This is a genomic window from Azospirillum canadense, from assembly GCF_025961225.1.
GTDB lineage: Bacteria > Pseudomonadota > Alphaproteobacteria > Azospirillales > Azospirillaceae > Azospirillum > Azospirillum canadense.
Genome location: NZ_JAOQNG010000004.1, coordinates 1 through 115343, shown reverse-complemented (window position 1 = coordinate 115343; position 115343 = coordinate 1). Strand labels below are relative to the sequence as shown.

Below are 115343 nucleotides of genomic sequence, written 5' to 3'. Positions count from 1 at the left end.
GGGCTGATGGCGGTCGACAGTGCGTCGCTCGCGCTGGAACCCGGCGGGATCGTCGGCCTGATCGGGCCGAACGGTGCGGGCAAGACCACGCTGTTCTCCATGATCTCCGGCTTCGTCCCGCCAAGCGACGGGCGCATCCGCTTCGAGGGCACCGACATCACGGCGGAGGAGCCGCACCGCCGAGCCCAGCGCGGCATCGGCCGCACCTTCCAGATCGTCCAGCCCTTCGCTGGGCTGACGGTGTGCGAAAACATCGCGGTCGGCGCCTATCTGCGCCACGCCAAGCGCGCCGACGCCACCGCCCGGGCGCGCGAGGTGGCGCGCCGGGTCGGGCTGGGCGCCGAACTGGACCGGCCGGCCGGCGGGCTGACGGTCGCCGGGCGCAAGCGGCTGGAGCTGGCGCGCGCGCTCGCCACCGAACCGAAGCTGCTGCTGCTGGACGAGGTGCTGGCCGGCCTGAACCCGTCGGAAATCCGCGACATCATCCCGGTGATCCGGGGCATCCGCGACGAAGGGGTGACGATCCTGATGATCGAGCACGTCATGCAGGCGGTGATGAACCTGTGCGAGCGCGTCTATGTGCTGGCGCAGGGGCGCATGATCGCCGAAGGGCCGCCCGCCGCCGTCTGCGCCGACCCCCGCGTGATCGAGGCCTATCTCGGCCACGGCGCCGCCGCCCGTCTGGCGGCGGAGGGGGCGGCCCATGGCTGAGGCGCTTCTGAGCATCCAGGGACTGAAGACCGGCTACGGCGCCACCGAGGTGCTGCGCGGCGTCGACATGGCGGTGCAGAACGGCGAGATCGTCACGGTCCTGGGCTCCAACGGCGTCGGTAAAACGACGCTGAACAAGGTTCTGTCGGGCGTGCTGCCGTCCTGGGCGGGGGAGATCTGGTTCGCCGGAAACCGCATCGACGGCAAGTCCGCCGCGCGCATCGTGGAGGAGGGGCTGATCCAGGTGCCGGAGGGGCGCAAGATCTTCCCCAACCTGTCGATCCGCGAGAACCTGGAGCTGGGCAGCTACCGCCGCGGCAAGCCGAACCGGGCGCGGAACCTGGAGCGCATCTTCGCCACCTTCCCCCGCCTGAAGGAACGCGAGGCGCAGCTGGCCGGCACGCTGTCGGGGGGTGAGCAGCAGATGCTCGCCATCGGCCGCGGCATGATGGCGGAGCCGCTCCTGCTGATTCTCGACGAACCCTCGCTCGGCCTCTCGCCCCTGGTGGTGGAGGAGATGTTCGGGCTGATCCGCACACTGAACGACGGCGGGCTGGCGATCCTGCTGGTGGAGCAGAACGTCGTCCAGTCGCTGGAGGTCGCCCGCCGGGCCTACATCCTTGAAAACGGCGTCTTCGCGCTGTCGGGACCGTCCGACGAGATCGCGCGCGACCCCGAATTGAAACGCACCTATCTCGGCCTCTGATGGCCGTCCGCTCGGGAGCGGTGACATGACAAGCCTGTCCTTCGACGTGAAGCCGGCGAGCGAGCTGCTCGCCGCCGCCCGGCCGTCCTGGCTCGACCGCTGGGGCGCCTTCGCCGCCGGCCTGACCTTCGCCGACCTGCCGGCCCCGGTGGTGGAGCGGGCGAAGCTGGTGCTGCTCGACTGCATCGGCGTGATCGCCGCCGGCATGCAGGAACCGGAATGCCGCGCGCTGGTGGGCCGCATGGCCGAGACCGCCGGTTCCGGTGAGTGCCCGGCCATTGGCGCCGGCCGTGGCTTCGCCGCCGGGTCCGCCGCCTTCCTCAACGGCGTCGCCGGGACCATGCTGGAGCTGGACGAGGGCAACCAGTACGCCCGCGGCCATCCGGGAATTCATGTGCTGCCGGCGATCCTCGCCGCCGGCCCGCGCCTGAAATCCTCCGGCGCCGACCTGCTGACCGCGCTGGCGCTGGGCTATGAGATCGGCTCGCGAATCGGCATCGCCGCCAAGCTGCTGGTCACCACCCACCCGCACGGCACCTGGGGCACCGCGGGGGCGGCGCTGGGCGTGGCTCACCTGAACCGGGCGGATGCGGCGGCGATGATCGAGACGCTGAACATCGCCTCCACCCTCGGCCTCGCCACCAGCCGGCGGACGATGCTGGAGGGCGGCACCGTGCGCAACGCCTACGCCGGCGTGTCGAACCAGTTGGGCCTGACCGCCTGGGATCTGGCGGCCAGCGGCTTTGTCGGCGAGACCGACGGGGTGGGCAGCGTGTTCGGCGGCGTCATCGCCACCGACTTCCGGCCGGCATTGATGATCGACGATCTGGGCGAACGCTGGGAGATCGCCCGCAACTACTTCAAGCGCCACGCCGCCTGCCGCTACACCCACGGCGCGCTCGACGCGCTGGGCGACATCGTGGCGCGGGCGGGCGGGCGGATCGCCCCGGCCGACGTCGTGGCCATCGAGGTCGACACCTATGTCTGGGCGGCCCAGCTGAACGGATCTGAGCCGAAGAACATGCTGGCGGCGAAATTCTCGCTGCCCTTCGCGCTGGCGACCTTCCTCGCCAACGGCGCCGCCACGCCGGACGCCTTCCGCGACGGTGCGCGCGAGGACGCGGCGACCCGCGAGCTTGCCCGCCGGGTGACGGTGCGCGAGAACAAGGACCTGACCGCCCGCCTTCCCGGCCTGCGTCCCGCCCGCGTCCGCCTGACGCTCGCCGACGGCCGCAGCTTCGCGGCGGAGGCGCTGACCAACAAGGGCGACACCGAGGACCCCTACAGCCCGGAGGAAGTGCGCGCGAAGTTCGCCGACCTCGCCGGTCCGGTCTGGGGCGCTTCCCACGCCGCCGCCATCGCCGACTGCGTCGAGACCATCGACCGTGCGGCCGACCTTTCAACCCTGACCCGGCTCCTGTCGGCGCCTGCCGTTGCCGGGGGGAGCGCCTGAGATGACCCATTCCGATCTCGCCTTCAAGAACCGGCTCGCCGAGAACCGCGTCGTCCTGGCCCCCGGCGTCTACGACGCCTTCACCGCCTCGCTGGCGGCGGCGGCGGGGTTCGAGGCGCTGTACCTGTCGGGCGCGGCCATCGCCTACACCCGGCTCGGCCGGCCCGACATCGGGCTGGTCTCGGTCAGCGAGGTGGCGGACACCATCGCGCTGGTGCGCGACCGCGTGCCGACGCCGCTGGTGGTGGACGCCGACACCGGCTACGGCAACGCCCTGAACGTGCAGCGCACCGTGCGCATGTTCGAACGGGCCGGCGCCACCGCCCTGCAGCTTGAAGACCAGAGCTTCCCCAAGCGCTGCGGCCACCTGACCGACAAGGCGGTGATCCCGGCCGGCGAGATGGCCGGCAAGATCAAGGCGGCGGTCGACGCCCGCACCAGCGAGGGCACCCTGATCATCGCGCGCACCGACGCGGTGGCGGTGGAAGGCGTCCCGGCGGCGCTGGACCGCGCCCGGCTCTACGTGGAGGCCGGGGCCGACGTGCTGTTCGTCGAGGCGCCGAAGAGCCGGGAGCAGCTGTCGGCCATCGCCACGGATCTGGGCGGCATCCGCCCGCTGCTGGCCAACATGGTGGAGGGCGGGCAGACGCCGATCAGCTCCGCCGCCGACCTGGGCGACCTCGGCTACCGGCTGGTGATCTTCCCCGGCGGCATCGTGCGGGCGCTGGCCCGGCAGGCGCAGGACTATTACGCCTCGCTGGCGCAGCACGGCACCACCCAGCCCTTCCGCGACCGCATGTTCGACTTCAACGCGCTGAATGACCTGATCGGCACGCCGGAGATGCTGGCGCTCGGCGACACCTACAAGGACTTCACCTCCACCAATCGGGAGGACGCAGCATGACCACCAGAACCACCACGATCGACCCCGTCACGCTCGCCGTCCTGAAGGGCCGGCTGGAGCAGATCGCCGACGAGATGGACGCGACGCTCTACCGCTCCGCCTTCAACCCGATCATCGCGGAGGCGCGCGACGCCTGCCACGGCCTCTACCATGCGGAGACCGGCGCCACGCTGGTGCAGGGCACCAACGGCCTGCCCATCTTCGTCGGCGCCATGGCCTTCGCGGTCAAGGCGGTGATCGACAAGGTGGCGAAGGAGGGCGACCTGCACGCCGACGACATCTTCCTGTTCAACGACCCCTACGACGGCGGCACCCACCTGAACGACTTCCGTCTGGTGCGGCCGATCTTCCGCCAGGGGCGGCTGTTCTGCTGGATGGCGTCGGTCGGCCACTGGCTCGACATCGGCGGCAACGTGCCGGGCAACTTCAACGCGCGGGCCACCGACAGCTTCCAGGAGGGCGTGCGCATCCCGCCGGTGAAGCTGGTCCGGGCCGGGGTGATGAACCACGACCTGCTGGCGATCCTCGCCGCCAATTCGCGCGTGCCGGTGTCGAACTACGGCGATCTGAACGGACAGCTCAACGCGCTCGACCTCGGCGTGCGCCGCCTGACCGAGCTGCTGGACGAGCATGGCGAGGACACCGTCGCCGCCGCCTTCGACGCCTTCACCGCGCGGGCCGAGGCGCTGATGCGCAGCGCGCTGTCCAAGCTGCCCGACGGCACCTACAGCTTCGAGGACTACCTCGACAACGACGGCATCACGGCGGATCGGCTGCGCATCGCACTGGACCTGACCATTTCCGGCGACCGCATGACGCTGGACTTTTCCCGCTCCTCCGCCCCCTGCGCCGGGCCGCTCAACATCGCCTACTCCACGGCGGTCGCCTGCTGCTACGTCGCGCTGAAGCATGTCTTCACCGACGTGCCGGCGAATGCCGGCTGCCTGAACCCGATCACCTTCGTCATCCCCGAAAGCACGCTGCTGGCGGTCAAGCCGCCCAAGCCGGTCGGCGGCTACACGGAAACCATCCTGCGCGTCATCGGCGTGGTGTTCGGCGCGCTGGCCCTGGCCGATCCCGCCCGCGCCACCGCCGCCCCCTTCGGCACGATCAACGCGCTGTCGCTGGCCGGCCATCGGCAGGACGGCTCGCGCTGGGTCATGTTCTCCTTCTTCGGCGGCGGCCTGGGTGGCAACCCGGAGAGCGACGGGCTGAACCACGCCAACAACCCGATCTCCACCGCCACCATCCCGCCGGTGGAGATCCTGGAAGCGGCCTATCCGGTGATGTTCACCCAATGGGCGCTGCGCCCGGATTCCGCGGGCGCCGGCCTGCACCGCGGCGGTCTGGGCGCGGTCTACGAGATCGAGGCGCTGACCGACGCCGACGTCTTCCTGCTGGGCGAGCGCGGCGTCTTCGCGCCCTTTGGCGTGGCCGGCGGCACGCCCGCGGCGCTGAACCGCTTCACCTGGCAGAGCGACGAAGGCGAGAAGTCGCCGCCGCTCGCCTCCAAGGTCACCGACGTGAAGATTCGCGACGGCCAGCGCGTGCGGCTGGAAACGCCGGGCGGTGGCGGCTGGGGCGACCCGCGGCGCCGCGATGCGGAGGCCGTGGCCCGCGACGTGCGGCTCGGCTACCTCGGCGTTGATGCGGCGCGCGGCGCCTACGGCGTGGCCCTGACCGAGGACGGCACGCTCGACCTCGCCGCCACCGCCGCCTTGCGCGAACCCTCCGCCGCCTGACGAATCCGGGACCAAGACCATGAGCACGAGCAACGGTATTCCCAAGGGTGCCATCGTCGGCGTCGATGTCGGCGGCACCTTCACCGACCTGTTCCATTACGACGAGGCGCGTGGCAGCTTCCGCACCGCCAAGGTCCCCTCCAACCGCGGCGACGAGGCGGTCGGATTCCTGGCCGGCTTGCAGAGCTTCGGCGCGGTCGCGGACCTCGGCTCCATCGTCCACGGCACCACCGTCGGCACCAACGCGCTGCTGGAGCGCAAGGGCGCCAAGGTCGGGCTGATCACCACCGCCGGTTTCCGCGACGTGCTGGAAATGCGCCGCCGCGACCGCCGCCAGACCTGGGGCCTGTGGGGCGACTTCGTCCCCGTGGTCGACCGCGACCTGCGGCTGGAGGTGGCGGAGCGCACGCTGGCCGACGGCACCATCCGCACCGCCGTCGATGCGGAGGAGGTGCGCGCCGCCGCCCGCCGGCTGGTGGCGATGGGGGCGGAGGCGCTGGCCATCGTCTTCATCAACGCCTACGCCAACCCGGCCAACGAGCTGGCGGCGCTGGAGGCGGCGCGGTCGGTCTGGCCCAACGCCAACCTGGAGTGCTCCGCCCGCATCCTGCCGGAGATCCGGGAGTTCGAGCGCACCTCCACCACCGCGCTGAACGCCTATCTCCAGCCGGTGGTCGGCAGCTACCTCGCCAAGCTCGACAACGCGCTGGCGGGGGAGGGGTTCGGCGGGCGCTTCCACATCGTGCAGTCGAACGGCGGCGTGATGTCCACCGACACCGCGCGGCGGCTGCCGGTGCGCACCGCCCTGTCCGGGCCGGCGGCCGGCGTCATCGCCGCGGCGGCGATCTCCAAGGCGGCGGGCTTCCCCAACGTCATCACCGGCGACCTCGGCGGCACCAGCTTCGACGTGTCGCTGGTGGTGGAGGGGCAGACCATGCTGGCCGCCCAGACCACCATCGATTTCGGCCTCGTCGTCCGCACCCCGATGATCGAGATCACCACCATCGGCGCCGGCGGCGGCTCCATCGCCGGGGTCGATCCCGGCGGCATGCTCCAGGTCGGGCCGGAGAGCGCCGGCTCGCGGCCGGGGCCGGTCTGCTACGGCCAGGGCAACACGCGCCCGACGCTGACCGACGCCAACGTGCTGCTCGGCCGCATCAACGCGGAACGGCCCATCGGCGGCAAGCTCGCCCGGCTGGACGTCGACGCCGCCCGCAAGGCCATCGCCACCCACGTCGCCGAACCCCTCGGCCTCGACGTCATGGCGGCGGCGGAGGCGGTGGTGCGCATCGCCAACAGCAAGATGGCCGGCGCCATTCGCCTCGTCTCCATCGAGCGCGGGCACGACCCGGCCAAGTTCGCCGCGGTGCCCTTCGGCGGCGGCGGCGCGCTGCATGTCGGCGCGCTGATCAAGGAGGTCGGCTTGAAGGCGGCGCTGGTGCCGCGCTTCCCCGGCGTGACCTCCGCGCTCGGCTGCGTCATCGCCGACATCCGCCACGATCAGGTGCAGACGGTGAACCTGCCGCTGGCGGGCATCGACGCGGGCTCGCTCGACCGCCGCATGGTGGAGGAGGCAGCATCGGCCCGCGCCGTGGTGGAATCCGCCGGCCTCAGCGTCGATCGCATCGACCTCGTCTTCGAACTGGACATGCACTACATCGGCCAGACCCACACGGTCGCCGTGCCGCTGCCGGTGTCGGTGCAGAACGGCACCACCAGGATCGACGAGGCGACCATCCGCGCCGCCTTCGAGCGCGCCTATCAGGCCTCCTTCAGCCGCCTTCTACCGGGGGTGGGAGCCAAGATCGTCAACCTGCGCACCGCCGCCATCGGCCGCCGCCCGCATTTCGACCTCGCCGCCCTGGCCCCGCAGCCCGGCACGACGGTGGAAGGCGCCCACGCCGGCTCCCGCCCGGTGTGGTTCGACGGAGCGTGGCACGAAACGGCGGTCTACAACCGCCTCGACCTGCCGGTCGGCGCAGAAATCCACGGTCCGGCCATCCTGGAGCAGCCGGACGCCACCACCGTCATCGACCCCGACCTCAGCGCCCGCGTCGACGGCTTCGGCAACGTCATCGTGGAAAGGAGCGGCCGATGAGCAGCACCGCCATCCCGATCGAGCGCACCGCCCTGCTGGTCTGCGACCTGCAGAACGACTTCATTCACCCCGACGGTGCCTACGGTCGCGCCGGCCAGACCGCGCCGGAGATCCTGGCCCTACCGGAGCGGGTGAAGCCGCTGGCCGACCTTATGCGCTCGCGCGGCGGCTGGGTCATCTCCACCAACTTCACCCTCGTGCCCGGCCGCGGCGGGGAGCCGATGATCTTCCCCCACCTGAAAGCGCTGCGCCCCTTCCTCGCCAAGGGTGATTTCCAGCCCGGAAGCTGGGGACACCGCACGGTGGACACGCTCCAGCCCGTCGATGTGGAGGTGGAGAAGATCGCCTATTCCGCCTTTTACATGTCGCGGCTGGAATGGGTGTTGCGGAAATGCGGGGTCGAGCGGCTGCTGGTCTGCGGCATCGTCACCAACGGTGGCGTGGCCTCCACCGTGCGCGACGCCCATGTCCGCGAGTTCCAGACCATCCTGCTGGAGGACGGCTGCGCCGCCTTCACGCGGGAGGTGCATGACGTCTCCGTCGCCGCGCTGCGCCTGGTCTGTCGCGTGGCGACCATCGCCACGATGCTGGAGGAGGTCGCCGCCCCATGAGCCGCATCCTGCCCGCCGACGGTATGGCGTTCGAATTCACGGTTCCCGTCGTCGTGATCGGCGGCGGGGCCGCGGGGATGATCGCAGCGCTCGCCGCCCATGAACGGGGGGCCGAGGTGCTGGTGCTGGAGCGCGACGCGCTGCCCCAGGGCTCCACCGCCCTGTCGGCCGGGCTGATTCCGGCCCCGGGCACCCGCTGGCAGCGCGACGCCGGGATCGAGGACAGTCCGGAGCGCTTCGCCGCCGACATCATCGCCAAGGCGAAGGGCGAACCGGACCCGGCCGAGGTCGCCCGCGCCGCCCGGGCTGTCGGGCCGGCGCTGGAATGGCTGGCCGACCGCTACGGGCTTCCCTTCTCGGTGGTGGACAACTTCACCTATCCCGGCCACAGCGCCCGGCGCATGCACGGCCTGCCCAGCCGGTCAGGGGCGGAGCTGATCGACCGCCTGCGCGGCGCGGTGGAGGCGGCCGGCATCGACGTGCTGTGCGAGGCCCATGTGACCGCGCTCTACGCCGACAGCCCCCGTGTCCGCGGTGTGGAGGTCACCCGGCCGGACGGCAGTGTCGAGCGGATCGGCTGCGGCGCGCTGGTCCTCGCCTGCAACGGCTATGGCGGCAACAAGGCGCTGGTGGAGCGGCATGTGCCGGAGCTGGCCGACGCGCTCTATTTCGGCCATCCCGGCAACCAGGGCGACGCGCTGCTCTGGGGGCAGGCGCTGGGTGCGGCAACCCGGCACCTGTCGGGGCACCAGGGGCACGGCTCCGTCGCGCATCCCGCCGGCATCCTCGTCACCTGGGCCACGGTCACCGAGGGCGGTGTGCAGGTGAACACGGAGGGTCGGCGCTTCTCCAACGAGGCGCAGGGCTATTCGGAGCAGGCCGCCGTCGTGCTGCGCCAGCCCCAGGGCATCGCCTGGACTGTCTTCGACGAGCGCATCGCCGCCATTGCCCGCCAGTTCGAGGATTTCCGGCAGGCCGAAGCGATGGGCGCGGTGCTGGGTGCCGACACGCCCGCCGATCTCGCCCGCCTGATGAAGATCGACGCCGACGCGCTGGCCGCCACGCTGGCCGAGGTCGACCGGCTGAAGGCGGCGGGCGGAACCGACGGCTTCGGCCGCGACTTCGCCGGCTCGGCGCCGCTGGTTGCGCCCTACCGCGCCGTTCGCGTCACCGGCGCCCTGTTCCACACCCAGGGCGGGCTGGTCGTCGATGATGACGCCCGTGTGTTGAACAATGACGGGGCGCCGCTGCCCAACCTCTACGCCGCCGGTGGCGCCGCCTGCGGCGTGTCGGGATCAAAGGCGTCCGGCTACCTGTCCGGCAACGGCCTGCTGACCGCGGTGGCGCTGGGGCGCATCGCCGGGGTTGCGGCTGCCGACTCCGTTAGGGAGGACAACCAATGACCGAACAACCCCGCAGCCTGTTCGAGAAGGTCTGGGACGCCCATGTGGTGGCGACCCGGCCGGACGGGCAGGCGCTGCTCGCCATCGACCGCCATTTCCTGCACGAGGGCTCCTTCCACGCCTTCGGCATGATCGACCACGCCAATCGCTCGGTGCGCCGGCCGGAGTTGACTTTCGCCGTCGCCGACCATTACGTGCCCTCGCACAGCCGCGCCAAGCCCATCGCCGACCCGGAAATCGCCAACATGGTGACGATGCTGGAGGCGAACGCCGGCCGCCATGGCCTGCGCCATTTCGGCCTGCACGACCCGGCGCAGGGCATCGTCCATGTGCTGGCGCCGGAGCAGGGGCTGACCCTGCCGGGCCTGACCATCGTCTGCGGCGACAGCCACACCTCCACCCACGGCGCCTTCGGGGCGCTCGCCTTCGGCATCGGCGCGACGGAGGTGTCGCACGTGCTGGCGACCCAGACCCTGTGGCAGCGGCGGCCCAAGACCACGCGGATCACCGTGGACGGCGCGTTGGGCGCGCATGTGACGGCCAAGGACCTGATCCTGGCGGTGATCGGCGCCATCGGCGCCGACGGCGCCGCAGGGCATGTGATCGAATACGCCGGCAGCGCCATCCGCGCCCTGTCGATGGAAGGCCGCCTGACCGTCTGCAACATGTCGATCGAGGCCGGGGCGCGCGCCGGCATGATCGCCCCCGACGACACCACCTTCGCCTGGATCGAGGGGCGGCACTACGCCCCGAAGGGGGAAATGTTCGACCGCGCCGTCGCGCACTGGCGAACCCTGCCCAGCGATCCGGGCGCCGTCTTCGACCGCGAGGTGACGCTCGACGCCGCCGCCATCGCGCCGTCCGTCACCTGGGGCACCAGCCCGGAAACCGCGGTTCCCGTCACCGCCGCCGTCCCTGACCCCGGGGCGGAGGCCGACCCGGTGCGCGCCGGCCAGATGCGCAAGATGCTGGACTACATGGGCCTGACCCCCGGCATGGCCCTGGAGGACGTCGCCATCGACCGCGTCTTCATCGGGTCCTGCACCAACGCCCGGCTGGAGGATCTGCGCGCCGCCGCCGCGGTTCTGCGCGGCCGGCGCGCCGTGGTGCCGGGGCTGGTGGTTCCAGGCTCCGTCCCGGTCCGCCAACAGGCGGAGGCGGAGGGGCTGGACCGCGTCTTCATCGACGCCGGCCTGGAATGGGGCCAGCCCGGCTGCTCCATGTGCGTGGGCATCAACGGCGACCTCGTTCCGGCGGGGGAGCGCTGCGCCTCCACCACCAACCGCAACTTCCCCGGCCGCCAGGGCCCCAACGCCCGCACGCACCTGATGAGCCCGGCCATGGCCGCCGCCGCCGCGGCGACCGGCAAGCTTACCGATGTCCGCAAGCTGGGAGCGTCATGAGCATGGATCCCTTCGTCACGCTGACCGCGCCGGCGGTGCCGCTCGACATCGCCAACATCGACACCGACCAGCTGCTGCCCGCGCGCTTCCTGAAGAAGCCGCGCAGCGCCGGCTACGGCAACTTCCTGTTCCATGACGAGCGCAAGCCCGGGTTCCCGCTGGACGTGCCCGCTTACACCGGTGCTGCCGTGCTGGTGACCGACCGCAACTTCGGCTGCGGGTCCTCGCGAGAGGGGGCGGTCTATGCGCTGGTGGACGCCGGCTTCCGCTGCGTCGTCGCCCCCAGCTTCGGCGACATCTTCGCCGCCAACGCCGCCAAGAACGGCCTGCTGACCGTCACCCTGCCGGAGGACGCGGTGGCCGCCCTGCGCCGCCAGCTTCAGGAGACGCCGGGCGCCACCGTCACCGTGGACCTGCCGGCCCAGACCCTGACCGCCCCGGACGGCGGCGCGCTGTCCTTCGCCATCGACCCCTTCAAGAAGGAATGCCTGATCGAGGGCCTCGACGACGTGGCGCTGACGCTCCGCCACCAAGACGCCATCGACGCCTTCGACCGCGCCGACGTTACGGCGCGGCCATGGCTGGTGCCGGACGCCCGATAAGGGCGTGCCGGTCTACAGCAGCTGGTCGAGCGTGATCGGGAAATCCCGCACCCGCCTACCCGTGGCGTTGTGGATGGCGTTGGCGACGGCGGCGCCGGTTCCGGTGATGCCGATCTCGCCGATGCCACGGGCGCCCATCGGGGCGCGCGGGTCGGGGATGTCGGTCCAGATCACGTCGATCTCCGGCACGTCCATATGCACGGGCACGTGATAGTCGGCGAGGTTGCGGTTCATGATCCGGCCCTTCCGCTCGTCGAACTGCGTTTCCTCCATCAGGGCCAGCCCAAGGCCCATGATGATGCCCCCGCGGAACTGGCTCGCCGCCGTCTTCGGGTTGAGGATGCGCCCGCAGTCGAAGGAGCCCAGGAAGCGGCTGACACGCGTCTCGCCGGTGACCGCGTTGACGCGCACTTCGCAGAACATCGCGCCGTGGGAGTGCATCGACCAGTGCATGGTCTCCAGCGGCATGGGCGCGCTGCCTTCGGCGGCCAGTTCGCCGCGCCCGGCCCGCCCCAGGATCGAGGCGTAGCTTTCGAAGTGGCCGGGCTCGTCCAGCTTGCGCAGGCCGCCGTCGGCGCTTTCCACCTCGTTGGCACTGAGGCCGGCGAGCGGTGAATCGTTCCCGGCGAGCTTCAGCAGCTCAGCCACCAACTCCTGGTGGGCCATCATCACCGAAAGCCCGACCGACGCCGTCTGCTGCGACCCGCCGGCGAGGATGACGCCGGGCAGCGAGGAATCGCCATAGCGCACCGTCACCGCCTCCAGCGGCAGGCCGAGCCGGTCGGCGGCGACCTGCGCCTGGGCGGTCGCCGTGCCCATGCCCATCTCGTGCGCCGCGACGTCGACGCGGGCGCGGCCTTGCGCGTCCAGCGTGATGCGCGCCGCACCGCCGGGCATGCGGTGGTAGGGGTAGGTCGCGGTGGCGCACCCCATGCCGACCAGCCATTCGCCCTCCCGCCGCGCGCGGGGTGTCGGGCTGCGCCGGTCCCAGCCGAACCGCTCGGCACCGGCGCGGTAGGCCGCCACGATGTTGCGGGAGGAGAAGGGACGGCCGGAGATGGGATCCTTCTCCGGCTCGTTGCGGATCCGCAGCTCGATGGGATCCATCCCGAGCTGTTCGGCCAGCTCGTCCATCGCGCATTCCAGCGCGACGGTGCCAACCGCCTCGCCGGGGGCGCGCATGAAGGTGTTGGCGACCATGTCCAGGTAACAGGTCTTCACCTCCAGCGCGATGGTCTCCGACGCGTAGGCGCTCTGGGTCGGCAGGATGAAGGGCTCCGGCATCGGGCTGTGGCGCGTCTTCGGCGTCACGCCGCGGTGGATGATCGCCGTCAGGCGCCCGTCCGCGTCGGCGCCCAGCGCCACCCGCTGCTCGGTCGGGCTGCGGCCGCCGACGATGCGGTACACCCCCTCGCGCGACAGGGCGATGCGCACGGGCCGCCCGGCCAACCGCGCCGCCGCCGCGGCGAGGACCTGATGCTGCCACAGCCCCTTGGCGCCGAAGCCGCCGCCGACGAAGGGCGAGCTGACATGCACCTGACTCTCCTCCAGGCCGAAGATCTGCGCCATCGACCAAGCGGTGTGTGCGACCGCCTGCGTGGCGTCATGGACGAACAACTCGTCGCCCCGCCAGGCGAGCGTCGCGGCGTGCGGCTCGATGGCGTTGTGGTTGTGGCCCGGCGTGCGGTAGACGACCTCGACCTTGTGGGGCGCGGCGGCCAGGGCCGCGTCGGCGTCGCCGACCACGGCGCGCAGCGGCTCACCCATGAAGGTGCCGACCTCGCATCCATCGGCGGTTGCCACGGTGGTCGCCGCCGGCTCCTCCTCATAGGTGATGCGGATCAGCGAGCGGGCGTGGTCGGCCTGCTCCTGCGTCTCAGCCAGCACCAGGGCCACCGGCTCGCCGTTCCAGCGCACCCGGTCGTCCTGCATGATCGGCGAATCGTCGCCTGCCGCTGCCTTGTCGCCGCTGAGGAAACGCGGCGGCGGGTTGAGGCGCGGCGCGTTGCGGTGGGTCATCACCAGCACCACGCCCGGCGCCGCCTCGGCCGCGGCGGTGTCGATCGCGGCGATGCGCCCCTTTGCGATCGTGCTGTAGGCGAGCGAGGCGTAGGCCATGCCGTCCAGCGCGACCTCCGCCGCGAAGGGGGCCGCGCCTCGCACCTTTCGCGGGCCGTCGACGCGGCTGACCGGCTTGCCGATGTGGCCGTGCTGGCGCCGGATCAGCGGGTCGGGCCGGCCACCCGGCATGAGGCTGTCGGGCGCCAGCTCCACGGCCTTCTTCATCACCGTCTGCGCGACGCCCTGCACCGCTTCCTTGCCCTTATCAACGATGCCCTTGCCTTCGCCGCTCATGCCCCGCCTCCCAACACCTCGACCTCCGCCAGTTCGCCGAGCACGGCGACCATTGTCCGCTGCGCCAGTTCGACCTTGAAGGCGTTGTCCCGCAGTGGCTCGGCCGCGGCGAGTTCCGCTGCCGCCGCTGCGCGGAAGGTGGCCTCGGTCGCGGGCTGGCCGCACAACGCCTGCTCCGCCTTCGACGCGCGCCAGGGCTTGTGCGCGACCCCGCCGAGCGCCAGCCGCACGTCCGTCACGGTCCCGTTCTCGACCGACAGCGCCGCGGCGACGGAGACCAGGGCGAAGGCGTAGCTCGATCGGTCGCGCACCTTCCGGTAGGTGGAGCGTGCCGCGATGGGCAGGGGCGGCAGCTCCACCGCCGTGATGAGGTCGCCGGGCTGCAGCACCGTGTCCCGGTCGGGCTCGTCACCGGGAAGCCGGTGCAGATCCGCGAAGGGCAGGCGGCGTTCGCCATCAGCGCCGCTCAGATGCACGGTCGCGTCGAGGGCGGCCAGTGCCACGCACATGTCGGACGGGTGGGTCGCGACGCACGCCGGCGAGGCCCCGAGGATCGCGTGCATGCGGTTGAAGCCGTCGATGGCGTCGCAGCCCTGGCCCGGCTCCCGCTTGTTGCAGCGCGATCCCGCCCGGTCGTAGAAATAGGCGCAGCGCGTGCGCTGAAGGATGTTGCCCGCCACCGTCGCCATGTTGCGGATTTGCGGGGAGGCGCCGGCGACGATGGCGCGCGCCAGCATCGGGTAGCGGCGGCGGACCAGCCCATGCTCCGCCAGTGCCGTGTTGCGCACGGCGGCGCCGATCAGCAGCCCACCGCCGTCGGTTTCCGTGATCTCCGCCGACAGGCCGGTGACATCCACGAGCGTCCCTGGCCGCTCGATGGTCTCGCGCATCAGGTCGACCAGGTTGGTGCCGCCGCCCAGATACTTGGCGTCGACGCCGGAATGCCGGACCGCGGCGTCCGCGTCGGCCGCCCGTACATAGCTGAAGGGTGTCATTCCGCGGCCTCCGCGTGGGTCTCGGCCCCATAGGTTTCCGCGATGGCGTCCATGATGCCGTTGTGCGCGCCGCAGCGGCACAGGTTGCCGCTCATCCGCTCGCGCAGCTCGTCCCGGCTGTGCGGGATCGCGGTCGCGGCGAGGTCGGCGGTGACGTGGCTGGGCACCCCGCGCCGCAACTCCTCGATCATGCCGACGGCCGAACAGATCTGGCCGGGTGTGCAATAGCCGCACTGGAAGCCGTCATGCTCGATGAAAGCTTGCTGCAACGGGTGCAGCGCGCCCTCGTCACCCAAGCCCTCGATCGTGGTGACGGAACGCCCTTCATACTGCACGGCGAGCGCAAGGCAGGAGAGGATGCGCTGGCCGTCCACCAGCACCGTGCAGGCCCCGCAGGCCCCCTGGTCGCAGCCCTTCTTGGTGCCCGACAGACGGAGCCGTTCCCGCAGCAGGTCGAGCAGGGACACGCGCGGATCATCCGGCAACGCCACGTCGGTTCCATTCACGATGATGCCCATCCGCTCCTCCCGGCCAGCCCGTGGCGGCCGATACCGACCGGCCGCCGTCTGGGTCGGTTCAACACCCGGTCGCCGCTTTGGTGCCCGGCGCGCGACCCGTCGTAACGGTGTTGTGATCTCCCGTTCGGCACGCGCATGCCCTGCGCCGCCCGGAACCATCCTTTCGCGCCCGCATTATGATTCATGAACACTGCAATTCGCGCGTGCTTCGGCGCCCGGTGCGTTGACGCCCAGTGGGCTGACGCCCAATGCGTCGCCAAGGGGTCCTGCCGCGCAAGGAGACAACGCCGTGGCTGCCGTCATCGATGAAAGACCGCATTACCGACCGGCAAGGGGGATCCATCCCTTGCACGCGGTGCTGCTCGCCGCCACCATCCCGCTGTTCCTGGGCGGGCTGCTGAGCGACTATGCCTACTATTCGACCTTTGACATCCAGTGGAGCAACTTCGCGGCCTGGCTGATCGCGGGCGGCATGGTCTTCACCGGGTTGGCGGTCCTGTCCTCCCTCATCGACCTGGCCCGCGCCCGCGGGCGCCGGAAGCAGGCGCTGCTCACCTTCGTCCTGCTGCTCGTCACCTTCGCGCTCGGCCTCGTCAACTCGTTCGTGCACGCGCGGGACGCCTATGGATCCATGCCGGACGGCCTGATCCTGTCGGTGATCGTCACCGTGGCCGCCATCCTGGCGACCTGGGTCGGCTTCTCCAGCCTTCGCGTGGGAGTGACGCCATGAACCGGTCCAGCCTTTTGGCCGCCGCGGCGCTCGTGGCCCTGCTGGCCGCCTGCGACGGCAACGACGATCCGGGGGCGCCGGTGTACGGCGCCAACCCGAAGCTGCCCGCGCAAGAGAGCGGCCTGCTTCCCAGCATGAAGATCGCCGATCCCGCGCAATGGGGCGGCAAGAAGCCGAACGTGCCGGACGGCTTCTCGGTCACGGCCATCGCCACCGACCTCGGCATCCCGCGCCAGACCCTCGTCCTGCCCAACGGCGACATCTTGGTGGCCGAGGGCCGGGGCGGCGGGGAGTCGGCGGTGCGGCCGAAGGACTTCATCGCTGGCGTCATCAAGGCCAAGGGGACGACCTCGGTCAAGAGCGGCAACCGCCTGACCCTGCTGCGGGACAAGGACGGCGACGGCGTCTACGAGGAACGGACCGTCTTCGCCGACCATCTGAACGCGCCCTACGGGCTGGCGCTGGTGAAGGACCAGCTCTACGTCGCGAACCAGGACGCGCTCGTGCGCTTCACCTACCACGAGGGGCAGACCCGCGCCGACGGGCCGCCGGTCAAGGTTACCGACCTGCCGTCCTACATCAACCACCACTGGACCAAGTCGCTGGCCGCCAGCCAGGACGGGCGCTTCCTTTACGTCGGCATCGGCTCCAACAGCAACATCACGGAACGCGGCATGCCCGCGGAGCTGGACCGCGCGATGATCTGGGAGATCGATGCCCAGACGGGCGCGCACCGCCCCTACGCCACCGGCATCCGCAACCCCACCGCGCTGGCCATCCAGCCGGGCACGGGCAAGCTGTGGGCCGTGGCGAACGAGCGTGACGAGCTTGGACCCAACCTCGTCCCCGACTACCTGACGTCGGTTCGCGACGGCGCCTTCTACGGCTGGCCCTACAGCTATTGGGGCCAGAACGTCGATCCGCGCGCCCAGCCGCAGGACCCGCAGAAGGTCGCCTCGGCGATCCAGCCCGACTACAGCCTGGGCGCGCACGTCGCGGCACTCGGCGTGGCCTTCTCCGCGCCGGCCATGGGCGGGCGCTTTGCCGACGGCGCGTTCGTGGGCGAGCATGGCAGCTGGAACCGGAACGTGCCCAGCGGCTACAAGGTCGTCTTCGTCCCCTTCCGCGACGGCGCCCCCGCCGGTCCGCCGGTCGACGTCGTAACCGGGTTCCAGGAAAACGGCAAAACCTTCGGCCGGCCGGTCGGCGTCACCGTCGACCCGAAGGGTGCCCTGATCGTCGCCGACGACCTGTCGAACACGATCTGGCGCGTCACTTCCAACAACCGGACCCCCACAGCCGAAGCGCCGACGAGCCCGGGTACGGCAAAACCTTAAGCGCAGCCTTCCCGGAGGTCCGTCGCGTCAGCGGATCTCCACCGTCGCGCTGTCGCTGCGCCCGTCGGCGTCGAGCACGGTGATCCGCACGGTGCCGGCCCCACCGGGCGTCCAGTCGATGTCGCGGCGGATCGGCGTCACCGCGACGCGCCGCCCGTCGACCAGCCAGGACAGCGGCCGGCGCCCGCCCGTGGCGGTCAGGGTCAGCGGGTCGGCTTGCCCGTCCGGGCTCAGCGCCTCCAGCACCATGTCGTTGGACGGGAAGACGAGGCGCGGCGGGTCGGGCTGGCGCGCGGCGGCGGCCAGGGCCGGCTCACCGGCGTTCAGGCGGCGGAGCAGCGCCGGCGGCGCGGTCCCCGCGGCGAGCGGCCCGGCCGGCCGGCCGCGGTCGCGCGGCAGCAGGTCGTAGACGCGGTAGAGCAGGGGGGCCGCCGTGTTGCGGCCGTAGCGGTCTGGGCTGGGCGTGCCGTCCGGCCGCCCCACCCAGACGCCGACGGTGTAGCGCTCCGTCACGCCGAAGGCCCAGGCGTCGCGGAAGCCGTAGCTGGTCCCCGTCTTCAGCGCGATGGGGCCGAGCGCCTGCTGCCCCTGGTCCTGCACCACGCCGGTGGGCGGGGCCGCCCCCTCCAGGATGGCGCGCACCTGCTGCGCGGCGGCGGGGGACAGCAGGCGGTTCGCGGCGCCCTCCGCTGCCGTGGGATCGGCGCGCAGCGGCGCCACCATCCCGTCGCGCGCCAGCCCGGCGTAGAGCGCCGCCATGTCCAGCAGGCTGATGGAGGCGCCGCCCAGCGCCACCGGCAGGCCCGGCTCCGCCGTTCCCGGCGGCATCACCAGCGTGGCGCCCGCCCGCCGCAGGGCCTCGGTGAAGCGCATCGGCCCGACGCGGTCCAGCACCAGCACCGCCGGCACGTTCAGGGAGCGCTGCAACGCCTCCGCGACCGTCAGGTCGCCGCTGAAGCCGCGGTCGAAGTTGCGCGGGGCGTAGTCGCCGAAGCGGGTGGACACGTCGGCCACCTGGGTCAGCGGGTGGATCAGTCCCTCGTCGAACCCCAGCCCGTAGATGAAGGGCTTCAGCGCCGACCCCGGCGAGCGCACCGCCCGCACCATGTCGATCGGCCCCTGCCGCCGCTCGTCCAGGAAATCCGGGCTGCCGACCCAGGCGAGGACGCTGCGGCTGCGGTTGTCCACCACCAGAACGGCAAGGCCGGCCCGCTCGTGCAGCGTCTCGGCCTCGCGCCGCGCCATCGCCTCGACGGTGCGTTGCAGGCCGCCGTCGAGCGTGCTCGCCACCACCGGCTGGCCCGGATGGGCGCCGCGCAGCGCGTCGGCCAGATGGGGGGCGGAGGCGGGCAGGGGCAGCTTGGCGGCGGGGACCGGCTCCTGCTTCGCCTCCTCCGCCGCGCGCGGCGACAGGGATCCTGCCAGCACCGCGCGGTCCAGCACCTTGTCGCGCGCCGCCCGCGCCCGCTCCGCCGCCCGGTCGGGGCGCAGCAGGGAGGGGGCCTGCGGCAGCGCCACCAGCAGGGCGGCCTCGGCCGGCGTCAGCTCCGTCGGCGGCTTGCCGAACAGGGTCGGGGACGCGGCGCGGATCCCCTCCACATTGCCACCGTAGGGGGCCAGCGTCAGGTACATGGCCAGTATGGCGGGCTTGTCGTAGCGCCATTCCAACTGGGCCGCGCGGGCCATTTCGATCAGCTTGGACCGCAGCGTGCGCGGCCGCGGCTCCAGCAGGCGGGCCACCTGCATGGTCAGGGTCGAGGCGCCGGAAACCACCCGGCCGGCGGTCAGGTTCTGCCCCGCCGCGCGCAAGACGGCCAGCGGATCGACGCCGGGATGGTCGCGGAAGCGGCGGTCCTCGTAGGCCAGCAGCAGATCGATGAAGGCTGGCGCGACTTGGTCCGCCGTTGCCGGCAGGCGCCACGCCCCGGCCCGGCTGGTGAAGATGCGCAGGGGCTCACCCGCCCGGTCGGTGACGGTGACGGACAGGTCCTGAAGCCGCTGCAAGGGTGGTGGGAACAGGGTGTCGAGGGTGAGGAGGGCGGCGGTGAGAGCACTGATACCGACGATGCCGACCAGAGCGACCGTTCGCCAACGGGCTCTTGCTCCCTCTCCCCCCCGGGGAGAGGGTTGGGGTGAGGGGGATGCGCTTTTGCCGAACGCACCGCCACGCGCAACCCCCTCACCCTCCCGCGCCTTGGCGCGGGCCCCTCCCTCTCCCCAGAGGGGAGAGGGTGAAGGTTGCGGCCCTTGCCCGTCCATCACATCGCCGGCTTTACCGCGATCCGCCCGGCGGCTTGGCGGGCGAAGAAGCGGGGCTTGTACATGTCCTCGACCGAGGCGCCGGGCAATTCGTAGCTTCCTGGCGTCACCGCGCGCACCAGGAAGGCCAGCTTGAAGGTCTGCGGACCCTCCTCCGCGATGTCGACCGCGGCAGTGAAGCGGTCGTCGCGCGACTCAAAGCTGTTGGGGACGGACAGGTCGGTCAGCCACTCGAAGTCGCTGGTGCCCCCGGCGCCGAAGCGGGGGTTCTCGATCTCCCAGCCGGCGGGCAGCGGGTGGGTCACAGCGAGCTGGTGGAACAGCTTGGTCGTCGACTCGCCCTCCAGCACCACCAGGAACACGTCGTTCTGGTGGATGTCGTCCAGGTTCACCGGGCTGCCGTCCTTGTGGAAGAAGTTGCGCTTGATGCGCAGCCCCTCGCGCGCCGCCAGGGCCGGGGCGGTGGGCACGCCGGACAGCGACACCGCCTGCCAGACCGCCGCCTTGCCGGCGTTGCCGACCGGCAGGCCACCGGCAAGTTGCGCGGCGGTCGGCGTCAGGTCGACCCGCGCGCCCGTACGCTTCACGCCGCCGGGCAGGGCCAGCTCCACCGGGCCGGGGCTGCCGCGCAGCAGCGCGTCGGCGGCCAGCACCGCCCAGGCCTTCTCCTGCGTGTTGGTCCGGTTCGCCGCGGTAGCCGAGGCCGGCAGCCGGTCGAGCAACGCCGGCAGGCGGTTGCCCAGCATGTTGACCTCCGCGGCGATCGCGATCAGCGCCGCCGCATCGCGGGTGGTGGAGCCGTAGTCGGCGTGCCACTCGTTGCGCGCCAGCCGGGCGACCGCGGAATCGAAGGCGCTGTTCGCCCGCTCCGCGTCGCCCATGCGGGCCAGCGCCGCGCCCAGCTGCCCCTTGGCGAGCGGGGTCGGCAGCTGCTCCAGCGCCGTGTCGTGCAGGTAGCGCGCCGGCCCCGGCAGGGAAATGCCGCCCAGCGCCAGGACGTGCAGGGCGTAGGCGCGCGCCGCCAAGTCCTCGGGCCCGCCGGCGCTGGCAACGGCGCGCTGGCGCAGCCAGGCGAGCGCATCGGCCAGGGGCTTGTCGGGGACGGGATTGCCCTTCTGACGCGCGCGGATCAGGAACTCCGTCGCGTAGGCGGTCAGCCAAGCGTCCGAATCGCCATAGGCGCTCCACAGGCCGAAGCTGCCGTCGAAGCGCTGGCGGTCCAGCGTGCGGGCCACCGCCTGCTGGATGCGCGATTCCAGACCGTCGTCGGGCTTGCGGTCGGTGCCCAAAGCCAGCTCCACGTCGCGCACCGCCAGTAGGGGCAGGGCACGGCTGATGGTCTGCTCCGAACAGCCGAAGGGGTAGCGGTCCAGCGCCCGCAGGATGCCCGCCACGTCGAAGGGCGGCGCCGTGCTGAAGCTGACCGACAGGCCGCCGGTCCCCGGCACGAAGTTCGCGAGCGACACTCCGTCGATGCGCACCTGCTCACCCGGCGCCAGCTGGCTGGTGGTGAACTGCGTCTCCACCGGGCGGGCCGGCCGCACGGTGATGCCGGTGTCGTGCGACAGCGTCCGCCCATCCGGCCCGGTCACCGTCACCGCGATGTGGCCGATGCCGGCGGTGACGCCCTTCAGCGGAAGAACCAGCGTCTTTCGCTCCCCCTTCGCCAGCGGGACGGACTGCTGGCCGCCTTCCACCGCCACGGCGTCGCGGCCCTCGACGTTGACTGCGTAGGGGCCCTCCGTCCCCTCCACGTTGTGGAGGTTCAGGGTGACGCGGCTCTCGTCGCCGGGGGCGAGGAAGCGGGGCGTGATGGCATCGGCCACCAGCGGGTCGCGGACCGTCAGGGCTTGCGCGGCGGAGCCGACCCGGCTGCGGCTGAAGGCGACGGCCATCAGGCGCAACTCCCCATTGAAGTCGGGGATGTCCAGGCGGACGCGGGCGGTGCCGTCGGCGCCGACCTTGATCGGTCCCTGGAACAGCGACACCACTGTGAAGGGCACCACCGGCAGCCCGGCCCCGCTGGAATCGCCGCCCTGGCGTAGCGCGCCGAAGGGACCATCCAGCGCGTCGATCAGCCGGCCGTAGTCGTCGCGGATGTCGAGCCCCAGCATCCGCTTGCCGAAGAAATGCTTGCCCGGCTGCGGGCTGGCGAAGTCGGTCAGGCGCAGGATGCCCTCGTCCACCGCGGCCAGCGTGACGTAGGTGTCGTCCGGCGTCCCCGCCGCGGCGGCGACCTTCACTCCGACCTCGACCGGCCCACGCGGCGTGATCACAGCGGGTGCGTCGAGCGCCACGGTCAGCGTGCGCGCGGCCGGGTCGATACCGAGCCAAGCGAGCCCGATGGCGCGCACCGGCTGCCGCTCCCGCCCCTTGACCGGCGGGCGGTAGGCGGTGGCGGTGACGTAGGCGCCAGGACCCCAAGCCGGGTCGATCTTGACCTCGACGGTCGAGCCCCCGGCCGGGACCGACAGGGTGCGGACGTCGAACAGCCGGTCGGTGGCGACGGTCAGCAGGACCTCCCCCGCGAAGGGCGGGGTGATCTTCAGCCGCGCCGTCTCGCCCGGCGCGTAGGCCGGCTTGTCGGCGGTGACCTCCAGCTTGTCCGGCGTGCCGGCGTTGTCCTCGGCGGTCTGCCAGCCCGAGGCGAAGCGGATGGAGCTGGCGACGCGCGCCGCCTTGTCCGTCACCTCCAGCCGGTAGCGGCCGAAGTCGCGCTTGCCGAGCGACAGCACCGCCGGCTTGTCCGCCGCGACGCTGACCGTGCCCGACGTGATCGGCACGTCGCGGGTGACGGCCGTGTAGCTGACGCGCCCGCCCTGCCGGTACCATTGGAAGGTGACACGCTCCTCCACCAGTTCCCAACTTAGGTTCTGCTTGGCCAGCGCCGTGCCGTCGGGGGCCACGGCGACGAGGTCGAACAGGGCCTCCTGCCCCTCCCCGATGTGGCCGTCGCGGAACTGCGGACGCAGGCCGATGGCGTAGGAGGCGCTGCGCACCGGCACGGTCACCGACGCGCGCGCCGGCCGTCCGCCGGGCTCCGCCAGGGTCACGTGGATGTCGGCGCGCAGGGGGCGGGTGGTGTCCGGCAGGCCGGGCAGCGCAACCGCGATGTGGGACTTGCCTTCCGCGTCGGTCGTCGGGAACTCCAGCGTCTCCAGCCGGCTGTTCACCGTCTCCTGGGCGAGGCCAAAGCAGTAGTCCTTGAAGGCAGGGTAGGGCATCGGGTCGGGCTGGAGCGCCACCTCGGCGGTGCCGTCGAGCCCGGCGGCCGGCGGGCCGTAGAGGAAGCGGCCACTCGCCACCACCTCGAAGGGCCGCCCGACGGTCAGGACGGGGGCCGAGGCGGCGACGTCGAGCGCCAGCTTCAGCGGCACGAAATCCTCGACCTGGAAGTTGGCGCGCCCGACCGGCTCCCCCTTCGGGTCGCTGTAGACCAGCACCTGCCAGCCGCCGAGCGGCGCGGTCTTCGACAGCGCCAGCGGCAGGAAGAAGCCGCCCGCGGGGTGGGCGGGGGCTTGGCCGGAATAGTATTCGGTCCCGCTCGGCCGCAGCACCTTGACGGTCAGCGGGAAATTTTCTACCGCGTCCGTCCGGTCGTCGCGCAGCAGGATGCCGAGGTTGACCGTCTCGCCCTGCCGGTAGACGCCGCGGTCGGTGTAGACGAAGGCATCCATCGGCCCCGGCGCCGCCCGCCCGCCGACCCCACGGTCGGACAGGTCGAAGGCGGCGCTGGTCAGGTCCAGCATGGCGAAGTCGCCGCCGGCGTAGGCCATGGCCATCTCCGGCATGTTGCCGCCGCGGCTGCGCACGATGCCGGGCGGGAAGGTCGCGCGGCCCATCGCGTCGGTGGTGACGCGCGCCAGCTCCGCGTTGTTGCGGGCGACCAGAGCCACCTCCACCCCCGGCATCGGCTTGGCGGTGCCGTAGGAGCGGGCGAAGACCGTGATCCCGTCCGCGCCGCGCAGGCTGGTCAGGCCGATGTCCGACACCACCACCCACTGGGTGGCGAGGTCGGACCAGTCCTCCGCCGGCTCCACGTCCGCCGGTTCGGCGGTGACGGCGTAGAGGCCGGGCTTCGGCGCCTCGCCCGCCGCTTGGCGGAAGGGCAGGGCCGTCGTGGTCTCCTTATTGCGCTCGCCTTTCGTTTCCAGCGTGCCTTTCCACACCAGCTCTCCGCGCTGGTCGGCCAGCACCTCGGCGGCGCTTCCGGACAGCGGGGTGAACAGGCGCCCGTCCTGCGATCCGGGGACGAGGTTGCGGTCGGCGATGCGGTAGACCGCGACGTTCAGCTTGTCGGCGTTGACGCTCACCACCGGGATGCCGTCCGCCCCGCTGCGCGGCAGGATGAAGGCGTTACCGCGGAACGCGGCCATGGCCGGCCGGTCGGGGACGCGCACGCGCTGCGTCTCGTCCGATTTCAGCAGCACGCCGTCCTCGCCGGGCAGACCCTGGCGCAGCGTGACCGTGTAGCCGTTGCCGTGGGTGAAGCCGCGCAGGCAGAGGTCGTGGTCGCGCGTTTCCACCGCCACGCGGGTCGGCGGCTCGATCCGCAGGAAATCGTCGAAGCGCAGGCCGCGCTTGGTGCTCAGCGCGTCGGAGAAGCTGAAACAGACCCGCGGGGCCTCGTCCTCCGGGTTGACGCGGACGGCGCGCAGCGACAGGCCGACCTGCTGGCGGAGCGCCAGCAGCCGCCCGTCCAGCCCCGGCGCGCGGGCGTCGAGCAGGGCCTTGTCCAGTTTCGGCGCCATCGCCTGGACGTCGCGCAGCACCTTCACCGCCTCGTCCGGCTTGCCGAAGGGTCCCTCCAGCAGGTCGGCCATCCGCCACTGGGCGGCGACGCGGTCCTCGTCCTTGCCGCCCTCGGCAGTGTAGGCGAGGCGGGCGGCCTGGAGCGCCCGCTCCTTGTTTGGCGTCGGCTGGGCCATCCAGGCGTTGCTGAGTTCCAGCCACACCGACGGGCTCATGGCGCCCAGCGTGATCGCCTGCTCGAACTTCGGCACGGCCGCGGCGCCGTTGCCCTGCTGGAGTCCGGCGCGGGCCTGCTTCAGCGCGTCGGCCCGCTGCTGCGCGTTCGGCTGAGGCGGCGCCTTGGCGCGCAGGGACTGCGCGTAGGCCGAGGCCTCGTTGCCGAGGCCCGGCGGCACATACTCCGCCCGCACCGGCGGGCTCGCGACGACGACACAGAGAACGAGGAGGAGCGCCAGCAGCCGGGCCATGGGAGTCACCCTTCTTCGCAGGGGCGTTAAGACGCCTTAACCAACCTCCGATTTATAGCCGAGCAACCCGACGCTGGCGAGCGGCGATGCCTTCCGTTTGGTGCGAGTGGTGCGAGACCTCCTTCAGTGCCTTGGGGCGCGGCGGTCAAAACTTTGCGACGTCGAGCACCGCCTGGGCGAAGGCCTGCGGTGCCTCCTGCGGCAGGTTGTGGCCGATGCCGCCGGTGATCAGCCGGTGCTCGTAGCGGCCGGTGAACTTCTTGGCGTAGACGGCGGGATCCGGGTGCGGGGCGCCGTTCGCGTCGCCTTCCATGGTGATCGTCGGCACTGCGATCGTCGGAAGGGTGGCGAGCGTCTTTTCCAGCGCGTCGTACTGCGGCTCCCCCTCCGCCAGGCCGAGGCGCCAGCGGTAGTTGTGGATCGAGATCGCGACATGGTCGGGATTGTCGAAGGCGGGGGCCGACCGTGCGAAGGTCGCGTCGTCGAAGGCCCATTTCGGCGAGGCCAGCTCCCAGATCAGGCGGACGAAGTCGCGCGTGTATTTGGCGTAGCCGTCCCGGCCGCGGTCGGTCGCGAAGTAATACTGATACCACCACTGCAACTCGGCCTTGGGCGGCAGCGGCATCCGGTTCAGCTCCTGGCTGCCGATGAGGTAGCCGCTCACCGAAACCATGGCCTTGCAGCGCTCCGGCCAGAGCGCGGCCATGATGTTGGCGGTGCGGGCGCCCCAGTCGTAGCCGGCGACGACCGCCTTGTCGATTTTCAGGGCGTCCATCAGGGCGATGGCGTCGGCGGCGATGGCCGCCTGCTGGCTGTTCCGGCGCGTGTCGTCCGACAGAAACCGCGTCGTGCCGTAGCCCCGCAGGTAGGGAATGATGACCCGGTAGCCCGCCGCCGCGAGGATGGGGGCCACCTCCACATAGCTGTGGATGTCGTAGGGCCAGCCGTGCAGCAGGAGCACCGGCGGGCCGTCGGCGGGGCCATCCTCGGCGTAGCCGACGTTCAGCGGGCCGGCGTTCACCTGTTTCAGTGGCTTGAAGGTTGTTGCCCCGCCACCCGCCGCCGGGCGGGGCGGCGCCGTTTCCGCCGACCAGGCCGGGGCGGCCGTCACGCCGAATCCGGCCGCCGCGACGCCCAGGGCTGCCGTGCCCAGGGCTGCCGTGCTCATGAACCGGCGCCGTCCCCGGTCCACGCTGTCCGTGACGGTTTTTCCCGCAACGCTGTTCTCTGCCATCGATCCCTCCATGACTGCATCAACCACACCCACAGACTCCGATGCCGATGTATCTCCACCATGTTCGGGCGGCGGAGATTTGAAAGCCTCTGTATCGGCGGGCCGCCCGGATACAGTGGGATACAATGTCTCCTCGGTGGCGCGCCGCGTCGCTTCTCCCAATGGGGGTTATGCGCTTTGCGCCGGGGACGGGGTGAGGTCCAGGCGCCGGCCGACCCCCAGGTTGGCGAGGAACGCCTCGTCGTGGCTTACCAGCAGGAGCGCGCCGTCGTAGGACGCCAGTCCCGCCTCCACGGCCTCGATCGACTCCACGTCCAGATGATTGGTCGGCTCGTCGAGGAGGAGCAGTGACGGCGGCTGCGGCCCGCCCAGGGCGCAGGCGAGCCCGGCGCGCAGCGTCTGCCCGCCGCTCAGCGTGCCGACCCGCTGAAGCGCGGCGTCCGCCCGGAACAGGAAGCGGGCGAGGGTGGCCCGGCAGGCGTTCTCGCTCGCACCGGGATTGAGGCGCAGGAAATTGTCGAGAATGGACTCCACGGGGTCGAGGATGCCCACGCGCTGGTCGAGCATGGCGAAACCCACGGCGACGGACACCGTGCCCCGGATGGGCGGGATCCGGCCGGCGATCAGGTTCAGCAGCGTCGTTTTGCCCGACCCGTTCGGCCCGACGATAGCAATGCGCTCCGGTCCGACCATGGTCAGGGACAAGTCGCGAATGACCGGGCGGGCGACGTCGTGTCCAGCGGTGACGCCGTCCAGCCGGAGCACCGTCCGGTTTGTCGGGAGCCCGGTTGGCGGCAGCGCCACCGACAGATCCTGGAGGATTTCGAGGCGGGACCGCGCGGCCTCCACCGCCGCCCCGGCCTCCGCCCTCTGCCGACCGGCCAGCTTGGCGGCATCGCCACGGCTGGCCTCGGCGCGGCTCTTCCGGCCGCCCAGCAGGATGCGGGGCAGGTCGCCGCGGTCGCCCTTGCGCGCCCCGGCGGCGTCGCGGCGGTCCTTGCGCTCCGCCGCGCGTTGCGCCCTGCGGTCGACCTCCGCCGCTGTCTTCTCCGCGTGAGCCAAGTCCTGCTGCGCCGCCGACAGTTCGGCCGCCTTGCGCTCCCGGTAATGGGTCCAGTTGCCCCCGAAGCGCGCCGCCCCCAGCGAGGTCAACTCGACGATGGCGTCCATCCGGTCGAGCAGTGCGCGGTCGTGGCTGACCACGATGGCGCCGGCGCGCCAGCCCGCGAGCAGCGCCGTCACCGCCTCCCGCCCATCCCGGTCGAGGTTGTTCGTCGGCTCGTCGAGCAGCAGGACGTCCGGCTCGGTGAAGACCGCCGCGGCGAGGCTGGCGCGTGTCCGCTGGCCGCCGGACAGCGCCGCCAGCCGCGTGTCCGGCCGGGCGTCCAGCCCGACGCGCCCCAGCGCGGCCGCGATGCGTTCCTCCAGCGTCCAGTCGGCCCCGGCCAGCTCGTCGGCATCGGCAAGGCCGGCCTCGGCGCGGCGCAGGGTGGCGAGTGCGGCGGTCGCGCCGAACAGGTCGGCCACCGTGTCCCGCTCCCCTGGTTGCACCACCTGCTTCAGGACACCGAGGGTGCCGTTCACCGAAACGCTGCCGGAGAGCGGACGAAGCTCCCCGGCAATCAGCTTCAGCAGAGTGGTCTTGCCGGTCCCGTTGCGCCCGACCAGCCCCGTACGCTCCCGCCCGAAGGCGAGGTCGAGATCGGACAGGACGCGGCGGCTGTCGGGCGCCGACCAGGAGAGCCGGGTCAGGGTGATGGACGCCATGCCTGGGGACCCCATTGAAACGTGAATATCAGCACGGTATCGTGCTGATATCAGAGGCCGGCGAAAAACGCAACGGCACCGTGCCGTTTTCGACCGTTCCGCTTTCGAAAGGAGCATGCATGGAAGCCGCCGCACGCAAGCCGGGGGGACGGCCGACCCGCGAACAGGCCGCGGCCATCGATGCGCAGGTCCTGGACGGCGCGCGCTCCGTCTTCTGCCGGAAGGGCGTCGCGAACAGTTCGGTGGAGGAGATCGCCCTGGAACTGGGCGTGTCGAAGCATACGGTCTACCGCCGCTACCCCAACAAGGCGGCCCTGCTCGACGCCGTGGTCGCGCGGGATATCGGCCGCTTCCGCCAATCTCTGTCCTCGGCCGCCGCCGAGGCGGAGGGGCCGCTGGAGGCGTTGCGGCGCGCTGCGCTGCGCTATGTCGAGATCGGGTCGTCACGCGACTACGCGGCCTTCTACCTGTCGGTCAGCGCGGAAGCGGCCCTGTCGCCCGCGCTGCGCGCACGGCTGGCGGCTTGGTCGGGGGAGGCGCTGGCGCCCCTGGTCGAGGCCACCGCGGCGGCGCAGGCGGCGGGCGCGCTCCACCTCGGCGACCCGGCCGGGGTTTGCGGGGTCCTCGTGGACCTGCTGGAAGGCGTCAACAACCGCATTCGGCTCGGCGACGGGCCCCTGGGCGAAGACCCGTCGCCCTTCCAGCGGCTGTTCGACGAACGCTGGGCGGTCTTCACCGCGGCCCTGGGGAGGGGACATTAAGGAGCCCAGAAAATCTCCAAAGGAACGCGGTCCTGGCGCAGGACGGACCGGACCGGCATGGCCTCCACCGGGCCCTCGCCTTCCGCCAGTTCCAGCGTGCGGCGCTTCGAATCGCCGGTGATCAGCAGCAGAAGGCGCTGCGTGTCGAGCAGCGTCGGCAGGGTCAGTGTCATGCGTGGCTGGGGGATGCCCGGGGCGCGGATCGCCTGGACCGTACGGCCCTCCACCGGGGACAACGCCGCGGCGAGGTTGGCCGCGCCGGGGAAGAAGGAGGCCGTGTGGCCGTCGTCCCCCATGCCGAGAAGTACCGCGTCGAAGGGCCGGGACAGGGCGCGGATGCGGGCGTCGCAGGCGTCCTCTCCGGCCTCCGGCGTGTCGGCGCCGGTGTAGAGGCCGACGAAGCGCGCCGCGGCGGCCGGGCCGACCAGCAGGGACCGGCGGACCAGCGCCTCGTTGCTGTCGGGGTCGTCGGGCGGCACCCAGCGCTCGTCGGCCAGCGTGACGGTGACGGCGGCCCAGTCCAGCGGCAGGTCGGACATCTGGCGGAACAGCGCCTCCGGCGTCCGCCCGCCGGAGACGACCAGGGTCGCGGAGCCGCGGGCGGCGATGGCCCCGCGCAGGCGGGCGGCGAGGCTGGCGGCCAGCGCCTCGACCAGCGCGTCCGCGCTGGCGAAGCTGCGGCGGCCGTCCTGCGGGGCGTCGGGGTCGAAGAAACCGTCCAGGCTCATTGCCCGCCCCCGACGTCCTCGTGCCAAGTGCGGCCGTCGCGCTCGATCATCGCGATGGCGGTGGACGGGCCCCAGGTGCCGGCGATGTAGGGCTTCGGCGGCTCCCCGCGCGTCTGCCAAGCCTCCAGGATGGATTCGGTCCAGACCCAGGCGGCCTCCACCTCGTCGCGGCGCATGAACAGGGTCGGGTCGCCGCGCACCACGTCACCGAGCAGCCGGACATAGGCGTCGGACACCGGGTGTTTGAAGGTCTCCGCGAAGCTGAGGTTCAGCGGCACCTCGCGCAGGCGCATGCCGCCGGGGCCGGGTTCCTTCGCCATCAGGTGCAGGCGCACCGCCTCGTCGGGCTGCAGGCGCAGGACCAGCCGGTTGGCGGCCAACTCGCCGGAGGTCGGGGGGAAGATCGAATAGGGGACCGGCTTGAACTGGATGACGATCTCCGACACCTTCTGCTGCAACCGCTTGCCGGTGCGCAGGTAGAAGGGCACGCCGGTCCAGCGCCAGTTCTGCACGTCCACCCGCAGCGCGACGAAGGTCTCCGTCCCGCTGTCCGGGGCGATGCCGGACTCCTCCAGGTAACCGCGGACCGCGGCGCCGTCGACCGCCCCGGCGCGGTACTGGCCGCGCACCGTGCAGGCGGGCACCTGGTCGCGGCCGATCGGCTTCAGCGCGCGCAGCACCTTCAGCTTCTCGTCGCGCACGGAATCCTTGTCGAGGTGCAGCGGCGGCTCCATGGCGACGAGGCAAAGGAGCTGGAGCAGGTGGTTCTGCACCATGTCGCGCAGCGCGCCGCTGTGGTCGTAATAGCCGCCGCGGCTTTCCACCCCGATGGTCTCGGCCACCGTGATCTGCACATGGTCAATGGAGGTGCTGTTCCACAGCGGCTGGAACAGGACGTTGGCGAAGCGCAACGCCATCAGGTTCTGCACCGTCTCCTTGCCGACGTAATGGTCGATGCGGAAGATCTGGTGCTCGGAAAAGACGGCGCCGACCCGCTCGTTGATGCAGCGGGCGGAATAGAGGTCGTGGCCGATCGGCTTTTCCAGCACGACGCGGCTCTGCTCCGTCACAAGGCCGGCGGCCTGGAGGCGCTCGCAGATCGGGCCGAACAGGTCGGGCGCGGTGGCGAGGTAGAACATGCGGACGCGGTCGGGCGCCGCGCCCAACGTTTCCGCCAGCTCCGGCCAGCCGGACTCGCCGGTGGCGTCGATGGCTGCGTGGTGAAGGCGGCCGGAGAAGCGGTCCCACACGGCCGGGTCGAACTCGTCCGGCTTCATGTGGCGGCGCATGCCTTCCTCGGCCATGGCGACGTAGCGGTCGTCGCTCATCGCCTGGCGCGAGACGCCGATGATGCGGTCCTCCGGCGGCAGCTGTTCGCCGCGGTCGCGCTGGAACAGCGAGGGCAGGAGCTTGCGCATCGCCAAATCCCCGGTTCCGCCGAACACGACGTAATCGCATGGCGTCAAGGGCCGGTTCAGTGGGGGCATCGGTGCACCTCTGCGAAATAAGACGACCATTCCTTCCGGACCGGATGCCCGGACGGTCGAACGGGCAAATGGTGCGGCGGCGGTTCGCCGGAAAGTCCCATTCGGGCAAAGCCCGGCGGGCCGGCCGCTTGCGGCGACACCGGATCCCCGCGTTTCCTCCGCTTTTTGCCCGTGGCTTGTCTTGAACGAACGTCAGGTGGGGGCGATGGATCCAGGAGGGACCGGTCAGCCGGACAGTCCGTCCTCCAGCAGCAGGCCGAGATCCTGTGCTGCCGGGGAGGCGCCCGCGCGCACCCGTATGGAGAAGTTCGCCTCCCCCATGTCCGGAAGCATCTCCGGCAGGGCGAGGTCGGGCGGGGCGACGGCGATGCCGGGGCCGCACCAGCGGGCGGTGCGCAGGGTCACCGCGACGCCGGCCGCCACGGCGGACTTCAGGCCGGACAGGCTCTGGCTGGTCGCTGCGATGCGGTAGTCACGGCCGGCTCGCTCAAGCGCGCTGAGCGCCGCATCCCGGAAGCCGCAGGGTGGGTCGAGCAGGGCGAGCGGAAGCTCCTCCTCCCGGTGCACCAGACCGTTGGATGCCGCGAGCCAGACCATGGGTTCGCGCAGGACGGCGACCTCGTCGGGGAAGGGCTTCAGGCGCATGGTGATCAGCACGTCGATCTCCCCGCCCTCGAAAGCCTGCGCCAGCTCGACCGAGCGGCCGACGCGCAGGTTCAGCCGCAGCCGCGGGTGGGTTTGCGCGAACAGGCGGAGCAGCGGGGCGAGCCCCTGGTCGGCGAAGTCCTGCGTGGTGGCGAGCGTCAACCGGCCCTCCGCACGGCCACCTTTCAGGCTGAGCAGAGCCGCCCGGTGGACCTCCAGAATGCGGCGGGCGTGGCCGGCCAGCTCCTGCCCCGTTGTGGTCAGCGCGCGCCCACGGCCGGAGGGCTGGAACAGCGGTTCCCCGATCATCTCCTCCAGCCGCTGCATCTGCGTGGTGACCGCCGACGGCGACCGTCCGACGATGGCCGCCGCCCGGCCGAGCGAGCCGCTGTCCACGAAGGCGAGGAAGGTGCGCAGGAGGTCGGGGTCGAGATGCTGCATTCTTCGATTATACCGAAGTTTTCCTTCGGAGAAATTCGATTTTTTCGGATCATTGGCGCGGGCATGGTTGGGGCAACGAAACCCAGGAGGGGAAAACTCCCATGCCTATCATCACCGTATCCGTCACCGGCAAGCCCGACCCGGCCCTGTCCGCCCGCATCGCGGCGGAGGTGACCGGCCTGACGCAGCAGCACCTGCGCAAGGACCCGACCGTCACCGCGGTTGCCGTGCAGTACGTCGATCCCGTTCACTGGTTCGCCGGCGGCCGATCGCTGGCCGAGCAGGGGATGAACAGCTTCTGGCTCGACATCAAGGTGGTGGACGGCACCAACACCAAGACGGAGATGGCCGCCTACCTGGAGGCGATCTTCGCCGCCTTCGCCCGAATTCTTGGCGATGTCCACAAGGAAAGCTACGTGCTCGTCCACGAGGTGCCGGCGTCGGCCTACGGGTACGGCGGGGTGACGCAGGAGTTCCGCTTCATCGACCAGCGGTTGACGCGGACGGCCGCTTGAGGCGGTGGGGTCGGTTTATCGGACGAAGCGCTCAAAAAGCCCCTCTCCCCACAAGGGAGAGGGGCTTTTGTTCTTTAAATCAGCGGTTTATGCCACCGCCGGATCAGGTTAGCGCTCGATTTCCTTGTTCCAGCGCTGGTTCCACTCCGGGCGCTTCTCGTTGATGACGTCCCAGTCCACCAGGACGGCGTTCTTCATGTAGCCCTGGAAGGTCTCGATCAGCTTGGCCGTCTCGGCGGTCGGCTTGACCGTGGTGTTGGACGGGATCTGGCTGCCGAACTCCAGCGCCTTGGCCTGGGCCTCGGCACCCAGCAGGAAGGCAGCCAGCTTCTGCGACAGGTCGGGCTCGCTGTTGTTGGCGACGACGCATTCGGCGACCATCAGCACGGCGGAACCTTCCTTGGGCTGGGCGTATTCCACCGGGATGCCCTTCTCCTTCAGGGCGCCGACGGCGGTCGGGGTCAGCGGGAACATGGCCGCCTCGCCGGTCTGCACCATCTCCGAGATCTTGGCGGAGCTGGGGATGTATTCCAGCACGTTCTGGCCGATGGTGCCGCGCCACGCCTTGAAGCCCGGCTCGACGTTCGCCTCGGTGCCGCCCTGGATGCGGTTGAACATCAGGAAGGCGTGCAGGCCGAAGCTGCTGCTGGCGGCCGACTGCACGACGACCTTGCCCTTGACCTTGGGGTCGGCCAAGTCCATCCAGCTGGTCGGCGCGGCCCAGCCCTTCTCCTGGTACATCTTGGTGTTATAGGCGAGGCCGGTCATGCCCATGTTGACGCCGACCGCCATGTCGCCCTTCAGGCGCGACGTCGGGTAGACCTCGTCCAGCACCGGGGAGGCGGCGGTCTTCTGGCACAGGCCCATGCCCATGGCACGGTACATCAGCCCGTCGTCCAGGAAGACGACGTGCATCTGCGGGTTGTCCTTCTGCGCCTGGAGCTTGGCCAGGATGTCGGACGACGTGCCCGGGACCACCACGACCTTGGCGCCGGTCGCCTTCTCGAAGGCGGGGAAGACGTGCTCGGTGTAGGTCTTCTCCATCGTGCCGCCGTTCATGCCGATGTAGAGCGTCTTGCTCTGCGCGGCGGCCGCACCGGCGAACCCGGCGACGAGCGCGGTGGAGAGAAGGGCGGCGCGGAGCGTGCTGGCTTTGGACATGACGTGAACCTCCTTATCGTTGTTTGAACTTCAGTGACCGGCGGGGGCCGCGACGCTGAGCGCCGGATCCGCCTTGGCGAAGCGGGTGATGGAGAAGGTGTCGAGAGGGGCGCTGCTGTGGCCGTCGCGGACCAGCTCGGCCAGCGCCTCGCCCACCGCCGGGCCGATCTGGAAGCCGGCGCCGGAGAAGCCGAAGGCGTGGAACAGGCCGGGCGTCGTGGCGCTGGGGCCGATGATCGGGTTGCGGTCGGGGGTGTAGCCCTCCACGCCCGTCCAGGTGCGGATGACGTGGGCGTGGCGAAGCTGCGGGAACAGGTCCACCGCCTCGCCCATCAGCGTCAGCACGGCGTTGCGCGCCGGGCGGGCGCGGTCGGCGTCCAGGGCGAAGCCGCGCCCACCGCCGACCACCACGTTGCCGCGCTCCACCTGCCGGCCGTAGACGCCGCCGCCCTCCACCCCGATGTTGACGTCGAGGAAGCGCGGCAGCGGCTCCGTCACCGCCATGCAGGGATGGGCGGAGGAAAGCGGCACCGGTTCGCCGAAGCTCTCGGCCAGCCGGCCCGACCAGGCGCCGGAGCAGTTCAGGAGGATGCGCGAGCGGACTTCCAGCGCGTCACCGCCCACAGAGGTGCAGCGCAGGAGGAAGCCGTTCCCCGTGCGCTCCACATGATCGACGGCCGTCTGCTCCCGCACGACGGCGCCGGCTTTGGCCGCGGCGCGGGCGAAGGCGGGGGAGACGAGGCGGGGGTTGGCGTGCCCGTCCTCCGGGCAGAGGGAGCCGCCGACGGCGCGGTCGCCCAGCGCCGGGTAGCGCGCGCGGAAGGCCTCCCCCGCGATGATCTCCAGCCCCAGCCCGAAGGTCTCGACCTTCTTGTTGTAGGCGACCAGGGAGGCGAGGTCGGCCTCGTTGCGCGCCAGCTTCAGGTGGCCGGAGCGCACATACTCCCCGTCGATGCCAACCAATTCCGGCAGGCGGCCCCAGATGGCGTGGGAGCGCTGGGAGAGCGGCAACTGTTCCGGCGGGCGGCCCTGGCGGCGCACGCCGCCGTAATTCACGCCGCTGGCCTTGGCGCCGCACCAGTCGCGCTCCAGCAGGGCGACCTTGAAGCCCATGCGGGTCAGGAACAGCGCGGCCGACCCGCCGACGATGCCGCCGCCGACGATGGCGACGTCGGCTTCAAGACGTTCCATTTCAAAACGGGCCGTCACGACGCTTTCTCCTCATCGAGGATGCCGGCGGAGAAGGGCAGCGGCTTCACCGGGGGCTGGCTGCGTAGGCGGCCCACCGCGTCCGGGCCGGTGCCCAGCGCCTGGGCCAGCAGCTCCGCCGACGCGGCGCCGCACATGCGGCCCTGGCAGCGGCCCATGCCGACGCGGGTCAGTGCCTTCAGGCGGTTGATCTCAGCCGCCTCGCCGTCGCGCGCGGCCTTGCGCAGGGTGCCGGCGCTGACCTCCTCGCAGCGGCAGACCGGCGTGTCGTCGGGAACGGACGCCGCCCAGTCCGCGGGGAAGGGAAAGGCGTCGGTCAGCGCCCGGCGGAAGCGGGCGGAGGCGGCGAGCTTCTGCTCCAGAAGCGTGGCGCGGGCGGAATCGACGGGCCGGCCGAGGTCTTCCAGCAAGGCCAGCGCCGCGCGCTCTCCCGCCATCTCCGCGGCGTCCGCACCGGCGATGCCGGCGCCGTCGCCCGCCACATAGACCCCGGCGACGGAGGTGCGGCCGGCGGCGCTGCGCTCCGGCACCCAGGCGCGATCCATGGCGTCGAAGCGGAATCGGCAGCCGGCGAGGTCGGCGAGCTGCGTTTCCGGACGCAGGCCGAGCCCGAAGGCGACGGCGTCGCAGACCGTGCGCTGCTCCGCGCCGTTGCGGCGCCAGACCAGCGCCTCGACCCGGCCGTCGCCCTCGACCCGAACCGGGCGAACGCCGCTGTGCACCGGCACGCCGTGGGCGCGCAGCCAGCCGACGTAGTAGACGCCCTTGGCAAAGGTCCCCGGGTCGCGCAGCATGCCCGGCACGGCCCGCGCATGGTCGGCGAAGCCGGAGGTGTCGAGCACGCCGGCCACGGTCGCCCCGGCCTTGGCGTACTGGTAGGCGACGAGGTAGAGCAGCGGCCCGGTGCCGAGGAACAGCACGCGGGAGCCCACCGCGCAGCCCTGGAACTTCAGCGCCACCTGCGACCCGCCCAGCGTGAAGACGCCGGGCGTCGTCCAGCCGGGGAAGGGCAGCACGCGATCGGTGGCGCCGGGCGCCAGGATCAGGTGGGAGAAGGGCACCGTCTCCGACCGGCCGCCCTTCAATCCATCGTTGGGGGTGACGTCGAGTGCACCGGATTCGATGTTCCAGACCAACGAGCGCGGGCGGTAGTCCACCGCAGGCAGGATGCCGGCCATGGCGCGGTGCAGGGCGTCCGCCTTGCCGGCTTCGAAGCCGTAGAGCGCGCGCTTGGGGCGATGGAATCCCTCCGGCGGCTGTCGGTAGATTTGGCCGCCCCAGCGGGCCGCCTCATCGATCACCAGCGGGCGCAGGCCGGCGGCGACCAGAGTCTCCGCCGTGCGCACCCCGGCCGGGCCGGCGCCGACGATGATGGGGGGATGAACCGGGGTGTCCGTCATGGTTGGGCTCCGGTGACGACGTGCATGCCGGGCTCGATGAAATTGGAGCAGGCGCGCAGGCGGCGGCCGTCCTCCAGCCGGACCCAGCAGTCCTGGCAGGCGCCCATCAGGCAGAAGCCGGCGCGGGGCTGGCCGCTGAACTCCGACCGGCGCAGCTGTTCGCCGTTGGTCAGCAGGGCGGTCAGGATGGTGTCGCCCTCCAGGGCCTCGCAGGGGCGCCCGTCGAGGACGAAGGGCACCGCGCGCCGGCTCTTCTCGGCGACACGCTGAAGAAGGGGCATGGGAGTTTCAGTCTCCGCTTCTTGAGGCCGGCTACTTTTGGCCGACCAGGATCCGGTCGAGGCCGTACACGCGATCGAGCAGCAGGGCCGCCGTCGCGGTGATGCCGATGATCAGCGCCGAGACGGCGGCCATCATCGGGTCGATGGATTCGGTGGCGTACATGTACATCCGCACCGGCAGCGTCACCGTGGACGGCGAGGTGATGAAGATGGACATGGTCAGCTCGTCGAAGCTGTTGATGAAGGCCAGCAGCCAGCCGCCGGTGACGCCGGGCAGGATCATCGGCAGGGTGACGCGGCGGAACACCGTGGCCTCGCTGGCGCCGAGCGAATAGGCCGCCTGCTCCACGCTGCGGTCGAAGCCGCTGATGGCGGCCAGCAGAAGGCGCATCACATAGGGCGTCACGATCACCACGTGGGCCGCGACCAGCCAGCCGAAGCTGCCCGTGGCACCCACCACCGCGAACAGGCGCAGCATGGCCACACCCAGCACGAGGTGCGGGATGATCAGCGGCGACAGGAACAGCGCGTTCAGGAAGCCGCGGCCGGGAAACTCCCACCGCCCGATGGCGAGTGCGGCGGGCACCGCCGCGCCGACCGAGATGCTGGCGGCCAGGACGGCCAGCCACAGGCTGTTCCAGAAGGACTGCATGAAGTCCGGGTGGGCGAAGATCGCCTGGAACCAGCGCAGCGAGAGGCCCTTCGTCGGCAGGCTCAGCGTGTTTTCCGGCGTGAAGGCGACCAGGCACACGATGACCAGCGGCGCCAGCATGAACACCACGACCAGCGAGTGGAAGAGGATGGCGAGCGGACCGTTCTTCGTCATGGCGCCGTCACCCCATCCGCTTGCGGTAATGGCCGTCCACCACATGGTGGTAGGTCAGCATCACGATCAGGTTGGCGACCAGCAGGATCACCGCGATGGCGGCCCCCAGCGGCCAGTTCAGCTCGCCCAGATACTGGTCGTAGACGACGGTCGCGACCATCTTCAGCCGCCGCCCACCGAGCAGGCCTGGAATGGCGAAGGCGCTGGCGCTGAGGCCGAAGACGATCAGGCTTCCGGACAGGATGCCGGGCAGGATCTGCGGGGCGATCACGCGGAGCATCGTCGTGGTGCGCGACGCGCCGAAGGACAGCGCCGCCTGCTCCACCGCCGGGTCGAGCTTCTGAAGGGAGGTCCAGACCGGGATCACCATGAAGGGCAGCATGACGTGGACCAGCGCCACCACCACCGTGCCCTCGCTGTAGAGCAGGCGGGTGCGGCCGATGCCCACGGCCTGAAGGATCATGTTCACCACGCCGTCCGGGCCCAGCAGCATGCTCCACCCGAAGGCGCGCACGACCACCGACACCAGCAGCGGCGTCAGCACGACCAGCAGGAACACGCTGCGCCAGGGATTGCGCATGCGGCTGAGGATCAGCGCCTCCGGCACCCCGATCACCGCGCAGATCGCGGTGGCGAGGGCCGCCACGCGGAAGGTGCGCAGGAAGATCTCCAGGTAATAGCCGTCGGTCAGCACCTCCGCGTAGTGCGACAGTGTGAAACCGTGGGTGCGCCCGGTGGCGTGCTCGTACTCGTTGAAGGACAGCAGGAAGGTCAGCAGCAGCGGCGTCAGGACCAGCACGGCGAACAGAACCGTCGCCGGGCCGGCCATCAGCGCCGGGGCGAAGCGCTGGCCAATGCCGGGGGCCGATCCTTCAGCCGGTGCTGGCGCGGCGGTGTCGGTGGACAGGCTGCTCATTCCAGCGACTCCAGTTCCGGGGCGGCGGGCATGGCGCCGCGGTGGACGCGGACCACGGCGGCCGGCCAGTCCACCCCGACCGGCGCGCCGGGGTCGAGCGGCGCCTCCCCGTCGTTGGTCGCCACGGCCATCAGGGGGCCGAGAGGGCCGTCCAGGTGGTAGAGCCATTGGCTGCCCAGGAAGAAGCGGTCGGTGACGCGGCCCTGAAGGCGGCCCTGCCCGGCGGGGGCGAGGCGCAGCTTCTCCGGCCGGATGCACAGCACAACCGTTTCGCCCATCGACAGGCCGTCGGCGGGAACGTCCGCGGGCATGCCGGCCGCCATGCCAGCCAGCGACACCGTGGCGCGGCCGTTGCCGACCGCCGACACGGTGCCCGGCAGCATGTTGGTCTTGCCGACGAAGCGGGAGATGAACTCCGTCTCCGGGTGCTCGTAGATGCGGTAGGGCTGGTCGATCTGGGTGATGCGGCCGGCCTCCATCACCACGACGCGGTCGCTGATGGAGAAGGCCTCCGCCTGGTCGTGGGTGACCATGATGGTGGTGGTGCCGACCTTGCGCTGGATGTCGCGCAGTTCGAACTGCATGGCCTCGCGCAGCTTGGCGTCGAGGTTCGACAGCGGCTCGTCCAGCAGCAGCACCGGCGGGCGAATGACGATGGCGCGGGCCAGCGCCACGCGCTGCCGCTGGCCGCCCGACAGCTCGCGCGGGTAGCGGCCGGCGTATTTGTCCAGATGGACCAGCGCCAGCGCCTCCTCCACCAGGGCGGCGCGCTCCGCCTTGGGCACGCGCTTCATCTCCAGCCCGAAGCTGACGTTGTCGGCCACCGTCATGTGCGGGAACAGCGCGTAGCTCTGGAACACGATGCCCAGGCCGCGGCTGTTCGGCTTGGTGCGGGTGATGTCGCGCCCGTCGAGTTCGATGGTGCCGCTGGTCACGTCGACGAAGCCGGCGATCATCTGGAGCGTCGTCGTCTTGCCGCAGCCGGACGGCCCGAGCAGGGAGACGAATTCCCCCTTCTCCACCGAGAGGGTCACGTTGCCGACCGCCTCGAACGAGCCGTAGCGCTTGGTGACGTTGCGCAGAGTGAGGAAGGACACGGGCCGGGTCTCCCTGGGAGCGAACGTTTAGCCGTCTGCCCATGATCGTTTCGCCGGATTGCGGGGTCGGTCAACGAGCTTTTCCATATGCGGAAAAGAATTTGCGATTCTTTCCGATATACGGAATGGTGGCGCGCGATGCGAGGATACGGATTTCAGGGAAGACAATGATGGCCGCCGATGATGCAGGCGCGAAGACGAGTTTGCAGCGCGGTCTGGCGATCCTGCGGGTGCTGGCGGAGACGGATGAGTCCGGTCCGGATTCCGGGTCCGGGATGCGGCTGACCGACATCGCCCGCGCGCTGGAGCTGACCCCACCGACGGTCCATCGGATTTTGAAGACCCTGCTCGACGAAGGCATGGTGGAAGCCGACAAAACAACCAAGCGCTACCGGCTGAGCGTCGACTTCTTCGCGCTGGCGGCGCGGGCGGGCAATCCGGGCAACCTGCGCGACGTCTGCCGGCCGATCATCCTGCGCCTGTCGGCGACTCTGCGGGACACGATCTTCCTGCTGGTGCGCAGCGGCTTCGACGCCGTGTGCCTGGACCGCAGCGAGGGGCCGGTGCCCATCCGCTCCTTCACCGGGGACATCGGCGGGCGGATCGCGCTGGGCATAGGGCAGGGCAGCATCTCCATCCTCGCCTTCCTGCCGGAGGAGGAGCGGGAGGAGGTCATCCGCTTCAACCTGCCGCGCATGCACGGCCTCGGTTTCCTGGACGAGGTGTATCTGCGGACGGAGATCGCGCGGGTACGGGAACTGGGCTACGCCAGCCGCTCCACCGGGCTGCTGCCGGGCATGGCCGGCGTGGCGGTGCCGATCCTCGACCAGCAGGGCCACGCGGTCGCGGCGATCAGCGTCGGCACCATCGCGGAACGGCTGAACGACGACCGGTTGCCGGTCGTCGTGGACATCCTGAAGCGCGAGGCGGCCGGGGTCAGCCGCCTGATCAGCCCCTTCGACCCGGTCTTGCGTCGCCCCGCCTCCGTGCTGGGGGGCAGCGGGCCGTAACGGGGATTACGGGTTCGGTTCGGGGGCTGGCTGGGCAGCCGGTTCGGCGAGCCGGCCCTCTTCGGCCTTGTGGACGTACTGCGAGCTGACGATCCAACCCTTCAGCGGGCGCAGCAGAGCCAGGCACCCGCCCAGCAGCATGGGCAGGGAGGTGACAAGGTGGACCCAGATCGGCGGCTCGTGGGCGATTTCGAGCCAGCCGGCGAAGGCGACCACCGGGAAGCTGACGATCGACATTACGAAGAAAGCCGGCCCGTCCGCGGGGTCGGCGAAGGAGAAGTCGAGCCCGCACACCTCGCACCGCGGCGCGATGGTCAGGAAGCCCTTGAAGATGTGTCCCTTGCCGCAGCGCGGGCAGAGTCCGCGCAAACCGGTCTGGGCGGGCGGAAGGACTGGGTAGTCGAGTTCGGTCATGCTGGTGGCCTTCGCTGGGACGCCCCGGCCGGCGACCTCTTCTGGTCCGGCCGGGGTGGCGGTTCCGTGCCCCACAAAATGCAGGCAATGCATCCAACCGCCCGATGATGGGGCTAATGTATGGCAGTCTGCCGCCGGGTTCAACGTGTATGTATGGATTATATCCCCCTCTTTCATGCGCTTTGGCGGAGTTCCATACAATACATAAGCGCTTGATACATACAATATGGTGGACGGGAGAGCTACCGAGGTTCCCTCTCCCGCCGCGGGAGAGGGATTTTAACACCGCTTGCGTTTTCTGTACCGTTTGGTAAACTCAAATCCATCCAGTACAGGAGAGGTCCGATGGCGTCACCCGTTCCCCCATTCACCTTGGAAACCGCCACCCAGAAGGTCCGTCTTGCCGAGGACGGCTGGAACAGCCGCAACCCGGAGCGGGTGTCGCTGGCCTACACACCGGACAGCCGCTGGCGGAACCGCGCGGAGTTCGCCAATGGCCGCGCGGAGATCGTCGCCTTCCTGACCCGCAAGTGGGCGAAGGAACTCGACTACCGCCTGATCAAGGAGCTGTGGGCTTTCACCGGCAACCGGATCGCCGTGCGCTTCGCGTACGAATGGCATGACGACAGCGGCAACTGGTTCCGCTCCTACGGGAACGAGAATTGGGAATTCGACGCGGAAGGGTTGATGCAGCGGCGCTTCGCCTGCATCAATGACCTGCCGATCGCGGAGGCGGACCGGAAGTACCACTGGCCGCTCGGCCGGCGGCCGGACGACCATCCGGGGCTGTCCGACCTGGGTCTCTGAGCAAAGGAAGAGTCGTTGGTGCGCACCGTCTATGAGAAAGCCGACGTCGTCCCGATGATCGCCGAGATTTTCCGCGACCTCGGCTACGAGGGCACGAGCCTCAGCCGGATCACGGAGCGCACGGGCCTCGGCAAGGGCAGCCTCTATCACTTCTTTCCCGGTGGGAAGGAGGAGATGGCGGCGACCGTCCTTGCCGAGGTGGACGGCTGGTTCGAGCGGTTCGTGTTTGATCCCCTGCGGCGCGACGACCCCGCGCAGGGCATCGCCACCATGTGGGCGGCGGTGGACGATTATTTCCGCTCCGGCGGGCGCGTCTGCCTGGTCGGAGCCTTTGCGCTGGACGAGACGCGCGACCGCTTCGCCACAGCCATCCGCGGCTATTTCGCCCGTTGGATCGAAGCCTTGCGCGACGCGCTGGCGCGCGCCGGGCGCGACCCGGACGAAGCGGCACTCGACGCGGAGGAGGTGGTCCTGGGCATCCAGGGGGCGCTGGTGCTGGCCCGCGCGCTGGGCGACCCGGCGGTCTTCACGCGGACGCTCGACCGGTTGAAGCGGCGCGTTTAAAGCGGATTGCGATCCGCTTTGGACTGCGACCGCGGTCCCAGCCGCATGTGCGGCCGAAGCCCGGCCTCTCGCGGGAACAAAGTTCCCGCTGGCGGCAGGCGGATGCCATAGGCATCCGCTGAGAGCCGGCAAATGTGGCCATGTGAATCTAAAGCGGATGGAAATCCGCTTTAGGCGGACGGCCGCACTGGTCCCGGCGCATGGGGCCGCGCCGCAGGGCGGCGCATGGGCTGGCGTTGTTCCAAATTGCCGCGGATCTGCTCGCGCACCCGTGCCAGGCGGGAGCGGATGGTGCCCACGGGAATGCCGAGCCGGGTGGCGACGTCCTGGTAGGCGGCGCCCTCCATCACCACCATGTCGACGAGGTCGCGGCGTTCCGGTGCCAGCTGGTCCATGGCCTCGCCGACCTCCTGCAGGGCGACGTGCCAGGGCTGTGCCGGCGGGATCGCGCGGTCGTTGTCCCCCAGCTCGCAGAAGGAGCAGATCCGGCTGCGGCGCCGCTCCGTGAAGAACAGGTTCCTCAGGATGGTCATCAGCCAGGCCTGGAGGTTGGTACCGGGTTGGAACTTGTCCATGTTGCAGAGCGCACGCTCCAGACAGTCCTGGACAAGATCCTCTGCCGCTGAGCGTTCACCGGTCAACTTGTGCGCAAAACGGTGCAGTTCGGGGATGGCCTCGATCAGCTCGGACTCGAAGGCGGTCGGCATGCTTGGGATCCTCCGCTGTAGCGCGGTGAGCATGGAGACCAAGCAACCGTAGCCCGAACGGACAAGTTCCGGGATTCCGGCACATATGTGTCCGATTTAATGATCCGTTCATGTTGGGACCGTCGCCGGCGGACAAGCCCGCCGGCGACAGGCAACCCGACAATCAGTGGCCGGTGTGCTCGGCCAGCGGGCCGACGCGGCCGGTGCCGCCGACGACCGACACGTTGGTCATCATGCCGACGTCCTCGTGGTCCAGGATGTGGCAGTGGATGGGGAAGGTGCCGGTGTAGGCGGTGTATTTGGTCAGCGCCTTGTAGCCGTTCGGGCCGGCCAGCATGGTGTCGCGCCACATCGGCGTGGACAGGGGCTGGCCGTCCACCTCCGTCACCAGGAACGGGTTCACGTGGATGTGGAACACGTGCAGGCCCGGCGAGGAGACGACATACTGGTCCACCGTTCCCAGCTTCGGTTCGAACATCACGCGGCCGGGGCAGAACAGCTCGCCATTGACCTGGAACTTGAAGGCCTTCGGCGTGGCGCCGGGGTTGTAGCTCGGCAGGCCGTTGGATGGGGTCTTCGGCGGTGCATCGAAGCTGTTCACGTCGAACACCACCGTGCGGTAGCCGTCCGGCGTGCTGTTGCTGTCGATGTCCGGCACCGACGGGCGCGGCAGCGGGTCGGTCGGCAGGCTCATCGCGACCTTTTCGCCGGTGACGTCGACGGTGAAGAGCGTGGTGGCGTCGCCGGCGAACGGCGCCTCCTGCCAGACGCCGTTGATCTCGAAGCCGGCGGTCATGCCGCTCTTCGGCGTGAAGTTCTCCTGCACCACATATTGGCCGACCTGGGCCTTCAGTTTCGTCGGCTTGTCCGGGGCCTGCACCAGGATGTCCGCCCGGCCGCCCGGCGGCAGGTAGACGCCCTGGACGGTCGCCGCCTTCGGGCTGAGGTTCACGCCGTCCATGGCGATCAGCGTCACGGGCAGCGGCGCGCCGGTCGCGTCGAACAGCGCGAACTTCGTCTCCGCCTGGAAGCCGGTGTTGACGATGCGCCAGCGCTGCACCTCGCCCGGGCGCAGGGCCAGCGTGCGGCCGATGGTGCCGTTGACGGTCCAGGCGGCGGCGTTGTCGGGGGCGTTCCACAGGGTGTCGAAGGTCGGCAGCTCCCCGTTCTGGTCCAGCACCACCTGCTGGATCAGCAGCACCTGCTCCTTGATGCCGGCGATGCCAGGGACGGCGTCGACCGTGCCGGGGCCGCCGCGCACGATCAGCGCGCCGGCCGCGCCGCTGGCCACCTGGATCGCGACCGAGCCGTGCCGGTGCGGGTGGTACCAGAAGGTGCCGGGCGTGTGGTTCTTCAGGTTGTAGACGTTCTGGAACTCGCCGACGAAGCTGGTACGGCCGTTGGCGTAGCTGGCCGCCGTGCCCTTCGGCAGGACCTCCACATAGACGTTGTCGCCGTTGCCCTCCGGCGAGACGTGCAGGCCGTGGGTGTGCAGGTTGGTGGTGTTGAACTGGCTGGGGATGTTGACGATGTGCGGCTTCGCTTGGTCGGGGTTCAGCGGCAGCTCGTTGATCAGCTGCACGCCGAAGGAGCCGGTCTGGCCGAACTCCAGCGTCGGGCCCATCACATAGTCGCGGGCGCTGACGTTGTCATAGGTGCGCAGGTTCTTGGCCTGCCGGTTGCCCACCATCGCGGTCTGCGGCCTCATGCCCAGCCGGGCGGACTTGCCGGACGTCACCTTGAAGACCGGCGGGGTCGGCAGGGTGCCGGCGGAGGCCGTCGCCTTGAACGTCGGGGCCGCCCCGGGCGCGGCGGGCGCCTCCAGCGCGTCGAGGGACGGCGTCGGGCGGATGCGGGTGCCGAGCGCGCCGGGATGCCCGCCGGTGTGGCCCCCGATATGGCCGACGCCCGTGGTGATCTGCGCCTGCGCCGGGCCGCCGGTCGCGGTGACCGCCGCAGCCACGGCCGCCGAGCCGCCCAGCAGGGCCGACCGTCGCGAGATGGTGCGCTTTTCAAGCCAGGTCCTGAGCATGCCTTCCCCCAATCATGGTCCGGGCGGCTTTCGCCTTCCCTCTTGTCGGTTGAAGGATAGGACCGATAATCAACCCAAAGGAACGGATAATTGTATGAATATTTGACAATACACGTGTCAGAAATGACAGAAAAGGCAAGCAGATGGGCTTCTGCCATTCTTAAAGAAGGGCGAGGTGCATACTTTGGTGTGTGATGGGTTCAGGTCACCTTGATTGCCTGCATCATGCCCATGTCTTCATGGGGCAGGGTATGGCAGTGGAAGACGAAGGTGCCGGTGAAGTTGGCGAAGCGGGTGCGCAGCGTCACGCGCTTGTTCGGCGGCAGTTCCACCGTGTCCAGCCACAAGCCGGGGTCGACGTTGCCGCCGGACACGACCTGGAACGGGTTGACGTGGATGTGGAAGGGGTGGGGGTCGTTGGTCTGGTTGTAGATCTCCCACTCCTCCACCGCGCCCAGCGGGATCTCCCAGGGTGTGTCGCAGGAGAAGGGGACGCCGTTGATGGTGTAGGTGACGTGCTGCGGCGCGCCGGTCATGCCGAACTCCAGCCGCCGGCCCATGGTCACCTCCGCCTCGCCGATCGGCGCCAGATGGCGGTAGGCGGGCAGGGCGCCGGAGAACAGCGGCATGTCCTTGGCCGGCGCGTCCTCCACCACCACGGTCGCCAGCGGACCGACGGTGCCGCCGTCCACCACATAGCGGCCGGGGCGGCGCGGCGCCTTGACCAGCAGGTCGGCCCGGTTGCCGGGCACCAGCGGCAGCGCGCCGGTCAGCGGCCGGACCATCGGCAGCGGGTTGCCGTCGGCGCAGAGCAGGACCAGGGTCACCGGCTCCGCCACCGTCAGGCGCAGCAGCCGGTCGTGCGTGGCGTTGACCAGCCGCCAGCGCTGCACCTCCCCCGGCGCCATGGTGATGGTCGGCATCAGCTGCGCGTTGATGTAGGTCGGCCAGGGGGTGGGGCCCGGCTGGTTCAGCAGGGCCGGATCCTCGCATGTGCCGTCGGGGCCGACGCAGGGGCTCTGCACCATCAGCACGCGCTCGGCCGCCGCCCGGATTTCCGGGATGTCGTCCACCGCCCCTTCGATGATCAGGCAGCCGGCCATGCCGCTCGACACCTGGAGCGCGACCGAGCCGTGGTAGTGGGCGTGGTAGAAGTAGGTGCCCGGCGGGTGGTCGGCGCCGATGGCGTAGGAATAGGCGTAGTCGCTGATCGAGCCCGCCTTCTGCGGCCCCTTCGGCACGAGGTTCAGCAGGATGTAGTCGGACGGCTCGTTCGGCGAGACGTGCACCCCGTGCAGGTGCATGTTGGTGGTGTTCAGCGCGTGCGGGACGTTGCCGCCGCACACCTCCCCGCCCGCTTCCCAGGGCAGGTCGTTCCACAGGTGCAGGTCCAAGCGGTCGCCCGCGCGCACACGCAGCGTGCGCGCCACCGGAAGCCCGTCGTAGCCCCGCAGAGACACCGGCCGCCCGGCGAGGTCATAGCGCCCGTAGACGGCGCGCACGTCGGTGGCGAGCAGGCCGTTGGTGGAGCGCACCTGCGGCGGCTGGCGCAGCTCCGCCCCCTTGGCGGGGCCGCTCAGCAGGGTGGTGCAGCCGGCGCCGGAGGCCGCGGCGGCGGCGAGGCACAGGCCGCCTTCGAGCAGCGTGCGGCGGTTGATGGCGACGGTCATGGTGTTCTTCCCTGCTGCCCGAAGGTGTCTCACGCGAGGCCGCGCGTGACGATGTGGTCGGCCGCGCGCAGGGCCAGGGCCGCGAGCGTCAGCGACGGCGAGCAGATCGTGATGGTCGGGTAGGCCGACGTCCCGAGGATGAAGAGGTTCGGGTGGTCGTGGCTACGCCCGAACCGGTCGACCACGGAGGTCTTCGGGTCGTCGCCCATCACCGCGGTGCCGCCGATGATGGCGTAATCGACGCTCGGCACCGGCACCGGCTCCGGATCCGGGCAGGTCTTGGAGGACGCCATTTTGGAGGATGAAGTCCCGGGGGCCGGCGGGGTGACGGAGGTCGCCCCCATCTTCACCAGGATGGCCCGGTCGCGCTCCCGCGCGGCGGTCCAGCCGCGCAGGGTGTAGTCGTCGACGCGGAAGTCCACCTTGGGCAGCGGCAGGCCCAGCGCGTCGCGGCGCGTCCAGTCCGGCGCCACCGTGTTGCGCTCGTCCGGCAGCACCTCGACGGAGCTGGACAGGTGCACCTGGCGCGACGTGTTGTCGTGGACGCGGGCGCGCAGCTCCGCCCCGATCAGCTTCTGCTTCAGGGCCGACTGCGCCTCCTCGATGGCGCCCATGCTCATGTTGAAGCCGCCATTGACGATGAAGGTCGCCGCGGCGGCCTGTTTGGCGCGGAAGGGGCCGTCGCGCAGGCCGGTGACGCCGCCGGTGGCGCTGACCGGGCCGCGGAAGGGCCAGACGGCGCTGGGCGCGTAGCCCTGCGTGTCGATGTCCACGTTGCACATCAGGTTGCGCCCGACGAGGCCGGAACCGTTGGCGACCCCCTTCGCACGCCGGCGCGTGGACATCAGCAGCAGCTTCGGCGTCTCGATGGCGTGGGCGGCGAGGATGAACAGCTTGGCCCGCGCCTCGCCCCAGCCGCCGTCGGCCAACCGGTACTGCACGGCGGTGACTTGCCCGTCCTCGCCAACGTCGATGTTGTAGACAACGCGGCCGGCCAGCAGCGTGGCCCCGGCCGCGACCGCCTTCATGACGTGGACGGAGGCGTCATACTTGGCGGCGATCGGGCAGACGAAGCGGCAGCTGGCGTTGCCGCAGCATTGCGGTCGTCCGTCGTAGCCCTCCGGCACCGACACGCGGGCGTGCGGGTAGCCGCCCACGCCCCAGCCCAGCGGCTCCGCCGCCGCGGCGACCATGCGGTCGAGATAGGAGATGGGCACCGGCGGCAGCGGGTAGGGGGCGCTGCGCGGCGGCCCGATGGTGTCCGGCCCGCCGGCGACACCCCAATAGTCCTCCGCCTTCAGGTACCAGGGCTCCAGCTCCTCATAGGAAACCGGCCAGTCGCGGGCGACGCCATAGGCGCTCCTCATCCGGAAGTCGTTGGGGTGGAAGCGCTCCGCATGGCCCGTGTAGTGCCAGGAGGTGCCGCCGACCCCGCGCAGGTACAGGCCCTGGAAGGCCGTCTGCTTCGTCACCGGCGTCGTGCCCTGCGCCTGCTGTCCGTAGAAGGTCCAGGGCGTCTGGTCGTCCGGGGTGGGGGCGTAGGGGGCGTTCTCGTAAGGGGAGTTGGCGCCCTTGGTGGATGATTCGCGGAAGCGGGCGACCGCCTTGTCGCGCTCGATGTGGGGGCCGGCCTCCAGGATGGTCACCCGGCGCTTCTGGCGGGCCAGCTCATAGGCCATCAGCCCGCCCGCGACGCCGGCGCCGATCACCAGCACGTCGGCCTGGAGCGTTTCCCGCGCCGGGCCGTTCTCCTCGATCCGGTCCATTCTGTCTCCTTAAAGCGAACTTCCGTTCGCTTTAGATTCTTATGGCCTCACTTGCCGGCTCTCAGCGGATGCCTATGGCATCCGCCTGCCGCCAGCGGGAACTTTGTTCCCGCGAGAGGCCGGGCTTCGGTCGCACGCGCGACCGGGCCCGCCGTCGCGGTCCAAAGCGGATCGCAATCCGCTTTGGCGCCGGTGTCAGGCCGGAGGTTCGTCGTGCCAGTAGCCGAAGGGGCCGCCGCAGGTGGCCGGCGGCTTGGTGAAGTCCTCGCAGACGGTCCAGGCCAGCGCCTCGTCGAAGGTGATCACGCGGTTGACCGTCTGCGGCTCCGTGCAGCCGGTGCCGGGCGTCGTTCCCGTCGGGACCATGCCGGTGTACCAGGCGGAGATCAGCGCCTCCGTCTTCGGCCAGAAGCGGGCATCGTCCACCAGCCGGCGCCGCAGGGTGGCGTCGTCCGGTGCTGCGGCGGCGATGCGGCAGATTTCGGTGAGGGTCCGGCCATCCTGCGCGGCCAGGGCCTGCCAGATGCTGCCGGCGAGTTGGAGGTAGCTCTTGTCCAGCGCGATGCCGCACAGCTTCGACGAGGCGGCCAGGAAGCTTTCCGGCATAGCCGGGGTGGCGGTCGCGGAGACTGTGGCGGCGGCGGGAACGGCGGGCAGGGCAGCGATCACGGTGGTGCCGGCCAAGCCGGCGAGAACCGCGCGCCGGGTTGTTCCGCCTGGGCTGGCGCCCTCTGGGATGGCACCCTCGTGGATGGTGGTCCCGCGATCCGTCATGAGCGCCGTCCTCGCGTGCAATGATGCGGCACACGCAATCAAAGGCGCGCAGGTAGGCGGATTACTGAGCGCATTGGTCGTCAATGTGTACCGATGATCAATTTACAGCATGCATCATCGCCGCCGCAAGCCTTCTGCGCGGGCTGGGTGCGGTGTTCTTCCCTCTCCCCGGAGGGGAGAGGGGATTTATGCGCATTCAAGCCATGGCGCGCGGCCACTGGCGCCAGAGCTTCGCCGCGCAAACCAGCAACGGGATGGACAACCCCGCCCAGCAGATCCAATGCCACACGCCGTCGCCGAGGATGGCGGCAGCGAGGCCGAGCAGGGACAGCAGGGCCAGAGCGGTGGGGATGCACCAGACGCCGGTCATGCCTTGCTCCCTTCCTTGCTGGCCGCGACCGCGCGCTCCTCCGCCCCGGCGGTGCGGGAGCGCGGGCGCTTCACCCAGGCGATGAAGCCGGTGACCGTCACCACGCCGGTGACGATGGTGAACAGCGCCCAGAGGATTTGCAGCGGCAGCCCGCCGTAGTCGCCGAAATGGAAGGGGCCGGACAGCAGCAGCACGGTCATGTACCAGGGCGTGTCCGCCGTCTCCACCACCGTACCGGTCTCCGCGTCGACCAGCGCGACGCTGAGCAGCCGCTTGGTCAGCTCGGTGTGGCCGCGCACCATCACGCTGAAGTGGCGGTCGCTGGAGTAGTTGTTGCCGGGATAGGCGATGAAGGCCAGGTCCTTGCCGGGAAAGGCCGCTTGGCCGGCTTGGGCTGCCTGATCGATGCTGATGGGCGTGCCGCTCATCGGCTCCGTGTGGCGGGCGGCCATGGCGACCAGTTCGGTGTTCTGCCAGTAGCTGACGATCAACGGCGAGAAGGACAGGATCGCGCCGGTCAGGCCGACCACGAAGGCCCAGGTCAGCGTCGCGACGCCGAACAGGTTGTGCAGGTCGATGTTGGCGATGCGCGGGCCGCGGCCGAAGCGCAGCAGGCCGAAGGCGAGCTTCTTCATGAAGGGGCCGTAGACGACCAGCCCGCTGACCGTGCTGACCACGAACAGGATGCCCATGACGCCGACGAACATCTGGCCGGGAAAGCCGGTGAACAGGTCGACGTGCAGCTTCAGCAGGAAACCGGTCAGCGTCTCCTCTGGCGGCTTCAGAACTTGGTTGGCGCCGGTTTGGGTGTTCAGGACGACCCAGCGCCCGTCTTCGAAATCGCGCAGGCCCGGCGCGCCGAGGTAGATGTAGTTGCCGCCCGCGTCGTCCGGATCCACGGAGAACAGCTTCGGCACCAGCGCGGGATCGGTCTTCCGCGCGATGTCCACCAGCGACTGGAGGGGCAGGTGCGCCTGCCCCTCCGTCCGGGTGGTGTCGAGTTCCTCGCCCATCAGGTGCTGGATCTCGTGGTGGAAGACCAGGATCAGCCCGGTGACGCAGAGGATCAGCAGGTTCACCGAGCAGATCAGGCTGGTCCAGCGATGGACGAGGCGCCAGCCGCGCAGGCTCGCAGGCGTCATGTCAGCGTCCTTTGCAGGGGGAACAGGAGGGACGGAAGCGGGGCCGTCACCAGCGGTAGCGCAGGCCGGCGGTCACCGTGCGCTGGTAGCCGTAGGCGCACCAGTCGCCGTAGTAGCAGGAGGCCACATACTCCTTGTCGAACAGGTTCTTGACGTTCAGCGAGACCTCCGCCCCGGTCAGCTTGGTGGACAGCGCACCCAGGTCGTAGGACACCGCGGCGTCGACCAGCGTGAAGGACGGCACCTTGAAGCTGTTGGCGTCGTTCTTCGTGCTGCCGGTGAAGCGGACGCCGGCGCCGACGTTCAGGCCGTTCAGCGCGGTGCCCTCCGGCATGCGGTACATCGCCCAGGCGGACGCTTGGTGGCGTGGCACGGCGGGCAGCTCCTTGCCCTGGAAGCCGTCGTTGTTCTTGGTGAATTCGACCTTCTGGTAGGTGTAGGTGCCGATCAGGTCGAGCTGCTTCGTCAGGCCGACGCGGGCCTCGAACTCCACGCCGCGCGAGCGCGCCTCGCCGGATTGGACGGAGAAGCCGGGGTTGGCCGGGTCGCCGGTCAGCAGATTGCTGCGCGTCAGGTCGAACAGCGCCAGCGTGAACAGGCTGTTCAGCCCCGGCGGCTGGTACTTCACGCCGACCTCGTACTGCGTGCCTTCCTCCGGGTCGAACAGCCGGCCGGAAACGTCGGCGCCGGTTTGCGGCGTGAAGGACTCCGCGTAGCTGACGTAGGGGGCGATGCCGTTCTCGAAGACGTAGGTCAGGCCGGCGCGCTTGGTGAAGGCTTGGTCATCCTTGCTGGACTTGCCGAACGCGGTGGTGGAGGCGGTGTCGGCCCAGTCGTAGCGCCCGGCCAGCGTCAGGATGAAGCCGTTCCAGCGCAGCTGGTCCTGGAGGTAGAGGCCGTATTGGTTGCCGACCAGATCGGTGCGGCTGGTCGGCGGCGGCGTGATGGGCAGGCCGTAGACCGGCGCGAAGATGTCGAGCGACGGGCCCACGCCGAAGCCGGGCGCGTAGTTGCCGTCCACCCGTTGGTAGTCGAAGCCGGCCAGCAGCGTGTGCTGCACCGGGCCGGTGCCGAAGCGGCCCTCCACCTGATTGTCCAGCGTGGTGCTGTCCATCTCCTCCCGCGAGGTAGCGACGCCGCGGTTCAGCGTGCGGAAGTCCGACGACAGGCCGTTGGCGTAGACGCTGTCGTAGGCGAGCTTCGTGTGCATCCAGCGGCCGTTCAGGCGCGCGGTCCAGACGTCGCTCAGCCGCTTGTCGAAGGCGTAGCCGACGGACGCGGTCTTGCGGTCGAAGGTCTCGAAATTTGGGTCGCCGTCGTAGAAGTCGGCCGGAATCTTGCCGAGCGGGTTGTACAGCACCGTGCCCTGGGGCGGGATGCCGCCGTAGGAATTGGCCTTGGGGTCGCGCTGGTAGAGGCCCAGCAGCGTCAGGCTGGTGTCGGCGTCGGGCCGCCAGGTGAAGCTGGGGGCGATGGCGACGCGCTCGTTCTCCGTCATCTTCATCTGGCCGTCCTCGCTGAGGCCGACGCCGGTGAAGCGGTAGAGGTACTTGCCCTCGGCATCGAGGGGGCCGGAGAAGTCCGCGGTGCCGCGCAGGTGGCCGTTGGTGCCGAACTCGAACCCGATCTCGTTCTGCCGGGTGGCGGTCGGGCGCTTGCTGACCTGGTTGATCAGGCCGCCGGCCGGCGCTTGGCCGTAAAGCACGGAGGAGGGGCCCTTCAGCACCTCGATCCGCTCCATCAGGTAGGGGTCGAGCTGCGGCGAGGCGTACCAGAGCGACTGGAGCTTCAACCCGTTCCAGTACGTGTCCGCGTCGAAGCCGCGGACCTTCAGCTGGTCATAGCGGGTGGCGACCGCGCCGCGCGTCTCCGGCGTCACGCCGGCGGTGTAGCGCACGACCTGGTTCAGGGTTTGCGCGTTCTGGTCGCGGATCTGGTCGCTGGGGATGACGGAGATGGACTGCGGTGTCTCGATCAGCGGCGTATCCGTCTTGGTGCCCGTGGCCTGCTGGTTGGCGACGTAGCCGGTCACCGGCGACAGCGCCGTCTCACCCTGGCCCGTGACCGTCACCGCCGGCATTTCCACCGTTCCGGCCAACGTCCCGGCCGGTGCGCGGGTACCGGTGCCCTGCGCCCCCGCCACGCCCGGCGCCATCAACCCGCTCAGCACCGCCGCGCCAACCGCCTTGCCCCAGCGGCGGCCGCTGATTCCCGCATTCTTCGCCACTTCGCCCCACCCTCTTGCTCATGAGAATCATTCTCAATTCCGTTCGTATACTGAAAACGATTCTTAATTGCAATAAGGCGGCAGCAGGGGGGCTTGGATTCTCGCGGGCAACAGAATTTACACGGATTGCACAGATTTAGGCGCGGATGACACGGATTTCCTTAATGCTTGCTCAGCATCGTCCTGTTAAAAGGCCGCGGCTTAGAAAGCATCAAAAAGAAAATCCGCGAAATCCGTGTCTAAATCCGTGCAATCCGTGAAGAATGATTTGCCCAACAACGGGCAACCCGCACAGAACTCTTCAGCGACGCCTTACGGCAGCGGTTCTGTCCGGTACAGAGACACGCGGATTCCGCCGTGCGACACCTGGGCGGTGGGGTCCGCGAAGGGCAGGCCGGTGGCCTTGGCGAGCGACGGGTCGTTGGTCACCACGCCGACCCGCCAGCCCGAGAAGCGCGCCAGCAGAGTCTGGCCGAGCGCGCCGTAGAGGGCGAACAGCGGTTTCTTGTCGCCGATCCGGCCGCCGTAGGGCGGGTTGACGATGACGAGGCCGGGCGGCCCCTCCGGCGGGACGAGGTCGCTGATGGCGTGCTGCCGGAACTCCGCCCACGCGGCGACGCCCGCGCGCTCCGCATTGGCGCGGCTCATGGTCACGGCGCCGGCGTCGCGGTCGCTGCCGTGGAAGCGGACGGACGGCGGGACCTGCGCGTCGGAGTCCCGCATGCGGTCCCACGCCGCCGCGTCGAAGCTCGCCAGTTGTTCGAAGGCGAAGTTGCGCGACCGGCCGGGCTTCAGGCCAGCGGCGATCTCCGCTGCCTCGATGACGAAGGTGCCCGACCCGCACATGGGGTCCACCACCGGCTCGTCCCCGGTGAAGCCGCATTGCCGCAGGAACAGGGCCGCCATGGTCTCCCGCATCGGGGCCTTGTTGACGGCTTCCTTGTGGCCGCGCTTGTGCAGGGATTCGCCGGAGGTGTCGACGCTGATGGTGCACAGGTCATCGTCGATGCGCGCCTTGATCACCACCTCGGCCGTGTCGGAGACCGGGGCGCCCAGCTCCTCCGTGATCGCCCGCTGGATGCGTTGCGCCGCGGCACCCGCGTGATAGATGCGGGAGCCCTTGCAGGACGCCTCGACCCGCACCGGCACGTCCGGGCGCAGCACCTCGGCCCAGGGGACCTTGCGCGCCCGCTTGTCGAGCTGGGCGAGGTGGAAGGCGCGGAAGGCAGCGATGCGCGCCAGCACGCGGGTGGCCCCGCGGAACTCCAGGTTCGCCCGCCACACCTCGGGCCAGCCGCCCTTCACGGTCACGCCGCCCTTGACGGGGGTCGGCTCCGCGAAGCCCAGGGCACGCGCCTCCTCGCAGAGGGCGGATTCCAGGCCGGGGGTGGCCACGACGAAGATCTCGAAGGCGGAGATGGGGGCGGAGTTGGCGGCGGGGTCGGTGTTCATGCCGCCTACATATCGCGAAGGGCCGGCGCCTTCGACAGAATTCGGCTAGCCGGGCCAGATAGGGTCCAGACGGAAACGGCATGCCGGCTCCGCGTCGGGGTGGCGGGACAGGAGAACCCTCGCGGCGGTTATTGCGTTGCACCCTTCGTTCGGAACGGCCGTCGCGCGCCGTTGCCGCCCCATTCCTAGGACAAACCCCGCAGAGGACGATGGCTTCAGCCGAATGTGTCGCGCGAGCGATCACACCCTTCCGCCGCGGCCGGTATTGCGCCTCCGCCGCCCGCATCCTTGCCGCTCTGCTCCTGATCGTCGGTCTCGCTGCGGTGAGTCGCGCGGTCCCCGCGTCCGCCCAGATTCCAGCAGTGGCCGCTGCCGCCCAAGCTCAGGCCCAAGCCAAGCCCCAGCCTCCGGACCCGAAGGAGATCGGGCGGCTGATGCAGACGCTGGAGGATCCCGCCCGGCGGGAGGACCTGCTGGCCCAGCTGCGCGCCCTGCAACAGGCGGAGGAGGCCGCCGACGCGGAGAAGGGGCCGGATGGGATCGGCACGCGGCTGCTGACGATCCTGTCGGAACGGTTGGACAATCTGGGCAGCGAGGTCAGCACCGCTGGCGACGCCGTCCTGAACGCGCCGCAAGGGCTGAACTGGCTGAAGCGGCAGGTGTCGGACCCGGACCTCCGCTCCACATGGGAATGGCTGTTCGCCGAGTTCGCCCTGATCATCGGGGCCGGGCACGCCGCCCGAACGGTCGCGGGGCGGATCCTGCGGCGGCCGCGGGCGCTGCTGGGGGCGCGGCCCTTCCATTCCGCCATCGCCAAGGTCCCGCTGCTGCTCGTCCGCGCCTTGCTGGACGTCGGGCCGATCGCCGCCTTCGCGGCGGCGGGATTCGGCGCGCTGGTGCTGATCGAGCCGCCGCCGGTGGTGCGGCTGCTCGGCATCACCTACCTGAACGCCAGCATCTTCGTGCAGTTCGTCTTCCTGGGGGTGAGCGCGCTGTTGGCGCCGGAGACGCCGAACCTGCGGCTGGTGCCTATGGGCGACGCGGCGGCGCGGCGGCTGATGCTGTGGAGCGCCGCCATCGCCATCACGACGCTGTACGGCATGCTGCTGGCGGAGGCCGCGCGGCGCCTCGGCCTGCCGCCGCAGCCGCACGCCATGATGGTGAAGCTGGTCGGGCTGGCCGCCGCCGGCCTGCTGGTGGGGCTGGTGCTGCGCAGCCGGGCGGACGTCGCGTCCTGGCTGCGCGGGGAGATCGCGGTGGCCCCGGCCTTGCCGGCTGTGGAGCCTGGGGCGGCGGGCAGTGGGGCGGCGGGCAATGGAATGGTAGACGGTCCAAAGACCGCCCGGCCGAGCCGGCTGCTGCGCGCCGCCGGGCGGCGCATCGCCGACGTCTGGCACGCCATCGCCATCCTCTACATCATCGTCCTGTTCGGCATCTGGGCATTGGAGATCCACGGCGGGTTTGTCTTCGTGCTGCGCGCCACGCTCGTGTCGCTGGTCACGGTCGGCTTCGCGCGGTTCGCCGGGCGCGCGGTGGTCCGGGCCTCGCAACGGCTTCTGCTGCGGTTCAGCCAGCCGCAGGGGCAATCTCAGGCGCGTACCACCTGGAGCGCGCGGCGCCTCCGGCGCTACATCGGGCCGAGCGCGCGGCTGGTCCAATGGTCGGTCGCGCTGGTGGCCGGCCTTGTGGTGCTGGACGCCTGGGGGCTGGACGTGCGCGGCTGGCTCCAGACCGCCTATGGGTGGCGGATCGTGGCCTCCAGCCTGTCCATCCTGCTGGTCGTCGCCGTCGCCCTGGCGGTGTGGGAGGTGTCGAACGCGGTGATCGAGCGGCACCTGTCCACGACCGACCGCAACGGCCGGACGATCCAGCGCAGCGCGCGGGTGCGGACGCTTTTGCCGTTGCTGCGCAACGCGCTGATGGTCGTGCTCCTCACCTTCGTGGCGCTGATCGCCCTGTCGGAGTTGGGGCTGAACATCGGGCCGCTGCTCGCCGGGGCCGGGGTGGTCGGCCTCGCCGTCGGCTTCGGCGCGCAGACGCTGGTGAAGGATGTCATCACCGGCCTGTTCATCCTGTTCGAGGACACCATTGCCATCGGCGACGTGGTGAACGTCGCCGGAAAGGGCGGGCTGGTGGAGGGCATCACCATCCGCACGATCCGCCTGCGCGACTTCGACGGAACGGTCCACACGATCCCGTTCAGCGCCGTCACCAGCGTGTCGAACATGACCAAGGACTTCAGCTACTACGTGTTCGATGTCACCATCACCCACCATGAATCCGTGGACCGCGTCGTGTCCGTGCTCCAGGAGATCGGGGAGGGGCTGCGCGCCGACCTGCGCTTCGCGCCGCTGATCCTGGACTCGCTGGAGGTGCTGGGGGTCGACGCCTTCCGGGAATCCTCGGTGCTGATCAAAGCCCGCATCAAGACCCTGCCGATCCAGCAATGGAACGTCGGGCGGGAGTTCAACGGGCGGATGAAGAAGCGCTTCAACGAACTGGGCATCCAGTTCCCCTTCCCACAGCGCATCCTCCACGTCGCCCGCTTTCCGGAGGAGGCTCTTCAACGCCGCGCCGACGCGGCGGAGTGACAAACACTGGCTGGCGATGGCCATTCCAATCCACCATCATGACACCAACTTCTTGTCGATTGCGGGGTTGGGATGGGAAGGGGTGTGGCGGCGGACCATGGATGATGCGTTGACCCGGCTTGCGCAGTTGACGCGCGTGCACCCCCGCCTGGACCTGCTGTGCCGCTTCGCCGATTCCTGGGCGCTGCCGCACGACCCGGAGCCCGATGGCGCGGCCCCCTTCCACATCGTGTCGCGCGGTTCCTGCACGCTGGAGCTGCCCGACCAGCGCCGCAGCCTGCCGCTGGTCGCCGGCGACGTGGTGGTCCTGCCGCACGGCGCCCGCCACACGATGCGCAGCGACACTGCTCCGCCACACCACGCCGGGCCGATCGTCCTGACCGAGAGCCACAACGGCGCGGTGACCGTGCGCACGAATGCCGACGGCGCAGAGCCCTCCTGCGAGGTGATCTGCGGCCATTTCCGGTTCGAGCAGACGCGGAGCAACCCGCTGCTGGCGGCGCTGCCCGACGCGCTGCACCTCGCGGCCGGGCGGGATGCCGCGCTGGCCCGGCTTGGTCTGCTGGTCGAAGCCGTGCGGGCGGAATTGCAGGAGGCGCGGCCCGGGGCGGCGTCCATCGCCGCCAATCTGGCGAGCGCGCTCTTCACCATGATCGTCCGCGCGCACATGGACCAGGCGGAGGATCTGCGCGGCATCCTCGCCCTTCTCGGCAACCCCACCACGGGACGGGCGGTGGTGCGCATGCTGGAGGAGCCGGCCCGCCCCTGGACCCTGGAGGAATTGGCAGCGGCCAGCCACACGTCGCGCGCCGGCCTCGTCCGCGCCTTCCGCAAGCAGGCGGACGTGGCGCCGCTCGGCCTGCTCGCGCAGCTGCGCTTCCAGGCCGCGGCGCAGCTTCTCACCTCCACTGAACTGCCGGTCAGCGAGGTCGGCGTCCGCGTCGGCTATCAGGCGGAGGAAGCCTTCTCCCGCGCCTTCAAGCGCCATTTCGGCGTGGCGCCGAGCGAGTTTCGGCACGTGGGGATCTGATTGCGGGGAGTGGTCGCGTTGGGCCCCCACCCAACCCTCCCCCACTTCGCGGGGGAGGGCTTTAAGGGTCGCGCGGCGGAGTTCCCTCCTCCGTCGAAGATGGGGGAGGGTTAGGGTGGGAGCCCAACGCCCGCACCCCCCCCACCCCAGCCATACCCTCACCGAATGGCAGACATGCGGCACAACGCCGCTGCGTCGATTTGACACATCAACGATCTGGGCGCAGCATATTCATTAAGAAGACAGTGTATTCTATTAGAATACATGACCGGCCCGCAGGATGACAGAAGAAACGTCGGCGCCGGAGTGCAGGGAAAGACGAATCCTTGTGAAGCCATTCACAAAGCCGAAAAAGGCAAATGGCTTCCGACGATGTGATCGTGATGAGGCGGGACGACGGTGGGCGCGCCGCAGCCTGTTGCTGCGCCGACGACGAACGGAACCGTTCCGCCGAACAGGAGGGGCTATGAGCGAAGACGTCGAAAAGGCTGCCGACGGTGGCGCATGCGCGTTGCCGCGCCGCTCGGTGCTGAAGCTGGCCGCCGGCGCCGCGGGCGTCATGGCGATGCCGGCCATTATCAGCAGCGCCCGCGCGGCCGAGGTTCTGTACGTCAACACCTGGGGCGGAAGCTGGGAAAAGGCCGCCTCGAAGCATTTGTTCGAACCGTTCACCAAGGAAACCGGCGTCGAGATCCGCACCGTGTCGCCGGTGTCCTTCGCCAAGCTGGCCGCCCAGGTCCGCAGCGGGGTCTATGAGTTCGACGTGACGACGCTGGGCGGTGGCGACATCGTCCGCGCCAACGCCGCCAAGATCATCGAGCCGGTGACCGGCAGCCCGCTGGCCTCCGGGCTGTGGAAGAACGCGGTGTTCGAGAACGGCGTGTCCTCGCATGCCTTCTCCACCCTGATCGCCTACCGCAAGGACCGCCTGACCAACGGCGGGCCGCAGAACTGGGCCGATTTCTGGAACCGGAAGGACTTTCCCGGCGCGCGCAGCCTCCAGCGCTACGGCGCCCGCGTCCTGCCGCTGGCCCTGATGGCCGACGGTGTCCCGAAGGAGAAGCTTTACCCGCTGGACACCGACCGGGCCTTCCGCGCGCTCGACCGGATCAAGCCGGACCTGCGCGTCTGGTGGACCCAGGGCCAGCAGTCGCAGCAGCTTCTGCGCGACGGCGAGGTCGACATGATCGGCATCTGGCACGGCCGCGCGCTGGAACTGATCGACCAGGGCCACCCCATCGGCATCAGCTGGAACCAGGCGCAGATCGACCGCGCCTATTGGGTGGTCTCCAAGAACACGCCGCGGCGCGAGATCGCCTGGAAGTTCATCCAGAGCGCGGTGCAGCCGGAACGGCTGGCCGGCTTCTGCCGCGAGGCGCTGTACGGCCCGCTGAACCCCAGCGCCTTCGACTTCATTCCGAAGGAGGAGGCGGACCGCATGCCGACCGGTCCGCAGAACTACCCGCTGGCCGTGGAGCAGAACGTCGAGGATTTCGGCGACAACCTGCAAAAGGTCACCCAGCGCTTCGAGCAGTGGATCGCCACCTGATCCCGGCCTTTTGATCGCGGATTTTCGATCGCCGTTTCCGCAAGGGGAGACGACTGTGCTTTCTGTCCTCAACCGGGGGGCAGCCGCGCCGGGAGCGTTGAAGCCGTGGCTTCTCCTGCTTCCGCTGGTGCTGTTCCTCTGCGCCTTCTTCCTGGTTCCGCTGGGGCAGGTCGCCCTGATGAGCGTGACCGAGCCGGAGTTCGGCCTCGGCAACTACGCGCACCTGACCAGCGACAGCCTCTACCTCCAGGTCTTCATCAACACCTTCCTGACGGCGCTGGGCGTTGCGCTTTGCTGCCTGCTGCTGGGCTACCCGCTGGCCTACCTGATGGCGCAGTCGTCGCCGCGGGTCGCAGCACTGCTGATGCTGCTGGTCACCATGAGCTTCTGGACCAGCTTCCTGGTGCGCACCTACGCCTGGATGGTGCTGCTGGGCAACAACGGGCCGATCACCGCCGCCCTGGCCTTCCTGGGGTGGAATCCGCCGCCGCACCTGCTGTTCACGCGGCTCAGCTCCACGCTGGCGATGGTGCACATCCTCATCCCCTACATGGTGATGAGCCTCTATTCGGTGATGAAGCGCATCGACCCGGCGCTGCTGCGCGCGGCGGAGAGCCTGGGCGCGCGACCCTGGTCGGTGTTCCGGCAGGTCTATCTGCCGCTGAGCGCGCCGGGCATGGTCAACGGCGCCACGCTGGTCTTCATGATCTGCCTTGGCTTCTACGTCACGCCGGTGCTGCTGGGCAGCCCGCAGGAGCAGATGGTCGCCGGCCTGATCGGCACGCAGATCGAGGAGTTCCTGGACTTCGGCCAGGCCTCCGCCATGGCGATGGTGCTGCTGGCCAGCACGATGATCGTCCTGACCGTCTACCACCGCCGCTTCGGCCTCGACCGGTTGTGGGGGTGAGATGAAGCTGCTTCCCAAGCTGCTGGGCGTGCTGGTCGCCGCCTTCATCGCGGCCCCGCTGTTCATCGTCGTGCCGATGTCCTTCAGCACGGCGCCGTCGCTGGAATTCCCGCCGCCCGGCTACTGGCTCGGCTACTACGCCGCCTATTTCACGGACGAGCGCTGGACCCAGCCGACCATCAACAGCCTGATCATCGCCTTCGGGACGATGGCGCTGACCATGCTGCTGGTGACGCCGGCGACCTTCGCGGTGGTGCGCCACCGCTTCTTCGGGCGCGGGCTGGCCAACCTGATGCTGACCATGCCGATGGCGATGCCGCACATCGTGCTGGCGATCGGCTACTACTCCTACCTCGGCGACCTGCGGCTGACGCAGACCCACCTGGGCGTGATCATCGCCCACACCGCCCTGTCGGTGCCGGTGGCCTTCCTGATCCTGTCGGCCAACCTGAAGGGCTTCGACCGCAACCTGGAGCGCGCGGCGATGAGCCTGGGCGCCACGCCGCTGCGCACCTTCTGGCACGTCACGCTGCCGGTGCTGCGGCCGGGCTTCGCGATCAGCGCGCTGTTCGCCTTCATCCAGTCCTTCGACGAGACGGTCGTCGCCATCTTCATCTCCGGCCGCGAGAGCGAGACCCTGCCGCGCAAGATGTTCGAGAGCATCCGGATGCAGGCCGACCCGGTCATCTCCGTCGTGTCCACCCTGCTGTTCGCCGCGGTGGCGCTGGTCATCCTGGCGCCCGTGGTCTGGAAGGCGGTGCGCAAGCGCCCTAACCGCGATTGTGCCCGCGGCGGCACGCCGGCGGCCAAGGACGCGGCACCGCAAGACGTCAACCCCTGCGCGCCCAGCCGCGTGCAACTGGAGGCTTGAGGCCAAACCATGCGAGACCCCTACCTTCAGGTGTCCGGCCTGACCAAGAGCTACGGCAGCGTCCAGGCGCTGGGCGGCGTGTCCCTCGATGTGGAGAAGGGGGAGTTCGTCACCTTCCTCGGCCCCAGCGGGTCGGGCAAGACGACCACGCTGATGATCATCGCCGGATTCGAGAATGCTACATCCGGCAGCGTCCGCGTCGGCGGCCGGTCGCTCAGCAACATCCCGCCGCACGCCCGCAACATCGGCATCGTCTTCCAGAACTACGCCCTGTTCCCGCACAAGACGGCGTTGCAGAACATCATGTTCCCGCTGGACATGCGCGGGGTCCCGGCCGCGGAGGCGGAGCGCAAGGCGCGCGCCATGCTGGATCTGGTCGGCCTGTCCGGCTACGGCGACCGCTGGCCCAAGGACATGTCGGGCGGCCAGCAGCAGCGCATCGCGCTGGCCCGCGCGCTGGTGTTCGAGCCGTCGCTCCTGCTGCTGGACGAGCCGCTGGGCGCGCTCGACAAGAATCTGCGCGAGCAGATGCAGATCGAGATCAAGCGCATCCAGAAGAGCCTGGGCGTGACCACGATCTTCGTGACCCACGACCAGTCGGAGGCGATGACCATGTCCGACCGCATCGCCGTGTTCGAGAAGGGCCGCATCGACCAGATCGGCACCCCGCAGGAGGTCTACCGCACGCCCAGCACGCCCTTCGTCGCGCGCTTCATCGGCGACAGCAACCTGCTGCCGGGCACCGTGCTGGACCCCGACCAGGGGCTGGTGCGGACCGAACATCTGGGCCTGATGCGCCTGCCGAGCCGGCTGGCGGCCGCGGCCGGCGCCCCGGTGACGCTGATGCTGCGCCCGGAGTCCATCCATCTCGCCGGGCTGGCGGCCGGAGTGAGTGAGGACGCGCCGAACCGCGCGGACATCAGTGTGCACACGGTCGTCCCCTATGGCGACAGCACGCTTCTGATCGGGCGGGCGGGCGGGGCCGACCTGCGCATCCGCCTGCGCGGGCCGGAGGCCGACGGCATCGGCAGCGGTGCGGCGCTCAGCGTCCTCTGGCCTGCGTCGGCCATCCACGCGATTCCGGCGGTGTGACCATGACGGAAACGAAAAACTACACCGGCGCCGACGCGCTGTGCGACACGCTGCTGGCCGGCGGGGTGGACGTCTGCTTCGCCAACCCCGGCACGTCGGAAATGCACTTCGTCGCGGCGCTCGACCGCAAGCCGGCGATGCGCTGCATCCTGGGCCTTTCGGAAGGCGTGGTGACCGGGGCGGCCGACGGCTACGCCCGCATGGCCGACAAGCCCGCCGTCACCCTGCTGCATTGCGGGCCGGGGCTGGCGAACGGGCTGGCGAACCTGCACAACGCGCGGCGCGCCCGGTCGCCCATCGTCAACGTGGTCGGCGACCACGCGACCTTCCACCGCGCCTACGACGCCCCCCTGACCAGCGACATCGAAGGGCTTGCCCGCCCCATGTCGCAGTGGGTCCGCAGCACGGAGTCCGCGTCCGCCGTCGCTGGCGACGCGGCCGAGGCCATCCAAGCGGCGCGCACGGCACCCGGCCAGATCGCCACGCTGATCCTGCCCGCCGACGCGGCTTGGTCGGAGACGGCGCACTCCGCTCCGCCGGTCCTGGCGCCGCCGGTGCCGGCCACCGTGTCCGCGGACGCCGTCGCCGAGGCGGTGGCAGGCATCCGGTCGGGCCGTCGCACCGTCCTGCTGATGACCGGACGGGCGTTGCGCGCCGAGGCGCTGGTCACCGCCGACCGGATCGCGCAGGCGACCGGCGTGCGTCTGCTCGCCCAGCAGTCCAACAATCGGGTCGAGCGCGGCGCCGGCCGCGTGGCGGTGAACCGCGTACCGTACCCGCTGGACATGGCCATCGCGACCTTCCGCGACGTCGAGCAGCTGATCCTGGTCGGCGCCAAGTCGCCGGTCGCCTTCTTCGCCTACCCCGGCCGGCCGAGCACCCCGCTGCCCGAGGGCTGCCGCGTCCTGACGCTCGCGGAGCCGGGCGACGATCTGCCGGGCGCGCTCCTCGCGCTGGCCGAGGCGCTGGGGGTGGGGCCGGGCGTGCAGCCCACGCTGCAACCGCTCGACCGGCCGGCGCTTCCGGTCGGGGTGCTGACCGCCGACAGCGTCGTGGCCGCGGTGGGTGCCCTGATGCCGGAAGGGGCGATCCTGTGCGACGAGGCGCTGACCTCCGGCGGGCGCCTGTTCGACCTGACGCGCGGGGCGCCGGCCCATGACTTCCTGGCGCTGACCGGCGGCTCCATCGGCATCGGCCTGCCGCTGGCGCTGGGGGCGGCGGTCGCCTGCCCGGACCGCAAGGTCATCGGGCTGCAAGCCGACGGCAGCGGGATGTACACGGCCCAGGCGCTGTGGACCTACGCCCGCGAGAACCTGGACATCGTCACGGTCGTCTTCGCCAACCGCTCCTACGCCATCCTGCGCGGCGAGTACCGCAGCGTCGGGGCGGGCGAGCCGGGCGCCAACGCCAAGCGCCTGTTCGACTTGGTGGAACCGACCATCGACTGGGTGGGCCTCGCCAACTCCCTCGGCGTGGAGGCCGCGCGCGTGGATACCGCCGAAGCCTTCGCCGACCGCCTGAAGGCGGCCGTGGGCCGGCGCGGTCCCTTCCTGATCGAGGCGGTGATCTGAAGAACCCCCTCTCCCAGCGGGGCTGGGAGAGGGTGAGGCGGCTTAAGTCGCAGTCAACAGTCGCCCATTCGGTGCAAAGTAAAAACAAACAACAGCGTCGCGTTCGCCACAAACAGCTTCCGCGGCGTAAATAGTTGCGGTATGATTTTGGTAGAATACAGCGTCTTCATATAGAATACAAAAGCAGAAACAAGACAATCCTGGGAGCCGATCGTGAGTGTCCGTCCGCTGTCCTCCGTGCTGAAGACCTTCGCCGTGCTCGACGCAGTGTCGGCCTCGCCGGAACCGGTGCGGCTGGCGGACGTCGCCCGCAAGGTGGAGGAGGCGCGGGCGGCCACGCACCAGCGCCTGCAAACCCTGGTCGAGGCCGGCTGGGTGGAGCAGACGGAGGACGGTCGCTACCGCCTCGCGCTGCGCATCGTCGGCCACGCGGCCATGGCGATGGAGCAGGCGAACCTCGGCGCCCGGCTGGCGGACATCCTGCACGACATGGTCGCGGAGAGCGGGGAGACCGCCTCCATGGCCGTGCTCGACGGGCACGAGGCGATCATCATGCGGCGCGTCGAGTCCAAGGGTATCCTGCGCGCGGACCTGCGCGTCGGCGCCCGGCTGGACCTGGAGCGCACGGCGCTGGGGCGCGTCCTGTCCAGCTTCGCACGCCCCGAAATCTTCGCGCGCCTGTCGGACTCCGGCGTGGCGCTGCCCGAGCCGGAGCTGGTGGAGACAATCCGCCGCGATGGCTTCGCGGTGTCCGGCTACACCGGTCCCCGCACCGTTTCCGCCGTCGCCGCCCCCGTGTTCGACGGCCATGGCGACTGCATCGCCGCCCTGTCGCTCTCGGGGCCGACGGCGGGCTTCAACACGAATTCATGCGCGAGCGTCGTGGTCGCGGCGGCGGCCCGGGTCAACGCTCGCCTACGCGGAGTGAGAGAATGAACCTTGCCCTGTCCCCGTCCATCGGGGGCATCGCGGCCGGTCCGGATCCCTACAGCCTGCACCGGCTGATGCGGTCCCCGGCCGAGCTGATGCTGCCCGAACGCCTCGCGGCCATCCAGCCGTCCCGCATCAGCGCCTCGCGCGCCCTGATGAACCGCGCGGTGCGGGAGCGCTGGACGATCACCCGCACCGGCTTCGACATCGACGAGCGCGGGCGCGGCACGGCCGCCTACCGCATCGACGCCGGCGGCTGGCGCTTCTCCTTCCCGGTCTTCTCCTTCGAACCGTCGGACAAGGGCCGCTCCGGCCGCATCATCGGCCGCTCCTGGGACATGATGGGCGCGCTGGTGGAGGGCGACATCAGCCCGGCCGACGTGGAGACGACCCGCAACGAATTGCCGAAGCTCTACGAGGGGCGGGCGACGCCGGGCACGCTGATCTGGTGCCGGTCCAACCGCAGCCAACGCCTGTTCGACCACACCGTGCAGTCGCTGGCCGCCGGCCACCAGCCGGACGTCGGCGAACTGGCGCAGATCTGCTACCTGATGCGCAACACCGGGCTGGACGGCAACGGCACTTTCGGGACCAAGACCTTCCTGGCCTTCGAGAAGGATCACCCGCTGCGCTGGTCGCTCGCCGCGCAGATGCTGTGCGCCTACATGATGCGGGTCTTCGCGCAGGACCTCGTGCACCATCTGGCGCGGATGGCCTCGCCGCAGGCGGTGGCGCTGTCGCCGGATCTGGCGCGCTTCCTCGGGGTCGGCAACGGCTCGGCGCTCGGCTTGATGCTGTTCGTCAACAACCACCCGCGCCTGATCGACCGCTGGTTGGGCATCCGCGAAGAGTCCATCGCGCGGGCCAAGGCCATCGTCCCCGGCCCCGACGGGGCGGAGGTCGCGACCCTGCTTGGCCTGATCGACAAGGCCATCCGCTTCCGCCGCGAGGACCGCGTCGTCTATGAGGCGATCACGCCGAGCGACCTGATCGCCGACGACCTGTCGCTGATCCGCGACCAGATCGACCGGCTTCTGGGCACGATCCGCCGCGGCGAGGCGGTGGCGCCGCTGCCCATCGCCGACCTCTGCGCTGGGCTGGAGGGCCGCGTCCGTGCGGAGGCGCTGGAGACGCTGCATTCCCTGCTGATCGAGCTGGTCGCCGACGAGGCAGACGCGCTGGTCGAGACGCTGGTGCTGGACGAGGAGATGACCGACCGGCCGGAAATGCCGGTGTCCCGCCTGCGCGAGATCATCCACGGCCAGTACGCCTGGGTCTTTGGCCTGGACCTGGAGTCCGACACCGCGCGCCGCTACGTCTGGTACAAATCGGTGACCGCGGAGGAGCCGCGCCGCGGCCCGCGGGAGGAGGTGGGCGACGCCGTCAACCTCGGGCTCGACCTGCCGCGCCTGATCGTCCGGCTCGACGCCGACCTCGCCGCGCAGGATCCCAGGCAGAGCACCGCTCGCTTCCTGCTGGCGCACCCGCAGCACCGGGCGATCGTCACCCGCGTGCAGGCCTTGGCCGGGCTTCCCTACCACTCCCCGCACGCGGACATCATGAGCGAGGGCTTCGTCCCCGCCCACATCACCCGCCTGCTGAACGTCGGCCTGCACGGCATCGACAAGACGCGCGACTTCCTGAATCGCAACCTGCGCGGCGTGCTGTTCCACGGCGCGCCGACCCCCGCCGACCTTGGCGCCGGCGCCGACCCATCCTGGTTCTACCCCGCGGAGCCCACGCCATGAGCCTCCACAGCGTCAACGACGACCAGTCCCTGCGCGTCAGCCTGCGCGAAAGCCGGATGGTGCTGGAACGGCTGATGCAGGTCACCCGCGTGGAGCCTGGGCTGGTCCCGACCTTGCGCGACTGCGCGCTCTATTCCGCGGCCCTGGGCCTGGGCGGCTACCCGACGTTGCTCGCGCATTTGGAAAAGCTGCGCGGGGCGCAGCCGGCGGCGCTGCGTCTCCTGAGCGAGGACGACGCGGCGGCGGTGGTGGACGGCGGCGGTCAGCACGCCTGGATCGTCGCCCCAGTGCTGGTCGACCTCTGCGTCGACCGGCATCGCCAGGGCCTGCCGGCCGTCGCCGTCGTCCGGAACGTCGCGGAAGCCGACGAGCTTGCCATCGTCGCCGCGCTCGCCGAGGCGCACGGGCTGTCGGCCACGGTGGCCGCGGCCGGGCACGACGGCGCGCCGGCCCTGCGGATCACCGTGCAGGCACGTCCGGCCGACGCGCGGACCACGCTCGACGCCATCCGCGCGGACAGCATCCCGGTCTCGGCGTCGCTCTGGTGGCGGCTGTTCCACCTCGCCAACGAGGCGCTGGCGCCGGACAGCTACGCGTCGCGCCGGCACGCCGGGGCCATCATGGTCACCGCCGACGGCCGCGTGGTCGGTCGCCAGGACGAAGACGACACCGACCTTTCCCTTCTGCGCGGCGATGCCTCGGCCGCCTGAGCCGCCTCCGCCCGCACCCCCTCTTTCACGGACACGCCCCCATGCTGATCGACGCCCTCCAGTGCGGCCATTTCGACCGCGCCGTTTTCGAGGAACTGAAGCGCAGCGGCTACACCTGCGTCACCCCGACCCTGGGTTTCTGGGAAGACACCCTGGAATCGCTCGACGCCATCGGCCGTTGGCGTGACATGGAGCGGGAGATGGGTGACCTGTTCCTGATCGCCCGCACCACCGCCGACATCCGCCGCGCGGAGGAGACGGGCCGGGTCGCCGTCCTGCTCGGCTACCAGAACAGCAACCTGTTCCAGAACCGCATCGCCTATGTGGAGCTGTTCGCCGACCTCGGCGTCCGCGTCGTGCAGCTGACCTACAACAACCAGAACGAACTGGGCGGCAGCTGCTACGAGGAGAAGGACAGCGGCCTCAGCCGCTTCGGCCGCGAGGTGGTGCGCGAGATGAACCGCGTCGGCATGGTCGTGGACCTGTCGCACGTCGGCGACAAGACGACGCTGGACGCCATTGAGTGGTCGGAAAAGCCGGTCGCCGTCACCCACGCCAACGCCGCCTCCCTGTTCCCGCACAAGCGGAACAAGAGCGACGACGTGCTGCGCGCCCTGACCCGCAACGGCGGCGTCATCGGCTGCGTCGCCTACCGCAACATCACGCCGGAGTCCGCCTGCGCGACGGTCGAGGGCTGGTGTGAGATGGTCGCCCGCACGGTGGACATCGCCGGAATCGACCATGTCGGCATCGGCACGGACTACAGTCACAACACCACGCAGGTGGACATCGACTGGATGCGCAAGGGCCGCTGGACGCGGTCGGTGCAGTACGGCGCCGGCTCCGCCGCCCGTCCAGGCAAGGTGCCGAAGCCCGACTGGATCGTCCAGGCCGGCCAACTCGCCTCCGTCCGCGATGGCCTGAGCCGCGTCGGCTTCAGCACCGAGGACGCGGGGAAGATCCTCGGCGGCAACTGGCTGCGGCTGTATCAGGCCGTGATGGGCTGAAACTCGCCCTCTCCCAGCCCCGCTGGGAGAGGGAGGGACCCGCGCCCCGTAGGCGCGGGAGGGTGAGGGCAAGGTCATCCCAAGAAACCTAGCCCTCACCCTCCCACGCCGAAGGCGTGGGCCCCTCCCTCTCCCGCCGGGGGCGGGCGAGGGGGTGAGTCAGCGCCTCGCACTGTAAATCGGAATACAAGGAGTGCAGCCGGTGCTGCAGGAACGGACGAACGCGCCCGCGGCGGAGGCCGCATACCCCGAACTCGGCCTGTTGATCGACGGTGACTGGCTGGGGGCCGGGGATCGGGCCGGGCAGGAGGTCGTCAACCCGGCGACCGGCGCGGTGCTGGGACAGCTGCCGCACGCCACCCCCGCGGATCTGGACCGCGCGGTCGCAGCGGCGGAGCGCGCCTTCGCCTCCTGGCGGGTCAGCTCGCCCATGACCCGTTCGGCGGTGCTGCGGCGCTTCGCCGATCTGGTGCGGGAAAACGCGGAACCCATCGCCCGCGGCATCACGCTCGACCAGGGCAAACCGCTGGCCGAAGCGCTGGCCGAGGTTCGCTTCTCGGCGGAGCACGCGGACTGGCACGCGGAGGAGTGCCGGCGCATCTACGGCCGCATCATCCCGCCGCGCGACCCGCGGGTCAGCCAGTCGGTGCTGCGGGAGCCGGTGGGCGTCTGCGCGGCCTTCACGCCCTGGAACTTCCCCTTCAGCCAAGCGGTGCGCAAGGTCTGCGCGGCGCTGGGGGCCGGCTGCACCATCATCCTGAAGGGGCCGGAGGACACGCCGTCGGCCGTCGTCGCCATCGGCCGGCTGTTCACCGAGGCCGGCCTGCCGCCCGGCTGCCTGAATCTGGTCTGGGGCGAGCCGGCGGAGGTGTCGCGCGCGCTGATCGAGGCGCCAGCGGTGAAGAAGGTGTCCTTCACCGGCTCCGTCCCCGTCGGCAAGCGGCTGGCCGCGCTGGCCGGGCAGCACATGAAGCGCACCACCATGGAGCTTGGCGGCCACGCGCCGGTGCTGGTGTTCGAGGACGCCGACGTGGAGGCTGCGGCCGACGCGCTGGCGGCGGCGAAGCTGCGCAACGCCGGCCAGGTCTGCATCTCGCCCACGCGCTTCTACGTGCAGCGCAGCGTCCACGACCGCTTCCTCGACCGCTTCGCCGCTCGCCTGTCCGCCGCATGGGTCGGCAACGGGCTTGACGCGGAGGTGGCGATGGGGCCGCTGTGCCACGCCCGCAGGATCGCCGCCATGGACGCGCTGGTCGAGGACGCGCGGGCGCGCGGCGCCTCCATCGCGACCGGCGGTGCGCGGCTGGACGGGCCAGGCTTCTTCTACGCGCCGACGGTCATCCACGCCGCGGCCGACGACATCCTGGCGATGCGGGAGGAGCCCTTCGGGCCGCTCGCCATCGTCACGCCCTTCGACAGCGCGGAGGAGGCGCTGCGCCGCGCCAACAGCCTGCCCTTCGGGCTGGCGGCCTACCTGTTCACCCGCTCCGCCGACACGGCGCACGCCGTCTCGCACGGGCTGTCCGCCGGCATGGTGTCGGTGAACCACTTCGGCCTCGCACTGGCTGAAACGCCCTTCGGCGGCGTGAACGACAGTGGCTATGGCAGCGAGGGCGGGGTGGAAACCTTCGACGGCTATCTCTCCACCAAGTTCATCACCCACCTGCACGCGGCACCGTGACCGGGAAGGAACCAACCATGCTCGCACCGATCGACACCGGCATCGCCCCGCCGAAGGGGCCGGTGACGCCCACCCTGCGGGCCGGCAATCTCGTCTGGTCGGCGCACATTCCCAAGGATCCGATCACCGGCGCGATCGTGGACGGCGACATCCAGACCCAGACCCGACAGGCGCTGCGCAACCTGGAGCAGGCGATGCGCGCGGCCGGCGGGTCGCTGGCGAATGTGGCGCAGATGTCGATTTACCTGACTGACCGCGCCGACTCCGCCGGCATGAACGCGGTCTACACGGAGTTCTTCGCGCCGCCCTATCCCTGCCGCGCGACCGTGGTGGTGAAGGAGTTGCTGTCCCCCGGCGTGCGCATCGAACTGGTCGCCACGGCGGTGATCTGACGGGGAAGGCGCCCAGTTTCGTCGTCAACTGAAATGAAAATCGACGCATTAATCAAGGAATGTTCCATCGTGATCCTTTCCACTATCAAATAGACATCCTAAACAACTTCAAGTACTCACATATAATTCATGGGTCTTCGTAAGTTGACTATTGAGTTATGACTTCAACCCATCCTAATCTGCCGCCCGCGTGCTGGACGGAGGGTTGGTCATGGACGTGCGTGGTACGGCTTTTGGGGAAACCCTGGTGGGGTCGGCGGGTGACGACCTCATCGAGGGGCTGGGCGGCAACGATTATCTGTGGAGCGACAGCGGACGCGACACGCTGGTCGGCGGCCCTGGTGACGACACCGTAGGCAGCGATGGGGTCGGCGACGACCTGCAGGGTGGGGAGGGGACCGACACGCTGCTGGTCTTCAAGCCCGACCTAACCACCGGGCTGCGCGTGGATCTGGCCTCGGGCGTGTTGTCGACCGGCGCCACCTTCAGCGATTTCGAACGGCTCAACCTGCGGACCGGCGGTGGCAACGACACGGTGATCGGCGGGGACGCCGACGCGGCCGACGTGCCCTGGGCGCCGAGCGGCGACCTGATCGACACCGGCTTCGGCGACGACTACATCGAGGGCGGCGGCGGCAACGACCGGATCTACGCCGGTTACGGGCGCGACACCGTCTACGGCGGCGCCGGCAACGATACCATCTACGCCGACCGCGGCGACTGGGTGGATGCCGGCACGGGCGACGACCAGGTTTATGCCGAGGACGGCGCCACGGTGGACGGCGGGGACGGCAACGACCGGCTGGACGTGATGCTGTGGGCGTCGCCCGTGCGGTTCGACCTCGCCGTCGGCACCACGTCGGCCGGCATCAGCTTCCGCAATTTCGAGACGGTGAACCTGCGCGCCTCCTACGGCGACGACACGCTGGCGGGCGCCGACGGCAACGATACCCTCAATGGCGATTACGGCAACGACCGCGTCGACGGTCGGGGCGGCGACGATTCGCTGGAGGGCGGCTACGGCAACGACACGCTGGCGGGCGGAACCGGGAACGACATCCTCGACGGCGGCTATGACAACGATGTGCTGACGGGTGGGGAGGGCGACGACCGGATCGACGCCGGGTACGGCGACGATCTCCTCGACGGCGGGGCCGGGAACGACGTGCTGAACGCGGGCTTCGGCGCCGACACGGTGATCGCCGGGGCCGGCGCCGACACGCTGGATGGCGGGCCGGGGTGGGACCTGCTGGACCTGACCTTCGACGGCGCGGTGGACACGCTGTTCAACTTCAGCAGCGGCGTCACCAACACCGGCATCTTTTTCCGCGGCTTTGAGCGGGTCGTCATGCGCGGCGGCGACGGGAGCGACACGCTGACCGGGGCCGGCGCCAGCGACACCATCGACGGTGGTGCGGGCGACGACGTGCTGGACGGTGGCCTGGGTGACGACGTCCTGTCCGGCGGGGCGGGGGACGATGTGCTCCTCGGGAATGCGGGCGACGACACGCTGAACGGCGGCGGCGGCGACGACACCGTGATGGGCGGCGAGGGCAACGACTGGCTTGAGGGCGGTGCCGGTGCCGACGTGCTGATGGGCGGGGCGGGCAACGACACCGTGATGGTGCAGGGCGACGACACGGCGAGCGGCGGCGAGGGGTTCGACACGCTCGTCGTGACGCTCGACAACCCTGGCGACCTGCTGTTCGACCTGCACCGCGGCGACAGCCTGCCCGACGACGGGCGCTTCATCGGGTTCGAGGCGGTGCGCGTCACCCGGATCGGCACGGGGAACGACACGCTGATCGGCGGCGCCTACGCGGACCAGCTGTCGGGCGGCGGCGGTAACGACCAGCTGTGGGGCGGCGCCGGGGCTGACACGCTGGACGGCGGCGATGGGCGCGACATGGCGGTCTACCTGTCGTCGAAGGCGGGGGTCACCGTCGATCTGCTCACCGGCACCGGCCAGGGTGGCGATGCGGAGGGCGACGTGCTGACGGGCATCGAGAACCTGACCGGATCCGCCTTCGCCGACCGGCTGACCGGCGACGGCGGGGACAACACGCTGCGCGGGGGCGGCGGTGCCGACACGCTGGACGGCGGCGCCGGCCTGCACGACCGGGCCAGCTACGCTTATTCGGCCGTGGGTGTCACCGTCGATCTCGGCACCGGCACCGGCCAGGGCGGCGACGCGGAGGGCGACCGGCTGACGGGGATCGAGGACCTGACCGGTTCCTCGCACGGCGATGTTCTGCGCGGCGACGCCGGCGACAACCTGATCCAGGGCGGGGCCGGCGCCGACACCATCGACGGCGGGGCCGGGCAGGACACCGCGGACTATTCCGGCTCGCTCGCCGTGCGCGTCGACCTGACGGCGGCGGTGCAGCAGGGCGGCGACGCGGCGGGCGACCGGCTGAGCGGGATCGAGAACGTCCAGGGCTCCGCCTACGGCGACTGGATCGTCGGCGACGCCGGCGACAACCGGCTGAGCGGCCTGGACGGGGCGGACACGCTGTATGGCGGCGCGGGCAACGACCTGCTGTTCGGCGGGACGGGCGACGACCGGCTCTTCGGCGGGATCGGCGACGACGAGTTGTCGGGCCACACCGGCGACGACACGCTGACCGGCGGCACCGGCGCGGACGTCTTCGTCGTCTGGGGCGATGCCAGCGGGCAGGACCGGATCACCGACTTCAGCCTGTCCGACGGCGACCGCATCCGTTTCAGCCACACGGCCTTCGATGGCTTCCTGGACGTGCAGGCCGCCATCCGCCAGACAGGCGAGGGCGCGGTGATCGAGTGGCTGGGCGGGTCGGGCACGCTCCAGTCCATCCTGCTGGAGGGGGTGGACGGGGCCGACCTGGACTCCTCGCGCTTCCAGTTCGGATAATGTAACGAAGCTTACGCTCGTGAAAGTTTGACGGTCCGGGTTGGCGCTTCTAGAAGTGGGGATATCACGCGCTCCACTTCTGCAATCGCTAACCAGGATCGTCCCAATGCCGCAATCTGCCGGTGACCGACGCAGCCTCCTCTCGGATTTGCTCGTGCGCCTGTGCGGACCGGTCGGCACCGGGGACCACCTGAGGGCGATTGCCGCCGCCTGCGAGGAGGCGCGCGACACCCGTCTGGCGGATGATCCGGTGCTGATGGGGGAACTGGAGGCCGCCACCGCAAGCCTCGACCCCATTCTGCGCGACTCGGCACTGGCCTGCGTGTCCGGGGACCTGCGCCGCTACGCCCGCATCCTCGACCGGCTGGAAAACGTCCTCGACCTCGCGGCGCTGGAGGGCATCAACCAGATCTACTGGTGCATGCAGCGTCAGCTGTTCCTGATGCGCATGGACGCGGCCACGGCGCCGGACTTCCTGGCATCCCGCCTCTTTCCCTTTTACGAGCGGTTCGTCGAGGAGATCGCGCGCCGGTTGGGCGCCCGTCCCGTACCGCGCCCGGTCGGGGCGCCGACCACCGGGCGGGTGGTCATGATCACCAACCAGCTGCTGTCCGGCTACCACCAGCCGTCGCGCGACCTGGTCCGGCAGGCGGCCCGGTTGCAGGAGGCCAGGGGGGAGGAGGTCGGGCGGGAGGTGCTGATCCTCAACACCAACATGATGCCCGAGAGCTATTACAGCCCCTTCGTCCCGCCCTTCGCGGCGGCGGTGGAGGAGCAGCTGAACGGCGAACAGGTCGCGACCTTCGAGGGCCAGCGAATCCCCATGCTGTCATCGATCGAGCCGGGCCTGGGCGCCGGCAAGGTGAAGGGCTTCCTGGCCGCGGTGGAGGCGTTCGACCCAGACGTGGTGATCGGCTTCGGCGGGTCCGTCATCGTCGCCGACCTGCTGGCCCCGGCGCGCCCGCTCGTCCACATTCCGACCACCTCCGGCACGCCCGTGACGCTGGCCGACATCGCGCTGGATTACGGAGGCTCGGCTCCGCCGGCGGGCGGCGGACGCCTTGCCGCGGCGTGGCGGCCGTTCCGCCTGGGCCTGGTGCCGCGCCACAGCGGCGACGTCGCCTCGCGGGCGGAGTTCGGCGTTCCCGACGAAGCGTTCGCCTGCGTGGTCGTCGGCAACCGGCTCGACGCGGAGGTGGACGCCGGCTTCCTCGCCCTTCTGGAACGCGTGCTGGATCGCGTGCCCCGCGCGACGGTGCTGTTCGCCGGGGCGGCGGACGCGCTGCCCGGCCGGTTGGAACGGTCGCGGCACGCCGGGCGGCTGCGCCCGCTCGGCTTCGTGGAGCGCATGGACGGGCTGCTGGGCGTGTGCGACCTATTCCTCAACCCGCGCCGGACCGGCGGCGGCGGCAGCGCGGCGCATGCGCTGGCGGCCGGGGTCCCTGTGCTGTCGCTGGCGGCGGGGGACGTCGCCAGCGTCGTCGGCCCGGCCTTCCTGGTGGGCGACGAGGACGCCTTCGTCGCGCGCGCGGCGGCCTTGGCCGGCGACTCCGCCCTGCTGGACCAAGCCCGCGCGGACGCGCGCAACCGCTTCGCCACGGTCGCCGCGGAGGGCGGCGACACGGCGCAACTGGCGTCCTACCTGGAGGAGGCGATTTCACTGTTCCGGCAGAGGACGCGCTGACCTTCGCCGACGAGGACGCCGCCGTCCGCACGCTCTCCACCCTGGTCGGGGACCCCGATCGTCGCCGGCGGCTCACGTCGGCCCACCTGGATTGGGCGTTCGACAACGTGGCTCTCAGCCGAATTCTCGATCGGATCGTCACCGCGACGCTGGGTTGATGGCGCTACCCTCCGCGGCCTTGCCGGATCAGTTGAAGTAGAACTGCTGATTGGCCGTGTCGGTGATCGCCTGCCAGTCGATGTGCGACGGCGTGGTGGCCGGGGCGGCCTCGTTGTACACCGCGGCGCTGGCGGCGACGGTCAGCAGGGAAGCCAGGGCGACGCCGACAACGACGACAAGGCGCTCAAGCGTGTGGGTCTTCTGCATGGGGATGCTCCTGTATTCCGGTGACGCGGCTTCCGCATTGCTTCAATGCCCGCCGCATTTGTGAGGCAATGATGTCACCAAAGCATCGCTAAGAAACCGGCGCAATTCGCATGCCTTGCATATCTATGCTGCATTGCGGCATAGCGCTACGAAAGAGTTACAAAGCAGAAGTGCGCAAATCATCGTAGCGCTGTTAAAGAATTTTTGCAGCGCTGTGATTTGTCGTTGTCTGGCGCTTCGCTTGCCTGGAGAACATTCCGGTGCCGGACCTTCCATCACCCCCGCCCGTACTTGATCACAGCGCGGCTGCGCAGGACCGGTCAGGGTGGCGGCGTATCAGTCCATGCCGGTCCCGGTCGCTCTGCGGCGTTGTTGCAAAGCGTTACCGAAAGCGTGGCCGCCGGACACACTCCGGTTACGGTCGGCGGCTACTCCAGGGCATTGGGAATCACTGTTTCGAGGTCACGTCATGCCAGCCAATCGCCGCCAGCCGAACCAGGACTCCGCATTCCCCTTCGTCGCCGAGACATCGGACGGCGATCCGGCTCCGGACGGTGACGACCATCCGGTGGCCGACACGCTGATCCGCAACATGGCCGCGACCATCGCCGTCTTCCTCGCCCTGTCGGTCCTGATCGACACGCTGCTGGACCGCTTCGGCGGGTGAGGGATGCGGCGCCGGTGTGCGGCCCAATGCCGCGCACCGAGGGCACGGGCACGACAACTGATATACTAGTATTGACACTGATTGTGCGGTGCAGCACGATGCTGGCGCCGGTGCGGATCGCCCGTTGGGGTCCCCGCGCGGCACCCCTTCCATGCCACCAGACCGGAGTGTCGATCGTGCCCGATTGCAGCCTCCCCACCGCCGCGCTTGCGGATGCCATCTCCTCCGCCCAATCCGGCGAAACCCATGACACGCGCCAGTGCGACGGGCTGACGGTCCGCCTGGCGACTTGGCCGGGCGGCGTCGGCGAAGAGCCGGTGTTCGAGACCGCCTGAGCGGTCGATCAAGGTCGGCGGATCGGCCCGCCGGATCAGGGCAGTGCGGCATGCTGTCGCGCTCGCCCTAAGAGATCACGGAACGCGCTTTCGGTTTGCCATCATCAGGTTTTCAATTCCCCAGACGCCGTGGCCGCGAAGGGTGGCCGCGAAGGGAGGCTGGGCGGGCGCGGCCAGGGGTGCGGATACGGCGCGTGCCGCCCGCAGAAACGTCGTCCTGCAGACGGAAGCAAACGGAGACCAGGACAAAGACAGGCTGCGGGGGCCTTGCGTCGCGGGTGCGACGGCCCCCTCGGCACGACACAGCCAATGAAGGCCCAGTCACCGAAGACGTCGGGCTCCGCCGCATCGTGAGCCGGTGGGATCCGTCGTCGCGACGAAGGACACGTCAGCATGCCGAACGGCACCAGCAACACGGACACGCGCATCACGATCATGGACGGCAACGAGGCGGCCGCTTCGGTCGCCTACCGCTCCAGCGAGGTCATCGCGATCTACCCGATCACCCCCTCCTCGCCGATGGGCGAGTTGTCGGACGAGTGGTCGGCCAAGGGCAAGGCCAACGTCTGGGGCGCCGTCCCCCAGGTGATCGAGATGCAGTCCGAGGGCGGTGCGGCCGGCGCGGTGCACGGCGCGCTGCAGGCCGGCGCGCTGTCGACGACCTTCACGGCATCGCAGGGCCTGCTGCTGATGATCCCCAACATGTACAAGATCGCCGGGGAGTTGACGCCCTGCGTCCTGCACGTCGCGGCGCGCACGCTGGCCACGCACGCGCTGTCGATCTTCGGCGACCATTCCGACGTCATGGCCTGCCGCCAGACCGGCTTCGCCATGCTCGCCTCCGCCAATGTGCAGGAAGCGCACGACATGGCGCTGGTGGCGCACGCCGCGACTCTGCGCGCCCGCGTGCCGTTCTTGCATTTCTTTGACGGATTCCGCACCTCGCACGAGGTGAACCGGGTGGAGACGCTGTCGGACGACGACCTGCGCGCCCTGTTGGACGAGCGGGCGGTCGCTGCGCACCGCCGCCATGGGCTCAGCCCCGACCATCCGGTGGTGCGCGGCACGGCGCAGAATCCCGATGTCTTCTTCCAGGCGCGCGAGGCGGCCAACCCCTATTACGAAGCCTGCCCGGCCATCGTGCAGGAGATGATGGATCGGCTGGCCGCGCGCACCGGCCGCGCCTACCGCCTGTACGACTACGCCGGCCATCCGCAGGCGGAGCGGGTGGTGATCGCCATGGGATCCGGCGCCGAGACGGCGGCGGAGACGGTCCGCCACCTCGCAGCAGTGGGGGAGCGGGTGGGCTGCCTGACGGTGCGCCTGTTCCGGCCCTTCGCCATCGCCGACTTCGTGACGGCCCTGCCGGAGACGGTGCGCCGCATCGCCGTGCTGGATCGCACCAAGGAGCCGGGCGCCGTCGCCGACCCGCTGTACCTGGACGTGGTCGCAGCCTTGGCGGAGGCGCGGGCCGCGGGCAGCGTCACCGCCGACCCGGTGGTGGTCGGCGGACGCTACGGCCTGTCGTCCAAGGAGTTCACCCCGGCCATGGTCAAGGCCGTGTTCGACGAGCTGGCCCGCGAGCGGCCGAAGCGCCGCTTCACCGTCGGCATCACCGACGACGTGTTGCACAGCTCCATCCCCTGGGACCCGTCCTTCGAAATCGAGAATGCGGAGGTCTCGCGCGCCGTCTTCTTCGGCTTGGGCTCCGACGGCACGGTGGGCGCCAACAAGAACTCCATCAAGATCATCGAGCAGCGCACCGGCGGCCACGCCCAGGCCTATTTCGTCTACGACAGCCGCAAGTCCGGCTCCTCCACGGTGTCGCACCTGCGCTTCTCGCCGCATCCGATCCGCGCGCCCTACCTGATCGGGCAAGCCCAGTTCGTCGCCTGCCACCATGTCCCCCTGCTGGAGCGCATGGAGGTGGTGGAGATGGCAGCATTCGGCGCCACCGTCCTGCTGAACGCCCCCGGTGAGCCGGAGGCGGTGTGGGCCAGCCTGCCGCGCGAGGTGCAGCGGGCCTGCATCGACAAGCGGGTGGCGCTCTACACCGTGGATGCCAGCGCCGTGGCGCGCGAGACCGGCCTGGGCCGGCGCATCAACACCATCATGCAGACCTGCTTCTTCGCGCTCGCCAAGGTGATGCCGGAGGAAGACGCCATCGCCGACATCAAGGCGGCCATCCAGAAGACCTACGGACGCCGCAGCGAGGAGACGGTGCGCCGCAACTTCGCCGCCGTCGACCAGGCGCTGACCCACCTGAAGCGCATCCCGCTGCCCGACCAAGTCACGGCGGTCCACGACCGCCTGGCGGCGGTCCCCGACAGCGCCCCCGACTTCGTCAGGCGCGTCACCGCCATGATCATCGCCGGCCACGGCGACAAGCTGCCGGTCTCCGCCTTCCCAGTGGACGGCACCTGGCCGACCGGCACGGCGAAGTTCGAACGCCGCAACATCGCCAGCGAAGTGCCGGGCTGGAACGCGGAGCTGTGCATCCAGTGCAACAAATGCACGCTGGTCTGCCCGCACGCCGTCATCCGCGCCAAGGCGGTGCCAGAGGACGCGCTGGCCGACGCGCCGGCGGGCTTCACCACGCTGGCCTACCGCGGCAACGAGTTTCCGGGTGCCCGCTACACCCTCCAGGTCTCGCCGGCCGACTGCACGGGTTGCGGGCTGTGCGTGGAGGTCTGCCCGGCCAAGGACAAGGCGAACCCGAAGCGCAAGGCGCTGGAGATGCGCCCGGTCGAGGCGATGGCGGCCGAGCAGCCGGCCTTCGACTATTTCCTGACTCTGCCGGAAGCCCCGCGCGAGAAGGTGCCGGTCACCGTCAAGCACACGCAACTCCTCCAGCCGCTGTTCGAGTTCTCCGGCGCCTGCGCCGGCTGCGGCGAGACGCCCTACCTCAAGCTGCTGAGCCAGCTGTTCGGCGACCGCGCGGTGATCGCCAACGCCACTGGCTGCTCCTCCATCTACGGCGGCAACCTGCCGACCACACCCTACGCCGCCAACGCCGACGGGCGCGGGCCGGCCTGGGCCAACTCCTTGTTCGAGGACAACGCGGAGTTCGGCCTGGGCATCCGCGTCGCCATTGACCAGATGACCGAGCACGCGCGTGACCTGCTGGCGCAGCTGTCGGCGCAGCTGGAACCCGGCCTCGTCACCGAGCTTCTGGAGGCCGACCAAGCGGGGGAGGCCGGCATCGCCGCCCAGCGTGCCCGCGTCGCGCTGCTGAAGGAACGGCTGGCCGCGCTGAAGGACCCGCTGGCATCGCGGCTGGCGGACTTCGCCGACTATCTGGTGCGCAAGAGCGTGTGGATCGTCGGCGGCGACGGCTGGGCCTACGACATCGGCTACGGCGGCTTGGACCATGTGCTGGCGTCGGACCGCGACATCAACGTGCTGGTGATGGACACGGAGGTCTATTCCAACACCGGCGGCCAGCAGTCCAAGGCGACGCCCATCGGCGCCTCCGCCAAGTTCGCCATGGCCGGCCGCAAGGTCGCCAAGAAGGACCTGGGCATGATCGCCATGGCCTACGAGCACGTCTACGTCGCCCGCACCGCCTTCGGCGCCAAGGACGCGCAGACTCTGCACGCCTTCACGGAGGCGGAGAGTTACCGCGGGCCGTCGCTGATCCTGGCCTACAGTCCCTGCATCGCGCACGGCTACGACCTGGTGAACGGGCTGAAGCAGCAGAAGCTGGCCATGGAGACTGGTCACTGGCCGCTCTACCGCCACGACCCGCGCCGTCTCGCCATGGGCGAGCCGCCGCTGGTGCTGGACAGCCCGGCGCCGACCACGCCGCTGTCCGCCTTCATGGCCGGGGAGGCCCGCTTCAAGGTGGTGGAGCGCGACAACCCCGAACGCTACCGCGACCTCGTCAAGGCGGCGGAGGCCAACGTGCGGCTGAAATACGACCTGTACCGCCACATGGCCGGCTTCGCCGAGGCGCCGGCCGGCGCCGATGCCGACGTCCGTGAAAAGCATTGAGCGGAGGACCCGTGATGGATCTCTCGACCACATACCTGGGCCTTCCCCTCGCTCATCCTCTGATGCCCGGCGCCTCCCCGCTGGTGGACGACCTGGACACGGTGCGCCGGCTGGAGGACGCCAGCGCCGCGGCCATCGTCCTGCACTCCCTGTTCGAGGAGCAGATCACCCACGACCAACTGGGCATGCTGGCGGTGCGCGAGGGCTCCGACGCCCTGTCGGCCGAGGCGCGCGGCTTCTTCCCGCCGCTCGACCAATACGCGCTGGGGCCGGAGGGGTACCTGCGGCAGGTCGCGCGCATCAAGGAGACCGTCGCGGTTCCGGTCATCGCCTCGCTGAACGGCGTCACCGCCAGCGGCTGGATCCGCTACGCCGGCCTGATCCAGGAGGCCGGGGCGGACGCGCTGGAACTGAACGTCTACTTCATGCCGCTCGACCCGTCGATGACCGGGCAGGACGTGGAGGACCGCGTGGTGGAGGTGGTGCGGGCCGTGCGCCGGTCCATCGCCATCCCCCTGGCGATCAAGCTGTCGCCCTTCTTCTCCTCGCTGCCGGCGCTCGTGAAACGGTTGGAGGCGGAAGGGGTGGACGGCCTCGTCCTGTTCAACCGCTTCTACCAGCCCGACATCGACGTGGAGCAGCTGGAGGCGGTGTCGTCGCTGGACCTGTCGCAACCGCGGGAGCTTCGCCTGCGGCTGCGCTGGCTGGCGGCGCTGTCGGGGCGGGTGAAGCCGTCGCTGGCGGCGTCCGGCGGGGTGCATTCGGCGACCGACGCGCTGAAGGCGGTCATGGCCGGCGCGCACGCGGTGCAGATGGTGTCGTCCCTGCTCCAGCACGGGCCGGCCCACCTGACCACCGTCCGCGACGATCTCGCCCGCTGGCTGGAGGAGCACGAGTACGACTCCCTGGCCCAGGCGCAAGGCAGCATGAACTTGGTGCGCTGCCCCGACCCCACGGCGTTTGAGCGCGGCAACTACCAGAAGATCCTGCAGAGCTGGAAGCGGACGGGGTGGTGAGGGCAGCCCTCTCCGGCTGTGGCAAAAAAGTGGTGCCATCACCGCAGGAGCGGGCGCTGTCCGGTGTCTAAACAGTCGTGGGAAGGCCAGGGGCCTTTCCACGCTGGGACATCCGGATGTGGGCATGACTGTGACACGGCAGGCGGACGGGCTTTCTTCGGCGGACGAGACTTCGACGCTCGTGACGCTGGGGATGACGTGGCTGGAGCAGGGCAGGGTGACGGACGCCGTTTTCGGCGCGCGGCGCGTTCTGGCGCTGGAGCCCGCCTCCGCGGAAGCGTTCTTCCTGTTGGGCGTCGCCGCCGGCCGGCTCGGGCAGCCATCGGCGGCGTTGCGCTTCCTGGCCCGGGCGGTCCGCCTGCGCCCGGATTTCGCCGAGGCGCACCTGAACCTGGGGCATGTGCTGGAGGGGCTGGGCCATGCGGGCCCGGCGCTTCGGGAATTCCGCCTGGCCACGCAGATCCGTCCGCACAGCGCAGCCTTCTTGGCCACGCTGGGGCACGCCTACCAGCGGCGCAACCAAGCGGTGGAGGTCATGGCCTGCTTCCAGCAGGCGTTGGGCCGCGAGGTGCGCGACGCGGACTGCTGGGCCGGGCTGGGAACGGCGCTTTTGGCTCTCGGCCGGAGCGACGACGCCCGCGGCTGTTTCGAAGAGGCACTGCGCCACCGGCCCGACGACGTTGACCTGCGCAACAGCCTCGGCGTCATGTTGCGCGGCGTCGGCGAAGACGGCGCGGCGCGAGAACGCTTTGCCGGTGCGCTGACCGTCGCCCCCGGCCATGTTCCCGCCATGATCAACCTCGCCGCGTCGGAACTGCGCGCCGGGCGGGCGGGGCGGGCCGTGCAGTGGGCCCGGCGGGCTCTGGCGATTGAGTCCGACCGGGCGGAAGCCTGGAACACCCTGGGCCTCGCGTTGCGCGCGTCGGGCTCCCTGGCGGGGGCGGCGGAAACCTGGAAGCGGGCGGTCGCGCTCAACCCCGCGGGTGTGGACGCACTGGGTAACCTGGGCGGCGCGCGCCGGGACGAGGAGCGCTTTGCGGAGGCCGAAACGCTGCTGCGCCGGGCGCTCCGCGTGGCGCCGCAGCACGCGGCGCTGCACGGAATCCTGGCCTACGCGCTGAACGGGCAGGGACGGCCGGAGGCGGCGGAAGCAGCCTGCCGGCGGGCGCTGGCCCTGGCGCCCGCGCAGGCCGATCCCATGGTGACGCTGGGCCTCGTCGAGCAGCGCCGCGGCGCGCCAAGGGCGGTGCGTTGGTTCGACCGGGCCATCGCGGTGGCCCCGCGGCACGCGCTCGCCCGCTTCAACCGCAGCCTCGTGGATCTGGAGCAAGGCGCGCTGCCCGCCGGCTGGGCGAACTATCGCACCCGCTTCGACGCCGGCCGGGCCGGGCGGGAGCGGCGTTTCGCCATCCCGGAATGGCGGGGGGAGCCGCTGGCCGGCAAGCGCCTGTTCATCTGGCGGGAGCAGGGGGTGGGCGACGAGTTCCTGTTCGCTTCCTGCTACGCCGACGCCATCAAGCGCGCGGACCGGGTCATCATCGAATGCGAGCGGCGGCTGGTCCCGCTGTTCGCCCGATCCTTCCCCAGGGCCATTGTCCGCGCGGAGCAGCCGTTGCGCGGCCTCCCGGTGGAGGAGGCCGTGGATTGCGATTTCCACATTCCCGCGGGCTCGCTTCCGGGCCTGCTGCGCGGCGAAATGGCCGCCTTCCCGCCGCGCTCCTCCTGGCTGTTCGCGGACGACGCGCGGGTGGCGGAGTGGCGCCCACCGGTGGAGTCCCTGGGCGAGGGGTTGCGCGTCGGCATCGCCTGGCGCAGCCAACTGATGACGGTGGAGCGCCAGTGGTCCTATGTGCCGCTGGACAGCTGGGGGCAGGTCTTCGCGGTGCCGGGGGTCTCCTTCGTGAACCTGCAATACGACAACGGACACGCGGAGATCCTGCGGGCCGAGGCGCGCTTCGGCGTCCCGATCCACGAGATGCACGGCCTGGACCTGAAGGACGACTTCGAGAACACGGTGGCGCTGATCGCCAACCTCGACCTCGTCATCGCGCCGGCCAATTCGGTGGCGGAGCTGTCCGGCGCGCTGGGCGTGCCGGTCTGGCGCTTCGGGGCGCGCGACTGGACGCATCTGGGCAGCGGCACGCGCCCTTGGTACCCGACCATGCGCGTCTTCCACCCCCGCGTCGGCCAGAGCCTGCCCGACGCGCTGGCCCGCATCGCGCAGGAGCTTCGCCGGGTGGCGTTATTTGCGCGTTCGCAGGAGGGCGATGCGCCGAAACGCGGCGCGCGGGCGCACCAACGCCGCCGCGCGGCGGAATCGCCAGGGTCGCGGTTGCATTAACGTCGTTTTGAAAGGGATGCCGCCTACATCAGGCGGCGCGGTGCCGCCGTGGCGTCCTGCGCGCCGGCGTCCTTCATTCCCTTGCCGAAGGCCTGTTCGAAAATCCGGTCGGCCAGTCCGGGCGGCGGGGCGTCCGCCGGATCGGACAGCGCCAGTTCGATCGCCACCATCTCATCCAGCATCGCCTGCGCGGCGACGGAGCGGGCCAGCAGCTGTCGGGCGTCGCGCAGCTTCAGGCGCGGCCAGCGTTCCAGATCGCCGCCATGGCGGTCGAGCAGCTCCCGAAACTCGTCATCCGTCATCGAACGAATCCTTGGCGGCCTGCGCGCTCGCCCGCAGCAGGACGCGAAGTTGCTGGCGTGCACGTTTCAGCAGGGATTCTACCGCACTTATGCTGATTTGCATAACACAAGCGATATCGGCGTTGCTTAGCCCTTCATAATAAAAAAGGGTCAGGGCGACGCGCTGCTGGTCGGGCAGCCGCTGCTGGGCGTTCTGGAGGCGGGCGGCGACCTGCCGCCGCTGGATCGTGCTGACCGCGTCGGGGGATTCATCGGGCGGCTCGGCCACATCGTCCAGGGCTTCGCCGGCCGGGCGGCGGCGGTGGTCGATGCAGCGGTTCATGACCACCCGGTACAGCCAAGTGGTGAAGCGGGCGCCCTCGTCCGACCATTGGGCGCGCCGCTGCCAGATTTGCAGGAAGACGTCCTGCGTGATGTCCTCGGCTTCCGAATCGCTGCCGCACATGCGCCGCGCGAGGCCGTAGGCGCGCTTCAGATGACGGGCCACGAGCTGGCGATAGGCGTTCTGGTCGCCGTCGCGGACGCGCGCCATCAGCCGTGCGTCAGCCTCGCCATCCTCTTCGGCGCCCGCCGCGCTCGGAGTCAGTGACGAAGGACGGTCGCAGACCACCGCATGGTCAGCCGGATACTCGTAGTTGCGCATGATCCGTTTGTGTCCGGAGTGCGGATGCATGCGGCTCTTTAGCCGACGCCCCTCGTGTGTCCGAACCCACACCGCGTTCTGCGGCAATGGATCGCCAGGTGGTCAGCATGAAGGACACCTGGCGGATGATGGCCTCCGTCGCCGCCACCGGATCCCGGCGGGCCGCGGCCAGTCCGGCCTGGGCGATCACCGATCGGTAGAAGGCGTGCAACGTGGTGGCCACGTCACCGCCGAGCTTATCATCCAGCACGCCGTCGAGGCCAACGAAAATCGCCGTCGCGCGGCGGATTTCGTTGAAATGCTTATCGAATTTCCGATCCCTCGCGGCGTCGCGGGCAAGGTGCAGGTGGACCATCGCCTTCTCGTACAGCCGGACCACGGCGACCACCGGGGGCACCATGGCGTTGGTGGTCGCGTAGGCGGAGATGGCCTTGCTCATCCGTGCGTAGGTCATGGGGAATCCTCGATCTTTCCGGCGTCAGCTGCTGGAGCTGTCGGTGTAGGTCAGCTGCTTTAGCAGGGCGTTGGCCTGTTCGGCCTTCTGCTCCAGCCGCGCGTAGTATTGGGTCAGCCGGGACCGGTAGTCCTCGGCGTTGCTCTTGATCGTGTCGGAGCGGGTCTGCAAGTCGTCGTCGGTGGACTTCAGCTGGTCGGTCAGCTTCTTGATGTCGCCGCTGGTGCTGTTCACCGCGCCGTCGATGGCGGTGTAGAGCGTGTCGGCCAGCCCCTCGCTGAAGTTCACGTCGATGCTGCCGCTCTTGCCCGTGTAGACGAAGACCAGCCCGGCGTAGGGGGTGCCGTCCTTGCCGATGACGCGCGTGTCCTTGACGTCGAACATGGAGGCGTCGCCGTTGACCGAGGCGCCGGTCAGCGTGCCGTCCGATCCCACCTGCACGTCCAGCGTGAAGGACGTCTTGGTCAGGCTGTTGTTGTAGCGCAGCAGTTGGAGGTCGCTGCTGGACGACGTCATGTTCAGCCCCAGCAGGGTCCGCACGTCGTCCAGCCGGTTGGTCAGCGCGCTGTTCAGCGTCGTCTCGTCCAACGTCAGCGTGTTGCCGCTGTTGAAGGTGATGCCGAGGTCCGACAGCGACAGGGCGCCGCCGGAGGTCGCCACCTTGCCGTTCAGCACGTTGTAAATGCTCTGGTTCACCTGGCGCAGCAGGCTGTCGGCGAACAGCGTGGCGCCGTCGCTCTTCGTGCCGTCGGTGGTCGTCGCCTGCTGCTGCGTGGCGAAGTCGCGGAAGGAATTGTAGGCGCTGACGAAGGTGGTCAGCGCCGACTTGATGGAGGACAGGTCGGTGGAGACCTCCACCGAGATCGGGTTGCCGATGTCGGCGGAGTAGAGGTCCAGGGTCACGCCGCTGATGGCGTCGCTGATGGTGTTGCTGCTGCGGGTGACCGTGACGCCGTCGATGTCCAGGATCGCGTCCTGTGCTGCGACCAGCGTGTTGGCGACGTTGCCGCTGCCGTCGGTGACGCCCAGGCCGCTCAGCACGCTGCCGCGGCTGTCGGCAAGCGTGATCGCTTTGCCGGTGTCGGTGGCGGTCAGCACCAGCTGGTACTGGGTGTCCGACACCTTGACGATGCCGGCCGACATGCCGCTGGTCGCCTTCTGCGCGTTGATGGCGTCGCTGATGTCCTTGAGGCTGGCATCGGCGGCGATGTCGATGGACACGCCCGTTCCACCTTCCACGCCCAGCGTGACGGTACCGGACAGGCCCAGTGCGTCGGTCTGGCTGGACTGCTTCGCGCTGCCGATCTTGTTGCGGGTGGCGAGCTGCTTGACCTCCACCGAATAGGTCCCGGTTGCCGTGCCCTCCGCCACGCTGGCGGCCAGCACGTCGCTGGCGCTCATCGACCCGCCGCCGGCCAGATAGGCGGTGCGCTGGCTGAACAGGTTGCTCTGCGCCCCCGTCGAAGCGGTGCGGTTCCGCAAGCCATCAATGGACGTGTTCACCGCCTGCAACAGCGTCTGCATGGTGCCGTAGGCGGAAATCTTGGCTTGGTTGGCGGTGATCTTGCTGTCGATCCGGTCGGCCCGCGTCAGGCGCGACGCCACCGCCGCCTCGATCAGAGCCGAATAGTCGAGCCCCGTGCCGGAATCCGACGCCTTCAGCGCCGAATAGCCGGTGCTGGCCGACGTGGTGGTGCTGCTGGTCGTGGAGGACACGGTGGACATGGTGCGCCTGTTCCGGTCTTGCGTAGTTCACGTCCCCTCTCCCCAGAGGGGAGAGGGAGAAATGCGCCGCTTAACGCAGCAGCGACAGCAGGTTTTCGGGCATCGAGTTGGCCTGGGACAGGGCGGCGATGGCCGCCTGGGTCAGGACCTTTTCCGACGCCAGCTTCGACTGTTCGGTCGCGACGTCCACGTCCATGATCGCGGACTGGGCGGCCGAGGTGTTCTCGATGGAGGTGGACAGCACCTCGCCCCGGAACTCGAAGCGGGAGATCAACGCGCCGACGTTGGCGCGGGCGGTGGACAGCGACGTGACCGCGGTGTCGAGCGAGGTCAGCGCCGCCGCGGCCGTCGCCGAGCTGGTGACGTCCAGCGTGTTGATGCCGAGGCCGGAGGTGGTGACGTTGGCGATGGTCACCGTGATGTTGTCGGTCGATTCCGTACCGACGCGGAAGCTGACGCCGCCGGTGTTCCACTGGGTGGTGCCGTCGAGCAGCGACTGGTCGTTGAAGCGCGTTCCCTTGGCGATGCCGTCGACCTCGTCCTGCAGCTGCTGGAACTCGGCGTCGAGGTAGCCGCGCTCATTGTTGGTGACGGAGCCGGACAGCGACTGCGTCGCCAGCGACCGCATGCGCTGCACGATGTCGCCGATGCTGGACATGGCGCCGTCAGCCGACTGGAGGATCGACGACCCGTGCGAGGCGTTGGTGGACGCCTGGTTCAGCACGGTGATGTCCGACTTCAGGGAGGTGCCGACCGCGAGGCCGGCGGCATCGTCCGACGCCTTGGTGATGCGCGAGCCGCTGGCGATCTTGGAGACCGACGAGGACTGGTTCTCGGAGTTGATGTTCAGGTACCGCAGCGCGGAGTTCGACGCGGTGTTGGTGCTGATGACGGGCATGGTGCGTCTCCTGGTACGGGAGGAAGCGGGGACCGGAGGGGGAGGTTCGGGGCCCTCCTGCAACGTTCCACGGACGGCGGCGCGAAAGTGGGCGCGGTTTTTTGTTTTTTAGAGCGGATTGTGATCCGCTCTGGACCGCGACTGCGGTCCCGGCCGCGCGTGCGGCCGTAGCCCGGCCTCTCGCGGGAACGAAGTTCCCGCTGGCGGCAGGCGGATGCCATAGGCATCCGCTGAGAGCCGGCAAGTGAGGCCATGTGAATCTGAAGCGAACGAAGGTTCGCTTCAGAGGTATTTCGACAGGTCGTTTTCCTGGAGCATGGTCATGACCTTCATGGTCATCTCCAGCGAGGACTGGAGCTGCGACAGGCGCGACACCGTCTCCGCCACGTCCACGTTCTTCAGGTCGTCCACCTGGGTCTGGAGGACGAGCTGGCTGTCCAGGTGCTGGTTGATCGTGCGCTCCAGAGTGCTGGAGGAAACGCCCAGCTTCGACTGCGCCACGGCCATGCCGTCCACCGCCTGGGCGGCGAGGTCGGAGGCCTCGTTCACCGCGTCGGTGTCGATCGGGTTGGTGGACATGCTGGTCAGCAGGCTGAAGGCGCGCAGGGCCTTCTCGAAGCCCGGGTCGTCGGCGGTCACGCCGTAGTCGATCACCAAGTCGTCGGCCGCGCGGAAGCGCGCGCCGGCGTTGTCGCCCTTGTAGTAGCTGGTGCTGGCGGTGGAGGGCGTCGTCTGCGGCGCGTAGTCGGCCGCGTCGATGGACACGGGCGCTGAGCCGGTGCGGCTGCCGCTGAACAGATAGCGCCCCTCCTGCTGGGAGTTCAGCAGGCCGGCGAACTCCTTCATCAGGCCGCCGATCTCCGTCTGCACGCCGGCCGCATTGGAGGCGGCGGAGCCCTGGAGTTCGGTGACGAGGCTGCGCAGGCGGTTGGTCAGGTCCACCATGCCGCCGACCTTGTCGTACATGGTCTGGATGCGGGAGGACACGACCTCCCCCTCGTCCACATAGCGTTCCAGGCGCTTGTAGTGGCTTTCAAGGTCGACCACGCGGGCGCTGTCGTCGGCGATGCCCTTGTAGTCCGTCGATTTCAGCCCCGTGGCCTGCTGGATCTGCGCCGTGGCGACTTTCGCCTCGGACTTCAGCATGTATTGGACCATCGTGTTCTGATGGCTGTAGGTGGCGACCCGCTCCATGACGGTCTCCCTATCCGAGCATGCCCAAGGCGGACTGGAACATCTCTTCCAGCACCTTCATGACCGCCGCCGACGCCTGATAGGCGGATTGCAGCGACGACACGGCGGCGGTCTCTTCGTTGACGTTCACGCCGCTCTGCGACGACAGGGCGCTGTCGAGGCCGTCGGCGTAGCTCTGCTGGCTGGTGTGGGTGCTGGCCGCCTTGTCGGCGGCGGTGGCGGCGGCCTGAATGACCGAGCCGGCGTAGGAGGCGAAGGTCGCCTTGCGCGCCGTCAGGTCGCCGGCCGCCGCGAAGGACACCGGCTGGCTGAAGGCGTCGCTCAGCGCCTGCGCCGTGCTGCCGTCGCCGGTGCTGACCGCAACGTCCCCGGCGGCCAGCGTGGCGGCGGTGGACAGCGCGCTGGTCGAAAGGCGGCTGCTGTCGGCGGCGAGCGCGGCGTCCAGCTTCAGGTCGGCGGCGCTGGTGCCGGTCAGCAGGTCATTGAGCCCGAAGGCGGCGGAGAAGCCCTTGGCCCCGTTGCCCACCGCCGTGCCGGTGGAGCCCAGCGCCACGCCGTTGGACGCGCTGGCGGCCTTGATCACCAGCTTGCCGTCGGCCGAGATGGAGGCGGAAAGGTTCGCCATGCCGTCGATGGCGCTGACCGCGTCCTGCACGGTGGCGTAGCTCGACAGGTCGAACTCCTGCACCTCCACCGCCTTGCCGTCCGCGTCGGTGACGGCGACGCGCAGCGTGCCGCTGCCGTTCAGCGCGTCGGTGCCCGACACGGTGGCGTTGCCGGTCAGCGTGTTGGGCGGAGGGGATGCGGTGCCGGCGTTGCTGATGCCGTTCAGCGTGTCCTTCAGCGTGCCGGCCAGTTGGTCCAGCGTCGCCTGCCGCTGCGGCAGCAGCGTGTCGCGCAAGGAGACCAGCGCGCCGAGCGTTCCGGAGCCGACCGACGTGGTGATGTCGCGGCCGCTGACCATGATGCCCTGGAAGCCGCTGCCCCCGCCGGCGTTGTAGACCGTGCCGGCGCCGACGGAGGCCGCCGGGCTGTAGGAAAGGGTATGGACGGTGGAGTCGACCAGCGCGGCGCCGCTGTCGGTGGACACGCGCATCATGCCGTTGCCGTCCACCTGGTAGCGGACGCCGATGTTCTGCGACAGGGTCTTCAGCGCCTCGTTGCGCTGATCCTCCAGGTCGCCGGTGTTCTGGCCGAGCGCCTTGCCCTTGACGATCTGGTCGTTCAGATCGCCGATGCTGGTCAGCGCGGTGTTGATGGTGCCGACGGTTGTCGCGATGGCCTTGTCCGCCTGCCCGCGCAGGTCCTGGATCTGGCTGGAGGCGCCGCGCAGCGCGGTGGCGACGTCGTTCAGGTTGGACAGGACGGCCGACTTGGCGCTCTCGCTCTCCGGCGAGGTGGAGAGGGTGCCGAGCACGCTGTCCAGCCCGTCGATCAGGCTGCCGAGCGCGCTGTCGGAATTGGTCGTCCCCATCACCTGCTGCGCCTGGTCCAAATAGCTGTCCAGCGTCTTCGACGATCCGACGCCGGGCTGCGCGCCGATCAGCGTCTTCAGCAGGAACTGGTCGACCGTGCTGGAGATGCCGGGGATGTCCACGGTCGCGAAGCCGACGGCCGTGTCGGTCGCGGCTTGCGCCGCGGTCTTGCGCGTGTAGCCGGCGGTGTCGGCGTTGGCGACGTTCGACGCGGCGACCGCGGACGCAACCTCCGTCGTGCGCAGGGACGCGCTGATGATGCTGGTGGCGACGGACAGGGACATGGTCGGGCCTCCCCGGTCAGGCCTTCACGGCCCAGCCCGCCGGCTGGCTGGTCCGGGCCGCGGTGCCGGGCGGGGCGTAGGCGGTGGGACGGACAAAGCCGCGGGCGGAGTAGGTGGGCCGGCTGGCGGTGCTGGCGCGCAGCGCCTCGCCAATGGCGTCGAGCCGCGCCTGCCGCGCCCGTGCCGCGGATTCCAGCGCGCGGACTTGCTCCCGGACGCCGCCCGGAACGAGGGCGGCGGCCTTGCGGATTTCGGCGCGGACGGCGGGGGGGGTGCGCTTGCTTTGCATCGCGGCCAGTGCCGTGCGCAAGGCCGGCGCCCTGGCGTTCAGCAGTTCCTGCATCGCGCCGGCGGCCAGGAAGGCGTCGCGCGCCCGGCCGCCGCGCGCCGCCGCCACCGCGCGGTCGGCGTGGGCGGCCAGCTGTGCGGAGAAGTCGGCGATCAGCCGCGCGAGGTCGGATTGGAACTCCGGCGGAACGGTGTCCATGTCAGCGGCCATCTCAGGCCCCCCGGATGGTGGTGGCGCGGCGGTAGGCGGTCAGCGCGGTGCGCGTCGTGTCGCTCTGCCGGAGCAGGCCGCGCACCGTGCCCTGGAGCCGGTGCAGGCGGCCGATGATGTCCTGCAGGTCGTCGACGAGGGCGACGCGCAGCGCCTCGTTCGGGATGCCGGCGGAGGCCGTGCGCAGGTCCGCCACTTGGCGTTCCAGGCGCGTGACCTCGGCCATCGTCCGGTCACCGTCGTCGAACAGATACGCGTGGGGGTCAGCCCTGGGATTAGGGTTCGGCTGCATGGCGGCCATCCTCAGCGCTTCATGCCGATGACGGTGTTGATCATGTCGTCGGACGTCGTGATCACCTTCGACGCGGCGCTGTAGGCCTGCTGGGCGACGATCATCCGCGTGAACTCGTCGGCGATGTCGACCGTGCTGTCCTCCAGCGCGCTGGACTTCACCGATCCGGCCTTGCCGTCGCCGGCGGTGCGCAGCTGGTACTGGCCGGAATCGTAGGTCTGCTTGAAGATGCTGCCGGTGACGCTTTCCAGCCCGTTGGGGTTGGCGAAGGTGACAACCGGGATGCGGTAGATCGCCCGCGTCTCGCCGTTGTCGAAGGTGGCGCGCACTGTGCCGTCGCTGTCGATCTTGGTGCCGGTCAGCGTGCCGGGCTTGTAGCCGTCCTGGGTGGTGGATTCCACGTCGATGGAGGGCGTCGTTTCGCCGGACGTGTGCTGGGTCAGCCCATCGCTGCCGTTGGCGGTGCCGAGGTTCAGTGTGACCGTGCTGTTCGACGCCCCCGTGGTCCATCCGCCGACCATGAAGCTGTTGCCCGACGTCGAGGCGAGCGAGCCGTCGCTGTTGAAGGTGACGGTGATCGGGAAGCCGCCGATGGTGCCGGTGCTGGTCGTGCTGTCCGACGACTTGGTCGGGTTGGCGCCGTCGACGCTCCACGTGTTGACCGCCGTCTTCGTCCAGGTCAGCTGGACGGAGCTGCTGTTGCCCAGGCTGTCGAACAGCTCGATGTCGGAGGTGAAGCTGGCGCCGACGTCGGCGTCCGACGGCAGGTTGGCCGCGATCGACACCTTGGACGTCGCCTTGGGCGTGCCCTTGATGTCCGACAGGTTGATGGCTTCCAGGCTGTCGACGGAGCTGTTGTTGGACGAGGCGACCTTGCCGCTGTCGTCCAGCTTCCAGCCGTAGAGGTAATAATTCTCCGAATTGCGCAGGAAGCCGTCCGCGTCGGTGGAGAAGGAGCCGTTGCGCGAATAGGCCACCTCGCCATGGTCGGTGTCGTCCGACACGGCGAAGAAGCCCTCGCCGTTGATCGCCATGTTGGTGGTCGTCGCCGAGGCCTGGATGTTGCCCTGGGCGCTGATGTTCCGGTTGTTGGTGGCGAGCACGCCGCCGGTCTGCTCGTCGATGGTCGAGCTTTTGTTGATGTAGGACGCGAAGTCGGTCGTCGTGGCCTTGAAGCCGGTGGTGCTGGAGTTGGCGATGTTGCTGGAGATGGACCCCAGCGCCTTGCTCTGCGCCATCAGTCCGGACGTGGCGGAACTCATCGCAGACGTGATGCCGGTCATCGTCGCACCTTATGGGGAGGGAATTGGGGGGAGTGGGGCAGGCGTCGCGGGGAAACGCGCCGCCTCAGGTCACGGACAGGACGTTGTCGGTGGAGACGCTGACGCCGTTGATGCTCAGCTTCGCGGTCCCGTCGGAGCTGTCGACCGAGGTGACCTTGCCGGTGATCGAGGTGGTGCTGGACACGGCGTTGCCGCTGGCGTCCACCGCCTTGACGGTGAGGGTGTAGTTGCCGCTGTTGTAGGCCGAGCCGTCGGACCCGACGCCGTCCCAGGTGAAGCTGTGGGAGCCCGCGGCCGTGCCGCCCTTGCCCTGGTAAACCACGTTGCCGTCGGCGTCGGCGACCGACAGCGTGACGGACGACGCGGTGCCGGCCAGCTCGTACCCCCAGCTCGCCTCGCCGTTCGACATCGCGGTGGTGTCGCCGGTCGCCTGCACCGTGTGGCCGAGGTACCCGATGGCGGAGCTGCCGCCGCCGAGCGCGGTGATGGAGCTGGTCAGCGTGTCGAGCTTCTGGCCGTTCGACACCTGCTGCTCCAGGCTGGCGAGCTGGACGAGCTGGCTGGTGTATTGCGTCGCGTCGACCGGGTTGGTCGGGTCCTGGTGCTGGAGCTGGGACAGGAGCAGGGTCAGGAACTGCTGGTAGTTGCCCGCCAGCGACGCGTTCGACGAGGTGGACGACGAGGAGGTGCTCGTCGTCGCAGACGTCGTGCTGGAGGTCAGGGCGTCGATGGTCATGGCCGTCTCCTGTCCGAGGGGACCCGTTCGCGCAAAGCGGGGCTTCGCGCGTCGGGGGTCTTGCAAAGTCTGGCGGTGTGCCGGTCGGGAGGGCGTCAACCCGTCCTTGTTCCCTTCCACGGGGGAGGCGGGAAAAGCAGGCGCTCTTTTTTCAGAAAAATTCAGGCGGGCGCGAAACGGGTGATCTCAATAGCCATTCGGGCCAGGACGTCACCCATGCTTTCGCCCGCGCGGGGCCCGAACAGGCGCATGGACGGGTACCAGGGGCGCACGCCGGTGCCGAGTTGTGTCCAGTCCCGATGGCCGAACCGCCACACCGGCCCGCCCAGCGCGCCGGCCAGTTCGGCACTCGACACGGCCGGGGCGATGACGAGGTCGAGGTTTGCGGTCAGCGCGGCCGTGCCTTCGAAGTCGTCCTTCAGGTCGAGGTCCGGCCAGCGGTGGATCGGCACGCCGAAGCGCCGCTCGGCCTCGTCAAGCTCGGCGGCGCAGTCATCGTATTGCAGGTTGACGAGGCGCAGGCCGGGCACTGCTGCCAGCGGTCCCCACTGGTCGAGCCGCGTGTAGGCGGCGCGCCGTTCCGTCGTCATCAGGCCGCTGCGCCAAGCGATGCCGACGCGCAGGCCCGGGCCGAGTGCCGCCAGCCGCCGGCCCCAAACAACCACCCGGTCCGGATCGGGCACCAGCCAGGAGGGGCGGGTGGGAAAGGCGGACAGCCGGTCGCGGACGATCTGCGGCAGGCTGCCGGCTGGAATCCGCAACTCCGCGTCGCCGGCCGGTGAACCGCGCGGGCGCACGGTGGCCTGGGGGAAGGAGCGGGTGAAGAGGGAGACGAGGCGCGCGTCGCATTCCACGATCACGCGCCCGGCCATGGCGATCAGGTCCGGGAGTGCCGAGGCGAACATAAGCTCGTCGCCGACGCCCTGTTCCGCGGTCACGACGATGCACCGGCCCGCCAGCGGCTCCCCCGCCCACAGCGGAAGGTCGTCATGCGGCACGGCGTTCCGGCGCGCAGCGAAGCGCCAGCCGTAGGACCGCCAGCCGGCCGGCAAATCGCCGCGCGTGAGGTGCAGGATGCCGCGGTTCAGCTGCGCCTCGGCCAGGGCCGGGTCGAGGGCCAGTGCGCGGTCGAGCGACAGCTCGGCGGCTGCGTCGTCCTTTCGGTGCAGAAGAAGGGCGCCGAGGTTGGCGTAGGCTGCTGCCTGATTGGTTGCGAGGGCCAGGGCATGGCGGAGTTCCAACTCCGCGTCGCCGTCGCGGCCGAGTGTGCGCAGGATGGCACCCAGCGCCGTCCTTACGGCCGCGTCCTGCGGGTTCAGGCGCAAGGCGCGGCGCAGGGCTGCTGCCGCCGCGTCCAGCCGATCGAGCGCCTCCAGCGCGGAGCCCAGCCCGGCCCAGGCGGCGGCCATGCCCGGCGCCAGTGCGACGGCACCGCGGAACTGGTCGGCGGCTTGACCGTGCTGCCGCTGCCCGGCGAGCGCGGTACCGAGGATGAGGCGCAGGATCGACCCCTCCGCGCCGGCCTCCAGGGCTGTCGCCATGGCCGCTCCAGCTTCCGCGACACGCCCGGCTTCCAGCAGCAGAAGGCCGAGTTCGGCCGCCAGCGTGGCGTCGGCCGGCGTGTCCTGGAGCGCGCGGCGCAGGCAGCCCTCCGCCTCCGGATGCCGGAGGCTGCGCAGCAGCAGGGCGAGCGCGCGCCACGCCTCCGCCAGTTGCGGGTGCTGGGTGACCAGAGCCGCCAGTTCCTGCGCGGCTTCGGCCAGCCGGCCCTGTGCGCCGAGCAACCGCGCACGGTTCAGCCGGGCGACGACCGCGTCGATGCGCTCCAGCAGCCGGGCGTCAGGCTCCGCGGCGCAGGTAGGCGTGGTCATCGATCGGCTCGCCGATGGCCATGGAGCGGGCGCGGTGGATGTGCTTCATCAGGATGTCCCGGAACTCCTGCGACGCCAGATCGCTCCATTCCGGCGATTCCGTCGGGAAGGTCATCTGGTCGGCGGTCACCTCGAACAGGCGCAGCCACTCGTCGGCCTTCTTCCGCGGGTCCTCCGACCGGCGGAACAGTTCCTCCATCATCTTGTCCAGGAGAACCCCCATCGCCAACAGGTTGGCGTGCAGGACCACGTTCCCCAGCTTCACCCGTGCCTCGTCCTCGATCATCGACCCGGTCCTCACAATCCGCGACTGTTCCCTTCCACGGGCGACCGGCGAAAAGCTGGCGCGGATTTTTCGTGCGGTCCTTTCCCGGTCAGTCCGGCCCGCCGAGCAGGTGGAGCCTGAACCAGTCGGCCGCAGCACCGGAGGACTCGTCCAGCTTCTCTCCGTAGGGGGAGAAATGGCCGCCGCGGACGAGGACCAGCTTTTTCGGTTCGCGCGCGTTGCCGAAGGCCTCCAGCGCCAGGTCGGTCGGCGTGACGTCGTCCCGGTCCGCCACGATCATCAGCAGCGGGGTTGGGGTGATGCGCGGGACGTAGACGCCCGGTTCGTATTCCGACGCCATTTCGAGCGAGCGCAGCGTGACCGCGTTGGGCCAGGGGCGGTCCGGCGCGGTCTCGACGGAGGCGTAGAAGGCGCGGGCGTCGTCGCCGGGATAGACGGCCGGATCGCCGGGTTGCGCCGGCACGACCGCGCGGATTGCCGGCTCCGTCCCACGGAAGCGGGCCACGCGGTCGGCGTCGAAGCCGTCGCGCATGGCGGCGACCGCGTCCGGCCGGACCCGGCGCAGGGATTGCTGGTAACCGCTGATGGTCGGCACTTGGGCAACCACGCAGCGCACCCGCCGGTCGATCGCGCCGAGCACCAGCGCGTGCCCGCCGCTGTAGCTCGACCCCCACAGGCCGATCCGTTCGCGGTCGATGCCGGGCTGGGCGCTGAGCCAAGTGATGGCGTCGCGCGTGTCGCGAATCTGCCGCCAGGGGTCCAGTTCATAACGGGGAGAGCCGTCGCTGTCGCCGCAGTTGCGGTGGTCGTACAGCAGCACGGTGAGGCCGAGCGCGCTGAACCGGCAGGCGAAGGCGTCCAGATGGTGTTCCTTCACCGCGGCGAAGCCGTGCGTCATCACCACGCCCGGCGTTGGCGTGTGGGGCGTGCTGTTCGTTTCCGGACGGTAGAGCCAGCCGCGCAGGGTCGTCCCGTCGCCGGCCTGGAAGGTGATGTCGTTGCGCTCAACCGGCCATTCGGAAGCCATGGTCATCTCCCTTTCACTGGTGTGTTCACATTCGCTGGTGGGGCGAACGATTCTGCGTTGACATTTTGACCGACCGGTCATATTAATAATCTCACAGCGTTCGGCCGGCGATGTCAAGATGCAGCGCGCCGGCCGCTGGACCCCGCACCGGGCCAGCCGACACGCCACCGGGAAGGACGGAGATTTCCAATGCCCATGATCGATTTGACCCTGCCGCGCGGCGCCCTGACGCCGGAGCAGCTTGAGACGCTGATGCACCGCGCCGTGAAGACCCTGATGTGGTGGGAAAAGGTCCCGGACACGCCGGAAGCCCGCAAGATCGCCTGGGCCTTCGTGAACGAGGTGGACAAGCGCCACGTCTTCGTCGGTGGCCTGCCGCCGGAGCGCCCGCGCTACCGCTTCCGCGTCCACACCATGGAAGGCATGCTCGACGACCGCGCACGCCAGGGCATCATCCGCGATCTGACCAAGCTGGTCCTGGAGGTCGAAGGCGTCCCGCACGACCTCGACAACGCCCAGCGCGTCTGGTGCATCCTGCGCGAATACCCGCGCAACGGCTGGGGCATCGGCGGCTACCTGTTCCCGCCCGCCGGTTACGCCAGCGCCCTGTCGGAAATCCGCACGTCGGTCGAAGACTTCACCGATTAGCGCGCCTGCCGAAGAATTTGACCGGTCGGTTTATTGACCTGGGCGAACCCCGATCCTACACTGGCCTGTCGCCGTGACTTACGGCAAAGCGACCACCCGTCCGATGGACGGGCCAGTTGACAAGGGAGAGTGTCCAGTGGCCAACCGGGCCCCCAACAAACGCGGCGTCGAAACGCGGCGCAGGCTTCTGGCCGCCGGGATCACGGAATTCCACGCCAGGGGTTTCGCGGCGACCGGCGTCGACGTGATCGCGAAATCGGCCGAGGTGGCGAAGGGGTCGTTCTACAACTTCTTCGACAGCAAGGACGCCTTCGCCGCCGAAGCCGTCGACGTCTATTTCGAACGGCATCGGGCCAAGCTGATGACGTTCCTCGGCAACGGGGAACTGAGCCCGCTGTCCCGCCTGAAGGCCTATTTCGAGGAACGTGTCGCGTTCTTCACCAGCAACGGCTTCCAGCGCGGCTGCATGATGGGAAACCTGAGCGCGGAAACGACCGACGAGATCGAGATCATCCGCACCCATCTGGCGGCCAATTTCCAGGCCTGGACCCGCCTGTTCGCGGAAACCATCCGGGAAGCGCAGGCCATCGGCGAAATCCGCGCGACGGCCGACGCCGATGTCCTGGCCAACTTCCTTCTGAACAGTTGGGAAGGGGCACTTCTGCGGATGAAGACGGAACGCAGCGCCAAGCCGCTGCAAGAGGCCATCAATGTGATTTTCGGCAGCGTGCTGGTCCCCTGAAGACCGGTCCGCGCCGACAGCAGACCACCAATCAACATAGAATGGGAGGGAAAAGCCATGTCGGACAATGCGCGGATCGTTGAGGCTTGCCGCCTCGCCTTCACCGGCTTTGAAAAGAACGAGCGCGGGCCGCTGCTGGCCCTGCTCGCCGACGACGCGGTGTTCGAATTTCCGACGTCACTGCCCTATGGCGGGACCTACGTCGGGCTGGACAAGTTCAAGGCCTTCTGGGCCGATCTCTATGAGAATTATTACGAGTACTTCAACTACGACGCTATCGATGTGCTGGATGCTGGAACGCACGTGATCGTTCCAGTCGTCGCGCGGGCCATGTCGAAGCATGGCCGCTTCATGGAAAACCAGCACTGCTTCCTGTTCAAGGTGAAGGACGGCAAGATCGTCTACGGCCGCATCTACGCCGACACTGCCAAGGGCCGCGACGCCATCGAAGGGCTGGTCAAGCACCCTTCTCGCGCCTGAACCCCTTTTTAAAACAATACCGGCCCACCGGCGACACGCCGCAAGAACAAGACGGCCGGTCCATTCGCAAGAAATCGCCCAATTGCGCGCCGTTGCCTTGCGGCGGCGCGGCCGGGGAAGGCTGTCCGCGCCCCTGCGGGAAAGCGGCGCGCAACTGGGCGGTCCACGCACAGGGAGGAAACCATGCTTCGCAAACAGCGGACGCCGATCCTGGCCGCCGCCGCGGCGGTGATCGCGCTGGGAGTCGCAACGCCACCAGCGCATGCCGACGGCAAGCCGGTCCGGGTCGGCGTCCTGACGGACATGTCCGGCAACTACGCCGATCCGGCCGGGAAGGGTGCCGTGATCGCCGCGCAGATGGCCATCGACGAGCTTGGCGGCAAGGTGCTGGGGCGCCCGGTCGAGCTTTTGCAGGCCGACCACCAGAACAAGGCCGACGTCGGCTCCGTGGTGGCGCGCAAATGGTTCGACGTGGACGGCGTCGACGCCGTTTTTGAAATGGTCAGTTCGGCGGTGGCGCTCGCCGTTCAGGACATCGCCCGGGAAAAGAAGAAGGTCACCGTCGCCACGGGGGCCGCGACCTCCGCCCTGACCGGGGCCGCCTGCTCGCCGACCGGCATCCACTGGGTCTACGACACCTATTCGCAGGCGAACTCCACGGCGCGCGAGTTGGTCCGCCAGGGCGGCGACAGCTGGTACTTCATCACCGCCGACTATGCCTTCGGCCACGCGCTCCAGGCCGACGCGACGGCGATCATCGAGGCCAACGGCGGCAAGGTGCTGGGCGCGGTGCGCCATCCGCTGGGCACCGTGGACTTCGCCAGCTACCTGCTCCAGGCGCAGGCGTCGGGCGCCAAGATCATCGCCTTCGCCAACGCCGGCAAGGACTTCAGCACCGCGATCACCCAGGCGACCGAGTTCGGCCTCGGCTCCGACGGCAAGCAGAAGCTCGCGGCGCTGCTGGTCACCCTCAGCGAGGCGCACGCGCTGGGCACCAAGGGAGCGCAGGGGCTCTACCTCACCGAAGGCTTCTACTGGGGCCTGAACGACGAGACCCGCGCCTGGTCGCAGAAGTTCTACGAGCGCCACAAGGCGATGCCGACCTCCTTCCAGGCCGGCACCTACTCCGCCGTGCGGCATTACCTGCGCGCGGTGGAGGCCGCGGGCACCGACGACGCCGACGCGGTGGTCGCCAAGATGCGGGAGATGCCGGTCGACGACATGTTCGCCCGCGGCGGCAAGGTCCGCCCGGACGGCCGCATGGTTCACGACATGGTCTTCGCCCAGGTGAAGAGCCCGTCCGAAAGCAAGGGCGAGTGGGACCTCTACAAGATCGTCCAGACCGTGCCAGGCGACGCCGCCTTCCGCCCGCTCGACAAGGGCGGCTGCAAGCTCGCCGCCCGCTGAACGCACGCTTCGAACACACCAATCAATAAGGGGAAACGTCATGTCCGGTAACACGAACACCATCCACTGGGACCGCGTCCGCAAGTTCGCCGAGCGGGAGCGCATCAACACCTACTGGCGCCCCTACGGCCTGCCGGCGATCATCGACCCGAACACCAGCCACATCTCCGGCGCCGACCCAATGCCGCGCTGGGAGGCGCCGCCGAAGGCGATCATCTCCGCCGCGATCAACGGTGCCTTCTTCACCAAGGCGGAAAACCCCCACCAGGCGCATTCGCCGGAGGAGATCATCGCCTCGGCCGAAGAATGCATCGCCGAGGGCGCCCAGGTGGTCCACGTCCACGCCCGCGACGCCGCCGGCTACAACGTGCTGGACCCGGCCCTGTTCGGGGAGGTGCTGGTCGAACTGCGCAACCGCCACCCCAAGATCGCCTTCGACGCCTGCCTCGTCGCCGTCAACGACGAGGAATGCGACGCCATGGAGGCCATGCTGAAGGCCGGGCTGATCGACGCCGTGCCGGTCAACACCACCGCCCTGATCCTGGGCGACAACCTTTTCGTCAAGCCGCCGCACGCGATCATCGAAAAGACGCGGATGGTGCTGGACGCCGGGTTGACGCCGCAGATCGCCGTCTACACCGACGGCGACGTGGACAACGCCCGCCGCCTGCTGATCGACAGCGGGCTGCTGAAGGGGCCGCTGACCTGGCTGCTGCTGGCCGGGCTTCCCGGCTGCACGCCGATGTATTCGTCGGAGAGCATGGTGGACGGGCTGATGCGGCAGGTGCGCCTGATCCGGCACGTCGATCCGGACGCGGTGATCGTCGTCTGCGCCGGCGGCCGGGCCAGCTCCCACATCGCGACGCTGGCGCTTCTGCTCGGCCTGCACGTCCGCGTCGGCATGGAGGACACGGTGTGGATGTGGCCGCACCGCGACGACCTGATCCGCAGCAACGCCGAGGTCTTCCGCATGGTCAAAAACATCGCGGAGAGCCTGGGGCGCGAGCTGATGAGCGCCGACGAGTACAAGGCCCTGTCCCAGGTCGCCCTGCAACGCCAAGCCGCGGAGTGACGCGCCATGGCTTCGCTCCGATACAGGCTGGTCGGGTCCGGGCCCAACCGGGTGATCGCCGCCCACACCTGGCTGGCCGACCACCAGACCTACGCGCCCATGATCCCGTTCCTGGACACGGCGACCCTCACGGTTGCCTTCCCGGACTTCCGCGGCTACGGACTCTCCCGCGACATCGCGGGGGAGTTCACGATCCGCGAGATGGGGCGGGACCTGCTGGGCGTCGCCGACGAGCTGGGGTGGGAGCAATTCCACCTCGTCGGCAACTCCATGGGCGGGCAGGCGGTGCAGTGGCTGGCCGGCCAGCCCATGGCGGCGGAGCGGGTGCAGAGCGTCCTGCTGCTCTGCTCCGTTCCCGCCGGCGGCGCGCCGCTGGATGAGGGCACGGCGTCCTTCTTCGACAGCGCCATCGACGACGTCACGGTGCGCGGCCAACTCGGCAGCGCGGTGACGGGCGGGCGGCTGGGCGACGGCTTCGCCGCCTTCATGGTCCGGCTGTCCGCCGAGACGGCGACCCGCGAGGCCATCAAGGGCTACCTCCGCGCCTGGACGCGGGAGGACGTCAGCGCCGAAATCGCGCCGTACCGCGGGCCGGTCCAGGTCTGTGTCGGCCAGCACGATCCCGTCCTGACGGAGGAGGTGGCGCGCACGGGCATCCTGCCGCTCTTCCCCACGGCGACCCTCGCCACGCTGGAAGGGAGCGGCCATTACCCGCCGATGGAGATCCCGGCCCACAGCGCGGCGCTGATCGGCCGCCTTTGCAAGGCGGGGGTGGCGTCATGACCGCGGATGGCGGAGCGCCGCTGGGCATGCACCGCTCCGGCCATTGGAGCGTGCCGGAAGCGCTGAACCGGGTTCGGCCGGAGACGCTGTTCGGCGACCGCACGGTCAACGCCTTCGCAGAGCGGCCGGCCACCTATGACGCGATGGTCCGCGCCTCCGTCGCGCGCAACCCCGATGGGGAGGCGGTGGTCTGCGGGGAGCGGCGGCTGAGCTACCGGGACTTGGACGGCCTCGTCGAGCGCACCGCCCATGGGTTTATCCGGCGCGGCCTATGCCCCGGCGACCGGGTGGCGGTCATGCTCGACAACCGGCTGGAGTATCTGGTCGCGATCCTGGCGACCGTCCGGGCCGGCGGCATCGCCGTTCCGCTCGGCACGCGGCTTGGGCCGATGGACGTCGCCTACATCGTGGAGAACGCCGCGCCGACCTTCGCCGTCACCGCCCGGGAGTGGCTGCCCCGCTTCCCCACGGAGTCCAGCATCGCCAACACGCTGCTCGTGGACGCCGACCGGCCGAGCGAGGAGCGCTTCGCCGATCTTGCGACGGACGATGCCGGAGTGCTTCCGGCGCTGGCGCCCGAAGACCCGATGATGATCATCTACACGTCGGGCACGACCGGGAAGCCGAAGGGCGCCTGCCTGACGCACGTCAACTTCGTGCACACCTGCCTTCATTACCTCCATGCGCTGGCGATCGACCGGCCGCTGCGCAGCCTGCTGGTCGTCCCCGGCACCCACATCGCCGGGTTCGGGCCGGTCATGTCGGTCACGCTCGCCTCGGCGGGTACCATCGTCATGATGCGGGAGTTCAAGGCCCGCCTCGTCCTCGACGCCATCGACCGCGAGCGGATCACCTTCGCCGTGCTGGTGCCGGCCATGTACCAGCTCTGCCTGATGGAACCCACCTTCGGCGGCCGCGACCTGTCGAACTGGCGCTATGGCGTCTATGGCGGCGCCATCATGCCGCCGGCGGTGATCGAGCGTTTCGCGGAGCGGCTGCCGTCCCTGCGGATGATCAACGCCTACGGCGCGACGGAAACCTGCGCGGTCTGCACCATCATGCCGCCGGAGCTGACGGCGGCGCACCCCGCCAGCGTCGGCCTGCCGCTCCACTGCGACGAACTGCGCGTCGTCGGCGAGGATGGGCGGGAGGTGGAGCCCGGCCGCATCGGGGAGCTGTGGATCCGCGGCCCCAACGTCAGCCCCGGCTACTGGCGCGATGCGGGGGCCACGGAGCGCTCCTTCACGGACGGATTCTGGAAGAGCGGGGACGTCGCCAGCCGCGACGAAAACGGGCTGGTCTTCATCCACGACCGGCTGAAGGACATGATCAACCGCGGCGGCTTCAAGGTCTTCTGCGCCGAGGTCGAGAATGTGCTGATCGGGCATCCCGGCGTCGCCGACTGCTCCGTGGTCGGGGTGCCGGACCCGGTGCTCGGCGAAAAGACCTTCGCCTTCGTCCAGCGGTGTGACGCGTCGGTGGATGGCCCGGCTCTGCGCGACTACCTGCGGGCCCGGATCGCGGACTACAAGGTGCCGGACTTCTGGCACGTCGGCGAGGACCCGGTGCCGCGCAACCAGAACGGAAAGCAGCAGAAAGCCGACGTGCGGCGCCTCGCGGCCGGGCTTTTGGCAGCAACCATGAAGGACCCCGTGTGATGATCCTGGATCCGCAAGAACTGGACGCGGTGTCCTGCTACAAAATCCTGATCGGCACGGTCGTGCCGCGCGCCATCGGCTGGGTCAGCACGCTGTCGGTGGATGGGGTGGCGAACCTCGCCCCCTTCTCCTTCTTCACGGTGGTGTGCCGGAAGCCGCCGATGGTGTCGCTGACCATCCAGCCGCGGTCCGACCGGGTGACCTTGAAGGACACGCTGGTCAACATCCGCGACACTGGCGAGTTCGTCACCAACCTGGTGTCGCTGCCGCAGGCGGAGGGCATGCACAACTCATCGGTCGAATTGGCGTCGGCGGAGGACGAGTTCGCATTCGCGAATCTCGGCAAGGCGCCGAGCAGCGTCGTCCGCCCGCCGCGCGTCCAGGGGGCGCCGGCCAGCATGGAATGCGTGCTGGACCGCATCATCCCGCTGGGCGAGGTCGGCGACCATCTGGTGATCGGCCGGGTGGTGCGTTTCCACATCCAGGACGATCTGTACCTGCCCGGTGGGCGGATCGACACCACGGCGTTGCAGCCCGTTGGGCGTCTGGCCGCGGAATACACGCTGACCGACAACATCTTCACCACCCCGCTGAAACCCGGCGTGGCGGAGAGCCGCGAGGGCCGGCGGATGGTCCGGCTCGATGAAAAGGACGAGGGCTGGTCCGCCATCGACCAGAAGGGCTGGACCGGCGCCGGGAACGCCCTCGAGCCGTCGGGCTGACGGCTCCTGGCGGTCGATGCCACAAGTCTTTCCTGTTCCCAAAGCGAACCTCCGTTCGCTTTGGATTTACATAGCCTCATTCGCCGGCTCTCAGCGGATGCCTATGGCATCCGCCTGCCGCCAGCGGGAACGAAGTTCCCGCGAGAGGCCGGGCTTCGGTCGCCAATGTCTGAACAAAAGGCTGGCGACCGGGCCCGCCGTCGCGGTCCAAAGCGGATTGCAATCCGCTTAAGTCCTGGCGAAAAGGGTTGCGCTCTTTCCGGCCGCGTGGTCGAAGGATAAGGACCGTCGCCACGTCGGCGCGGAAGGACGCACGGGAAGACGCCAGGATCGGGATGACAGGGAAATCGGATGTTCCGTCGCACTGCAACTGCGCCAAGATTAGAAGAGCAGCGCGGCACATCACGCGGTTCTATGACTCCTGCCTCGCCGCCGTCGGGATTCGGGCCACGCAATACACGCTGCTCGGCTGTCTGAACAGCCGGGGACCAATGACCATGCTTCAGCTGGCGACCCTGGTGGCGATGGACCGCGCCACGGTCGGGCACAACCTGCGCCCGCTGGAACGCGACGGCCTCGTGTCGATCAAGGTCAGTGAGAAGGACCGCCGCGCGCGGATTGTGTCCGTCACCGACGCCGGATTGGACCTGCTCGCCCGCGGGCGGCCTGGCTGGGAAAAGGCCCAGGCCGAGTTCGAACGGCTGTACGGGACGCAGAACGCGTCGGCCATGCGCGCCATGATGGACGAGGTCGTGGCCTGCGACCTGCCGCCGGGCACCGGCGCCTGACCGCCGCGGCGCGGAGTCGGCGCATTTTCTCAACGTTTCCGTTCCAAATCGCAACCAATCCCGATGCAAATCCGGGTTGGTTGCTGTTGCTGTTGACCCCGCTCCAGTTCCCGTTTGTTATTTCGGGAAAAGCGCTGAGGGATGGAAGGAGAGGACGGTGGAGGTCGAGACCCTGTATTTCCGGACGCTGGAGGGGGCGGTCGAGTTCCTGCGCTCCGAGGGGTTTTTGTTCCAGGGAGCCCCGAACCGGTGGAAGAAGGACAGTGAAGGCAAGGTGCTGCGGGCGGACATCCACGTGTCCGGCGCCCAGCACGCCACCATCGTGATCTACCGCCCGGGCGCCGACAGCTGAGGCGCCGCTGGCGTTCCGGAAACAACAAAGAAACCGCGTTGTTATAGCGGAAAGCGTCGACGATTCACAGTTGCGACGCTAAAAACCGACTTGCGGCATAGACATTCATGGTGTTCTAATGGCGTCCACGGAATGCCACCAGGGCGTGCGCGTGGCTGTGCGCCGCCGGGACCATTGACGACAGGGAAGGAACGATGATCGTGCCGTCACCGTCTTCCAAGCGAAGCATTGCCATGGCTTCGAAACGAAGCGTCGCCATCGTCGGGGCGGGCTTCACCGGCAGCGTCCTCGCGGCCCACCTCCTGCGCAACGCGGAGGGGCCGACCACCATCCACCTGATCGAACGGGCCGACACGCTTGGTACCGGCCTCGCCTATTCCACGGCGAACGCCGCCCATCTGCTGAACGTGCGCGCCTACAACATGAGCGCCTTTCCCGACGACCCGCGGCATTTCCTGCGCTGGCTGTGGTCCAAAGACGATGGCGAAGCCGTACCGCCGAGCGGCCACGCCTTCGTGTCGCGGGCGCGCTACGGTGCCTACATCCAGGACGTGCTGCGGGAAGCGCGGGCGGAGGCGCCAGCCCACGTGGCTCTCAACACCGTCCAGGGCGAGGCCGTCGATCTGGCGGTGGACGACGGTTCGGCGCCCGGTGGGCGGAAGGGCGTGCGCCTGCGCCTCGGCACCGGGGCCAAGCTCGACGTGGACGCGGTGGCGCTCTGCGTCGGCCATTTCCCGCCGTCGCCGCCGCCCGTGCCAGCCCCGGAGGTTTTCGCGTCGGATCGGTTCATCGGCGATCCCTGGAACGCGGCGGCGGTTTCCGCCATCGATCCGGACGCGCCGGTCCTGATCCTGGGCACCGGCCTCACCATGGTGGACGTGGTGCTGTCGCTGGACAACCAGGGCCATCGCGGCCCGATCGTCGCGCTGTCGCGCCGCGGGCTGCTGCCCACCACCCATGTGGAGACGCGCCCCTTCAAGTCCTTCGTCCACCCGCAGGTGATGCCGCGTACGGTGCTGGACGTGCTGATCGCGCTGAAGGCCGACGTCCGCCGCGCGCGGGAGGAGGGGTACGACTGGCGGGCCGCCTTCGATGCGTTGCGGCCCTACCATCCGCTGATCTGGAAGCACCTGCCCCTGGACGAGCGGGAACGATTCCTGCGCCACGCCCGCCCATATTGGGAGGTGCACCGCCACCGCATGGCGCCGGAGGTCGCGGCACGGATCGACGCGCTGCGCGCCAATGGCCGGCTGGCGGTTCGGGCTGGCCGCCTGACCGACCTGGCGTTGACGCCGGATGGGGTCGAAGCGACGGTGCGGGCGCGGGGCGGTGAGGACGGCACCTGGACGCGGACGGTCGGAGTGATCATCAACGCCACGGGCACGGAATGCGATTACGGGCGCATTCGCCACCCGCTGATGCAGGCGTTGCTGCGGCGTGGGCTGGCGCGGCCCGATCCCCTGCGGCTCGGCCTCGACGTCACGGAGGAGGGGGCGCTGATCGGCGAGGACGGCGCGGCGTCCGACCGCCTGTTCGCCCTGGGGCCGGTCAGCCGCGCGCCCTTCTGGGAGATGACCGCCGTGCCGGAACTGCGCAGCCAGTGCGCGAACGCCGCCCGCACCCTGGCGCACGCCCGGCCGGAGGGTATTGCATCGACCACGAACGTCTTGGCGCGGCCCCGCGTCAGCCGCTAATACTGCACCGCACAATGCCCGCCACCCATGGCACCGGCTTGGCCGGCGCGAAGGAACCGACTGCGTGATCGATCCCGGACCCCGCTCCCTGGAAGAGCTGGAAGCACGCCTCGCCCGTGACCTCGACCTGCTGACCCTGCCACCGGCGGAGTGGGTGCCCCCTCGCGCAGGTGTGCTGGACGTGGCGATCGTCGGGGCCGGCATGGCAGGGCTGACCGCCGCCTTTGCGCTCCGCAAGCTGGGCATCGCCAACGTCCGGCTGTTCGACCGCGCCCCGGCGGGGCGGGAAGGGCCCTGGGGCACCTTCGCCCGGATGGAGACGCTGCGCTCGCCCAAGACGCTGACCGGGCCGGCGCTGGGTTTCGCCAACCTGACCTTCCGCGCCTGGTACGAGGCGCAGTTCGGGACCGTAGCGTGGGAGGCGCTGTTCCGAATTCCGCGCCTGCAATGGCTCGACTACCTGACCTGGTACCGCCGCGTCACCAGCCCGACGGTGGAGAACGACACCGCGCTGACCGGCCTGTCCGGCGACGCGGAGGGCGTGACGCTGAGCCTTGATGGGCCGGAAGGGACAGGTTCGGTCCGCGCCCGCCGCGTCATCCTGGCGAACGGCCGCGACGGGCTGGGCGGACCCTTTATCCCGCCCTTCTGGCGGGACGTCGACAAGCGGTTCTGGGCGCACGCCCACGAGCCCATCGACTTCGCCGCGCTGAAGGGCAAGACGGTGGCCGTGCTCGGCGCCGGGGCGGGTGCCGTGGACAACGCGGCGGAGGCGCTGGAGACTGGGGCGGCCAAGGTGTACATGCTGGTCCGCCGCAAAGAGCTTCCGCGCGTCAACAAGAGCCTCGCCGCCGGCAACGCCGGCCTCCTGCTTGGCTTCAACGACCTGTCGGACGAGCGGCGCTGGGCGCAGAACCAGTACATCGCCGACACCGCCGTGCCGGCCCCGCACAACTCCATGCTGCGTTGTTCCCGCCATGCGAACTTCAGTTTGCTGACCGGCTGCGCCATCGAGGGCGCGCGGCCGGAGGGCGGCCGGCTGGCGCTGGACACGACGCGCGGCCCGGCGATGGTCGATTTCGTGATCCTGGCGACCGGCTTCACCGTGGATTGGGCGCGCCGCCCGGAGTTGGCGGAGCTTGCCCGGCACGCCCTGCTGTGGCGCGACCGCTACGTCGCCCCCGGCCGGGAGGGCAACGAGTTCGCCGAGCACCCCTACCTCGGCCGCGACTTCCAGTTCCAGGAACGCACGCCGGGCGAGGTGCCCTGGCTGCCGCGCGTCCACGCCTTCAACTACGCCGCGGTGCTGAGCCACGGCCGGGTGACCGGCGACATCCCCGGCATCAGCGTCGGGGCGGAGCGGCTGGCTGCGGGCATCGCGGGCGCCCTGTTCGCCGAGGACTACGACCACCACTGGCAGCGCCTCCAGACCTTCGAGACGCCGGAACTGCTGGGCGACGAGTGGACGGAGGCGGAGGGGTTCTGACGAGGATGTTCACCACAGAGACACGGAGGCACGGAGAAAATTCTCTCTGTGCCTCCGTGTCTCTGTGGTGACGTCGGCCTGCTTCGCTCACCCCTTCCGCAGCGCGCCCGTCACGTCGACCGTGCGCAGGGCGGCCAGTTCGCTGTCGCTCGGTTCCGGGATCGGGGCGGCGTCCGGCGCGATCTTCAACTCCCAGCCGGTGTTGGCCCGGATCTCCTCGGCGCTGGAAAAAGCGTACCAGCCCGCCAGCACAAACTCCTTCGTCGCAGCCTCCGGCCGCAGGATGCCCAGCGTGGTGATGATGGCCGACGGCCCGCCGCCGACGAAGCCGTGCCGGGCGCGGGCGTCGCCGCCCTCCAGATAGCCGGGGGAGCTGACGTAGGTGACCGTCTCCGCGAAGCGCTTGGGCTCGTGCGCGACCATGATCAGGTAGCGCTTGGCGCCACACGCGATGTCGTTGGCGCCGCCGGCCCCGGTCAATCGGGTTTTCGGCGGGCGGTAGTGGTCGCCGATCTCACCATCCCAGATGCCGGTGGTGTTCACGTTGCCGAACCGGTCCACCTGCGCCGCCCCAATGATGCCGACGTCGCAGCGCCCCGACGCCACGAGGCAGCCCAGCGCGTCAAGCCCCGAGGTGAAGCTGGTGGCGTTTGCCGAGATGCGGTTGCACTCGATCCCCCAGGGCAGGCCGCCGACCGGCGTCGCGCCGTAGACGCCGCCTTCGGTCATGGCGCGCACGTTGGGGGCGTGGTGCGCCTGGGCGAAATAGCCGGCCAGCATGGACAGGCCGACGCCGAAGATGGCCAACTCGCCGTCGCGGATCTCGCGGCCGGTGGCGATCGCCATCATCTCCTGTCGCGTGTAGGGCAGGGTCACGACACGCCTCCCTCGGCCTGGAGTTGCGCCACCACCTCGGCCGGCAGGATCCACGGGCGGTAGGGGTCGAGCAGGAAACCGGTCGCCGTGGCGCTGAGCGACGCGCGCTTCTCCGCCCCGATCATCGCCAGATAGCCGTCCAGATCCGCGTAGCCGTCCACGAAGTCGCGCCGGTACTGGGCCGTGCCCTCCTCGGTCGCCAGCGCCTTGTTCATCAGCCGCATGTGCTCCTCGTCCACGTCGTACATGCCGGGGGAGCTTTGCGGCCAGGCGGCGAAGGGCCAGTGCACCACCGCCTCCACCACGATGTCCGGAATGCGGACGAGGTTGGGGAACTGGCGCATGCAGGCGGTGTCGACGATGGCGTCGGCCACCAGCACCACCCGCTTGGCCGCCCGCGACAGCTCGAACCGGCTCCATTCCGTGCCCAGCATGATGGCGTTGCCCAGCGGGTCGGCCAGCGTGACGTGGATGGCGGCGAGGTCCGGCTTCAGCGGGCTGAGGGCCCCGACCGGGCGCCCGCTGAAGGGGTCGGTGACGGTGGGGATCTTGGTGCGGCTGGGGTAGGCGTCCGGTTCGAAGGCGCTGCGGTCCTGCAGGTCCGACCCGATGTTGACCGTGGCCGGAACGAAGGGCCAGTTCATCGCCCCGCCCAGCAGGCGCAACGCCATGGCGAGGTTGGAATAGTCCTCCAGCGCCAGGGCGCCGCTCTCCACCGCGCGGCGCAAGCCGTTGGCGAAGCCGAAGACCTCCAGCCCGGTGAAGCCGCATTCCGCCCTGGTCACCGCGCCGGCCCCGGCCAGCAGGTTCAGCTGCTGGCTGTTGCAGTGGAAGATGGCGTGCAGGTCGCGGCGCTCCTGGCGCAGCAGCTCCCGCCCGAAGGCCACCGCGTCGGATCCGATGGGCAGCGCCGCCCCGCTGGCGTACTGCATGCCGTCCCGGCTGGTGCGGCGCACCGCCTCGGCCAGGGAAATCAGTTTGTTCGATGCCATATCCTACGCTTACCAACTTTCCGCCAGACCAAGCAATTCCAACACCCGATGGCGCAAATCCACAAGCACCGGATCGTCGCGATGGCGGGGATAGGGGCGGTCGATGGCGATTTCGGCCTTGATGCGGGCGGGGCGCTCGCTGAAGACGACGACCTTGGTCGCCATCAGCAGGGCCTCCTCCACGTCATGCGTGACCAGCAGGGCGGTGAAACCGGCGTCACGCCACAGCCGCACGATCTCCCCCTGCATGGCGATGCGGGTCAGGCTGTCCAGCTTGCCCAGCGGTTCGTCCAGCACCAGCAGGCGCGGGTCGTTGACCAGGGCGCGGGCGAGTGCAGCGCGCTGCGCCATGCCGCCGGAGAGCTGGTGCGGGTAGGCCTTGGCGAACTTGTCCAGGCCGACAAGGCGCAGCGCCTCCTCCACCCGGCCGCGGTTGGCCTTCAGCCGGCCCTGCGCCTCCAGCCCAAGCGCCACATTGTCCCACACCGTGCGCCAGGGGTAGAGAGTCGGGTCCTGGAAGACCACGACGCGCGACGGGTGCGGCCCGGCGATCGGGGCGCCGTCGGCCGTCAGGCGGCCGGCGCGCGGCGGCTCCAGCCCGGCGACCTGCCGCAGCAGCGTGGACTTGCCGCAGCCGGACGGCCCGAGCAGGGCCACAAACTCGCCGGGCTCCGCCCGCAGGCTGACATCGTCCAGCACCGGCAGCGGCGCGCCGTGCAGGTCGAAGGCGTGGCTGACCGACTGGACCTCCAGCGCCAAGCCGGCGGTCCGATCCTGTTCAAGCGCTACCATTTCAGCATCCCCTTCTGCCAGGCGAGCAGCCGGTCGCGCACGCGGAACAGCAGCGTAACGAGGCCGGAGCAGACCCCGGCCATCACCAGCAGGGCCGCGTACATGTTGGCGTAGGCCGCCCAGCCCTGGGCCCATTGCAGGTACCAGCCGAGCCCGGCCTTCACCCCCATCATCTCCGCCACCACCAGCACGGCGAAGGACGCGGCAAGGCCCATGAACAGGCCGACGAAGACGTGCGGCATGGCCGCCGGCACAGCCACCTTCAGCACCAGGAAGCGGTTCGACGCCCCCAGTGTGCGGGCGATGTCGTAATAGGCCGGGTTGACGCTGGCCACGCCGGACCAAGTCAGGATGGTCACCGGCACGCCGGTGGCGAGCGCGATCAGGAAGACGCTGGCGCTCCAGCTCGACGGGAAGGCGAAGAAGGCGATGGGCAGCCAGGCGGTGGCCGGCAGCGGGCCGATCAGCCGCAGTACTGGGTTGATCCAATAGGCGACCGCGCGCGACCAGCCGATTGACACACCGGTGACGAGGCCCACCGCGGCGCCGATGCCGTAGCCGGTCAGCAGCAGCTTCAGCGACGCGACCAGACACTCCACCAGCCGCGGCCAGTCGTCCAGATAGACCTCCAGCAGCGCCTGCGGCGGAGCGAAGAAGGGGCGCGGCAGCAGGTTCAGCTTGGCTGTCATCACCTCCCAGACGGACAGGCCGAGCGCCAGCACCAGCAGCCAGGGCACGGCTGCCCGCAACCGTTTGCCGACCGCGCCCAGCCAGCGCAACGTCGGCGTGGCGAAGGCCAGCGCGCCCCCGACGACGACGAGCAGGCTGGCGTATTCGCCGGTGCGCCCCCACTCGTCGGCGTCGGGCCACAGGGCCGTCAGCGCGGCGGCGGCGAGCCAGGCGGCGCTCGCCGCCAGCCCGCCGAGCCACAACCGCTCGGCCGGGGGCGTGTCCGTTGCCGGCACGCCGTCCGGACCGAACGCGGTGGCGTTCTGGACCGCTTTCATCTTAGGCCAGCACGTCCGCGTAGACGCGCTCGGCGAACTTGATCGGGTCGGTGGAGGGCTTGAAGACCTGGACGGTCTTCAGCTCCTCGGCGAACAGGGCGATCTCCTTCTTGATGTCGTTGCCGGCCGGGTGGTGGTGGTGCGTCTGGCTGCCGAGCTGGGCGGCCAGATCCTCCAGGCTGGTCTTGGGCGAGTAGGGCTGGTATGCCTTGGCGGCCTCCAGCGGGTTGTGGGCGGTCAGGTCCTGCGCCTCGAAGATCGCGCTGGTCAGCGCGGTGGCGGCGGCCTTGTCCTCGCGCAGAAGGCTGTTGCGCACGCCGATCACGCAGCAGACGCGGCTGGCGTACTGCTCCGACAGGTTGGAGGCGACCTCCACGAAGTTGCCGGTCTTCAGGAACTGGTAGGTCACCGGGTCCCAGTGGGCGACGCCCTGCGCCTCGCCCTTCTCCACCGCCGCGGCCAGCAGGTCGCCGGGGAAGACGCGCCAGTCCAGGTCCTTGTTGGGATCGAGCCCGTGCTTGGCCAGCAGGATGGAGAACAGGTGCTTGGCCGGGCTGGACAGGTCGCTGATCCCGATCACCTTGCCCTTCAGCCCTTCCAGTGTGGTAATGCCGCTCGCCTTCGCGGCCAGCAGGCGGATGCAGCCGCCGTGCACGCCGGCGACGATCCGCACGTCGAACCCCTGCTCCAGCGGCTTCAGCCAGCGCAGCGCCATGCCGTGGCCGACGTCCGCCTTGCCGGTGGCGATGGCCTCCAACAGCTGCTCGGTCGAGCCGGAGAAGTTCACGAACTCCACGTCCAGCCCGTGCTTCTCGAACAGGCCCGCGTGCTTCGCCAACGCGACCGGCGCGCCGCAGACCGCCCCGGTGTTCCAGGCGAGCTTCAGCGGCTTCAGCGCGGCCGGGGCGGGCGCGGCCAGCAGGGACGGCGCGGCAGCGGCGAAGGGCAGGGCGATCGCACCCGCGGCAGCAGCCTTCAGCAACGTGCGCCGGGTGGGTGCGGCGTTCGGGAAACCCGTGTGGGGCCGGTTCGTGGTCATGGTAGCCCGCATCCTCTCGTTTTAACGTCTGTGACGTGTTGATAATAGGAATTCACGTGATATTCACAGCAGGACCGGTTTATATTGTCAACTTGAGTAATAGAGAAATATGAGGGAGGAGAGTCCCATGATCACCGCCATCGTCCGCTACCGTCTGCCGCCGGGCATCGGCCGGGAGGAATGCCGCGCCCACTATCTCGCCATCGCGCCCGGCTTCGCGGACGTGCCCGGCCTGATCCGCAAGCAGTTCATCTGGAGCGAGGGCGGCACGGCCGGCGGCGTCTACCAGTGGCACCGCCAGGAGGATGCGGAGCGCTTCTACGGCGGTCCCTGGCTGGACGGCATCCTGGCGCGCTACGGCGCGGCACCGGAGATCGAGTTCTTCGAGACCTTCGCCATCACCGACGTTCCCGGCGGCGTGGCCGTCCCGGACTGACCGTCCCGGACTGACCGTCGAACGACGCGACTTTTTACCGGAAGGATGAAGCCATGCCGGACACCAACACGCTTTTCCTTGGACCCTTGCTCGACCCGCAGATCGTCGCGCTGTACCAGACGGCGGCCGGTCATGGCTGCGGGCCGGCCGACCCGCTGACCCTTCCGCTGGCCGAGGTGCGGGCGGCGGCGGAGCGCCATCACGTCTTCCTGAACGGGGACGTTCCGCCGATGGCGGAGGTCCGCGACGTGGTTGCCGACGGGCCGGCCGGTCCGCTGCCGCTGCGGCTGTACCGGCCGGAGGGCCAGGCGAGCGAGCCCCTGCCGGTGCTGGTCTATTTCCACGGCGGCGGATTCGTCGTGAACAGCGTGAACACGCACGACCGGCTGCTGCGCCTGCTCGCGCTGCACAGTGGGGCGGTGATCTGCGCCGTGTCCTACAGCCTGGCGCCGGAACGCCGCTTCCCGCACCAGCATGGGGAGGCGCTGGCCGCCCTGCACTGGGTCGCGCGGGAGGGGGCGGCCAATGGGATCGACACCGGGCGGATCGCGGTGGGCGGCGATTCCGCGGGTGCCAACCTGGCGCTGTCGGCCGCGCTCGCCGCCCGTGCGGACGGGGAGCCGCGCGTGTCCTTCGGCCTGCTGCTCTATGGCATGTTCGCCCACGATTTCGACACGCTGTCGCACCGCCGGTTCGGCAACGGGCGCTACGGCCTGACCACGGAACGGATGCGCTGGTACTGGCGGCAGTATCTGGGGGAGGGCAACGCGGCGGCGCAGGAGGATCCCCGCGCCGTCCCGCTGCTCGCCGACCTCGACGGGTTGCCGCCGATGATGCTGGTGGCCGCGGAGTTGGACTGCCTGCGCGACGACAGCCTGCGCCTGTCGGAACGGCTGGCCCTGGCCGGCGTCCCGCACGGGCTGGAAATGTGCGTCGGGCTTCCGCACTCCTTCGCGACCATGACGCGGCTGGTGGACGCGGCAGACGCCGCTGTCGTGCGCGCGGCACAAGCCGTGGGACGGCATCTGCGCGCCTGAAATCGGGCAAACGCACAAGAATTCGGCAGTACCGGACAAATTTTGAGCAACGACGGCTGATCCGGCCCCGATCTGACCTCTGGATGCCGCAGAGCCTGTGGACCCCGTGGGTTGGCATTGCCGTTGCAAAGACGGACGCGTAAAGCCGCTAGGGTTCCGGCCGGGCCGCATGCTGATGCGATCCGGTGGCTGGTCCGAGAGCGGCGACCCGGCCGGTGAACAGCGGACGGGCACACGGCGGGACAAAAGCCCGGGAGGTTCCGAACACGGAGGCGTGCAGCCCCGGTGGGACTTCCCCGCTACGCCTGCATTCCTCCTTGATCAGCTGCTCCGGCCGGGACGACCCGGCCCGTGGTCCCTCGATGGGCCTCGCCTGGAGCCTTGGCCGGGACGACCCGGTTGGGTGAGGAGGCAAGTCCGTGGACAGGCACGACGTCCTTTACGAAGACGAGATCCCCGGCGGGAAGCATTGGTCGTTCACGGTGCGGCGCGGCACGGTCCTGCGCCTGATCGACCGTGAGGGCGGCGCCAACGTGGGCATGC

99 protein-coding genes, 1 pseudogene and 1 riboswitch (1 of these 101 running past the window's edge) are annotated in these 115343 nt (G+C 69.8%); of the genes and pseudogenes, 52 read left to right on the top strand and 48 right to left on the bottom strand.

The annotated features are described in order from the left end of the window. The 10 genes in view from M2351_RS22010 to leuD are tightly spaced (at most 25 nt apart) and all read left to right on the top strand, a layout consistent with a single transcriptional unit that may run on beyond the window. Positions 1-711: the 3' portion of an ABC transporter ATP-binding protein gene (locus M2351_RS22010; protein WP_264658199.1), read on the top strand. 36 nt of this gene lie to the left of the window's left edge; 711 of the gene's 747 nt are visible here — the last part of the coding sequence; the start codon falls outside the window, past its left edge; its stop codon occupies positions 709-711. Next, positions 704-1417, top strand: a complete 714-nt coding sequence (locus M2351_RS22005) for an ABC transporter ATP-binding protein (RefSeq protein ID WP_264658198.1) — start codon at positions 704-706, stop codon at positions 1415-1417. Before M2351_RS22010 ends, M2351_RS22005 begins: the two co-directional genes overlap by 8 nt. A 25-nt stretch (positions 1418-1442) precedes the next feature. Then, entirely contained in the window at positions 1443-2870 is a 1428-nt protein-coding gene (locus M2351_RS22000) for an MmgE/PrpD family protein (protein ID WP_264658197.1), read from the top strand. A 1-nt stretch (position 2871) separates the two neighbouring features. Continuing rightward, on the top strand, positions 2872-3774 hold the full coding sequence (locus M2351_RS21995; protein WP_264658196.1) for an isocitrate lyase/PEP mutase family protein: 903 nt from the start codon (positions 2872-2874) through the stop codon (positions 3772-3774). Further along, complete coding sequence (locus M2351_RS21990) at positions 3771-5516, top strand: hydantoinase B/oxoprolinase family protein (protein WP_264658195.1); 1746 nt, start codon at positions 3771-3773, stop codon at positions 5514-5516. The genes M2351_RS21995 and M2351_RS21990 overlap by 4 nt, the downstream gene beginning before the upstream one ends. Positions 5517-5535: 19 nt before the next feature. Next, positions 5536-7614, top strand: a complete 2079-nt coding sequence (locus tag M2351_RS21985) for a hydantoinase/oxoprolinase family protein (protein WP_264658194.1) — start codon at positions 5536-5538, stop codon at positions 7612-7614. Further along, a complete protein-coding gene (locus M2351_RS21980) occupies positions 7611-8225 on the top strand; it encodes a cysteine hydrolase family protein (protein WP_264658193.1) in 615 nt (204 codons plus the stop codon). Before M2351_RS21985 ends, M2351_RS21980 begins: the two co-directional genes overlap by 4 nt. After that, positions 8222-9628: an FAD-dependent oxidoreductase gene (locus M2351_RS21975; RefSeq protein ID WP_264658192.1), complete on the top strand. Its 1407-nt coding sequence runs from the start codon at positions 8222-8224 to the stop codon at positions 9626-9628. Before M2351_RS21980 ends, M2351_RS21975 begins: the two co-directional genes overlap by 4 nt. Next, the gene (gene leuC / locus M2351_RS21970; protein ID WP_264658191.1) at positions 9625-11031 is read left to right on the top strand and encodes a 3-isopropylmalate dehydratase large subunit; all 1407 of its coding nucleotides are present in this window, start codon (positions 9625-9627) and stop codon (positions 11029-11031) included. Before M2351_RS21975 ends, leuC begins: the two co-directional genes overlap by 4 nt. After that, positions 11028-11633 (top strand): 3-isopropylmalate dehydratase small subunit, encoded by a 606-nt coding sequence (leuD, locus tag M2351_RS21965; protein ID WP_264658190.1) that lies wholly within the window; start codon positions 11028-11030, stop codon positions 11631-11633. Before leuC ends, leuD begins: the two co-directional genes overlap by 4 nt. 12 nt (positions 11634-11645) lie before the next feature. On the opposite strand, the gene M2351_RS21960 is transcribed toward leuD, so the two are convergent. Genes M2351_RS21960 through M2351_RS21950 form a run of 3 tightly spaced genes read right to left on the bottom strand, consistent with a single transcriptional unit; the run spans position 11646 to position 15501 of the window. Continuing rightward, positions 11646-13988, bottom strand: a complete 2343-nt coding sequence (locus M2351_RS21960; RefSeq protein ID WP_264658189.1) for a xanthine dehydrogenase family protein molybdopterin-binding subunit — start codon at positions 13986-13988, stop codon at positions 11646-11648. Beyond that, positions 13985-14983, bottom strand: a complete 999-nt coding sequence (locus M2351_RS21955; RefSeq protein ID WP_264658188.1) for an FAD binding domain-containing protein — start codon at positions 14981-14983, stop codon at positions 13985-13987. The genes M2351_RS21960 and M2351_RS21955 overlap by 4 nt, the downstream gene beginning before the upstream one ends. Then, positions 14980-15501, bottom strand: a complete 522-nt coding sequence (locus tag M2351_RS21950) for a 2Fe-2S iron-sulfur cluster-binding protein (protein WP_264658187.1) — start codon at positions 15499-15501, stop codon at positions 14980-14982. Before M2351_RS21950 ends, M2351_RS21955 begins: the two co-directional genes overlap by 4 nt. 346 nt (positions 15502-15847) lie before the next feature. On the opposite strand from M2351_RS21950, the gene M2351_RS21945 reads away from it, so the two are divergent. Together M2351_RS21945 and M2351_RS21940 are read left to right on the top strand one after the other, a co-directional pair. After that, positions 15848-16231, top strand: coding sequence for a DUF2231 domain-containing protein (locus M2351_RS21945; protein ID WP_319801912.1), 384 nt, complete (start codon positions 15848-15850; stop codon positions 16229-16231). After that, positions 16228-17568, top strand: a complete 1341-nt coding sequence (locus M2351_RS21940) for a PQQ-dependent sugar dehydrogenase (protein ID WP_264658186.1) — start codon at positions 16228-16230, stop codon at positions 17566-17568. Before M2351_RS21945 ends, M2351_RS21940 begins: the two co-directional genes overlap by 4 nt. Before the next feature lie 27 nt (positions 17569-17595). Here the strand turns inward: M2351_RS21940 and pbpC are convergent, their stop codons facing one another. From pbpC to M2351_RS45215, 5 genes and pseudogenes are all read right to left on the bottom strand, one after another. Beyond that, positions 17596-19572, bottom strand: a complete 1977-nt coding sequence (gene pbpC / locus M2351_RS21935) for a penicillin-binding protein 1C (protein ID WP_264658185.1) — start codon at positions 19570-19572, stop codon at positions 17596-17598. A gap of 254 nt (positions 19573-19826) precedes the next feature. Further along, positions 19827-25046: an MG2 domain-containing protein gene (locus tag M2351_RS21930; RefSeq protein WP_264658184.1), complete on the bottom strand. Its 5220-nt coding sequence runs from the start codon at positions 25044-25046 to the stop codon at positions 19827-19829. 145 nt (positions 25047-25191) lie between these two features. Next, on the bottom strand, positions 25192-26214 hold the full coding sequence (locus M2351_RS21925) for an alpha/beta fold hydrolase (protein WP_264658183.1): 1023 nt from the start codon (positions 26212-26214) through the stop codon (positions 25192-25194). Between the two features lie 234 nt (positions 26215-26448). Beyond that, complete coding sequence (locus M2351_RS45220) at positions 26449-27450, bottom strand: ATP-binding cassette domain-containing protein (protein ID WP_406567431.1); 1002 nt, start codon at positions 27448-27450, stop codon at positions 26449-26451. A 111-nt stretch (positions 27451-27561) separates the two neighbouring features. After that, positions 27562-28047, bottom strand: a pseudogene (locus tag M2351_RS45215) (ATP-binding cassette domain-containing protein); the annotation flags it as partial. A 119-nt stretch (positions 28048-28166) separates the two neighbouring features. Between M2351_RS45215 and M2351_RS21915 the strand changes: the two are divergent. Further along, positions 28167-28808 (top strand): TetR/AcrR family transcriptional regulator, encoded by a 642-nt coding sequence (locus M2351_RS21915; RefSeq protein ID WP_264658181.1) that lies wholly within the window; start codon positions 28167-28169, stop codon positions 28806-28808. Here M2351_RS21915 and pgl read toward each other — a convergent pair. The 3 genes from pgl to M2351_RS21900 all read right to left on the bottom strand — a co-directional run bounded on the left by pgl (position 28805) and on the right by M2351_RS21900 (position 32109). After that, positions 28805-29536, bottom strand: coding sequence for a 6-phosphogluconolactonase (gene pgl / locus M2351_RS21910; protein ID WP_264658180.1), 732 nt, complete (start codon positions 29534-29536; stop codon positions 28805-28807). The genes M2351_RS21915 and pgl overlap by 4 nt on opposite strands. Continuing rightward, the gene (gene zwf, locus M2351_RS21905; RefSeq protein ID WP_264658179.1) at positions 29533-31023 is read right to left on the bottom strand and encodes a glucose-6-phosphate dehydrogenase; all 1491 of its coding nucleotides are present in this window, start codon (positions 31021-31023) and stop codon (positions 29533-29535) included. Before zwf ends, pgl begins: the two co-directional genes overlap by 4 nt. 225 nt (positions 31024-31248) lie before the next feature. Beyond that, complete coding sequence (locus M2351_RS21900; RefSeq protein ID WP_264658178.1) at positions 31249-32109, bottom strand: LysR substrate-binding domain-containing protein; 861 nt, start codon at positions 32107-32109, stop codon at positions 31249-31251. A 101-nt stretch (positions 32110-32210) separates the two neighbouring features. Between M2351_RS21900 and M2351_RS21895 the strand changes: the two genes are divergently transcribed. Continuing rightward, positions 32211-32624 carry a tautomerase family protein gene (locus M2351_RS21895; protein WP_264658177.1) on the top strand — a complete coding sequence of 138 codons (414 nt, stop codon included), beginning with the start codon at positions 32211-32213 and terminating at the stop codon, positions 32622-32624. Positions 32625-32732: 108 nt separating this feature from the next. Here M2351_RS21895 and M2351_RS21890 read toward each other — a convergent pair whose 3' ends face one another. From M2351_RS21890 to M2351_RS21860, 7 genes are read right to left on the bottom strand one after another with little or no spacing between them, the layout of a single operon-like run. Continuing rightward, complete coding sequence (locus M2351_RS21890) at positions 32733-33785, bottom strand: ABC transporter substrate-binding protein (protein WP_264658176.1); 1053 nt, start codon at positions 33783-33785, stop codon at positions 32733-32735. A 30-nt stretch (positions 33786-33815) separates the two neighbouring features. Further along, complete coding sequence (locus M2351_RS21885) at positions 33816-34994, bottom strand: NAD(P)/FAD-dependent oxidoreductase (protein ID WP_319801911.1); 1179 nt, start codon at positions 34992-34994, stop codon at positions 33816-33818. Continuing rightward, positions 34991-36394, bottom strand: a complete 1404-nt coding sequence (locus tag M2351_RS21880; protein ID WP_264658175.1) for an FAD/NAD(P)-dependent oxidoreductase — start codon at positions 36392-36394, stop codon at positions 34991-34993. Before M2351_RS21880 ends, M2351_RS21885 begins: the two co-directional genes overlap by 4 nt. Further along, the gene (locus M2351_RS21875; protein ID WP_264658174.1) at positions 36391-36675 is read right to left on the bottom strand and encodes a (2Fe-2S)-binding protein; all 285 of its coding nucleotides are present in this window, start codon (positions 36673-36675) and stop codon (positions 36391-36393) included. Before M2351_RS21875 ends, M2351_RS21880 begins: the two co-directional genes overlap by 4 nt. Before the next feature lie 31 nt (positions 36676-36706). Next, a complete protein-coding gene (locus M2351_RS21870) occupies positions 36707-37501 on the bottom strand; it encodes an ABC transporter permease (RefSeq protein ID WP_264658173.1) in 795 nt (264 codons plus the stop codon). A 7-nt stretch (positions 37502-37508) separates the two neighbouring features. Continuing rightward, positions 37509-38417 carry an ABC transporter permease gene (locus M2351_RS21865; protein WP_264658172.1) on the bottom strand — a complete coding sequence of 303 codons (909 nt, stop codon included), beginning with the start codon at positions 38415-38417 and terminating at the stop codon, positions 37509-37511. Beyond that, a complete protein-coding gene (locus tag M2351_RS21860; RefSeq protein WP_264658171.1) occupies positions 38414-39514 on the bottom strand; it encodes an ABC transporter ATP-binding protein in 1101 nt (366 codons plus the stop codon). Before M2351_RS21860 ends, M2351_RS21865 begins: the two co-directional genes overlap by 4 nt. A 167-nt stretch (positions 39515-39681) precedes the next feature. Here M2351_RS21860 and M2351_RS21855 point away from each other — a divergent pair, with 167 nt between their 5' ends. Next, on the top strand, positions 39682-40524 hold the full coding sequence (locus M2351_RS21855; protein WP_264658170.1) for an IclR family transcriptional regulator: 843 nt from the start codon (positions 39682-39684) through the stop codon (positions 40522-40524). Between the two features lie 6 nt (positions 40525-40530). Here M2351_RS21855 and M2351_RS21850 read toward each other — a convergent pair whose 3' ends face one another. Then, positions 40531-40938 (bottom strand): DUF983 domain-containing protein, encoded by a 408-nt coding sequence (locus M2351_RS21850; RefSeq protein ID WP_264658169.1) that lies wholly within the window; start codon positions 40936-40938, stop codon positions 40531-40533. A 345-nt stretch (positions 40939-41283) separates the two neighbouring features. Between M2351_RS21850 and M2351_RS21845 the strand changes: the two genes are divergently transcribed. Beyond that, complete coding sequence (locus tag M2351_RS21845; protein WP_264658168.1) at positions 41284-41745, top strand: nuclear transport factor 2 family protein; 462 nt, start codon at positions 41284-41286, stop codon at positions 41743-41745. 18 nt (positions 41746-41763) lie between these two features. Beyond that, positions 41764-42309, top strand: a complete 546-nt coding sequence (locus M2351_RS21840; protein ID WP_264658167.1) for a TetR/AcrR family transcriptional regulator — start codon at positions 41764-41766, stop codon at positions 42307-42309. 170 nt (positions 42310-42479) lie between these two features. On the opposite strand, the gene M2351_RS21835 is transcribed toward M2351_RS21840, so the two are convergent. The 9 genes from M2351_RS21835 to M2351_RS21795 form a co-directional block, all read right to left on the bottom strand. After that, the gene (locus M2351_RS21835) at positions 42480-43016 is read right to left on the bottom strand and encodes a sigma-70 family RNA polymerase sigma factor (protein WP_264658166.1); all 537 of its coding nucleotides are present in this window, start codon (positions 43014-43016) and stop codon (positions 42480-42482) included. Positions 43017-43179: 163 nt separating this feature from the next. Then, positions 43180-45048: a multicopper oxidase family protein gene (locus tag M2351_RS21830; RefSeq protein ID WP_264658165.1), complete on the bottom strand. Its 1869-nt coding sequence runs from the start codon at positions 45046-45048 to the stop codon at positions 43180-43182. Between the two features lie 200 nt (positions 45049-45248). Next, the gene (locus M2351_RS21825) at positions 45249-46718 is read right to left on the bottom strand and encodes a multicopper oxidase family protein (protein WP_264658164.1); all 1470 of its coding nucleotides are present in this window, start codon (positions 46716-46718) and stop codon (positions 45249-45251) included. Between the two features lie 29 nt (positions 46719-46747). After that, on the bottom strand, positions 46748-48484 hold the full coding sequence (locus M2351_RS21820; RefSeq protein ID WP_264658163.1) for a GMC family oxidoreductase: 1737 nt from the start codon (positions 48482-48484) through the stop codon (positions 46748-46750). Positions 48485-48679: 195 nt separating this feature from the next. Further along, positions 48680-49258, bottom strand: a complete 579-nt coding sequence (locus tag M2351_RS21815; protein ID WP_264658162.1) for a sorbitol dehydrogenase family protein — start codon at positions 49256-49258, stop codon at positions 48680-48682. A 196-nt stretch (positions 49259-49454) separates the two neighbouring features. After that, positions 49455-49628 carry a hypothetical protein gene (locus M2351_RS21810; RefSeq protein WP_264658161.1) on the bottom strand — a complete coding sequence of 58 codons (174 nt, stop codon included), beginning with the start codon at positions 49626-49628 and terminating at the stop codon, positions 49455-49457. Next, a complete protein-coding gene (locus M2351_RS21805) occupies positions 49625-50770 on the bottom strand; it encodes a PepSY-associated TM helix domain-containing protein (RefSeq protein WP_264658160.1) in 1146 nt (381 codons plus the stop codon). Before M2351_RS21805 ends, M2351_RS21810 begins: the two co-directional genes overlap by 4 nt. Positions 50771-50816: 46 nt before the next feature. After that, a complete protein-coding gene (locus M2351_RS21800) occupies positions 50817-52997 on the bottom strand; it encodes a TonB-dependent siderophore receptor (RefSeq protein WP_264658159.1) in 2181 nt (726 codons plus the stop codon). Between the two features lie 312 nt (positions 52998-53309). Continuing rightward, entirely contained in the window at positions 53310-54449 is a 1140-nt protein-coding gene (locus M2351_RS21795) for a THUMP domain-containing class I SAM-dependent RNA methyltransferase (RefSeq protein ID WP_264658158.1), read from the bottom strand. 209 nt (positions 54450-54658) lie between these two features. Here M2351_RS21795 and M2351_RS21790 point away from each other — a divergent pair, with 209 nt between their 5' ends. From M2351_RS21790 to M2351_RS21720, 15 genes are all read left to right on the top strand, one after another. Beyond that, positions 54659-57040, top strand: a complete 2382-nt coding sequence (locus M2351_RS21790; RefSeq protein ID WP_264658157.1) for a mechanosensitive ion channel domain-containing protein — start codon at positions 54659-54661, stop codon at positions 57038-57040. A 97-nt stretch (positions 57041-57137) separates the two neighbouring features. Further along, positions 57138-58070 (top strand): AraC family transcriptional regulator, encoded by a 933-nt coding sequence (locus tag M2351_RS21785; RefSeq protein ID WP_264658156.1) that lies wholly within the window; start codon positions 57138-57140, stop codon positions 58068-58070. Between the two features lie 466 nt (positions 58071-58536). Beyond that, positions 58537-59619: an ABC transporter substrate-binding protein gene (locus tag M2351_RS21780; RefSeq protein ID WP_264658155.1), complete on the top strand. Its 1083-nt coding sequence runs from the start codon at positions 58537-58539 to the stop codon at positions 59617-59619. Positions 59620-59674: 55 nt separating this feature from the next. Then, positions 59675-60526 (top strand): ABC transporter permease, encoded by an 852-nt coding sequence (locus M2351_RS21775; RefSeq protein ID WP_264658154.1) that lies wholly within the window; start codon positions 59675-59677, stop codon positions 60524-60526. 1 nt (position 60527) lies between these two features. Continuing rightward, positions 60528-61397: an ABC transporter permease gene (locus M2351_RS21770; protein ID WP_264658153.1), complete on the top strand. Its 870-nt coding sequence runs from the start codon at positions 60528-60530 to the stop codon at positions 61395-61397. Positions 61398-61406: 9 nt separating this feature from the next. Beyond that, on the top strand, positions 61407-62489 hold the full coding sequence (locus M2351_RS21765; RefSeq protein WP_264658152.1) for an ABC transporter ATP-binding protein: 1083 nt from the start codon (positions 61407-61409) through the stop codon (positions 62487-62489). Positions 62490-62491: 2 nt separating this feature from the next. Then, positions 62492-64060, top strand: coding sequence for an acetolactate synthase large subunit (locus M2351_RS21760; protein ID WP_264658151.1), 1569 nt, complete (start codon positions 62492-62494; stop codon positions 64058-64060). Between the two features lie 213 nt (positions 64061-64273). Further along, the gene (locus tag M2351_RS21755) at positions 64274-64996 is read left to right on the top strand and encodes an IclR family transcriptional regulator (RefSeq protein ID WP_264658150.1); all 723 of its coding nucleotides are present in this window, start codon (positions 64274-64276) and stop codon (positions 64994-64996) included. Beyond that, complete coding sequence (locus M2351_RS21750) at positions 64993-66738, top strand: hypothetical protein (protein WP_264658149.1); 1746 nt, start codon at positions 64993-64995, stop codon at positions 66736-66738. Before M2351_RS21755 ends, M2351_RS21750 begins: the two co-directional genes overlap by 4 nt. Continuing rightward, on the top strand, positions 66735-67448 hold the full coding sequence (locus tag M2351_RS21745) for a hypothetical protein (RefSeq protein WP_264658148.1): 714 nt from the start codon (positions 66735-66737) through the stop codon (positions 67446-67448). Before M2351_RS21750 ends, M2351_RS21745 begins: the two co-directional genes overlap by 4 nt. Positions 67449-67489: 41 nt before the next feature. Beyond that, positions 67490-68455, top strand: a complete 966-nt coding sequence (locus M2351_RS21740) for a dipeptidase (protein ID WP_264658147.1) — start codon at positions 67490-67492, stop codon at positions 68453-68455. Positions 68456-68657: 202 nt separating this feature from the next. Beyond that, positions 68658-70136: an NAD-dependent succinate-semialdehyde dehydrogenase gene (locus tag M2351_RS21735; RefSeq protein WP_264658146.1), complete on the top strand. Its 1479-nt coding sequence runs from the start codon at positions 68658-68660 to the stop codon at positions 70134-70136. Positions 70137-70153: 17 nt separating this feature from the next. Continuing rightward, the gene (locus M2351_RS21730) at positions 70154-70528 is read left to right on the top strand and encodes a RidA family protein (protein ID WP_264658145.1); all 375 of its coding nucleotides are present in this window, start codon (positions 70154-70156) and stop codon (positions 70526-70528) included. A 211-nt stretch (positions 70529-70739) separates the two neighbouring features. Continuing rightward, positions 70740-73418, top strand: a complete 2679-nt coding sequence (locus M2351_RS21725; RefSeq protein WP_264658144.1) for a calcium-binding protein — start codon at positions 70740-70742, stop codon at positions 73416-73418. Positions 73419-73524: 106 nt separating this feature from the next. Next, entirely contained in the window at positions 73525-75102 is a 1578-nt protein-coding gene (locus M2351_RS21720; protein WP_264658143.1) for a glycosyltransferase, read from the top strand. Positions 75103-75288: 186 nt separating this feature from the next. Here the strand turns inward: M2351_RS21720 and M2351_RS21715 are convergent, their stop codons facing one another. Further along, positions 75289-75468, bottom strand: a complete 180-nt coding sequence (locus tag M2351_RS21715; RefSeq protein WP_264658142.1) for a hypothetical protein — start codon at positions 75466-75468, stop codon at positions 75289-75291. A gap of 469 nt (positions 75469-75937) precedes the next feature. On the opposite strand from M2351_RS21715, the gene M2351_RS21710 reads away from it, so the two are divergent. From M2351_RS21710 to M2351_RS21690, 5 genes are all read left to right on the top strand, one after another. Further along, positions 75938-76135, top strand: a complete 198-nt coding sequence (locus tag M2351_RS21710) for a hypothetical protein (RefSeq protein ID WP_264658141.1) — start codon at positions 75938-75940, stop codon at positions 76133-76135. A 176-nt stretch (positions 76136-76311) separates the two neighbouring features. Next, complete coding sequence (locus M2351_RS21705; RefSeq protein ID WP_264658140.1) at positions 76312-76470, top strand: hypothetical protein; 159 nt, start codon at positions 76312-76314, stop codon at positions 76468-76470. Positions 76471-76863: 393 nt separating this feature from the next. Then, complete coding sequence (gene nifJ / locus M2351_RS21700; RefSeq protein WP_264658139.1) at positions 76864-80463, top strand: pyruvate:ferredoxin (flavodoxin) oxidoreductase; 3600 nt, start codon at positions 76864-76866, stop codon at positions 80461-80463. 14 nt (positions 80464-80477) lie between these two features. Beyond that, positions 80478-81479: a dihydroorotate dehydrogenase-like protein gene (locus M2351_RS21695; RefSeq protein ID WP_264658138.1), complete on the top strand. Its 1002-nt coding sequence runs from the start codon at positions 80478-80480 to the stop codon at positions 81477-81479. A gap of 124 nt (positions 81480-81603) precedes the next feature. Further along, on the top strand, positions 81604-83820 hold the full coding sequence (locus M2351_RS21690) for a tetratricopeptide repeat protein (RefSeq protein ID WP_264658137.1): 2217 nt from the start codon (positions 81604-81606) through the stop codon (positions 83818-83820). 23 nt (positions 83821-83843) lie between these two features. Here M2351_RS21690 and M2351_RS21685 read toward each other — a convergent pair whose 3' ends face one another. The 14 genes from M2351_RS21685 to M2351_RS21620 all read right to left on the bottom strand — a co-directional run bounded on the left by M2351_RS21685 (position 83844) and on the right by M2351_RS21620 (position 96789). Beyond that, positions 83844-84122 (bottom strand): hypothetical protein, encoded by a 279-nt coding sequence (locus M2351_RS21685; RefSeq protein WP_264658136.1) that lies wholly within the window; start codon positions 84120-84122, stop codon positions 83844-83846. Next, positions 84112-84765: an RNA polymerase sigma factor gene (locus M2351_RS21680; protein WP_264658135.1), complete on the bottom strand. Its 654-nt coding sequence runs from the start codon at positions 84763-84765 to the stop codon at positions 84112-84114. The genes M2351_RS21685 and M2351_RS21680 overlap by 11 nt, the downstream gene beginning before the upstream one ends. Next, complete coding sequence (locus tag M2351_RS21675; RefSeq protein WP_264658134.1) at positions 84740-85219, bottom strand: flagellar export chaperone FliS; 480 nt, start codon at positions 85217-85219, stop codon at positions 84740-84742. Before M2351_RS21675 ends, M2351_RS21680 begins: the two co-directional genes overlap by 26 nt. Before the next feature lie 24 nt (positions 85220-85243). Further along, positions 85244-86944, bottom strand: coding sequence for a flagellar filament capping protein FliD (gene fliD, locus M2351_RS21670; RefSeq protein ID WP_264658133.1), 1701 nt, complete (start codon positions 86942-86944; stop codon positions 85244-85246). A gap of 70 nt (positions 86945-87014) precedes the next feature. Then, on the bottom strand, positions 87015-87842 hold the full coding sequence (locus tag M2351_RS21665; protein WP_264658132.1) for a flagellin: 828 nt from the start codon (positions 87840-87842) through the stop codon (positions 87015-87017). Between the two features lie 282 nt (positions 87843-88124). Then, a complete protein-coding gene (locus tag M2351_RS21660) occupies positions 88125-89036 on the bottom strand; it encodes a flagellin N-terminal helical domain-containing protein (RefSeq protein WP_264658131.1) in 912 nt (303 codons plus the stop codon). 10 nt (positions 89037-89046) lie between these two features. Then, a complete protein-coding gene (flgK, locus tag M2351_RS21655) occupies positions 89047-90795 on the bottom strand; it encodes a flagellar hook-associated protein FlgK (protein ID WP_264658130.1) in 1749 nt (582 codons plus the stop codon). Positions 90796-90811: 16 nt separating this feature from the next. Beyond that, positions 90812-91294: a hypothetical protein gene (locus M2351_RS21650; protein WP_264658129.1), complete on the bottom strand. Its 483-nt coding sequence runs from the start codon at positions 91292-91294 to the stop codon at positions 90812-90814. 1 nt (position 91295) lies between these two features. Then, positions 91296-91586 carry a hypothetical protein gene (locus M2351_RS21645; RefSeq protein ID WP_264658128.1) on the bottom strand — a complete coding sequence of 97 codons (291 nt, stop codon included), beginning with the start codon at positions 91584-91586 and terminating at the stop codon, positions 91296-91298. 11 nt (positions 91587-91597) lie between these two features. Continuing rightward, positions 91598-92869, bottom strand: coding sequence for a flagellar hook protein FlgE (gene flgE, locus M2351_RS21640; RefSeq protein WP_264658127.1), 1272 nt, complete (start codon positions 92867-92869; stop codon positions 91598-91600). 64 nt (positions 92870-92933) lie between these two features. Then, positions 92934-93605 (bottom strand): flagellar hook assembly protein FlgD, encoded by a 672-nt coding sequence (locus M2351_RS21635; protein WP_264658126.1) that lies wholly within the window; start codon positions 93603-93605, stop codon positions 92934-92936. A gap of 161 nt (positions 93606-93766) precedes the next feature. Next, entirely contained in the window at positions 93767-95476 is a 1710-nt protein-coding gene (locus M2351_RS21630) for a tetratricopeptide repeat protein (protein ID WP_264658125.1), read from the bottom strand. Then, complete coding sequence (locus M2351_RS21625) at positions 95445-95762, bottom strand: hypothetical protein (protein ID WP_264658124.1); 318 nt, start codon at positions 95760-95762, stop codon at positions 95445-95447. The genes M2351_RS21630 and M2351_RS21625 overlap by 32 nt, the downstream gene beginning before the upstream one ends. Positions 95763-95850: 88 nt before the next feature. Beyond that, positions 95851-96789 carry an alpha/beta hydrolase gene (locus M2351_RS21620; RefSeq protein WP_264658123.1) on the bottom strand — a complete coding sequence of 313 codons (939 nt, stop codon included), beginning with the start codon at positions 96787-96789 and terminating at the stop codon, positions 95851-95853. 189 nt (positions 96790-96978) lie between these two features. Between M2351_RS21620 and M2351_RS21615 the strand changes: the two genes are divergently transcribed. The 12 genes from M2351_RS21615 (at position 96979) to M2351_RS21560 (ending at position 108621) form a co-directional block, all read left to right on the top strand. Next, entirely contained in the window at positions 96979-97437 is a 459-nt protein-coding gene (locus M2351_RS21615) for a tautomerase family protein (protein WP_264658122.1), read from the top strand. Between the two features lie 136 nt (positions 97438-97573). Continuing rightward, positions 97574-98179, top strand: a complete 606-nt coding sequence (locus M2351_RS21610) for a TetR/AcrR family transcriptional regulator (protein ID WP_264658121.1) — start codon at positions 97574-97576, stop codon at positions 98177-98179. A 57-nt stretch (positions 98180-98236) separates the two neighbouring features. Beyond that, the gene (locus M2351_RS21605; RefSeq protein WP_264658120.1) at positions 98237-98659 is read left to right on the top strand and encodes a nuclear transport factor 2 family protein; all 423 of its coding nucleotides are present in this window, start codon (positions 98237-98239) and stop codon (positions 98657-98659) included. A 183-nt stretch (positions 98660-98842) separates the two neighbouring features. After that, positions 98843-100066 (top strand): ABC transporter substrate-binding protein, encoded by a 1224-nt coding sequence (locus M2351_RS21600; RefSeq protein ID WP_264658119.1) that lies wholly within the window; start codon positions 98843-98845, stop codon positions 100064-100066. 40 nt (positions 100067-100106) lie between these two features. After that, positions 100107-101138 (top strand): BKACE family enzyme, encoded by a 1032-nt coding sequence (locus M2351_RS21595; protein WP_264658118.1) that lies wholly within the window; start codon positions 100107-100109, stop codon positions 101136-101138. Between the two features lie 6 nt (positions 101139-101144). Beyond that, positions 101145-101921 carry an alpha/beta fold hydrolase gene (locus tag M2351_RS21590; RefSeq protein WP_264658117.1) on the top strand — a complete coding sequence of 259 codons (777 nt, stop codon included), beginning with the start codon at positions 101145-101147 and terminating at the stop codon, positions 101919-101921. Next, on the top strand, positions 101918-103579 hold the full coding sequence (locus tag M2351_RS21585; RefSeq protein ID WP_264658116.1) for a class I adenylate-forming enzyme family protein: 1662 nt from the start codon (positions 101918-101920) through the stop codon (positions 103577-103579). Before M2351_RS21590 ends, M2351_RS21585 begins: the two co-directional genes overlap by 4 nt. Beyond that, positions 103579-104301 (top strand): flavin reductase family protein, encoded by a 723-nt coding sequence (locus M2351_RS21580; protein WP_264658115.1) that lies wholly within the window; start codon positions 103579-103581, stop codon positions 104299-104301. The genes M2351_RS21585 and M2351_RS21580 overlap by 1 nt, the downstream gene beginning before the upstream one ends. A 335-nt stretch (positions 104302-104636) precedes the next feature. After that, positions 104637-105089, top strand: a complete 453-nt coding sequence (locus M2351_RS21575) for a MarR family winged helix-turn-helix transcriptional regulator (RefSeq protein ID WP_264658114.1) — start codon at positions 104637-104639, stop codon at positions 105087-105089. Between the two features lie 157 nt (positions 105090-105246). Then, on the top strand, positions 105247-105441 hold the full coding sequence (locus M2351_RS21570; RefSeq protein WP_264658113.1) for a hypothetical protein: 195 nt from the start codon (positions 105247-105249) through the stop codon (positions 105439-105441). A 233-nt stretch (positions 105442-105674) separates the two neighbouring features. Then, positions 105675-107135, top strand: a complete 1461-nt coding sequence (locus M2351_RS21565; protein ID WP_264658112.1) for an FAD/NAD(P)-binding protein — start codon at positions 105675-105677, stop codon at positions 107133-107135. Positions 107136-107199: 64 nt separating this feature from the next. Next, the gene (locus tag M2351_RS21560; RefSeq protein WP_264658111.1) at positions 107200-108621 is read left to right on the top strand and encodes an FAD/NAD(P)-binding protein; all 1422 of its coding nucleotides are present in this window, start codon (positions 107200-107202) and stop codon (positions 108619-108621) included. An 87-nt stretch (positions 108622-108708) separates the two neighbouring features. On the opposite strand, the gene M2351_RS21555 is transcribed toward M2351_RS21560, so the two are convergent. Genes M2351_RS21555 through M2351_RS21535 form a run of 5 tightly spaced genes read right to left on the bottom strand, consistent with a single transcriptional unit; the run spans position 108709 to position 113327 of the window. Continuing rightward, positions 108709-109497, bottom strand: coding sequence for a CoA-transferase subunit beta (locus tag M2351_RS21555; protein WP_264658110.1), 789 nt, complete (start codon positions 109495-109497; stop codon positions 108709-108711). Further along, positions 109494-110489: a CoA transferase subunit A gene (locus M2351_RS21550; protein ID WP_264658109.1), complete on the bottom strand. Its 996-nt coding sequence runs from the start codon at positions 110487-110489 to the stop codon at positions 109494-109496. The genes M2351_RS21555 and M2351_RS21550 overlap by 4 nt, the downstream gene beginning before the upstream one ends. 9 nt (positions 110490-110498) lie before the next feature. Beyond that, positions 110499-111281 (bottom strand): ABC transporter ATP-binding protein, encoded by a 783-nt coding sequence (locus tag M2351_RS21545; RefSeq protein WP_264658108.1) that lies wholly within the window; start codon positions 111279-111281, stop codon positions 110499-110501. Further along, positions 111275-112288, bottom strand: coding sequence for an ABC transporter permease (locus M2351_RS21540; RefSeq protein ID WP_264658107.1), 1014 nt, complete (start codon positions 112286-112288; stop codon positions 111275-111277). Before M2351_RS21540 ends, M2351_RS21545 begins: the two co-directional genes overlap by 7 nt. A gap of 1 nt (position 112289) precedes the next feature. Then, a complete protein-coding gene (locus M2351_RS21535; RefSeq protein ID WP_264658106.1) occupies positions 112290-113327 on the bottom strand; it encodes an ABC transporter substrate-binding protein in 1038 nt (345 codons plus the stop codon). Between the two features lie 127 nt (positions 113328-113454). Here M2351_RS21535 and M2351_RS21530 point away from each other — a divergent pair, with 127 nt between their 5' ends. The 3 genes from M2351_RS21530 to M2351_RS21520 all read left to right on the top strand — a co-directional run. Beyond that, positions 113455-113763 carry a YdhR family protein gene (locus tag M2351_RS21530; protein WP_264658105.1) on the top strand — a complete coding sequence of 103 codons (309 nt, stop codon included), beginning with the start codon at positions 113455-113457 and terminating at the stop codon, positions 113761-113763. Positions 113764-113816: 53 nt separating this feature from the next. Further along, entirely contained in the window at positions 113817-114800 is a 984-nt protein-coding gene (locus M2351_RS21525; protein ID WP_264658104.1) for an alpha/beta hydrolase, read from the top strand. A gap of 137 nt (positions 114801-114937) precedes the next feature. After that, a riboswitch (guanidine-I (ykkC/yxkD leader) is annotated at positions 114938-115059 on the top strand. A gap of 160 nt (positions 115060-115219) precedes the next feature. Continuing rightward, positions 115220-115343 (top strand): DUF1989 domain-containing protein (locus M2351_RS21520; RefSeq protein ID WP_264658687.1); only part of this gene is annotated, 124 nt, incomplete at its 3' end.

What these genes read in the sequence shown, in the direction of transcription:
- M2351_RS45220 (WP_406567431.1), bottom strand. Translation starts at nt 27,450, where the DNA reads ATGGACGCCATCGTCGAGTTGACCTCGCTGGGGGCGGCGCGCTTCGGG.
- M2351_RS22005 (WP_264658198.1), top strand. Translation starts at nt 704, where the DNA reads ATGGCTGAGGCGCTTCTGAGCATCCAGGGACTGAAGACCGGCTACGGC.
- M2351_RS21925 (WP_264658183.1), bottom strand. Translation starts at nt 26,214, where the DNA reads ATGAGCACGGCAGCCCTGGGCACGGCAGCCCTGGGCGTCGCGGCGGCC.
- M2351_RS21540 (WP_264658107.1), bottom strand. Translation starts at nt 112,288, where the DNA reads ATGAAAGCGGTCCAGAACGCCACCGCGTTCGGTCCGGACGGCGTGCCG.
- M2351_RS21785 (WP_264658156.1), top strand. Translation starts at nt 57,138, where the DNA reads ATGGATGATGCGTTGACCCGGCTTGCGCAGTTGACGCGCGTGCACCCC.
- M2351_RS21715 (WP_264658142.1), bottom strand. Translation starts at nt 75,468, where the DNA reads ATGCAGAAGACCCACACGCTTGAGCGCCTTGTCGTCGTTGTCGGCGTC.
- M2351_RS21980 (WP_264658193.1), top strand. Translation starts at nt 7,611, where the DNA reads ATGAGCAGCACCGCCATCCCGATCGAGCGCACCGCCCTGCTGGTCTGC.
- M2351_RS21890 (WP_264658176.1), bottom strand. Translation starts at nt 33,785, where the DNA reads ATGTCCAAAGCCAGCACGCTCCGCGCCGCCCTTCTCTCCACCGCGCTC.
- M2351_RS21825 (WP_264658164.1), bottom strand. Translation starts at nt 46,718, where the DNA reads ATGACCGTCGCCATCAACCGCCGCACGCTGCTCGAAGGCGGCCTGTGC.
- M2351_RS21815 (WP_264658162.1), bottom strand. Translation starts at nt 49,258, where the DNA reads ATGACGGATCGCGGGACCACCATCCACGAGGGTGCCATCCCAGAGGGC.
- M2351_RS21895 (WP_264658177.1), top strand. Translation starts at nt 32,211, where the DNA reads ATGCCTATCATCACCGTATCCGTCACCGGCAAGCCCGACCCGGCCCTG.
- nifJ (WP_264658139.1), top strand. Translation starts at nt 76,864, where the DNA reads ATGCCGAACGGCACCAGCAACACGGACACGCGCATCACGATCATGGAC.
- leuD (WP_264658190.1), top strand. Translation starts at nt 11,028, where the DNA reads ATGAGCATGGATCCCTTCGTCACGCTGACCGCGCCGGCGGTGCCGCTC.
- M2351_RS21695 (WP_264658138.1), top strand. Translation starts at nt 80,478, where the DNA reads ATGGATCTCTCGACCACATACCTGGGCCTTCCCCTCGCTCATCCTCTG.
- M2351_RS21740 (WP_264658147.1), top strand. Translation starts at nt 67,490, where the DNA reads ATGCTGATCGACGCCCTCCAGTGCGGCCATTTCGACCGCGCCGTTTTC.
- M2351_RS21850 (WP_264658169.1), bottom strand. Translation starts at nt 40,938, where the DNA reads ATGACCGAACTCGACTACCCAGTCCTTCCGCCCGCCCAGACCGGTTTG.
- fliD (WP_264658133.1), bottom strand. Translation starts at nt 86,944, where the DNA reads ATGTCCACCGTGTCCTCCACGACCAGCAGCACCACCACGTCGGCCAGC.
- M2351_RS21950 (WP_264658187.1), bottom strand. Translation starts at nt 15,501, where the DNA reads ATGGGCATCATCGTGAATGGAACCGACGTGGCGTTGCCGGATGATCCG.
- M2351_RS21795 (WP_264658158.1), bottom strand. Translation starts at nt 54,449, where the DNA reads ATGAACACCGACCCCGCCGCCAACTCCGCCCCCATCTCCGCCTTCGAG.
- M2351_RS21680 (WP_264658135.1), bottom strand. Translation starts at nt 84,765, where the DNA reads ATGCGCAACTACGAGTATCCGGCTGACCATGCGGTGGTCTGCGACCGT.
- M2351_RS21580 (WP_264658115.1), top strand. Translation starts at nt 103,579, where the DNA reads ATGATCCTGGATCCGCAAGAACTGGACGCGGTGTCCTGCTACAAAATC.
- M2351_RS21665 (WP_264658132.1), bottom strand. Translation starts at nt 87,842, where the DNA reads ATGCCCGTCATCAGCACCAACACCGCGTCGAACTCCGCGCTGCGGTAC.
- M2351_RS21790 (WP_264658157.1), top strand. Translation starts at nt 54,659, where the DNA reads ATGGCTTCAGCCGAATGTGTCGCGCGAGCGATCACACCCTTCCGCCGC.
- leuC (WP_264658191.1), top strand. Translation starts at nt 9,625, where the DNA reads ATGACCGAACAACCCCGCAGCCTGTTCGAGAAGGTCTGGGACGCCCAT.
- M2351_RS21900 (WP_264658178.1), bottom strand. Translation starts at nt 32,109, where the DNA reads ATGCAGCATCTCGACCCCGACCTCCTGCGCACCTTCCTCGCCTTCGTG.
- M2351_RS21745 (WP_264658148.1), top strand. Translation starts at nt 66,735, where the DNA reads ATGAGCCTCCACAGCGTCAACGACGACCAGTCCCTGCGCGTCAGCCTG.
- M2351_RS21645 (WP_264658128.1), bottom strand. Translation starts at nt 91,586, where the DNA reads ATGCAGCCGAACCCTAATCCCAGGGCTGACCCCCACGCGTATCTGTTC.
- M2351_RS21620 (WP_264658123.1), bottom strand. Translation starts at nt 96,789, where the DNA reads ATGGCTTCCGAATGGCCGGTTGAGCGCAACGACATCACCTTCCAGGCC.
- pgl (WP_264658180.1), bottom strand. Translation starts at nt 29,536, where the DNA reads ATGAGCCTGGACGGTTTCTTCGACCCCGACGCCCCGCAGGACGGCCGC.
- M2351_RS21810 (WP_264658161.1), bottom strand. Translation starts at nt 49,628, where the DNA reads ATGACCGGCGTCTGGTGCATCCCCACCGCTCTGGCCCTGCTGTCCCTG.
- M2351_RS21780 (WP_264658155.1), top strand. Translation starts at nt 58,537, where the DNA reads ATGAGCGAAGACGTCGAAAAGGCTGCCGACGGTGGCGCATGCGCGTTG.
- M2351_RS21725 (WP_264658144.1), top strand. Translation starts at nt 70,740, where the DNA reads ATGGACGTGCGTGGTACGGCTTTTGGGGAAACCCTGGTGGGGTCGGCG.
- M2351_RS21930 (WP_264658184.1), bottom strand. Translation starts at nt 25,046, where the DNA reads ATGGCCCGGCTGCTGGCGCTCCTCCTCGTTCTCTGTGTCGTCGTCGCG.
- M2351_RS21595 (WP_264658118.1), top strand. Translation starts at nt 100,107, where the DNA reads ATGTCCGGTAACACGAACACCATCCACTGGGACCGCGTCCGCAAGTTC.
- M2351_RS21915 (WP_264658181.1), top strand. Translation starts at nt 28,167, where the DNA reads ATGGAAGCCGCCGCACGCAAGCCGGGGGGACGGCCGACCCGCGAACAG.
- M2351_RS21605 (WP_264658120.1), top strand. Translation starts at nt 98,237, where the DNA reads ATGTCGGACAATGCGCGGATCGTTGAGGCTTGCCGCCTCGCCTTCACC.
- M2351_RS21575 (WP_264658114.1), top strand. Translation starts at nt 104,637, where the DNA reads ATGACAGGGAAATCGGATGTTCCGTCGCACTGCAACTGCGCCAAGATT.
- M2351_RS21650 (WP_264658129.1), bottom strand. Translation starts at nt 91,294, where the DNA reads ATGGCCGCTGACATGGACACCGTTCCGCCGGAGTTCCAATCCGACCTC.
- M2351_RS21690 (WP_264658137.1), top strand. Translation starts at nt 81,604, where the DNA reads ATGACTGTGACACGGCAGGCGGACGGGCTTTCTTCGGCGGACGAGACT.
- M2351_RS21720 (WP_264658143.1), top strand. Translation starts at nt 73,525, where the DNA reads ATGCCGCAATCTGCCGGTGACCGACGCAGCCTCCTCTCGGATTTGCTC.
- M2351_RS21750 (WP_264658149.1), top strand. Translation starts at nt 64,993, where the DNA reads ATGAACCTTGCCCTGTCCCCGTCCATCGGGGGCATCGCGGCCGGTCCG.
- M2351_RS21710 (WP_264658141.1), top strand. Translation starts at nt 75,938, where the DNA reads ATGCCAGCCAATCGCCGCCAGCCGAACCAGGACTCCGCATTCCCCTTC.
- M2351_RS22000 (WP_264658197.1), top strand. Translation starts at nt 1,443, where the DNA reads ATGACAAGCCTGTCCTTCGACGTGAAGCCGGCGAGCGAGCTGCTCGCC.
- flgE (WP_264658127.1), bottom strand. Translation starts at nt 92,869, where the DNA reads ATGACCGGCATCACGTCTGCGATGAGTTCCGCCACGTCCGGACTGATG.
- M2351_RS21990 (WP_264658195.1), top strand. Translation starts at nt 3,771, where the DNA reads ATGACCACCAGAACCACCACGATCGACCCCGTCACGCTCGCCGTCCTG.
- M2351_RS21870 (WP_264658173.1), bottom strand. Translation starts at nt 37,501, where the DNA reads ATGACGAAGAACGGTCCGCTCGCCATCCTCTTCCACTCGCTGGTCGTG.
- M2351_RS21565 (WP_264658112.1), top strand. Translation starts at nt 105,675, where the DNA reads ATGGCTTCGAAACGAAGCGTCGCCATCGTCGGGGCGGGCTTCACCGGC.
- zwf (WP_264658179.1), bottom strand. Translation starts at nt 31,023, where the DNA reads ATGCCCCCACTGAACCGGCCCTTGACGCCATGCGATTACGTCGTGTTC.
- M2351_RS21685 (WP_264658136.1), bottom strand. Translation starts at nt 84,122, where the DNA reads ATGACGGATGACGAGTTTCGGGAGCTGCTCGACCGCCATGGCGGCGAT.
- M2351_RS21845 (WP_264658168.1), top strand. Translation starts at nt 41,284, where the DNA reads ATGGCGTCACCCGTTCCCCCATTCACCTTGGAAACCGCCACCCAGAAG.
- M2351_RS21865 (WP_264658172.1), bottom strand. Translation starts at nt 38,417, where the DNA reads ATGAGCAGCCTGTCCACCGACACCGCCGCGCCAGCACCGGCTGAAGGA.
- M2351_RS21765 (WP_264658152.1), top strand. Translation starts at nt 61,407, where the DNA reads ATGCGAGACCCCTACCTTCAGGTGTCCGGCCTGACCAAGAGCTACGGC.
- M2351_RS21960 (WP_264658189.1), bottom strand. Translation starts at nt 13,988, where the DNA reads ATGAGCGGCGAAGGCAAGGGCATCGTTGATAAGGGCAAGGAAGCGGTG.
- M2351_RS21530 (WP_264658105.1), top strand. Translation starts at nt 113,455, where the DNA reads ATGATCACCGCCATCGTCCGCTACCGTCTGCCGCCGGGCATCGGCCGG.
- M2351_RS21830 (WP_264658165.1), bottom strand. Translation starts at nt 45,048, where the DNA reads ATGCTCAGGACCTGGCTTGAAAAGCGCACCATCTCGCGACGGTCGGCC.
- M2351_RS21525 (WP_264658104.1), top strand. Translation starts at nt 113,817, where the DNA reads ATGCCGGACACCAACACGCTTTTCCTTGGACCCTTGCTCGACCCGCAG.
- M2351_RS21855 (WP_264658170.1), top strand. Translation starts at nt 39,682, where the DNA reads ATGATGGCCGCCGATGATGCAGGCGCGAAGACGAGTTTGCAGCGCGGT.
- M2351_RS21975 (WP_264658192.1), top strand. Translation starts at nt 8,222, where the DNA reads ATGAGCCGCATCCTGCCCGCCGACGGTATGGCGTTCGAATTCACGGTT.
- M2351_RS21600 (WP_264658119.1), top strand. Translation starts at nt 98,843, where the DNA reads ATGCTTCGCAAACAGCGGACGCCGATCCTGGCCGCCGCCGCGGCGGTG.
- M2351_RS21730 (WP_264658145.1), top strand. Translation starts at nt 70,154, where the DNA reads ATGCTCGCACCGATCGACACCGGCATCGCCCCGCCGAAGGGGCCGGTG.
- M2351_RS21820 (WP_264658163.1), bottom strand. Translation starts at nt 48,484, where the DNA reads ATGGACCGGATCGAGGAGAACGGCCCGGCGCGGGAAACGCTCCAGGCC.
- M2351_RS21660 (WP_264658131.1), bottom strand. Translation starts at nt 89,036, where the DNA reads ATGGAGCGGGTCGCCACCTACAGCCATCAGAACACGATGGTCCAATAC.
- M2351_RS21590 (WP_264658117.1), top strand. Translation starts at nt 101,145, where the DNA reads ATGGCTTCGCTCCGATACAGGCTGGTCGGGTCCGGGCCCAACCGGGTG.
- M2351_RS21635 (WP_264658126.1), bottom strand. Translation starts at nt 93,605, where the DNA reads ATGACCATCGACGCCCTGACCTCCAGCACGACGTCTGCGACGACGAGC.
- M2351_RS21985 (WP_264658194.1), top strand. Translation starts at nt 5,536, where the DNA reads ATGAGCACGAGCAACGGTATTCCCAAGGGTGCCATCGTCGGCGTCGAT.
- flgK (WP_264658130.1), bottom strand. Translation starts at nt 90,795, where the DNA reads ATGTCCCTGTCCGTCGCCACCAGCATCATCAGCGCGTCCCTGCGCACG.
- M2351_RS21770 (WP_264658153.1), top strand. Translation starts at nt 60,528, where the DNA reads ATGAAGCTGCTTCCCAAGCTGCTGGGCGTGCTGGTCGCCGCCTTCATC.
- M2351_RS21880 (WP_264658175.1), bottom strand. Translation starts at nt 36,394, where the DNA reads ATGACGGACACCCCGGTTCATCCCCCCATCATCGTCGGCGCCGGCCCG.
- M2351_RS21535 (WP_264658106.1), bottom strand. Translation starts at nt 113,327, where the DNA reads ATGACCACGAACCGGCCCCACACGGGTTTCCCGAACGCCGCACCCACC.
- M2351_RS21995 (WP_264658196.1), top strand. Translation starts at nt 2,872, where the DNA reads ATGACCCATTCCGATCTCGCCTTCAAGAACCGGCTCGCCGAGAACCGC.
- M2351_RS21805 (WP_264658160.1), bottom strand. Translation starts at nt 50,770, where the DNA reads ATGACGCCTGCGAGCCTGCGCGGCTGGCGCCTCGTCCATCGCTGGACC.
- M2351_RS21625 (WP_264658124.1), bottom strand. Translation starts at nt 95,762, where the DNA reads ATGATCGAGGACGAGGCACGGGTGAAGCTGGGGAACGTGGTCCTGCAC.
- M2351_RS21760 (WP_264658151.1), top strand. Translation starts at nt 62,492, where the DNA reads ATGACGGAAACGAAAAACTACACCGGCGCCGACGCGCTGTGCGACACG.
- M2351_RS21550 (WP_264658109.1), bottom strand. Translation starts at nt 110,489, where the DNA reads ATGGCATCGAACAAACTGATTTCCCTGGCCGAGGCGGTGCGCCGCACC.
- M2351_RS21955 (WP_264658188.1), bottom strand. Translation starts at nt 14,983, where the DNA reads ATGACACCCTTCAGCTATGTACGGGCGGCCGACGCGGACGCCGCGGTC.
- M2351_RS21630 (WP_264658125.1), bottom strand. Translation starts at nt 95,476, where the DNA reads ATGACCACGCCTACCTGCGCCGCGGAGCCTGACGCCCGGCTGCTGGAG.
- M2351_RS21940 (WP_264658186.1), top strand. Translation starts at nt 16,228, where the DNA reads ATGAACCGGTCCAGCCTTTTGGCCGCCGCGGCGCTCGTGGCCCTGCTG.
- M2351_RS21585 (WP_264658116.1), top strand. Translation starts at nt 101,918, where the DNA reads ATGACCGCGGATGGCGGAGCGCCGCTGGGCATGCACCGCTCCGGCCAT.
- M2351_RS21835 (WP_264658166.1), bottom strand. Translation starts at nt 43,016, where the DNA reads ATGCCGACCGCCTTCGAGTCCGAGCTGATCGAGGCCATCCCCGAACTG.
- M2351_RS21675 (WP_264658134.1), bottom strand. Translation starts at nt 85,219, where the DNA reads ATGACCTACGCACGGATGAGCAAGGCCATCTCCGCCTACGCGACCACC.
- M2351_RS21615 (WP_264658122.1), top strand. Translation starts at nt 96,979, where the DNA reads ATGCCCATGATCGATTTGACCCTGCCGCGCGGCGCCCTGACGCCGGAG.
- M2351_RS21875 (WP_264658174.1), bottom strand. Translation starts at nt 36,675, where the DNA reads ATGCCCCTTCTTCAGCGTGTCGCCGAGAAGAGCCGGCGCGCGGTGCCC.
- M2351_RS21545 (WP_264658108.1), bottom strand. Translation starts at nt 111,281, where the DNA reads ATGGTAGCGCTTGAACAGGATCGGACCGCCGGCTTGGCGCTGGAGGTC.